The organism is Streptomyces sp. NBC_00425 (assembly GCF_036030735.1).
Taxonomy (GTDB): domain Bacteria; phylum Actinomycetota; class Actinomycetes; order Streptomycetales; family Streptomycetaceae; genus Streptomyces.
Genome location: NZ_CP107928.1, coordinates 1,086,513 through 1,201,855, shown reverse-complemented (window position 1 = coordinate 1,201,855; position 115,343 = coordinate 1,086,513). Strand labels below are relative to the sequence as shown.

The 115,343-nt window shown below is 72.4% G+C and carries 86 protein-coding genes, 1 pseudogene and 1 riboswitch (2 of these 88 cut by a window edge); of the genes and pseudogenes, 46 read left to right on the top strand and 41 right to left on the bottom strand.

Annotated features, from left to right (window positions below):
* The 3 genes in view from OHS82_RS05210 to OHS82_RS05200 are tightly spaced (at most 30 nt apart) and all read left to right on the top strand, a layout consistent with a single transcriptional unit that may run on beyond the window.
* Positions 1–1,218: the 3' portion of a VWA domain-containing protein gene (locus tag OHS82_RS05210; protein ID WP_328433379.1), read on the top strand. Its footprint begins 261 nt before the window's first position; the window shows 1,218 of its 1,479 coding nt (coding positions 262–1,479); its start codon lies off the left edge, out of view; the stop codon is at positions 1,216–1,218.
* 30 nt (positions 1,219–1,248) lie between these two features.
* On the top strand, positions 1,249–2,373 hold the full coding sequence (locus tag OHS82_RS05205; protein WP_057582699.1) for an ATP-binding protein: 1,125 nt from the start codon (positions 1,249–1,251) through the stop codon (positions 2,371–2,373).
* Positions 2,370–5,168, top strand: a complete 2,799-nt coding sequence (locus tag OHS82_RS05200) for a hypothetical protein (RefSeq protein WP_328433378.1) — start codon at positions 2,370–2,372, stop codon at positions 5,166–5,168. The genes OHS82_RS05205 and OHS82_RS05200 overlap by 4 nt, the downstream gene beginning before the upstream one ends.
* On the opposite strand, the gene OHS82_RS05195 is transcribed toward OHS82_RS05200, so the two are convergent.
* Positions 5,161–6,729 (bottom strand): hypothetical protein, encoded by a 1,569-nt coding sequence (locus OHS82_RS05195; protein ID WP_057582697.1) that lies wholly within the window; start codon positions 6,727–6,729, stop codon positions 5,161–5,163. The two genes, OHS82_RS05200 and OHS82_RS05195, sit on opposite strands and share 8 nt — an antisense overlap.
* Positions 6,730–6,821: 92 nt before the next feature.
* Entirely contained in the window at positions 6,822–11,999 is a 5,178-nt protein-coding gene (locus OHS82_RS05190; protein WP_328433377.1) for a family 43 glycosylhydrolase, read from the bottom strand.
* A 351-nt stretch (positions 12,000–12,350) separates the two neighbouring features.
* Between OHS82_RS05190 and OHS82_RS05185 the strand changes: the two genes are divergently transcribed.
* Positions 12,351–15,725, top strand: coding sequence for a pyruvate carboxylase (locus OHS82_RS05185; RefSeq protein ID WP_328433376.1), 3,375 nt, complete (start codon positions 12,351–12,353; stop codon positions 15,723–15,725).
* A 73-nt stretch (positions 15,726–15,798) separates the two neighbouring features.
* On the opposite strand, the pseudogene OHS82_RS05180 reads toward OHS82_RS05185, so the two are convergent.
* Positions 15,799–15,966: pseudogene (locus tag OHS82_RS05180) on the bottom strand (GNAT family N-acetyltransferase); the annotation flags it as partial.
* Positions 15,967–16,290: 324 nt separating this feature from the next.
* Here OHS82_RS05180 and OHS82_RS05175 point away from each other — a divergent pair.
* The 6 genes from OHS82_RS05175 to OHS82_RS05150 all read left to right on the top strand — a co-directional run bounded on the left by OHS82_RS05175 (position 16,291) and on the right by OHS82_RS05150 (position 22,394).
* Entirely contained in the window at positions 16,291–17,019 is a 729-nt protein-coding gene (locus tag OHS82_RS05175) for an FAD binding domain-containing protein (RefSeq protein ID WP_057582695.1), read from the top strand.
* Positions 17,020–17,164: 145 nt separating this feature from the next.
* The gene (locus OHS82_RS05170) at positions 17,165–18,121 is read left to right on the top strand and encodes an STM4015 family protein (protein WP_328433375.1); all 957 of its coding nucleotides are present in this window, start codon (positions 17,165–17,167) and stop codon (positions 18,119–18,121) included.
* A gap of 12 nt (positions 18,122–18,133) precedes the next feature.
* Positions 18,134–19,276: an STM4014 family protein gene (locus OHS82_RS05165; protein ID WP_057582693.1), complete on the top strand. Its 1,143-nt coding sequence runs from the start codon at positions 18,134–18,136 to the stop codon at positions 19,274–19,276.
* 7 nt (positions 19,277–19,283) lie between these two features.
* Positions 19,284–20,126: an STM4013/SEN3800 family hydrolase gene (locus OHS82_RS05160; protein ID WP_328436024.1), complete on the top strand. Its 843-nt coding sequence runs from the start codon at positions 19,284–19,286 to the stop codon at positions 20,124–20,126.
* Positions 20,123–21,481 carry an STM4012 family radical SAM protein gene (locus tag OHS82_RS05155; RefSeq protein ID WP_057582691.1) on the top strand — a complete coding sequence of 453 codons (1,359 nt, stop codon included), beginning with the start codon at positions 20,123–20,125 and terminating at the stop codon, positions 21,479–21,481. Before OHS82_RS05160 ends, OHS82_RS05155 begins: the two co-directional genes overlap by 4 nt.
* 10 nt (positions 21,482–21,491) lie before the next feature.
* Positions 21,492–22,394 (top strand): STM4011 family radical SAM protein, encoded by a 903-nt coding sequence (locus tag OHS82_RS05150; protein WP_057582690.1) that lies wholly within the window; start codon positions 21,492–21,494, stop codon positions 22,392–22,394.
* 24 nt (positions 22,395–22,418) lie between these two features.
* Here OHS82_RS05150 and OHS82_RS05145 read toward each other — a convergent pair whose 3' ends face one another.
* The 5 genes from OHS82_RS05145 to OHS82_RS05125 form a co-directional block, all read right to left on the bottom strand.
* Positions 22,419–24,446, bottom strand: coding sequence for an RICIN domain-containing protein (locus OHS82_RS05145; protein ID WP_328433374.1), 2,028 nt, complete (start codon positions 24,444–24,446; stop codon positions 22,419–22,421).
* 146 nt (positions 24,447–24,592) lie between these two features.
* Positions 24,593–26,638: a beta-galactosidase gene (locus OHS82_RS05140; RefSeq protein WP_328433373.1), complete on the bottom strand. Its 2,046-nt coding sequence runs from the start codon at positions 26,636–26,638 to the stop codon at positions 24,593–24,595.
* 113 nt (positions 26,639–26,751) lie between these two features.
* Entirely contained in the window at positions 26,752–28,089 is a 1,338-nt protein-coding gene (locus tag OHS82_RS05135; RefSeq protein ID WP_057576730.1) for an ABC transporter substrate-binding protein, read from the bottom strand.
* A gap of 94 nt (positions 28,090–28,183) precedes the next feature.
* Positions 28,184–29,107 (bottom strand): carbohydrate ABC transporter permease, encoded by a 924-nt coding sequence (locus OHS82_RS05130; RefSeq protein ID WP_057576731.1) that lies wholly within the window; start codon positions 29,105–29,107, stop codon positions 28,184–28,186.
* Between the two features lie 4 nt (positions 29,108–29,111).
* A complete protein-coding gene (locus tag OHS82_RS05125) occupies positions 29,112–30,038 on the bottom strand; it encodes a carbohydrate ABC transporter permease (RefSeq protein ID WP_057576733.1) in 927 nt (308 codons plus the stop codon).
* A 292-nt stretch (positions 30,039–30,330) separates the two neighbouring features.
* Between OHS82_RS05125 and OHS82_RS05120 the strand changes: the two genes are divergently transcribed.
* Positions 30,331–31,323: a LacI family DNA-binding transcriptional regulator gene (locus OHS82_RS05120; RefSeq protein WP_107105147.1), complete on the top strand. Its 993-nt coding sequence runs from the start codon at positions 30,331–30,333 to the stop codon at positions 31,321–31,323.
* Between the two features lie 153 nt (positions 31,324–31,476).
* Here OHS82_RS05120 and OHS82_RS05115 read toward each other — a convergent pair whose 3' ends face one another.
* Positions 31,477–32,130 carry a lysophospholipid acyltransferase family protein gene (locus tag OHS82_RS05115; protein ID WP_057576735.1) on the bottom strand — a complete coding sequence of 218 codons (654 nt, stop codon included), beginning with the start codon at positions 32,128–32,130 and terminating at the stop codon, positions 31,477–31,479.
* Positions 32,131–32,319: 189 nt separating this feature from the next.
* Between OHS82_RS05115 and OHS82_RS05110 the strand changes: the two genes are divergently transcribed.
* From OHS82_RS05110 to OHS82_RS05090, 5 genes are all read left to right on the top strand, one after another.
* A complete protein-coding gene (locus OHS82_RS05110; protein WP_199863715.1) occupies positions 32,320–32,496 on the top strand; it encodes a hypothetical protein in 177 nt (58 codons plus the stop codon).
* Between the two features lie 109 nt (positions 32,497–32,605).
* A complete protein-coding gene (gene pgm, locus OHS82_RS05105; RefSeq protein WP_328433372.1) occupies positions 32,606–34,246 on the top strand; it encodes a phosphoglucomutase (alpha-D-glucose-1,6-bisphosphate-dependent) in 1,641 nt (546 codons plus the stop codon).
* A gap of 267 nt (positions 34,247–34,513) precedes the next feature.
* A complete protein-coding gene (locus OHS82_RS05100; protein ID WP_057576993.1) occupies positions 34,514–35,362 on the top strand; it encodes a PP2C family protein-serine/threonine phosphatase in 849 nt (282 codons plus the stop codon).
* A gap of 94 nt (positions 35,363–35,456) precedes the next feature.
* Positions 35,457–36,437 (top strand): MASE1 domain-containing protein, encoded by a 981-nt coding sequence (locus tag OHS82_RS05095; RefSeq protein ID WP_057576737.1) that lies wholly within the window; start codon positions 35,457–35,459, stop codon positions 36,435–36,437.
* A gap of 127 nt (positions 36,438–36,564) precedes the next feature.
* Positions 36,565–38,019 (top strand): WGR domain-containing protein, encoded by a 1,455-nt coding sequence (locus OHS82_RS05090; protein WP_057576739.1) that lies wholly within the window; start codon positions 36,565–36,567, stop codon positions 38,017–38,019.
* 153 nt (positions 38,020–38,172) lie between these two features.
* On the opposite strand, the gene OHS82_RS05085 is transcribed toward OHS82_RS05090, so the two are convergent.
* Positions 38,173–38,988 carry an SAM-dependent methyltransferase gene (locus OHS82_RS05085; protein WP_057576741.1) on the bottom strand — a complete coding sequence of 272 codons (816 nt, stop codon included), beginning with the start codon at positions 38,986–38,988 and terminating at the stop codon, positions 38,173–38,175.
* Between the two features lie 227 nt (positions 38,989–39,215).
* Here OHS82_RS05085 and OHS82_RS05080 point away from each other — a divergent pair, with 227 nt between their 5' ends.
* Positions 39,216–39,761: a kinase gene (locus tag OHS82_RS05080; protein WP_057576743.1), complete on the top strand. Its 546-nt coding sequence runs from the start codon at positions 39,216–39,218 to the stop codon at positions 39,759–39,761.
* Between the two features lie 34 nt (positions 39,762–39,795).
* On the opposite strand, the gene OHS82_RS05075 is transcribed toward OHS82_RS05080, so the two are convergent.
* The 4 genes from OHS82_RS05075 to OHS82_RS05060 all read right to left on the bottom strand — a co-directional run bounded on the left by OHS82_RS05075 (position 39,796) and on the right by OHS82_RS05060 (position 42,920).
* Positions 39,796–40,830, bottom strand: coding sequence for a phosphotransferase enzyme family protein (locus OHS82_RS05075; protein WP_057576745.1), 1,035 nt, complete (start codon positions 40,828–40,830; stop codon positions 39,796–39,798).
* Between the two features lie 54 nt (positions 40,831–40,884).
* Positions 40,885–41,691: an SAM-dependent methyltransferase gene (locus OHS82_RS05070; RefSeq protein WP_057576747.1), complete on the bottom strand. Its 807-nt coding sequence runs from the start codon at positions 41,689–41,691 to the stop codon at positions 40,885–40,887.
* A gap of 84 nt (positions 41,692–41,775) precedes the next feature.
* Complete coding sequence (locus tag OHS82_RS05065; RefSeq protein ID WP_057576749.1) at positions 41,776–42,048, bottom strand: DUF397 domain-containing protein; 273 nt, start codon at positions 42,046–42,048, stop codon at positions 41,776–41,778.
* The gene (locus tag OHS82_RS05060) at positions 42,045–42,920 is read right to left on the bottom strand and encodes a helix-turn-helix domain-containing protein (protein ID WP_057576750.1); all 876 of its coding nucleotides are present in this window, start codon (positions 42,918–42,920) and stop codon (positions 42,045–42,047) included. The genes OHS82_RS05065 and OHS82_RS05060 overlap by 4 nt, the downstream gene beginning before the upstream one ends.
* Before the next feature lie 310 nt (positions 42,921–43,230).
* Here OHS82_RS05060 and OHS82_RS05055 point away from each other — a divergent pair, with 310 nt between their 5' ends.
* On the top strand, positions 43,231–43,668 hold the full coding sequence (locus OHS82_RS05055) for an ATP-binding protein (protein WP_057576752.1): 438 nt from the start codon (positions 43,231–43,233) through the stop codon (positions 43,666–43,668).
* A 44-nt stretch (positions 43,669–43,712) separates the two neighbouring features.
* Here the strand turns inward: OHS82_RS05055 and OHS82_RS05050 are convergent, their stop codons facing one another.
* Entirely contained in the window at positions 43,713–44,969 is a 1,257-nt protein-coding gene (locus OHS82_RS05050; protein WP_328436023.1) for a PP2C family protein-serine/threonine phosphatase, read from the bottom strand.
* A 339-nt stretch (positions 44,970–45,308) separates the two neighbouring features.
* Between OHS82_RS05050 and ligA the strand changes: the two genes are divergently transcribed.
* The 3 genes from ligA (at position 45,309) to OHS82_RS05035 (ending at position 48,807) form a co-directional block, all read left to right on the top strand.
* The gene (gene ligA / locus OHS82_RS05045; RefSeq protein ID WP_328433371.1) at positions 45,309–47,465 is read left to right on the top strand and encodes an NAD-dependent DNA ligase LigA; all 2,157 of its coding nucleotides are present in this window, start codon (positions 45,309–45,311) and stop codon (positions 47,463–47,465) included.
* Positions 47,466–47,806: 341 nt separating this feature from the next.
* Entirely contained in the window at positions 47,807–48,028 is a 222-nt protein-coding gene (locus OHS82_RS05040) for a CbtB domain-containing protein (protein ID WP_057576756.1), read from the top strand.
* A 20-nt stretch (positions 48,029–48,048) separates the two neighbouring features.
* Positions 48,049–48,807 (top strand): CbtA family protein, encoded by a 759-nt coding sequence (locus tag OHS82_RS05035; protein ID WP_057576758.1) that lies wholly within the window; start codon positions 48,049–48,051, stop codon positions 48,805–48,807.
* Between the two features lie 48 nt (positions 48,808–48,855).
* Here OHS82_RS05035 and OHS82_RS05030 read toward each other — a convergent pair whose 3' ends face one another.
* The 4 genes from OHS82_RS05030 to OHS82_RS05015 all read right to left on the bottom strand — a co-directional run bounded on the left by OHS82_RS05030 (position 48,856) and on the right by OHS82_RS05015 (position 52,607).
* Complete coding sequence (locus tag OHS82_RS05030) at positions 48,856–49,437, bottom strand: histidine phosphatase family protein (protein WP_057576760.1); 582 nt, start codon at positions 49,435–49,437, stop codon at positions 48,856–48,858.
* 136 nt (positions 49,438–49,573) lie between these two features.
* Positions 49,574–50,494, bottom strand: a complete 921-nt coding sequence (locus OHS82_RS05025; protein WP_443041980.1) for an ABC transporter ATP-binding protein — start codon at positions 50,492–50,494, stop codon at positions 49,574–49,576.
* On the bottom strand, positions 50,491–51,549 hold the full coding sequence (locus OHS82_RS05020; RefSeq protein ID WP_328433370.1) for a FecCD family ABC transporter permease: 1,059 nt from the start codon (positions 51,547–51,549) through the stop codon (positions 50,491–50,493). The genes OHS82_RS05025 and OHS82_RS05020 overlap by 4 nt, the downstream gene beginning before the upstream one ends.
* A complete protein-coding gene (locus tag OHS82_RS05015; RefSeq protein ID WP_057576764.1) occupies positions 51,546–52,607 on the bottom strand; it encodes an ABC transporter substrate-binding protein in 1,062 nt (353 codons plus the stop codon). Before OHS82_RS05015 ends, OHS82_RS05020 begins: the two co-directional genes overlap by 4 nt.
* Before the next feature lie 90 nt (positions 52,608–52,697).
* A riboswitch (cobalamin riboswitch) is annotated at positions 52,698–52,824 on the bottom strand.
* Between the two features lie 382 nt (positions 52,825–53,206).
* Here OHS82_RS05015 and OHS82_RS05010 point away from each other — a divergent pair.
* The gene (locus OHS82_RS05010; protein WP_057576997.1) at positions 53,207–55,912 is read left to right on the top strand and encodes a protein kinase domain-containing protein; all 2,706 of its coding nucleotides are present in this window, start codon (positions 53,207–53,209) and stop codon (positions 55,910–55,912) included.
* A 109-nt stretch (positions 55,913–56,021) separates the two neighbouring features.
* Entirely contained in the window at positions 56,022–56,816 is a 795-nt protein-coding gene (locus OHS82_RS05005; protein WP_328436022.1) for a VOC family protein, read from the top strand.
* A gap of 57 nt (positions 56,817–56,873) precedes the next feature.
* Here the strand turns inward: OHS82_RS05005 and OHS82_RS05000 are convergent, their stop codons facing one another.
* On the bottom strand, positions 56,874–57,608 hold the full coding sequence (locus OHS82_RS05000; protein WP_328433369.1) for a FadR/GntR family transcriptional regulator: 735 nt from the start codon (positions 57,606–57,608) through the stop codon (positions 56,874–56,876).
* Positions 57,609–57,989: 381 nt separating this feature from the next.
* On the opposite strand from OHS82_RS05000, the gene OHS82_RS04995 reads away from it, so the two are divergent.
* Positions 57,990–58,922: a PmoA family protein gene (locus tag OHS82_RS04995; protein WP_057576768.1), complete on the top strand. Its 933-nt coding sequence runs from the start codon at positions 57,990–57,992 to the stop codon at positions 58,920–58,922.
* A 193-nt stretch (positions 58,923–59,115) separates the two neighbouring features.
* Here the strand turns inward: OHS82_RS04995 and OHS82_RS04990 are convergent, their stop codons facing one another.
* Entirely contained in the window at positions 59,116–59,439 is a 324-nt protein-coding gene (locus OHS82_RS04990; protein ID WP_057576769.1) for an antibiotic biosynthesis monooxygenase family protein, read from the bottom strand.
* Positions 59,440–59,662: 223 nt separating this feature from the next.
* Here OHS82_RS04990 and OHS82_RS04985 point away from each other — a divergent pair, with 223 nt between their 5' ends.
* The 4 genes from OHS82_RS04985 (at position 59,663) to OHS82_RS04970 (ending at position 64,820) form a co-directional block, all read left to right on the top strand.
* Entirely contained in the window at positions 59,663–61,807 is a 2,145-nt protein-coding gene (locus OHS82_RS04985; RefSeq protein WP_328433368.1) for an ATP-binding SpoIIE family protein phosphatase, read from the top strand.
* A 98-nt stretch (positions 61,808–61,905) separates the two neighbouring features.
* The gene (locus OHS82_RS04980) at positions 61,906–62,664 is read left to right on the top strand and encodes an IclR family transcriptional regulator (protein ID WP_057576773.1); all 759 of its coding nucleotides are present in this window, start codon (positions 61,906–61,908) and stop codon (positions 62,662–62,664) included.
* Positions 62,665–62,777: 113 nt separating this feature from the next.
* Complete coding sequence (locus tag OHS82_RS04975) at positions 62,778–63,932, top strand: PP2C family protein-serine/threonine phosphatase (RefSeq protein ID WP_328433367.1); 1,155 nt, start codon at positions 62,778–62,780, stop codon at positions 63,930–63,932.
* 57 nt (positions 63,933–63,989) lie between these two features.
* Positions 63,990–64,820 carry a hypothetical protein gene (locus tag OHS82_RS04970; RefSeq protein ID WP_328433366.1) on the top strand — a complete coding sequence of 277 codons (831 nt, stop codon included), beginning with the start codon at positions 63,990–63,992 and terminating at the stop codon, positions 64,818–64,820.
* A 121-nt stretch (positions 64,821–64,941) separates the two neighbouring features.
* On the opposite strand, the gene OHS82_RS04965 is transcribed toward OHS82_RS04970, so the two are convergent.
* The 4 genes from OHS82_RS04965 to OHS82_RS04950 all read right to left on the bottom strand — a co-directional run bounded on the left by OHS82_RS04965 (position 64,942) and on the right by OHS82_RS04950 (position 72,052).
* Positions 64,942–66,102: an RICIN domain-containing protein gene (locus OHS82_RS04965; RefSeq protein WP_057576777.1), complete on the bottom strand. Its 1,161-nt coding sequence runs from the start codon at positions 66,100–66,102 to the stop codon at positions 64,942–64,944.
* Positions 66,103–66,106: 4 nt separating this feature from the next.
* The gene (locus tag OHS82_RS04960) at positions 66,107–67,603 is read right to left on the bottom strand and encodes a family 43 glycosylhydrolase (RefSeq protein WP_328433365.1); all 1,497 of its coding nucleotides are present in this window, start codon (positions 67,601–67,603) and stop codon (positions 66,107–66,109) included.
* Positions 67,600–70,860, bottom strand: coding sequence for a discoidin domain-containing protein (locus OHS82_RS04955; protein WP_199863716.1), 3,261 nt, complete (start codon positions 70,858–70,860; stop codon positions 67,600–67,602). The genes OHS82_RS04960 and OHS82_RS04955 overlap by 4 nt, the downstream gene beginning before the upstream one ends.
* 163 nt (positions 70,861–71,023) lie before the next feature.
* Positions 71,024–72,052, bottom strand: coding sequence for a LacI family DNA-binding transcriptional regulator (locus OHS82_RS04950; protein ID WP_057576783.1), 1,029 nt, complete (start codon positions 72,050–72,052; stop codon positions 71,024–71,026).
* Positions 72,053–72,256: 204 nt separating this feature from the next.
* On the opposite strand from OHS82_RS04950, the gene OHS82_RS04945 reads away from it, so the two are divergent.
* The 7 genes from OHS82_RS04945 (at position 72,257) to OHS82_RS04915 (ending at position 82,256) form a co-directional block, all read left to right on the top strand.
* Positions 72,257–73,570 carry an ABC transporter substrate-binding protein gene (locus OHS82_RS04945; RefSeq protein ID WP_057576785.1) on the top strand — a complete coding sequence of 438 codons (1,314 nt, stop codon included), beginning with the start codon at positions 72,257–72,259 and terminating at the stop codon, positions 73,568–73,570.
* Between the two features lie 265 nt (positions 73,571–73,835).
* On the top strand, positions 73,836–74,798 hold the full coding sequence (locus tag OHS82_RS04940; protein WP_328433364.1) for a carbohydrate ABC transporter permease: 963 nt from the start codon (positions 73,836–73,838) through the stop codon (positions 74,796–74,798).
* A 29-nt stretch (positions 74,799–74,827) separates the two neighbouring features.
* Positions 74,828–75,649 (top strand): carbohydrate ABC transporter permease, encoded by an 822-nt coding sequence (locus OHS82_RS04935; protein WP_328433363.1) that lies wholly within the window; start codon positions 74,828–74,830, stop codon positions 75,647–75,649.
* 121 nt (positions 75,650–75,770) lie between these two features.
* Positions 75,771–77,930, top strand: a complete 2,160-nt coding sequence (locus OHS82_RS04930) for a glycoside hydrolase family 127 protein (protein WP_328433362.1) — start codon at positions 75,771–75,773, stop codon at positions 77,928–77,930.
* Between the two features lie 224 nt (positions 77,931–78,154).
* Positions 78,155–80,341: a glycoside hydrolase family 127 protein gene (locus OHS82_RS04925; RefSeq protein WP_328433361.1), complete on the top strand. Its 2,187-nt coding sequence runs from the start codon at positions 78,155–78,157 to the stop codon at positions 80,339–80,341.
* 120 nt (positions 80,342–80,461) lie between these two features.
* Entirely contained in the window at positions 80,462–80,935 is a 474-nt protein-coding gene (locus tag OHS82_RS04920) for a carboxymuconolactone decarboxylase family protein (RefSeq protein WP_057576796.1), read from the top strand.
* Positions 80,936–81,149: 214 nt separating this feature from the next.
* A complete protein-coding gene (locus OHS82_RS04915) occupies positions 81,150–82,256 on the top strand; it encodes an NAD(P)/FAD-dependent oxidoreductase (RefSeq protein ID WP_057576798.1) in 1,107 nt (368 codons plus the stop codon).
* A 114-nt stretch (positions 82,257–82,370) separates the two neighbouring features.
* Here OHS82_RS04915 and OHS82_RS04910 read toward each other — a convergent pair whose 3' ends face one another.
* Complete coding sequence (locus tag OHS82_RS04910; protein ID WP_328433360.1) at positions 82,371–84,266, bottom strand: acyl-CoA dehydrogenase family protein; 1,896 nt, start codon at positions 84,264–84,266, stop codon at positions 82,371–82,373.
* A gap of 340 nt (positions 84,267–84,606) precedes the next feature.
* Between OHS82_RS04910 and OHS82_RS04905 the strand changes: the two genes are divergently transcribed.
* The 6 genes from OHS82_RS04905 (at position 84,607) to OHS82_RS04880 (ending at position 91,130) form a co-directional block, all read left to right on the top strand.
* Entirely contained in the window at positions 84,607–85,290 is a 684-nt protein-coding gene (locus tag OHS82_RS04905) for a ScbR family autoregulator-binding transcription factor (protein WP_328433359.1), read from the top strand.
* Between the two features lie 303 nt (positions 85,291–85,593).
* Positions 85,594–86,829, top strand: a complete 1,236-nt coding sequence (locus tag OHS82_RS04900) for a cytochrome P450 family protein (protein ID WP_328433358.1) — start codon at positions 85,594–85,596, stop codon at positions 86,827–86,829.
* Positions 86,830–86,996: 167 nt separating this feature from the next.
* Complete coding sequence (locus OHS82_RS04895) at positions 86,997–87,626, top strand: ScbR family autoregulator-binding transcription factor (RefSeq protein ID WP_057576804.1); 630 nt, start codon at positions 86,997–86,999, stop codon at positions 87,624–87,626.
* Positions 87,627–87,797: 171 nt separating this feature from the next.
* Positions 87,798–88,085 (top strand): DUF3040 domain-containing protein, encoded by a 288-nt coding sequence (locus OHS82_RS04890; protein ID WP_057576806.1) that lies wholly within the window; start codon positions 87,798–87,800, stop codon positions 88,083–88,085.
* Between the two features lie 587 nt (positions 88,086–88,672).
* Complete coding sequence (locus OHS82_RS04885; RefSeq protein WP_328433357.1) at positions 88,673–89,947, top strand: cation:proton antiporter; 1,275 nt, start codon at positions 88,673–88,675, stop codon at positions 89,945–89,947.
* 103 nt (positions 89,948–90,050) lie between these two features.
* Complete coding sequence (locus tag OHS82_RS04880; RefSeq protein ID WP_206779592.1) at positions 90,051–91,130, top strand: PucR family transcriptional regulator; 1,080 nt, start codon at positions 90,051–90,053, stop codon at positions 91,128–91,130.
* 27 nt (positions 91,131–91,157) lie between these two features.
* Here the strand turns inward: OHS82_RS04880 and OHS82_RS04875 are convergent, their stop codons facing one another.
* Complete coding sequence (locus tag OHS82_RS04875) at positions 91,158–91,643, bottom strand: cation:proton antiporter regulatory subunit (protein WP_242433032.1); 486 nt, start codon at positions 91,641–91,643, stop codon at positions 91,158–91,160.
* Positions 91,644–91,836: 193 nt separating this feature from the next.
* Between OHS82_RS04875 and OHS82_RS04870 the strand changes: the two genes are divergently transcribed.
* Together OHS82_RS04870 and OHS82_RS04865 are read left to right on the top strand one after the other, a co-directional pair.
* A complete protein-coding gene (locus tag OHS82_RS04870) occupies positions 91,837–92,277 on the top strand; it encodes a hypothetical protein (RefSeq protein WP_057576808.1) in 441 nt (146 codons plus the stop codon).
* 134 nt (positions 92,278–92,411) lie between these two features.
* Entirely contained in the window at positions 92,412–93,092 is a 681-nt protein-coding gene (locus OHS82_RS04865; protein WP_328433356.1) for a HemK2/MTQ2 family protein methyltransferase, read from the top strand.
* Positions 93,093–93,170: 78 nt separating this feature from the next.
* Here OHS82_RS04865 and OHS82_RS04860 read toward each other — a convergent pair whose 3' ends face one another.
* Positions 93,171–94,514: a hypothetical protein gene (locus OHS82_RS04860; RefSeq protein WP_057576812.1), complete on the bottom strand. Its 1,344-nt coding sequence runs from the start codon at positions 94,512–94,514 to the stop codon at positions 93,171–93,173.
* A 113-nt stretch (positions 94,515–94,627) separates the two neighbouring features.
* On the opposite strand from OHS82_RS04860, the gene OHS82_RS04855 reads away from it, so the two are divergent.
* Complete coding sequence (locus OHS82_RS04855) at positions 94,628–95,947, top strand: molybdopterin-dependent oxidoreductase (RefSeq protein WP_057576814.1); 1,320 nt, start codon at positions 94,628–94,630, stop codon at positions 95,945–95,947.
* A 453-nt stretch (positions 95,948–96,400) separates the two neighbouring features.
* On the opposite strand, the gene OHS82_RS04850 is transcribed toward OHS82_RS04855, so the two are convergent.
* From OHS82_RS04850 to OHS82_RS04840, 3 genes are all read right to left on the bottom strand, one after another.
* Positions 96,401–97,240, bottom strand: coding sequence for a class I SAM-dependent methyltransferase (locus OHS82_RS04850; RefSeq protein WP_443041986.1), 840 nt, complete (start codon positions 97,238–97,240; stop codon positions 96,401–96,403).
* 62 nt (positions 97,241–97,302) lie between these two features.
* Positions 97,303–97,920, bottom strand: coding sequence for a TIGR04282 family arsenosugar biosynthesis glycosyltransferase (locus OHS82_RS04845; protein ID WP_328433354.1), 618 nt, complete (start codon positions 97,918–97,920; stop codon positions 97,303–97,305).
* Positions 97,917–98,666, bottom strand: a complete 750-nt coding sequence (locus tag OHS82_RS04840) for a glycosyltransferase family 2 protein (protein ID WP_328436021.1) — start codon at positions 98,664–98,666, stop codon at positions 97,917–97,919. The genes OHS82_RS04845 and OHS82_RS04840 overlap by 4 nt, the downstream gene beginning before the upstream one ends.
* Positions 98,667–98,792: 126 nt before the next feature.
* Here OHS82_RS04840 and OHS82_RS04835 point away from each other — a divergent pair, with 126 nt between their 5' ends.
* Positions 98,793–99,554, top strand: a complete 762-nt coding sequence (locus OHS82_RS04835; RefSeq protein ID WP_057576822.1) for a response regulator transcription factor — start codon at positions 98,793–98,795, stop codon at positions 99,552–99,554.
* Between the two features lie 2 nt (positions 99,555–99,556).
* A complete protein-coding gene (locus tag OHS82_RS04830) occupies positions 99,557–100,669 on the top strand; it encodes a sensor histidine kinase (RefSeq protein WP_057576823.1) in 1,113 nt (370 codons plus the stop codon).
* A gap of 30 nt (positions 100,670–100,699) precedes the next feature.
* Here the strand turns inward: OHS82_RS04830 and OHS82_RS04825 are convergent, their stop codons facing one another.
* The 10 genes from OHS82_RS04825 to OHS82_RS04780 all read right to left on the bottom strand — a co-directional run.
* Positions 100,700–101,701 (bottom strand): NAD-dependent epimerase/dehydratase family protein, encoded by a 1,002-nt coding sequence (locus tag OHS82_RS04825; RefSeq protein WP_328433353.1) that lies wholly within the window; start codon positions 101,699–101,701, stop codon positions 100,700–100,702.
* A gap of 69 nt (positions 101,702–101,770) precedes the next feature.
* A complete protein-coding gene (locus tag OHS82_RS04820; protein ID WP_328433352.1) occupies positions 101,771–102,952 on the bottom strand; it encodes a PP2C family protein-serine/threonine phosphatase in 1,182 nt (393 codons plus the stop codon).
* A 238-nt stretch (positions 102,953–103,190) separates the two neighbouring features.
* On the bottom strand, positions 103,191–103,946 hold the full coding sequence (locus OHS82_RS04815) for a hypothetical protein (protein ID WP_328433351.1): 756 nt from the start codon (positions 103,944–103,946) through the stop codon (positions 103,191–103,193).
* A 165-nt stretch (positions 103,947–104,111) separates the two neighbouring features.
* Positions 104,112–106,784, bottom strand: coding sequence for a SpoIIE family protein phosphatase (locus tag OHS82_RS04810; RefSeq protein WP_328433350.1), 2,673 nt, complete (start codon positions 106,782–106,784; stop codon positions 104,112–104,114).
* Between the two features lie 134 nt (positions 106,785–106,918).
* Positions 106,919–107,992 carry a LacI family DNA-binding transcriptional regulator gene (locus OHS82_RS04805; RefSeq protein WP_057576831.1) on the bottom strand — a complete coding sequence of 358 codons (1,074 nt, stop codon included), beginning with the start codon at positions 107,990–107,992 and terminating at the stop codon, positions 106,919–106,921.
* 294 nt (positions 107,993–108,286) lie between these two features.
* Positions 108,287–109,009: an L-ribulose-5-phosphate 4-epimerase AraD gene (gene araD / locus OHS82_RS04800; protein ID WP_057576832.1), complete on the bottom strand. Its 723-nt coding sequence runs from the start codon at positions 109,007–109,009 to the stop codon at positions 108,287–108,289.
* A gap of 43 nt (positions 109,010–109,052) precedes the next feature.
* On the bottom strand, positions 109,053–110,570 hold the full coding sequence (araA, locus tag OHS82_RS04795; protein ID WP_057576834.1) for an L-arabinose isomerase: 1,518 nt from the start codon (positions 110,568–110,570) through the stop codon (positions 109,053–109,055).
* Between the two features lie 76 nt (positions 110,571–110,646).
* Positions 110,647–112,341, bottom strand: coding sequence for a ribulokinase (gene araB / locus OHS82_RS04790; protein ID WP_328433349.1), 1,695 nt, complete (start codon positions 112,339–112,341; stop codon positions 110,647–110,649).
* Between the two features lie 120 nt (positions 112,342–112,461).
* Positions 112,462–115,020, bottom strand: coding sequence for a CBM35 domain-containing protein (locus OHS82_RS04785; RefSeq protein ID WP_328433348.1), 2,559 nt, complete (start codon positions 115,018–115,020; stop codon positions 112,462–112,464).
* Between the two features lie 102 nt (positions 115,021–115,122).
* On the bottom strand, positions 115,123–115,343 hold the final stretch of the coding sequence (locus OHS82_RS04780) for a carbohydrate ABC transporter permease (protein ID WP_057576845.1). 634 nt of this gene lie beyond the right edge of the window; only the last 221 of its 855 coding nucleotides appear in the window; its start codon lies beyond the right edge, outside the window; the stop codon is at positions 115,123–115,125.

Here is a 115,343-nt window from a genome sequence, read left to right as displayed (position 1 = left end):
CCCGAAGCCGAAGCCGAAGCCGAAGCCGAAGCCGAAGCCGAAGCCGAAGCCGAAGCCGAAGCCGAAGCCGAAGCCGAAGCCGAAGCCGAAGCCGAAGCCGAAGCCCCCAGTGGCGACGGCGGCCATCGGGCCGACGAGGTGCGGCGGGCCGCACTCGTGTCCAAGGTGCTGCTGAACGTCTTCGCGACGGGCGCCGGAGCCGTCAGCGCCGAGCAGCTGTCCCGCTGGCAGAGTGACGCCGGCTGGCTGGAGCGCGCCCTCGGATGCCGCCCGGGCGAGCTGCGCGGCGGCCGGGGTCCGGCCGAAGGCGCGGGCGGCCTCGTACCCGGCATCGGTGCGGAACTTGCCGACGTGGAAGCCGACCTGGTGCAGCGCATGCATCTGCGCGAAGTGCTCGCCGACCCCGCACTGGCCGCGCGGCTCACCCCGAGCATGTCGCTCATCGAGCAACTGCTCCGCGACAAGAACAACCTCTCCGGCGTCGCTCTGGCCAACGCCAAGGCGCTCATCCGCCGATTCGTCGACGAGGTCGCGGACGTGCTGCGCACCCAGGTGGAGAAGTCCACGGTCGGCGCGATAGACCGCTCGGTGCCGCCCAAGCGCGTGTACCGCAACCTCGACCTCGACCGGACCGTCTGGAAGAACCTCACCAACTACAGCCCCGAAGAGGAACGCCTCTACGTCGACCGCCTCTACTACAGGCACACCGCCCGCAGAACGACGCCGCAACGGCTCGTCGTCGTCGTGGACCAGTCGGGCTCGATGCTCGACTCCATGGTCAACTGCACCATCCTGGCGTCGATCTTCGCCGGACTGCCCAAGGTCGACGTGCACCTGATCGCTTACGACACCCGCGCGATCGACCTCACTCCCTGGGTCCGCGAGCCGTTCGAGGTGCTGCTGCGCACCAAGCTCGGCGGCGGCAACGACGGTCCGGTCGCCATGGCCATGGCCCGTCCGAAGATCGCCGAGCCCAAGAACACCGTCATGGTGTGGATCTCGGACTTCTACGAGTTCGACCGCTCCCAGCCCCTGTTCGAGGGCATCGAGGAAGTCCACCGCTCCGGCGTCAAGTTCATCCCCGTCGGCTCGGTCACGAGCTTCGGCCGGCAAGAGGTCAACCCCTGGTTCCGGGAGCGGTTCAAGGCGCTCGGCACCCCCGTGATCTCCGGCCGCATCGACAAGCTCGTCCACGAACTCAAGACGTTCCTCACCTGACCAGCCCCCTTCGTTCCGAAAGGCCCTTCGATGACCGACCTGCTGCGCGCCCCCGCCGAACTCAAGTACGCCGAGGAACTCGACTGGCTGGAGTCGATCGACGACAACCCCAAGCCGTTCTCCTGGCGGCTCTCGCCGAAGATGGTCCGGCTGTTCGTCCTCGGCTCCGAGCGCGCCGACGGCCTCGACCGGGAGATCGCCCAGAAGTGGTTCGGCGACCGCAGTTTCGTCGAGCGCTCCATCGTCACCCTCGCCTCCGACCGCGGCCTGCTGCTGATCGGCGACCCGGGCACCGGCAAGAGCTGGCTGGCCGAACTGCTGTCGGCCGCGATCTCCCGCAACTCCACGCTGGTCGTACAGGGCACTGCGGGCACCACCGAGGACCACATCAAGTACTCGTGGAACGTCTCCATGGTCATCGCCAAGGGCCAGTCGAGGGAGTCGATGATCCCCTCGCCGATCATGACGGCCATGGAGACCGGCGCGATCGGCCGCTTCGAAGAGCTCACCCGCTCCACCAGCGACGTCCAGGACGCACTGATCTCGATCCTCTCGGAGAAGTACATCTCCGTCCCGGAGCTGGGCAGCGACCAGGACAGCGACAACATCGTGTTCGCCAAGCCCGGCTTCTCCGTCATCGCCACCGCCAACAGCCGCGACCGCGGCGTCAACGACCTCTCCTCGGCGCTCAAGCGCCGCTTCAACTTCGTCCGCATCCCCGTCGTCACCAACAAGAAGAGCGAGGCGGAGATCGTCCGCTTCCGCACCGAGGAACTGCTGCGCCGCCACCGCATCGAGCTGGACGTCCCGCCGACCCTGCTCGACGTGCTGCTGCAGAGCTTCGCCGACCTGCGGGCCTCCTCGGCGGCCGCCGGCAGCGACGACGAGAAGCTGGAGTCCGCCCTGTCCACCGCCGAACAGATCGGCGTCCTCGAGGACGCCGTCCTGCACAGCAACTTCTTCGGCGAGCGCGCCCTCACCGCCCGCACCCTCGCTTCCTCGCTCGTCGGTTCGCTGGCCCGGCGCGCACCCGAGGACCTCGCCATCCTCAACAAGTACCTGCACGGTGTCGTCGAACCGCGCAGCAAGGAACAGGGCGGCTCCTGGCCGGAGTTCCTCGAGGGCGGCCGCGACGCCATCGCGACCCTGTCATGAGCGGCGCCTTCGACGCGTTGCGCGGTCAACTGCACGAGGCCGCAACGGCGTTCGCCGACGGACCCGGCGCCCTGGAGGGCATCCTGCGGGGCATCGTCGACGACGTCGAGCGCGCCGTGCGCGAGCCGCTGGAGATCTTCCCGGTCTGCCACCACTCGCCGGCCTCGGCGATCGCCATGGCGCGCCGGCTGCGCGAGAAGCAGCCGAAGGTCGTCTACCTCGAGCTGTGCGAGGACATGGCGCCGCTCCTCACCGAGCTGCGCAACTGCCGGCTGCCGGTGGCGGTGCAGTCGTTCGCCACCGAGATCGAGGGGTTCCCCGCCGACTGGTCGCCGCTGTCGGTGGTCGCGCCGGTCACCGAGGCCTCGGCCGAGTACCAGGCCATCGCCTACGCGCTCGACACGCCGGGCGTCGAACTGGTCCTCGTCGACCGTTCCTCGGACCACGTCTTCCAGTGGGAGACCGACTCCGGCGCCGCCCCCCTGGCCGAGGCCGGCGCAGACGTGCCCGAGACACCGGAGCAGGCCGCCCTGCACGGCGACGCCGTCGGCGTGGAGATCGGCGACCTGCGCCCGCGCTTCGCCGAACTGGAGGAGCATCTGCTGCGTCACGGCCGGGTGCGGCACTGGTCGGAGTGGTGGCACCAGTACGTGGAGCTGCCCCTCGGCGACAGCGACCACGACACCTACCGCCAGGTGATGCTGCTCATCGGCAGCCTCTTCCGGCGTCTGGCCCCCGGCGACCCAGGGAAGGTGCGGGTCGACGAGGACCGCGAACGGTACATGTGGACGAGGATGCGCGAGCACCTGGCCGCCACCGGCGCCGACCCCGCCGACTGCCTCTACGTCTGCGGCGCCTTCCACGCCGCCAGCCGCGTCGCGGAGTTCGGCGTCGACGGCAGTGACGGCTTCGTCATCAGCCCGCCGAGCGGCACCCGGTGGCGCCACGGCCTCATCCCCTCCAGTCACGCGGCGATCGAGGCGCAGTTCGGCCTCGCGGCGGGCTCGGTGTCCATCGCGGCGACGGAATGGGCCAAGAACGTCCGGCGCACCGGCGTCCGCCCCTACCGCCTGGACGGCCAGGCGGGCACGAAGAAGACCACGAAGCCGAAGAAGGCCCTGCCCGCCGCCGTTCCGGCGCCCGCCCTTCCGCCCGCCGACCGGCTCACCGGCTTCCTCCGGCGGCCGCCCGCCCTCGACGCCCTCGACGAGGCCGAACTGCTCGGCTGGTGCGTGGAGATCGTGCGCGCCGCCCGCCGTAACGGCTACCTCGCCTCCACCGCCGACGCCATCGCCGTCTTCGAGACGTCCATCCTGCTCGCCGGGATGCGCGACCGCGCCAAGCCCACTCCGTACGACTTCCAGGACGCGGCGGTCACCTGCATCGAGAAGGACGCCGTGCCCGGCCGCCGGGACGTGGGCCGGCTCGTCGAGATCATGATGGGCGGCGACCGCCTCGGCCAGGTGGGCTACGACGCGCTGCCGCCGCTCGCCCGCGACGTGCACGACCGGCTCGCCCCGCTTGACCTCAGGCTCGAGCAGCGCGGAGTGCAGCGCGCCCTGCTGGACATCGGCTCCCGGCCGGACCTGGCGCACTGCTCCGACCTGCTGTGGATGCTGCGCCGGCTGCTGCCGCAGGGCGCCGCCCGGCCGATCATGGGCGAACGGCGGCTCGGCGAGCGCTCCCTGCAGGAGTCCTGGGACCTGGCGCTGGGCACCCATCAGCGCGCCCTCATCGAACTCGGCTACGAGGGCGTCAGCATCGAGCAGGTCCTCGAACAGCGCCTGCGCCGCGCCGCCTACGCCCCGCAGGCCACCGCGGCCCAGGTCCTCGAAGCCGTCGAGGACGCCACGCTCCATCTGCGCAGCCGCCGCCTGGCCGACGAGCTGGGCACCCGCGCCCTCGAGGTGCTGGCCCACGAGCGCTCCGTCGACGGGGCGCCGGAGGTGCTGCGCCGCGTCCGCCGGCTGCTCGCGTACTACCGCACGGCCGAACCGGTCCTGCCGCCCTGGATGGAGTCCTTCGTCAAGACGGGCTACGCGCATTACTGCACCCTGCTCCCGACGGCGTTCACCGACGAGGACGCGACCGTCCGCCAGGTCGCCGCCATGCTGGGCTTCCTGTTCGGCATGGAGAGCCTGGCGCTGTCGCTCGGCTGCGACCGGGCCCAGCTGGAGCTGGCCCTCGCCCAGTCCCACCCGACGGAGCCCGCGCGCACCGCACTGCTGTGGGCGGCGCAGACCCACCTCGGCACACTGCCGAGGCCGCAACTGCGGGCGCGCTGCGACGAGTTGCTCGGCAACCCGCTGGTGGTCCCCGCCTACCCCCGCTACCTCAGCGGGTTCGTGCATGCCCTCGAACCGGTGCCGGGACTGGCCGACTTCGTCGTGGAGGCCGTGTCGAACGCGTTCGCCCGCCTCCCCGACCGGGTGCTGCTGCCCTGGCTGCCGACGCTGATCACCACGCTGCGCGCCGGCGGAGCCGAGCTGGCGCCGCTGCTGATCCGCGAGGCCGGCCGGGTCTTCCCCGCCCGGCTGCCGGAGCTGGACGCGTGGGTCCCGCCGTGGCGGCTGCCGCACGAACCGCCGGGCGTGCGTGCGCGGGCCGGCGTGGGAGCCGGAGGCGGCGGCGTGCCGCTCCTGGCCGCCCACCCGGCGACCTGCGACGCCCTGGCCGACCTGCTGGGCTGCGACGGGGAGTGGGGGGCCGCAGGGCCCGCCCCGTCCGGAGCGGTCCTCCTCGGCCGTCACCCGGCCACCGCCGCCGCGCTGGAGGCACTGCTGGCCGTCAGCTGAGAGGCAGGGACGACGTCACCAGGCGGCGGATCGCGGCGGCGGCCAACGCCGGGTTGGCGGCGGCGTGGTGGACCAGCTCCTCGTCCTCGAGGAGTTGCGTCAGCCGGGGCCCGGGGAGGTTCGGGTGGCGGGCGAAGGCGGCCCGCACGGCGGGGTCGGGGTCCCGGGTGAGCCGCTCCACGGTGTGCGCGGGCGTCCCGGGATCGCGGGCGGCCAGGCGGCGGACGGCCGGGTCCGCGTCGTCGGCGTGGACGGCGAGGCCCTCGCTCGGGAAACCCGGCCGCGTCAGGAGGCACTCGCGTTCGCTGCCGGTGTACTCGAGGAAGCAGCGCAGCAGCAGGCCGGCCGGGGGGTTCGGGTGGTTCTGGGCCAGCAGCACCCGGACGCCGAGGTCGTCGTCGGCGGCCAGCAGGGCCACCAGGTCCGCAGGCAGCGCCCGCTCCGTCGCGGCGGCCCGCCGCAGCAGCGGGTGGCCGGAGAGCGCGTCACGGCGGACGGCCCCGGCGTCCCGCGGCGTCCGCGAGCAGTGGTGGAAGCCGAAGTCGCCCTGCTGGGACACCTGGTAGTCGATGGCGGACCGTTCCGGCTCGCTCCAGGCCGGGTGGACGGAGACGGACAGGCGCACGCGGGGATCGGGGTCCGCGGCGAGGGCGGCGCGCTCGTCGGGGCCGAGGTCGGGGTGCCGGGCGATCGTCCGGCGTACCGCGGGGTCGGGGTCCTCGACGAGGGCGCGGCGTTCGGCGGGCCCGAGGTCCCGTCGGCGCGCGATCTCCCGCCGGACCTCCGGATCCGCGTCGCCGGACAGCAGGGCCACGACGTCGGGCGGAAGACCGGGGTTGCTCGCGATCATCGACCGGTCGTCGGGGCCGGCCGGGGCGGTGAGGACGCCGTCCACCACGGCTCTGCTGAGCGCGCGGTGGAGCAGGGCGTCGGTGCGTGCGTGGCAGGAGTACGGAGGCAGGACGCTCTCCACCCACGCCGGATCCTCCTCCCGCGCGTTGCGCTCGGCTCTCTCCCGTACCGCGTCGTCGGGGTCGGCCAGCAGGGCGGCCCGCGTCTGGGCGGGGAGGGAGCTCCACCCTCCGGTTCCCCAGAGACGGACCTTCGCCACCGGGTGCGTGGGCATCGCCCCTTGCAACCCGGCGGATATCTGCCGGTAGAAGAAGCCGCCGAGGAGTTCGTCCTCGTAGCTGGTGATCATGTGGACGACGGCGTCGTCGGGCAGCGGCTGCACGACGGGACCGGTCGGCCGCGGCCCGTCGGCGAGGTGGGCGCGGACGATCCAGTCCGGGTCCGTCAGGAGCCGTGTGCGGGTGCGCGGGTCGACATGGGGGTTGCGGGCGAAGAAGCTGCGCGTGTACGCGTCGGGATGCTCGACGACGGCGTCCACGACGGCGTCGGGCAGGAACCGGTCCCGGCACAGCACCATCCGTACCGCGAGCGGCCCGTCCGTCAGCAGCCGCAGCAGCAGGTCGACCGGCGTGGCCGGGTTGAGCGCGAGCCCGGCCAGCCGCCGGGTCGGCAGATCGGCCGCGGCCCAGATCGCGTCGGGCGTGCGCATGTGAGGATCCCCCTGCAAAGGCATGGGCCCCCTGCGGTGGCAGGGGGCCCATGACCCTAACGGTCCGGCACGACGACGTGCCAGGCGTTTCTCTAGCGGTGCCGCAGTCCGACCGTGACGACGCCGGCGATCCTCGTCATGATGCCGGTGTCGTAGGCGACCTTCCCGTCGGACGTCTTCCAGATCCTGATGTGGAAGGTGTCCGGGCCGTCCGTGGCGGTGACGCGGAAGCGGTAGCCGCTCTTGCCGTTGACCGTGCCGGAGCCCTCCAGGACGGCCCGGTTGCCGGTCACGACGAGCCAGTCGAGGTGAGCGGACCGGAACTTCGTGAGAGGCGACCGCAGGTCGAGCGTGACCACGCCGGCCGGGGCCGAGGCTCCTGGCAGGTAGCCGGCCGACAGGGAGAACTTCGGCTTGCCGCGGGACGCGGACAGGCCCGCGCCCACCACCGGACCGGCGGCCCGGTTGTACACGACCAGCTCGGGCAGGGTCGTGGTGGCCTTGCCGCCGTCGTCGTCGGTGACGGTGATCACCGGGCGGCGAAGACCGGCCGAGGTGTAGGTGTGCTCGGCCCGGCAGCCGGACGCCGTGACGGCGCCCTTCGCCGGCCTGCTGCCGTCCTTCCAGTCGATCACGCAGGTGTGCGTGTCACGGGCGCCCGCATCGGCGAAGCTGACGGTGACGACCGCCGGCCGGCCGACCGACACCGGGGACTTGGGTCCGGTGGCGGAGGTGATCGAGGGAGCCGCGTTCGTCACGGTGACCACGGCCGTGTCGGTGCTGCGTCCGGCGGTCAGTGTGAGGGTGAACGTGCCGTCGTCGGTGCAGGTGACCGTCGTCCGGGTGGCGGCCGGGTCGGCGACCGTGCAGGGCGCGCCCTGTTCGACCGTCCACTTCGGGCTGCCCGCTCCGGAGAGCGTGCCGTTCAGGGCGATCCGGTCGCCCTCCACGCCCTTGGCGTCCGGACCGGCGTGCACGACGCCCACCGGGTCGATGCTCGTGAGCGTGGGCACGACCTTCTTGATCAGTTTGTCGGCGTCGAACTCCAGCCTGTCGACGGTGGTCTCGCGGTGCATGCCGTCGCCGCCGGGGATCGCGAACCGGTGGTAGGCGATGTACCAGTCGTCGGTGCCGGGCACGTTCACGACCGAGTGGTGGCCGGTTCCGAGGATGCCCTGGGAGGCGTCCTTCTCCAGGATCACGCCCTGCTTGGTCCACGGGCCGGTGGGCGAGTCTCCGGTGGCGTAGGCGACCCGGTAGTTCTCGTCCCGGGTGTCGTTCTCCGACCACATGAAGTAGTAGACGCCCTTGCGCTTGATGACGAAGGCGCCCTCGTTGTAGCCGCTCGGGGTGATGTCCTGGACCTTCGCGGTGTCGATCGAGGTCATGTCGGCGTTCAGCGGGACGACGTACCCATGGCCGTTGCCGAAGTAGAGGTACGACTGGCCGTCGTCGTCGGTGAAGGCCGCCGGGTCGATCATCTGGCCGGGGAACTGGCCCGCCTTCAGCAGAGGCTTGCCGAGGGCGTCCTTGAAGGGGCCGGTGGGGGAGTCGGAGACGGCGACGCCGATGTTGGCGTCGGCGCAGAAGTAGAAGTAGTACTTACCGTTCTTCTCGGCGATGGTGGGAGCCCAGGCCCTGCTGTCCGCCCAGCTCACGTCGGGACCGAGGTCCAGGATGACGCCGTGGTCCGTCCAGTGCACCAGGTCGGTGGAGGACCAGGCCTTGAACTGCGTGCCGCTCCAGCCCTCGAAGCCGTCGGTGGTCGGGTACATGTAGAACGTGTCGCCGAAGCGGACGATGTTCGGGTCGGCGTTCAGCCCCGGCAGGACCGGGCTCCTCATGATGAGCGCGGACACCGTCCAGGTGCGCTTCCTGCCGTCGGAGCCGGTCACCTCGTAGGTCTGCGGCTTGCTGAAGTCGCGCAGGGTGCCGGAGGCCGGGCTGATGCCCGCGCCGTGGGCCAGGGTGAACTGCGGCGCCAGGGCGGTGACGTCGCTGCCCTCGGTCAGCGGCAGGACGATCGTGCTGTTCTTGTCGTTGATCAGCGCGTCCACCTTGAGCGCCGGGTGGGTCGCCGCGGCGATGCCGGTGGTGTTGCCGGCGAGCTCCAGGACCTCGGCGGGCGTCAGGGCCCGGTTGTAGATCCGGAAGTCGTCGACCTCGCCCGCGAAGTACGGGTCCGGCGAGTACAGGGACTTGCCGATGTAGCCCGAGGCGTCCTTCGCCGCGTCGTACAGCTCGGAGGGCTTGACGGTGACGCCGTTCACGCGGGCGACTTCGGCGCCGTCCACGTAGAGGACCGCCGTCTGGGTCGCTCCGTCCAGGGTGACGGTGAGGTGCTTCCACTCGCCCGGGGTGAGCTGCGAGCCGCCGATCATCTGCTTCTCGCCGGACCAGGTGGCCTTGGTGATCGCGGAGAACAGCTTGCCGCTGCCGTTGGAGGGGGTGGCGAAGAGGTACTTGTTGCTGTCGGGGCCGAGCCCGAACAGCCACTGGAAGTTGTCGCCGCCCTTCCACTTGACGTACGTGGAGACGGTGACGCTGTCGACGTTCTTGAGCACCCCGTTCGGGATCTTCACGTACGGCGAGTCTGAGGTGCTGGAGCCGCCGGACATCTTGAACGAGCCGCCGTCGACGCCGGTCCCGAAGGCGGGCGTACGGACGTAGGTGCCGTGGAAGCCGTGGCCGCTGGAGTCGCGGACTATGTTGCCGCCGCTCTCGTCGAAGCCGTAGTGCAGGAGCAGGTCGGCCGGGACGTCCGGGCCCTCCGCGGAGACGGTGACGTTCGCGTGGACGTCGATCGCCGTGTCGCCCGGCAGGTCGCCCTTCACCTGGAAGGAGCCCGCCTGCGCGTACTGCGAGGCGTCGATGTCCGCCCAGGTGACGGTGACGGGCCGCTTCGCGCCGTCGGCGTACGTGGCGATCACGGTGGCCGGCAGCACCGGCGCCTCACCGATCCGCGTCTTCACCGACACGTCCTCGACGCCGGTGACGATCTGGTCCGGCTGGTAGGCGCGCAGCAGCCGGTCGTACTCGGCCTGGGTGACCGGCAGGACGGTTCCGTGGCGCGGCTTCGACGGCAGGTCGTAGCCGGTGGACGGGGTCCAGTCGCCCCCGGCGAGGTCCGTCGTCTCGAACGGGATGTAGCCGCGGCCGCCGAACTCGTCGAGGAAGGCGTACCACTTCTCCTCGGTGTTGGACTTGAACACCAGCGGCCCCTCGGCCGCGTTCATCGCGCCCTTGCCGATGCCCTCGGCGACCGCGGTCCAGGAGAGGTTCAGCAGCGAGTTGCTCTTCTCCTCGAAGACGAACTTGCTGTTGGGCGTGGAGGAGGTGTTGTTGCGCTCGTCCTTCGACAGGCGGAAGTACGTGCCGTCGTGCTGGATGACCGTGGAGTCGATGACCGAGTAGCCGCGGTCGATCCAGACCTTGGGCTCGCTGAAGGTGTAGAAGTCGCGGGTGGTGGTGTACATCATCCGGTTGTAGGTGTCACCGGAGTGCGACGCGTTGTCGTACAGCTTGGACGCCCAGAACACCACGTACTGGCCGAGCTGGGAGTCGTAGTACGCCTCCGGCGCCCAGGTGTTGCCGGCGCTGTCCGGGGAGACCTTCACCAGGCGCTGGTCCGTCCAGTGGACGAGGTCGGTGGACTCCCACACCATGATGGACTTGCTGCCGCTGCGCTGCGAGCGGTCCCAGTCGCCGTTGCCGTAGATCCTGAGGTCGGTGGCGATCTGGTAGAACTTGTCGCCCTCGGGGGAGCGGATGATGAACGGGTCGCGCAGGCCCTTCTCACCGAGCGTGGAGGTCAGGACGGGCTTGCCGTCGTTGAGCTCCCGCCACTTCAGCGGGTCGTTGCCCTTGCTGAGAGCCGCGTAGAGCTGCTCGCCGTCCGCGGTGCCCTCGCCGGTGAAGTAGCTGAACATGTAGCCCTTGAGGGCTTCCTTCACGGGGAGTTCGGGGACCTTCGCGGTGAACGTGCGCGTCGTCTTCGCGTCCCCCTTGGCGACGGTCGCGGTCAGGTCGACCGTGGTGGCGCCGGCGCCGTGCGCGGGACGGTGGACGACACCGTCGGACGAGACGACGTCCTCGCTCGCGGAGGACCAGGTCACGGAGGTGCCGTAGGCGCCCGTCGCGGGGAGGGTGAGGTTGCCGCGGGCGTCGTCCAGGTTGTGGACGGCGAGGGCCTTTGCGGCCTGCTCGGTCGCGGCCTTGTCGTCGAGGTCCGGCACGACGGTGACGTCGAAGGTCCGGGTGGCGGAGACGGAGCCCTTCTTCAGGGTCGCGGTGAGCGTGGCGTGGCCGTCGGGTTCGCCCGCGGCCGGCCGGGTCACCTTGCCCGCGTCGGACACCACGTCGGTGTGGTCGCTGGACCAGGTGATCGTGGAGCCGCCGGCCGGGCCGGTCTTCGGCAGGGTCAGATCGGCGGTGACGGCGCTCGTGTCACCGAGGGTCAGGGCGGCCTTGTCGTCCGCGACCCCCTGGGTGGCGACGGGCAGGGAGAGCTGTTCGACCTCGCCGGCGTCCAGTGCGCGGTTGTACACGCGGAAGTCGCGCATGCTCCCCTTGAACAGTCGGTCGCCCGAGTAGACGGACTTGCCGATGGCGTTGGCGGTGGTCGTGCCCGAACCGATCGCGCCGGGGGTGATGGTCACCGACGTGTTGCGGGCGACCTCGACGCCGTCCTCGTACAGCACGCCCGTGGTGCCGGACTGGGTGTAGGTGAGGTGCTTCCACACGGCGCGGGTCAGGTTGTGGGAGTCGGCCGGCTTGGTGTTCTGCTCGGTCGACCAGTTGCCGGTGGCGATCGAGGTGCGCAGGGAGTTGCCCGTGGTGAACAGGTAACCGTTGCCGTTGCCCCCACTGGTGTTGCCGAAGCCGTAGAGGAAGTAGGGCGTGGCCTGGGCCGCGTCCATCTTCACGTCCATCGCGACGCTGATCGACGTCATGCCCTTCATCACGTCGTTCGGCACCTTGACGTAGGTGTCCGAGCCGTTGAAGGAGAGGCCCTGGCCGGACGAGGAGAAGTCGGCGGTCCCGTTGACCGTGCCGTTCAGTCCGTGGCCGGAGGCGTCGGCGACCGTGGTGCCGGAGGCGCCGTCGAACTTGTACCAGAGGGCCAGGCCCTCGGTGACGTCGGCGGCCTCCGTCGCCTGGACCGGAGTCGTGGCCACGGCCAGGCCCGCGATCAGGGACACGGCGGTCAGTGCGGCCAGTCGTCCCGCCCCGCGCCCTGCCCGTCCTCGGAGTCTATGTCTGTGCGCCATGGGCGGACCGCCGTTTCAAACGTGTGACGTGATGTTGCTGGAGTGTCAAACGGTGTACATGGCCGCGTCAAGACTTTCCGAACGATGTACGACAGGTCGAACGAGCGGGATGGCGTCCAGAGGCCCGCGAGCGCTGCCCAGTTGGGGATTCAGGCCACCTGGTGAGCACCCGCCGCCGGTGCGGCGAGGCCGGCAGGCCCTCGTCCCCGGTAGAGGAGGGCGAGGTGATCCTGTCTCAGGGCAAAACGGTCCAATCGAGCGACACATGCGGTGAGTGGCCCGACTCACATGGCCAACAAGGTCACCCACCGCCACGATGGGTCCGTCACCGTCAGGCTGAAGGGGTCCAGGATGTTCCGCAAGGTGCTGGTCGCCAACCGCGGCGAGATCGCGATCCGTGCATTCCGTGCCGGCTACGAGCTGGGCGCGCGCACGGTCGCCGTCTTCCCGCACGAGGACCGCAACTCGCTGCACCGGCTGAAAGCCGACGAGGCGTACGAGATCGGCGAGCCGGGACACCCGGTGCGCGCCTACCTCTCCGTGGAGGAGGTCGTCGGCGCCGCGCTCCGGGCGGGCGCCGACGCCGTATACCCTGGCTACGGGTTCCTCTCGGAGAACCCCGAACTCGCCCGCGCCTGCGAGGAGGCGGGCATCACCTTCGTGGGCCCCGACGCCCGCACCCTCGAGCTGACCGGAAACAAGGCGAGCGCGGTGGCCGCCGCGCGCGCCGCGGGCGTCCCCGTGCTCGGCTCGTCCGCGCCCTCCAACGACGTCGACGAACTCGTCCGGGCCGCCGAGGAGATCGGCTTCCCGGTGTTCGTGAAGGCGGTCGCCGGCGGCGGCGGACGCGGCATGCGCCGGGTGGAGAACCCGGCCGCCCTGCGCGAGTCCATCGAGGCGGCCTCCCGCGAGGCGGCCTCCGCGTTCGGCGACCCGACCGTCTTCCTGGAGAAGGCCGTCATCGACCCCCGCCACATCGAGGTGCAGATCCTCGCCGACGGCGAGGGCGGCGTCATCCACCTCTTCGAGCGGGACTGCTCCCTCCAGCGCCGCCACCAGAAGGTCATCGAGATGGCGCCCGCGCCCAATCTCGCCCCCGAACTGCGCGACCGGATCTGCGCCGACGCGGTCCGCTTCGCCCGGCAGATCGGCTACCGCAACGCCGGCACCGTCGAGTTCCTCCTCGACCCCGCCGGCAACCACGTCTTCATCGAGATGAACCCCCGCATCCAGGTCGAGCACACGGTGACCGAGGAGGTCACCGACGTCGACCTCGTCCAGGCACAGCTGCGCATCGCCGCCGGCGAGACCCTCGCCGACCTCGGCCTGTCGCAGGAGACCGTCACCCTGCACGGCGCGGCCCTGCAGTGCCGCATCACCACCGAGGACCCCGCCAACGGCTTCCGCCCCGACACCGGCCGCATCAGCGCCTACCGCTCCCCTGGCGGCTCCGGCATCCGCCTCGACGGCGGCACCACCCACGCGGGCACCGAGATCAGCGCGCACTTCGACTCCATGCTGGTCAAACTCACCTGCCGCGGACGGGACTTCCCGACCGCGATCGGACGCGCCAGGCGCGCCGTCGCCGAGTTCCGCATCCGCGGCGTCGCCACCAACATCCCGTTCCTGCAGGCCGTTCTGGACGACGCCGACTTCCAGGCCGGACGGGTCACCACGTCCTTCATCGAACAGCGCCCGCACCTGCTCACGGCGCGCCACTCGGCCGACCGCGGCACCAAACTGCTCACCTACCTCGCCGACGTCACCGTGAACAAGCCGCACGGCGAGCGGCCCGACCTGATCGACCCGGTCGCCAAGCTGCCCGCGACGCCCGCCGGCGAGCCGCCCGCGGGCTCCCGCCAGCGGCTGGTCCACCTCGGCCCCGAGGGCTTCGCCCGCTGGCTGCGCGAGTCGCCGACCATCGGCGTCACCGACACCACCTTCCGCGACGCCCACCAGTCCCTGCTCGCCACCCGGGTGCGCACCAAGGACCTCCTCGCCTCCGCCCCGCTGGTCGCCCACACCCTGCCGAACCTGCTCTCCCTGGAGTGCTGGGGCGGCGCCACCTACGACGTCGCGCTGCGCTTCCTCGCCGAGGACCCCTGGGAGCGGCTGGCGGCGCTGCGCGAGGCCGTCCCGAACATCTGCCTGCAGATGCTGCTGCGCGGCCGCAACACCGTCGGCTACACGCCGTACCCGACCGAGGTCACCGACGCCTTCGTACAGGAGGCCGCGGCCACCGGCATCGACGTCTTCCGCATCTTCGACGCCCTCAACGACGTCGGCCAGATGCGGCCCGCCATCGACGCGGTACGGGAGACGGGGACGGCCGTCGCCGAGGTCGCCCTGTGCTACACCTCCGACCTGTCCGACCCGAACGAGCGCCTCTACACCCTCGACTACTACCTGCGCCTGGCCGAGCAGATCGTCGAGGCCGGCGCCCATGTGCTGGCCGTCAAGGACATGGCCGGCCTGCTGCGCGCCCCGGCCGCCGCCACGCTCGTCTCCGCCCTGCGCCGCGAGTTCGACCTGCCGGTGCACCTGCACACCCACGACACCGCGGGCGGCCAGCTCGCCACCTACCTGGCCGCGATCCAGGCCGGCGCAGACGCCGTCGACGGCGCCGTCGCCTCCATGGCGGGCACCACCTCGCAGCCCTCGCTGTCGGCGATCGTCGCCGCGACCGACCACTCCGAGCGGCCCACCGGCCTCGACCTCCAGGCCGTCGGCGACCTCGAGCCGTACTGGGAGGGCGTCCGCAGGATCTACGCCCCCTTCGAGGCGGGCCTCGCCTCCCCGACGGGGCGCGTGTACCACCACGAGATCCCCGGCGGTCAGCTCTCCAACCTGCGCACCCAGGCCGTCGCGCTCGGCCTCGGCGACCGCTTCGAGGACATCGAGGCGATGTACGCCGCCGCCGACCGCATCCTCGGCCACCTGGTCAAGGTCACCCCCTCGTCCAAGGTCGTCGGCGACCTCGCGCTGCACCTCGTCGGCGCCGGCGTCAGCCCGCAGGACTTCGAGGCCACGCCCGACCGGTACGACATCCCCGACTCCGTCATCGGCTTCCTGCGGGGAGAGCTCGGCACACCGCCCGGCGGCTGGCCCGAGCCGTTCCGCAGCAAGGCCCTGCAGGGCCGCGGCGCGGCCAAGCCGGTCCAGGAGCTGAGCGCCGAGGACCGCGAGGGCCTGGAAAAGACCCGCCGAGCCACCCTCAACCGGCTGCTCTTCCCCGGCCCGACGCGGGACTTCGAGACCCACCGGCAGGCCTACGGCGACACGAGCGTCCTCGACAGCAAGGACTTCTTCTACGGTCTGCGCCAGGCCAAGGAGTACGCGGTCGACCTCGAGCCGGGCGTGCGTCTGCTGATCGAGTTGCAGGCCGTCGGTGAGGCCGACGAACGCGGTATGCGCACCGTCATGTCGACCCTGAACGGCCAGCTGCGGCCCATCCAGGTCCGCGACAAGGCGGCCGCCTCCGACGTCCCCGTGACGGAGAAGGCCGACCGCACCGACCCCGGGCACGTCGCCGCCCCGTTCGCGGGCGTCGTCACCCTGACGGTCGCCGAGGGCGACGAGGTGGAGGCGGGCGCGACCGTCGCGACCATCGAGGCGATGAAGATGGAGGCCACGATCACCGCGCCGAAGGCCGGCCGGGTGAGCAGGCTCGCCATCAACCGCATCCAGCAGGTGGAGGGCGGCGACCTGCTCGTCGTCGTCGGCTGACGGGACGGTCGCCGGCGCTCACCCGCCGGCGACCGTGTACCGGTGACTGCGGCCCGGTGCGGCGCCCCCGCGGTCACCGCAGGACGACCTCCCAGGTGTCCACGGCGTAGTGCAGGGTCATGCCGTGACGGGCGTACAGCGCGAGCGCGCCGGTCGCGTCGGAGGCGTCCACGCCCAGCCCGACGGTGTCCCGCCCCCGGGCGGCGAACGCCGCGAAGGCGTGCCGCAGCAGCAGCCTCCCGGGCCTTCTCCAGCGCCCGCGCCTCCATCGCGGCAAGGACGAGCAGACCGTCGTCCTGCGGGTCGGGCAGGACGTAGTGGTCGATGTCGACCCGCTCGCCGCCCGAAGCGTCGGTGAGGGCGGCGGGGCGCCGGAGGGAGAACACGCCTTCCAGGGTCCGAGCGACCGGAGCAGGGCCGCAACGCGATTTCCCGTGGCGCGCGGTGCGGCCATGAGCCCTGTATGCGCCCCCGTGAGTCTGGGCAGAATCCGTTCTGCCATTGATCACGCCGGGGACGACGCGCGGTCGCCCCACGAACTCCACGGGAAGGCGGGTCGGTTGTCGTGCAGTTGCGTCTTCCCTCCTCCATATCCGAAGCACAGCGGTGTCTCGCCGAGGGCGCGGTACCGGTCGGCGGGGCCACCCTGGTGTGGGCGGGCTGGCAGCGGGACGGCTTTCCCGAGCAGGCCGTGTCGCTTCGCCGGCTGCCGGAGGCCAACGCGTTCGGACCCGAGGAACTCGGCGGAGCCGTTCTGCTGCACCGCGTCGACGCGACCGTGCCGGAGGTGCTGCACCGGGCGGCCGGCGGAGTGGGCACCGGCGCGGTACGCCGTGCGGCCACGGTGGGCGGCAACATCGTCGGCAGCACCCTGCGCTGTCTGCTCCCCGCCGCCCTGGTCCTCGACGCCCGGGCCACGGTCCTGACCGCCGACGGCGTCTACGACACCGACCTGACCGAGCTGCTCGCCAAGCGTCCGGTGCTGCTCGCCCTGCGCTGGCGCACGCCGCTGGCCAGCAACTACCGCAAGCTGGCGGGCGAGGCGGGCGGCGCGCCGCCCCTCGTCGTCGCCGTCGCGCTGCACGCCGGGGACGACGGCCCCGCCCGCCTGCGCGTGGCCGTCCGCGACGGTTACGACGTGCTCAGCGGGAGCGCCCCGTACGAGCCCGGTGCCGGCGCCGAGGAGGTGCTCAGCGCCCTGGAGGGCACGGAGCTCGGCGAGTTGCCCGCCGGCGCCCGGGACGCCGTACGCGGCCAGGTCGGCGAGGTGCTGGCCCGCGCCGCCGCCGGCTGACGGGGCGGGCCGCGCCGTCCAGGCACGGGGCCCCGCCCCTGAACGCGGCCCCGAACCCGGCCCCGCGAGAGGCGATGTCAGTGGCTGTTGGTAGAACTGCGGACACATCGCAGATCGCACACCATTTCCCCTCGGGAGCAGCCGTATGACCATCGGTGAACACCTCAAGGCGCTCCACGGGCTGCCCGCCCACACGTTTCCCGGCGCCCGGCACAAGCCGCGGCCGGTCGATCCGGACTCCGTGGCCTGGCGCGTCACCAGCGACGTCTACGACGCCGACGAGAAATGGACGGACGTGTTCGCGCGCTTCTGCGCCGCGGTCGACACCACCCGCGTGAGGGCGCTGATCGTCGGAGCGTGGGAGGAGGCCTACGAGGAGGACCCCACGCCCGTCGTCGAGGCGCTGACCGCCGCCCGGGACCGGTTCCCGGCCCTGCGCGCGCTGTTCTTCGGCGACATGGTGATGGAGGAGTGCGAGATCTCCTGGATCAACCAGACCGACGTCACCCCGCTCCTGAAGGCGTTCCCCGCGCTGGAGGAGCTCGGGGTCCGCGGAGGGTCGGGGCTGCGCTTCCCCGCCCTGAGCCACGGTTCGCTGCGCCGGCTGGTGATCGAGGCGGGCGGGCTGCCCGCCGAGGTCGTGCGCGGGGTGGCCGGCAGCGACCTGCCCGCGCTGGAGCACCTGGACCTGTGGCTCGGCACGCCCGAATACGGCGGCGACAGCGAGGCGGCCGACCTCGAGCCGATCCTGTCCGGCGCCCGCCTGCCCCGCCTGCGGCACCTGGCCCTGCGCAACAGCGAGATCCAGGACGCGGTGGCCGGCGCGATCGCGGCGGCCCCGGTGGTGCCCCGGCTGGAGGTGCTGGACCTCTCCATGGGCGTGCTCACGGACGAGGGCGCCACCGCCCTGCTCGACGGACAGCCCCTCAACCACCTCAGGAAGCTGGACCTGCACCACCACTACCTCAGCGAGCCGCTCCAGGAGCGCGTCCGGCAGACCCTCGAGACCGCGGGCGTCGAGGTGGACCTCGACCGCGGCGACGCAGACGAGGACGCGGACGACGACGGCACGGTGTGGCGTTACGTCGCCGTGGGGGAGTGAGCGACGAAGCCCATGGACCGCACGCCTGCGCCGGTGAGTGATCCCGTGCCGCGACTCGCGGTGGTCGCCAACCCCGAGAACCGCCGGGTCGCCCTCTTCGAGGAGGCCGTGCGGACGGCCGGACTGCCCGCCCCGCGGATCGTCCCCTGGGCGGACGTCCTGCGCGCCCGGGGAGCCGACTTCGCCGTCGACGAGATCGTCCGGATCGACTCGCCCGGGGAGAACGCCGGGGTCGACCGGTTGCTGCGGGGCGCCCAGGACCCCACCCGGGTCGAGGGTTCGGCACACTGGTACGCCGCGTTCGTCGCCGCCGTGCGCAGCCTGCGCGGCGGCGTCCGCCTCACCGACCCCGACGACCTGGCCGTGCTGTTCGACAAACGGCTCTGTCACGGCGTCCTGCACACGGCGGGCGTCCCGGTGCCCGCCTCGCCCACCTCGGGCCCGGACGGCATACCGGTGCGCGGCTGGGACGACGTGCGCGCCGCGATGCGCGAGCACCGGATGCCCCGGCTCTTCGTGAAGCCGGCGCACGGGTCGTCCGCCTCGGGGGTCCTCGCCGTCGAATCGGGCGGCGGAGGCCGGATCAGGGCCACCACCTCCGTCGAACTGACCGCGGACGGCAGCCTGTACAACTCCCTGCGAGTGCGCCGCTACGAACGTGAGCGGGACGTCGCGGCCGTCGTCGACGCGCTCGCCCCCGACGGACTCCACCTGGAGCGCTGGCTGCCGAAGGCCTCCCAGAGCGGCCGGGCCGCCGACCTCCGGGTCGTCGTGGTGGCCGGCCGCGCCACCCACGCCGTCGTCCGCACCAGCCGCTCGCCCCTGACCAACCTGCACCTCGGGGGCCGCCGCGGCGATCTGGACACCGCCCGCGAGGCCGTCGAGGCCGCGGGCGCCCGCTGGGCCGACGTGCTCGGCGTGTGCGAGCAGGCCGCGGCCTGCTTCCCGCGCACCCTGTGCGTCGGCGTCGACCTGCTGCCGGCCGTCGGCTGGCGCGGGGCCGCGATCGGCGAGGTCAACGCCTTCGGCGACCTGCTGCCCCGGCTCACCGGTCTGCCCGGCGGCGGGGCAGAGGGCCAGGACACGTACGCGGCGCAGCTGGCGGCCGTGATGCGCGGTTTCGTCCCGCACAGAACAGGAACACCGCATGCCTGAGCCCGACATGAACGACGTCGTCGGCAGCCACGACATCCTCCTGGTCACCCTGGACACCCTGCGGTACGACGTGGCCGCCGAGCTGGCGGGGGCGGGCCGCATCCCGCACCTCGCGCGCCACCTCCCGGACGGCCGCTGGGAACGCCGGCATGCCCCGGGCAGCTTCACCTACGCCTCCCACCAGGCCATCTTCGCCGGCTTCCTGCCCACCCCGGCCGCCCCCGGCCCCCATCCGCGCTTGTTCGCGGCGAGCTTCGCCGGCAGCGAGACCACCGCCGGCGGCACGTTCGTCTACGACACGCCCGATCTGGTCTCCGGCCTCGGGAAGGCCGGGTACCACACCGTCTGCGTCGGGGGAGTGGGCTTCTTCAACAAGCAGGGGCCGCTGGGCTCGGTGCTGCCCGGACTGTTCCACGAGTCCCACTGGGCACCGGAGTTCGGCGTCACCTCGCCGGAGTCCTTCGAGAACCAGATCGCCCGCGCCGAGCGGACCGTCCGCGAACTTCCGCCCGAGCAGCGGCTGTTCCTCTTCGTGAACGTCTCCGCGCTGCATCAGCCGAACTGGTTCCACCTGCCCGGCGCGACCCGCGAGGCAGGCGACAGCCGCGAGACGCACGCTGCCGCGCTGGAGTACGTGGACCGGCACATCGGGCGGCTGTTCACCGCCGCGAGCAGCAGACGCCGCTGCTTCGCGATCGTCTGCTCCGACCACGGCACCGCCTACGGCGACGACGGCTACACCGGCCACCGCCTGGGCCACGAGTCCGTGTGGACGGTGCCGTACGCCCACTTCTTCCTCGACCCCGCGCCCCGTGATTCCGCACCCCGTCCGACGGAGACCGCCCGATGACCACCGCCGAGCCGGTCACCCGCACCAGCCCCTACCAGCACTACGTCTACGCCTACCCGCACAAGACGGCCTACCGGCCGCTGTCCGACCGACCCCTCCTCGCGGAGCTCTGGGCGGGTGAGCCCAAGGACTCCCTCTCCCTCTATGCGCACATCCCGTTCTGCGAGGTCCGCTGCGGGTTCTGCAACCTCTTCACCCGCATCGGCGCCCCCGACGGTCTGACGGGCGCCTACCTGGACGCGCTGGAACGGCAGGCCACCGCCGTGCGCGACGCACTCGGGGAGGGGCCCCGGTTCGCCACGGCGGCCTTCGGCGGCGGCACCCCCACCTTCCTCACCGCCGCTGAACTGGAGCGCCTCTGCGACATCGCCGAGCACCGTATGGGCGCCGACCTCCGCGCGGTCCCGCTCTCCGTGGAGGCGTCGCCCGCCACGGCCACGGCCGACCGGCTCGCCGTCCTCGCCGACCGCGGGGCCACCCGGCTCAGTCTGGGCGTGCAGAGCTTCGTCGACGCCGAGGCCCGGGCAGCCGTCCGCCCACAGCGCCGCGCCGACGTGGAAGCGGCGCTCGGGCGTGTGCGCGAGGCCGGCATCCCGGTCCTCAACATCGACCTGATCTACGGCATCGACGGCCAGACCGAGCAGACCTGGCTGCACTCCCTGAACGCGGCTCTCGCGTGGCGGCCCGAGGAGCTCTACCTCTACCCCCTCTACGTCCGCCCGCTGACCGGCCTCGGCCGACGCCACCCCGCCCCCGACCCGCTGACCGGCGACGATCCGGCCTGGGACGAGCAGCGTCTGACCCTGTACCGGGCCGGCCGCGACCACCTCCTCGCGCACGGCTACACCCAGCACTCCATGCGCATGTTCCGCCGAGCCGACGCCCCGCAGCAGGGCGCCGACGACTACGCCTGCCAGATCGACGGCATGATCGGCCTCGGCTGCGGCGCCCGCTCCTACACGTCCGGGCTGCACTACTCCTTCGACTACGCCGTGGACATGCACCAGATCCGCGGCATCATCGACGACTACGTCGCCGGCGACGCGGCAGCCTTCGCCCGCGCCCAGGTCGGGCACCGCATGACCCCGGCCGAGGCGCGCCGCCGGCACCTCCTCCAGTCGCTCCTCCAGGCCGACGGGCTGCGCCTGGACGAGTACCGGGACCGCTTCGGCGGCGGCCCCGCCGACGACTTCGGCCCCGAGCTCGAACGGTTCGCCGACCGCGGCTGGCTGACCGACGCCGACCCGGCCGTCCTGCGGCTGACCCCCGAGGGCCTCGCCCACTCCGACGCCGTCGGCCCGGAGCTGTTCTCCCCGGCCGTGCGGACCGCGATGGCCGCCTACGAGCGGAAGTGACCGGGCCGCCATGGATCTGACCGTGCTCTACCGCGGCCCGCTCGCCTCCTGCGACTACGACTGCCCCTACTGCCCGTTCGCCAAGCGCCGGGACTCGACCGCCGAACTGCGGGCCGACCGCGCCGCCCTGGAACGGTTCGTCGCCTGGGCGGCGGACCGGACCGGCGACCGGCTCTCCCTCCTGTTCACCCCCTGGGGCGAGGGCCTGGTCCGCTCCTGGTACCGGCGCGCCCTCGCCGACCTCTCCCGCCTCCCGCACATCCGCCGGGTCGCGATCCAGACGAACCTCAGCTGCCGCACCGACTGGCTGGGCGCGGCCGACGCCGACACCCTGGCCCTGTGGTGCACCTACCACCCGGGCCAGACGCCGTACGACCGGTTCCTCGCCAAGTGCCGCGACCTGGCCGACCGGGGCGTGCGCTTCAGCGTCGGCGTGGTCGGACTGCCGGGACACCGGGAAGCGGCCCGCCGGCTGCGCGCCGACCTGCCCGCGCACGTCTACCTGTGGATCAACGCGGCCGAGGGGCACACGTACACGGACGCCGATGCCGACGACTGGACCGCGATCGACCCCCTCTTCCCCTACAGCCGCCACCCGCACACCAGCGCCGGCCTGCCCTGCCGCACGGGCGAGTCCGTGATCTCGGTCGACGGCGAGGGCACCGTGCGGCGCTGCCACTTCGTCCGCGCCGAACTGGGGAACCTCTACGACGGCTCCTATCGTGCCGCGCTGCGCCCGAGGGCATGCCCGCTCGCCGTCTGCGACTGCCACATCGGTTACGTCCACCTGGAGACACTGCCGCTGTACGACGTCTTCGCCGGGGGCGTCCTGGAACGCATCCCGGCGGCCGCCCCCGCACAGCACCCCGCCCGCGTCACGGGGATCGTGACGCGGGCGGGGACCACGGACTGACGGGGCGTGCAGACGTAAGACGCGCTACGGCGTCACGTCCGTGACCCTCCAGCGCTGGTTGGAGCCGGAGTTGGCCTGCCAGGTGGTGACGGCCGCGCCCTCGTTGGTGGCCTGGCCGCCGACCTCGAGGAGACGTCCGGTCGCCACGTTGACCAGGGTCCACGTGCTGTCACCGGTGGTCGACATGATCCACTCGGTGGCGGGGTCACGCTTGCCGGTGTCGGGCTCGACCACCGGCACGTTGTCGCGGACGGCGAGACGCTTGCCCTCGGCCGGGTTGGCGAAGACGTACCGCTGGCGCGCGCCCTTCTCGCCGTGCCGGGCGTCGAGCTGCCACGCCTGCGCGGTGCTGCCGTTGGCCGAGCCGATGACGAGGCTCGTGCCGTTGGCAGCGACGGTCACCGCCTTGCCGCTCTGCACGCCGGTCAGCGTGTACGAGTGGCCCTTGCTGAACAGACCCGCGTTCTTCGCGACGCCCGAGACGCCCTTCACGGCGAAGGAGGTCACGGACTGCGCCGGGACGGTGTAGGTGGCTTTGCCGTCGACGACCTTGACCGGGGCCTGCTGCTTCAGCTTGCCGTCGGCGCTGGTCACGGTCGGCGTGACGGTCGCGCTCCGCTTGACGGTGCGGAACTTCGACAGGTCGAGGGTGACCGTGCGGGCCGCGGTGGTGGAGTTGACGTGGACGAGGGAGAGGCCCTTGCCGTCCTTCGTCACGGCGGCGGCGCTGGAGGTGTCGTCCACCTTGATGAGCTTGTCGCCCGGCTTGATGAAGTGCGTGAAGTTGCGGGCCGTGTCGAACTTGGTGTTCGTGTAGATCGGGCACGACTTCAGGGTGTCCGACTTGGTGCAGCTGAACGGGAGCTGGATCTCGCCCCAGTTGCCGCCCTTGGCGGACTCGCCGCCCGGCTTCATGTTGTCGTAGTCCTCGACCGGCTGCCAGAACACCCAGGCGCTGGGCTCCAGTTCACGCAGGTCGTTCACCATCTGCTGGGCGAGCCCGAGGCCCGGACGCATGTCGGTGAAGCTCTGCCCGTCGCCCCAGTCGCCCTCGACCTCGCTCATCCACAACGGCTTGTCGGCGGCCTTGGCGAGGTCGCGGACGGTGGTGCGCTGACCGGTGCCGTAGGTGTGGACGTTCATCTGGTCCACGAGGTCCTTGGAGGCCTGCGAGTAGGAGTTCCAGTTGGTCGCGAAGATGGACGGGTTGGTCTCGTCCATCGCCGATATCTTCGCCTTGGTCTTCGCCTTCTTCAGCGCGGGCGCCAGTGCGGCGAGGACCTTCTGCTGGAGCGCGGGACCGATGTGGGCGCCCTCCTGGCGGCCGCCGACCGGCACGCCGTTCGCGTCGAGGCGGGTGCCCCAGTAGCCGGTGTTGGGCTCGTTGAACGGGTCGACCGTGTCGACCTTGATGCCCTCGGCCTTCTCCAGCCGTTTCGTCGCGCCCGCGACGTAGGCGGCGAAGTCGTCGACCGAGTCGGCCTTCAACTGGTCGGTGTTGGCGTTGAAGCCGCCCGAGACGTAACCGCTCTCCGTCATGAACCAGGGCGGGGAGTTGCTGAACGTCTCCCAGTGGGTGATGTCCTTCTTGATGCGGTCGACCCACCAGCGCTGGGTGGCGTCGGCGTTCTTGTTCCAGTCCGCCGGGTCGTCCGCGCTCCACCAGTCGGTGTCCTCGCGGGTGGTGCCCGCGGGCGCCTTCCACCAGCCCTCGACGGCGCCGCCCGCGCGCAGGTAGTCCTTCACGTCCGGCGCGTTGCCGCCCCCGATGTTGTAGCGGGCGATGTTCAGCGCCAGGCCGTCGTCGCCGAACAGCAGCTTGGCGAGCTTCTCGCGGACCGCCGGCGGGTAGTCGCCGGTGGCGTTCGCGAACCAGACCAGGCTGGTGCCCCAGCCCTCGAACTTCTCCTGCTGGTACGACGGGTCCGGCGTCACGGTGACGGCGGCCTCGGCGTGCGCCTGCACGGGGACGCCGAGGAGCGCGGCCCCGGTGGCCAGGGCGGTGAGTGCGGCGGCCCCGAGGGTCCGTTTGCTGCGGGTACGGCGTGCCATCTGTGCTCCCAACTGCGGTGCGGTCGCTGTGGTGGGCCCCTGCCGCCGCGCGGGCGGCAGGGGATGGCCCCCGGCCGCGGGCGCAGGCCGTGCCGGGGAGTCGTGGGGGGTGCGGTGACGACGAGGTGCCGTGCGGTCTGCCCCGGCTAGTGAGCGGGCTGTCGCAGGACGGCGACCTCCCGCGGGCCGAGCACGGGGGCGCCGTCCGCGCCGCCGGAGCCGATCAGGATCTCTCCCTCGAGCCCGGTCACCGGTACCGTCGCGTCGGTCCGGTTGACGAGGAACAGGAACCGTTCCCCGGCGCCGCGGCGGACGGTCAGCTCGACCTTGCCCCGCACGTCGGCGGGGAGTTCGCTGCCGACGCCGGCCGGGTCCAGCAGCCGCGGCAGCAGCGCGCGGAGCCCGTCGACGCCGAGCCGCGTGGAGACGTAGGAGGCGGAGCCGCCGCCGGCGGGCCGCCGGGTGACGGCGGGGCGGCCGGCGTGCACTCCGGTGCGGTAGCGCGCCAGCACCTCGGTGTCGTCGTCGGTCACGGCGATCCGGTCCGTCCACAGGGTGCCCCAGGTGGAGTCGTCGAGCTCCACGCTCTCCCCGGCGAGCAGCGGGCCGAACTCCTCGATGCGCAGGCCGAGCAGGTCGCGCAGGGCGCCCGGGTAACCGCCGAGCCAGACGTGGTCGTTCTCGTCGACGATCCCGGAGAAGTACGTGGTGACGAGGTGGCCGCCCTGCTCGGCGTACCGGGTGAGCTCCTTGGCGAGCTCGGCGGGGACGACGTGCAGCACGGGCGCGACGAGCACCTGGTGACGGGAGAGGTCGGCGCGGGTGGTCACGAGGTCGGCGCGGACGCCGAGGGCGAGCAGCGCCGAGTACCAGTCGAGCGCCTCCTGCCGGTAGTCCAGCAGGGCGGTGGGGTGGGAGTCCTGCTCGCTCGCCCACCACGACTCCCAGTCGTAGAGGATGCCGACGGAGGCCGCCTCGCGCTCCGAACCCGCCACCGGGGCCAGGGTCTTGAGCTGGGCGCCGAGGTCGGCGACCGCGCGGAAGAGGTCGCTGTCGGGGCCGGCGTGCGGAACCATCGCCGAGTGGTACTTCTCGGCGCCCGCCGCGGACTGCCGCCACTGGAAGAAGCACACCGCGTCAGCGCCGTGCGCCACGTGTAGCAGCGAGTCGCGGGCCAGGTCGCCGGGCCGCTTCGCCACGTTGACGGGCTGCCAGTTGACCGCGCTGGTGGAGTGCTCCATGAGGAACCACGGCCGGCCTCCCGCGATGCCGCTGACCAGGTTCGCGCTGAACGAGAGCTCGTCGCGGTCCTGGGGGCCGGGGTGCACGTAGTGGTCGTTGGAGACGAAGTCGATCTCGCTCGCCCAGTCCGCGTAGTTCATGCCCTTGGTGCCGCCCATCACCATGAAGTTGGTGGTGACCGGGATCTGGGGGGTGATCTCCCGCAGGATCTCCCGCTCGGCGACGAGGTGGTCCTTGAGGGCGTCCGAGGAGAACCGCTTGAAGTCCAGCTGCTGGGTCGGGTTGGGGTGCGAGGCGGCCAGCCGGGGCGGCAGGATCTGCTCCCAGTCGCTGTAGCGCTGCGACCAGAACGCCGTTCCCCAGGCGTGGTTGAGCGCGTCGAGGCTGCCGTAGCGGGCGCGCAGCCAGACCCGGAAGGCGCGGGCGGCGTCGTCCGAGTGGTCGTATACGTTGTGGCAGCCCAGCTCGTTGGAGACGTGCCAGGCGACGAGGGCCGGGTGGTCCTTGTAGCGGCCGGCGATCTCCCGGACCAGCCGCAGGGCGTGCTCGCGGAAGACCGGCGAGGTGGGCCGCCAGTGCTGGCGCGCCCCCGGCCACAGGGTCTCGCCGTTCGCCGTGACCGGCAGGATCTCGGGGTGGGCGGTGGTCAGCCACGGCGGCGGGGAGGCGGTGGCGGTGGCCAGGTCGACGCCGATCCCGCCGGCGTGCAGCAGGTCCATGACCTCGTCGAGCCAGCCGAAGTCCCAGGTGTCCGGGCCCGGCTGGATGCGGGCCCAGGAGAAGATCCCCACGGAGACGACGGTGACGCCGGCGTCCTGCATCAGCCGGACGTCCTCCGCCCACACGTCCCTGGGCCACTGCTCGGGGTTGTAGTCGGCGCCGTAGGCCAGACGCGGAGCGGGGTCACCGTCCGCCCCGCTCAGCATGCGGGACTGGAGGGTGGAGATCATGGCGGTCCTTCCGAAGGTGGTGCACGGGGGCGGCGCGGCCCGAGTGCCGCGCCGCCCGGCGTTTACTGCTGTGCTGGTGCCGGCCGACCGCTTCGCGGTCGACGGCTTCTCGATTACTTCTGGATGGTGAAGCCCTGCTCCTCGCCGTACTTGACCGAGGCGTCCTGCCAGGCCTTCAGGCCGTCAGCCAGCTTGGTGCCGGAGACGTACGCCTTGCCCACCGTGTCGTTGAAGATCGAGTTGGCGTACGGCTGGAACGGAAGGTACGACCAGTCGCTCGCCACGTTCGCGGCGGAGTCGGCGAAGATCTTGTTCGCCTCCTGGCCGTCGAAGTAGTCGAACTTCTTGCTCTGGAACGCGGGCGACTCGAGCTCCGCCTTGGTGGCGGGGAAGGCGCCCTCGCTGATGCGGGTGGCGACACCGGCGCCGGAGTTGGCGTACTCGGTGAAGGCGTAGGCGAGTTCCTTGTTCTTGGCCAGCGCCGGGACGGCCAGCGAGCTGCCGCCGTTCTCCGCGCTCGCCTTGTCGCCCTTGGTCCAGGCCGGCATCGGCGCCGCGCGCCACTGGCCCTTGGCGTTCGGGACGCCGGTGGCGAAGTTGGCCGGCATCCAGGCTCCGGTGGCCAGGGTGGCGATGGTGCCGTCGCCCAGGCCCTTGTACCAGTCGTCGGTCCAGCCGTTGACCGGGGCGAGCAGCTTCTCGCTGATCAGCTGCTGCCAGACCGTCTCGTACTTCTTGGCGCCGGCGTCGTCGAAGTTGATGCCGAGCTTGGTGCCGTCGACCTTGTAGGGGCGCGAACCGGCCTGCCACAGCAGGGAGGTGGTGAGGCCCGCGTCGCCGAGGTCGCTGGTGATGTAGGCCTTCGGGTCGGCCTTGTGGAGCTTGCGGGCCGCGTCCAGGTACTCGTCCCAGGTGGTGGGGACGGCGATCTTGTACTTGTCGAAGACCGTCTTGTTGTAGAACAGCGCCATCGGGCCCGAGTCCATCGGCAGGCCGTAGACCTTGTCGCCGTCGCTGACCGCGTTCCACGGGCCCGGCGTGTACTTCGACGCGAGCTTGTCGGCGCCGTAGGGGGCCAGGTCGGTCAGGCCCTTGGTCAGGGAGTACTGGCCGAGTGCGAAGTACTCGACCTGGGCGACGTCCGGGACGCCCTTGCCGGCCGAGATCGCGTTGGACAGCGCGGTGTAGTGCTTGTCGCCGGAGCGCTCGCTGACCAGGTTGACCTTGACCTTCGGGTACTTCTTCTGGAAGTCGGCGGCCACGGTCTTCAGGGTGGGCTCCCAGGCCCAGACCGTGATGTCGCCGCCCTTGTCCAGGGCTGCCTGGATGTCGCCGGCGGAGACGGCCTTGGTGTCGGAGTCGTCGTCCGAGCCGCCGCAGGCGGTGACGCCCAGGGCCAGGGTGGAGACGAGGGCGATGCCGCGCAGGATGCGGCTCGTTGTTCTGCGCATGGGGCTTCCACTTCTTCGTGGGTGGGACAGGTGAGGGTGGGGGTGGTGCTGGTGCTGGTAAGGCTTAAATGTGGGGCTTGGGGGGCCGTCCACGTCACTCCTTGACGCTTCCGGCGGAGAGGCCGGACTGCCAGTACTTCTGGAGGAACAGGAAGGCGGCGATCAGCGGAAGGATCGTCAGCAGGGACCCCGTGATCACCAGGTTGAAGATCACGTCACCGCCGATGGTCTGTGCCTGGGAGCTCCAGGCGCTCAGACCCAGCGTCAGCGGGTACCAGTTCGGGTCCTTCAGCATGATCAGCGGGAGGAAGTAGTTGTTCCAGGTGGCGACCGTGGTGAACAGCAGCACGGTCACGATCCCCGGGGCCAGCAGCGGCAGCGCGACCTGGAAGAAGGTCCGCACCTCGCTCGCCCCGTCCATCCGGGCCGCCTCCAGCAGCTCGGTCGGGATCGCCTCGGCGGCGAACACCCACATCAGATAGAGGCCGAACGGCGACACCAGCGACGGGATGATGACCGCCCAGGGGGTGTCGGTCAGTCCCATCTTGCTGAACATCAGGAAGGTGGGCACCGCCAGCGCCGTACCGGGCACGGCCACCGCGCCGATCACCACGGCGAACACGGCGCGCCTGCCGGGGAACTGGAACTTCGCCAGCGCGTACCCGCCGAGCACGGCCAGCAGGGTCGCGCCGCCCGCGCCGAGCCCGACGTACAGCAGGGTGTTCAGCAGCCAGCGGCCGAAGATGCCGTCGTGGTAGGTGAAGGTGTCCCGGACGTTGTCCCACAGGGCGAAGTCGTGGGCGAACCACAGACCGTTGGAGTCGGCCAGGCCGGACTGGGTCTTCGTCGAGTTGATGATCAGCCAGATCAGCGGCACCACGGTGTAGAGGACCATCAGGGCCATCAGCACGGTCAGCAGCACATTGCGCTTCGGCTTGCCGGGGGTGTGCTTCTTGCGCGGGGTCCGCAGTCTGGGCGCGGTGCTCTTCGCGGGGGAGGCGGTGACAGAGGTGCTCATCGGGTCACGCTTCCTTGCGCATGCCGCGCAGCTGGACGGCGTAGGCGACGACCATCGTGATGACGCCCATGATGATGGCCACCGTCGCGGAGTAGTTGTGCTGCTGGCCGTTGAACGACAGCGAGTACGTGTAGAAGTTCGGCGTGAAGTCCGTGGTGATGGAGTTCAGCGCCAGCGGGCGCAGGATGCTCGGCTCGTTGAAGAGCTGGAAGCTGCCGATGATCGAGAAGATCGTGGCGATGACGATCGCTCCCCGGATCGCGGGCAGCTTGATCGAGCGGATGATCCGCCACTGGCCGGCGCCGTCGATCTCCGCCGCCTCGTACAGCGAGGTCGGCACGACGCGCAGCGCCGAGTAGAAGATCAGCATGTTGTACCCGACGAACTCCCAGGTCACGATGTTGCCGATGGAGGCGAGCACCCAGCCGGGGGAGAGCAGGTCGGGCAGGGTGACACCGAACGCGGAGTTGATGTCGCCCACCAGGCCGTACTTGGTGCCGTACATGAAGCCCCACATCAGGGTGGCCACCACGGCGGGCACGGCGTACGGCAGGAAGATCGTGATGCGGAAGAAGCTCTTGCCGTAGAGTCGGCCGCTGTCCAGTGCCAGCGCGACCAGCAGGGCGATGCCGAGCATGAGCGGCACCTGGACGGCCAGGAAGAGCGCCACCCGGCCGACGGCGCCCCAGAAGGCGTCGTCCTGCAGGGCCCGGGTGTAGTTGTCCAGGCCGACGAACTGGTTTCCGCCGATGAGCTGGTTCCGGAAGAGGCTGAGGTAGATCGAATACACGATCGGGGCCAGGAAGACCAGGGCGAACACGGCCACGAACGGACCGAGGAAACCCCACCCGGTCCAGGAGCGGCGGTCCCGTTTCGCCGGAGGCGGTGCCGGCCGCGGCTCGGCGGCCACCGGCGGTTGCAGCGTCGTCATGTAGTTCCTCGCTCGTCCAGTCCTGGAACCGGTGGTGGTGCGCGGAGATTTCCGGTCGCCCCACCGCCACCATGATGTTTGCGTAAACATCAGCCACGCAAGGGGGATGTACAAGCTGTTATGTTTACGTAAACATCTGATGGCGGCATGTCTACACTGCCCCGATAACGATGGTCAAGGGGCCTCCGGGGAGACTGTGACGGCCGAGCCGACAGAGAGGCGGACACACGGGGTGAACATGGCCGAAAGAACACCGGCGAGGGGCTCGCGGCGTGCGCGGGCCACGGCCTCCATGGCGGACGTCGCGCGCCTCGCGGGGGTGTCCTCGCAGACGGTGTCCCGGGTCTCCAACGGGTACGCCGGGGTGAACGAGGAGACCCGGCAGCAGGTGCTCGAGGCCATGAAGGAGCTCGGCTACCGGCCCAACAGCGCCGCCCGGGCCCTCAAGCGCGGCGAGTTCCGCACGATAGGCGTCATCACGTTCACGCTGTCCACGACCGGCAACGTACGCACCCTGGAGGCGATCGCCACCTCGGCGGCGGAGGAGGGCTACGCGGTGACGCTGCTCCCGGTGGCCGTGCCCACCTCCGACGAGGTGCGCGGCGCGTTCTCCCGGCTGGAGGAGCTGGCCGTCGACGCGGTGATCGTCATCATGGAGGTGCACCTGCTCGACGCGGCGACCGTCAAACTCCCGCCGCACGTCCAGGTCGTCGTGGTGGACTCCGACGCCGGCGACCACTACACCGTCGTCGACACCGACCAGGCCGGCGGCACCCGCACCGCCGTCCAGCACCTCCTCGACCTCGGCCACCGCACCGTCTGGCACCTGGGCGGACCCGAGGGCTCGTTCGCCGCCCAGCGTCGCGCGGACGCCTGGCGCGCCGCCCTCACCGAGGCGGGCCGCCCGGCCCCGCCCCTGGTCCGCGGCGACTGGTCGGCGGAGTCCGGCTACCTGGCCGGTCGCGAGCTCGCGGCCCGCGAGGAGTGCACGGCCGTCTTCGCGGCCAACGACCAGATGGCCCTGGGGCTGCTCCGCGCCCTGCACGAGGGCGGCCGCCGGGTGCCCGAGGACGTCAGCGTCATCGGCTTCGACGACATCCCCGAGGCCAGTTCCTTCCTGCCCCCGCTCACCACCCTGCACCAGGACTTCGCCGAGGTGGGCCGGCTGTGCGTCCAGGCCGTGCTGCGCAAGATGCGCCCGGACGGCGCCGAGCACGGGACCACGCTGGTGCCGACGCGGCTCGTGCACCGGCAGAGCACGGCGCCGCCGCCCGGGGCGGACTGACCGGACCCGCCCGCGCCGTCCCGGGAGGAGACGACGGCGAGGTCCGTCCGCCGTCGCCGGGCCCTGTCCGCAGCCGGTCGCGCCGGGCACGGCTGCCCGGCGACATCGCGGACCGCAGGGCGACTCGGGGCGTCCCCGTGTCCGGGGGCCCGGTCACCTCGGGTGCTCGCCGACGGCCCGGGCCGCGGTACGCCACGCCGTGGTGACGGCGAGCCGCGCCGCCGTCGTCCCGCGCTCGGTCTCCGCGGGAAGCCGCAGCGGCGCGCCCAGGTGGACGTGGCAGTGCGGGCGCCGGACGGGCGCCGTCAACGTGCCCGCCAGCTGCTTCGCGGCCGAGCCCGAGGCGATGCGCCGGGCGCCCGCGTGGCCCACCGGCACGACCAGGGCGCCGGTCGTCCGAGCCAGGCGGGCCAGCCCGGTGCGGAACGGTTCGGGCGCGGTCGCCGCGGCGTCCCTGCGGCGCGGCAGTCCGCCCTCGCCGTACAGGAGCACGTGCCGCCCGCCGGCCAGCGCCTCGGCGGCGGCGTCGAGGGCCAGCGCCGCGTGCGCGGTGCGGCGGTGGACCGGGATGTGTCCCTCCCGGGTCAGCGCCCGGCCGAGCAGCGGTATGCGCCACAGTCCCGCGGTCGCCATGACCACCGGGTCCAGCTCGAAGCGCCGCAGGGCGGTCATGACGACGGCGGGGTCGGCCATGGAGTCGTGGTTGGCCACGAAGATGGTGCCCGCGGGCAGACGCAGCTTGATCTCACTGGTGACGGTGAGCCGCCCGAAGAGCGGCGTCAGGGCGATGACAGCTCGGCTGAACACGAGGGTGCCTCTCCGTAAGGGCGGTCGGAGCCTCAGTGTCGTGGGTCACGACCGGCCACGCCTGAGTACCGCTACTCAGATCGCCACGGCGAACACCTCCCGGAACCACCGGTGTTCGGAGCCCCGTCGGGGGCATGCGCAGAACAGCGGCTCCCCCGAAGGAGCCCCCACCCCGAAAGGACGGACCCCGTGGTCGCCATCGTCTCGGCAGTGCTGTTCTTCATCGCCTTCCTGATCAACGCGGCGGACATCTCCACCAACGACACCTTCACCTCCACCAACCTGATGCTCCTCGGCCTGACCGCGCTCGCCCTCCACGTCGCGGGCATCGGCAGCGGCTGGTCGGTGCGCGGCCGCCGGCGCTGAGCGGACCGCCGACGGCCGCGAAAAGCCGGCCCGTACTCGCGGACAGCCGCTCCCACGAGGGAAGATGGGACCGCACGGCAATGGTCGACCGACGTGGAGGAGCGGGCACATGCAGCACGAGCGAGCGGGCCGGACGGCGGACCCCGAGGATCTCGTCGACGTCGCCCGGCTGGTCACCGCGTACTACGCGCTGCACCCCGACCCGGCAGACCCGGGGCAGCGCGTGGCGTTCGGCACCTCGGGGCACCGCGGATCGTCGCTGAACACCGCCTTCAACGAGGACCACATCGCGGCCACCAGCCAGGCCATCTGCGAGTACCGGGGCGCGCAGGGCACCGACGGCCCCCTCTTCCTCGGCGCCGACAGCCACGCCCTGTCCGAGCCGGCCCGGGTCACCGCCCTCGAGGTGTTCGCGGCCAACGGCGTCACGGTGCTCATCGACGGCGCCGACGGCTACACGCCCACGCCCGCCGTGTCGCACGCGATCCTGACCCACAACCGCGGTCGCACCGCCGCCCTCGCCGACGGCGTCGTGGTCACCCCCTCGCACAATCCGCCCGCCGACGGCGGCTTCAAGTACAACCCGCCGAGCGGCGGGCCCGCGGGCTCCGACGCCACGTCCTGGATCCAGGACCGGGCCAACGAGATCATCGCGTCCGGTCTGAAGGACGTCCGGCGCGTCCCCTACGCACGGGCCCTCGCCGCCCCCACGACGCAGCGGTACGACTTCCTCGGCGTGTACGTCGCCGACCTGCCCGGCGTCCTCGACCTGGACGCGATCCGCGCCGCCGGCGTGCGCATCGGCGCCGACCCGCTGGGCGGGGCCTCGGTCGCCTACTGGGGCAGGATCGCCGAGCAGCACCGCCTCGACCTGACGGTGGTCAACCCGCTGACCGACCCCACCTGGCGATTCATGACGCTGGACTGGGACGGCAAGATCCGCATGGACTGCTCGTCGCCGTACGCGATGGCCTCCCTCATCGGCCGGCGCGACCGGTTCGACATCGCCACGGGCAACGACGCCGACGCCGACCGGCACGGCATCGTCACCCCCGACGCGGGCCTGATGAACCCCAACCACTACCTGGCCGCGGCCATCGCCTACCTCTACGCGCACCGCGAGCAGTGGCCCGCGGGCGCGGGCGTGGGCAAGACGCTGGTGTCGTCGTCCATGATCGACCGCGTCGCCGGTGACCTCGGACGCCGGCTGGTCGAGGTGCCCGTCGGCTTCAAGTGGTTCGTGGACGGCCTCGTCGACGGTTCGCTCGGCTTCGGCGGCGAGGAGTCCGCGGGCGCGTCCTTCCTGCGCCGCGACGGCTCCGTCTGGACGACCGACAAGGACGGCATCATCCTGGCGCTGCTGGCCTCCGAGATCACGGCGGTCACCGGGAAGACCCCCTCCGAGCACTACGCCGCACTCACCGACCGCTTCGGCGCTCCCGCCTACGCGCGCATCGACGCACCGGCCGACCGGGAGGAGAAGGCGCTCCTGGGCAGGCTCTCGCCCGCTCAGGTCACCGCCGACACCCTGGCCGGCGAGGCGGTCACCGCCGTGCTCACCGAGGCGCCCGGCAACGGCGCGTCCATCGGCGGCATCAAGGTGACCACCGAGAACGCCTGGTTCGCGGCCCGCCCGTCGGGCACCGAGGACGTCTACAAGATCTACGCCGAGTCCTTCCTCGGCCCCGACCATCTGCGCCGGGTCCAGGACGAGGCCAAGGACGTGGTCGACGCGGCGCTCGCCGGCTGAGCTCCTTCGGGGACGCGGGGACGCGGGGACGCGGGGACGCGGGGGCGTCGGGGCGGCGTCCGGTGCGCCCGCCGGGCGCCCGCGCCCCCGGTCGCGCCCCCGGTTGTCCGCGGGGGGTGGCGGCTGTGCCGGGCTCTGCGGGCGCGCTCGGGTCCGGTTCGCCTGACGGGCCTCGCCTCGCGACCGCTATCATCCTCTAAAGGTAAAATGTGAGGTTTGCCCGAAAGGGGCGTCCTCCCGACGAGCTGCCGTCCCGCCGGAGTGATCATGTCCCGCAAGCGCACCACGGACGACGGCGACGAGCTGCTGGCCAGACTCGGTTCGCTGACCGCCCAGGCGCGGGAACGCGCGGAGCAGCAACGCTCCCGCGTCGAACTGGCCCTCGCCCTGCAGCGCGGCATGCTGCCCCGCGACCTGCCCACCGGTCCCGGTTTCCGGCTGGCCGTGCAGTACGCGCCCGCCTGTCACGGCCTCAACGTGGGCGGAGACTGGTACGACGCCTTCGCCATGCCGGACGGGCGGGTCGGCCTGTCCATCGGTGACGTCCAGGGCCACAACATAGAGGCGACCGCCTTCATGGGTCAGGTCCGGGCCGGGCTGCGCGCCCTCGCCTCCGTGACCGGCGAGCCGGGCGAGCTCCTCGCCCGGACCAACGACCTGCTCGTCTCGCTCGGCAGCGATCTCTTCGCCACCTGCACGTTCATGCGGCTCGATCCCGCCACCGGAGTGCTCGAGAGCGCCCGGGCGGGCCACATCCCGTGCGTGTGGGCCACCGCGGACGGCAAGTCCGGCGTCGCCGAGGACGAGGGCGGACCGCCGCTGGGGGTCCAGGAGGGCTCGGACTATCCCGTCACCCGCTATCGGCTCACCAAGGGCGGGGTGTTCGTCCTGCTCACGGACGGTGTCGTGGAAGGGCCGCACCTGAGCGTCGAGGAGGGCCTCGACCAGGTCGTGCGGCTCGCGGGCATAGCCGCCGTCGCGGGCATGGAGGCGGGCTCGCTGGCCGCCGCGGTCATCAAGGGCGCCGAGCGGGTCGGGCACGAGGACGACGCGGCGGTGCTCGTGGTGGGGCACGACGGGCTGGTGGCGCCGGAAGTGCCCCGCGTACGGCTGTAGGGAGCGGTCGCGGGCAGCGCCGAGCTTCAGCCGTAGGCCGGACACGGGGGTCTCCCGCCTCGCCGAGGACGCGCAGCCGGTGTCTGATGGCAGCGTGGTGGGTACCGAGGATCTGCGCCGGGCGGCCGGCTTCGTCGTGCTGACGCTGGCCGTCGCCCTCTGCTACTACGCGGCGGGGCGCCTGGGCCTCATGCGGGAGCTCGTCGTCGAGGGCGCGGTCTTCACCCCCATCTGGCCGCCCACCGGCGTCGCGGTGGCCTGCCTGCTGCTCTTCGGGCTGCGCTGCGCGCCGGGCATCGCCCTCGGGGCCCTGCTCGTCATCATGTCCCTGACCTCGCTGCGTCCCGTGGTGATCGGCAATCTGCTGGGCAACACCGCCGCCCCGGTGTGCGCGTACCTCATGCTGCGCAGGGTGGGCTTCCGCAACGACCTGGCCCGACTGCGCGACGGCCTCGCACTGGTGTTCCTGGGGGCGCTCACGGCGATGCTGGTGAGCGCGACCGTGGGCGTCGGTCTGCTGCTGCTCACCGACCGCCTCGGCGCGCACAGCTTCTGGCCGGTCTGGCTCGCCTGGTGGGTCGGCGACGCGATGGGCGTGCTGCTCGTCACCCCCGTGCTGCTGATGCTGTTCGCGATGCGCCTGCCCCTGGACCTGTCGCGCTGGAAGGAGGCCACGGGACTGGCCCTGAGCGCCTGCGTCCTGGTCCCGCTGGCCACGCGGAGTCCCGTCAGCCTCCTGTTCCTGGTCTACCCGCTGCTGATCTGGGCGGCACTGCGCTTCCAGCTCGCCGGCAGCATGCTGTGCGCCCTGTTCACCTCGGTCCTCGCCACGGTCGCCGCGACGGACGCCGTCGGGCCCTTCGAGGGTCTGTCCCGGATCGAGGTGATGATCAAACTCCAGGCCTTCAACGGGACGATGGCCCTGACCGCCCTGCTCCTGTCCGCGGTGATCACGGAGCAGCGCAACACCCGCCGCTCCGTGGAACGTGCCTGTCAGGAACTGGTCGAGGTCCTGGAACACCTCACCGCGGGCGAGGCCCCGCCCGGCCGTCCGGGGAAGGACGCCGAGGACTGACGGCGCCGCCCGGCGCCCGGGCCGCCACCGGAGCCTGCGCGGCACCCCGATGTCAGTGCCTGCGCCTACGGTTCGATCAGTGGGACTCGCCGGAACGGCCGCGGGCCCGCCTGGGGAGGGGTGTGTCATGTCTGCCGGGTCCAGCACGCTGTCCACGACGTATCTGGAGTTGTCGCAGGACGACGGGAGCGCGCACAAGTTCTACGAAGTCACCGTCGACGGCACGGTGGTGACGGTGCGCTACGGGCGGATCGGCGCCACGGGCCAGGTGCAGACGACCGCGTTCCCCACCGCCGAGAAGGCGCGCGCCGCCGCCGCGAAGAAGGTCGGGGAGAAGGTCCGCAAGGGCTATGCCCCGGCCGTCGCCGGGCAGCGCGCCCCCCGTGCGGTCACGCGCCGTCAGGTCGCGTCGGCGCCGTCCACGGCGCGCGCGGTGGCCCCGGTGCTGTGGCGGTTCCGCACCGGCTCCTCCGCCTTCGGCATCCATGTCGACGACGACCACTGCTGGGTCGGCAACCAGGCGGGCGACGTCTACACCCTGGACCACGAAGGCGGCGTCCTCGCCCGCTTCAACCTGCCGGACGGCGTGAAGTGCCTGGTCGCCGACGACTTCTGGATCTACGCCGGCTGCGACGACGGCAAGGTGTACGACCTGTCGTCCAAGCTGCCGTTCGCGGCCTACGACATCACGGCCGACGTCGACATCTTCTGGCTGGACATCCACGAGGGCGTGCTGAACGTCTCGGACCGGGGCGGTCGGCTCACCGTCATCGACCACGAGGACGAGCACCAGTGGGCCCGCCGCAGCCAGGGCGAGCACGCCTGGATGGTCCGCGCCGACGACCGCGGCGTCTACCACGGCCACCACCGGGGCGTCACCGCCTACGCGCCCGACGGCGGCGGCGAGCTCTGGCACACGCCCACCCGCGGCGGCGTCCTCTTCGGCTGGCAGGAGGACGACGCCGTGTACGCGGGCACCGCCCACCGCGTGGTCCAGCGGCTGTCGAAGGCGACCGGCGCGATCGAGGCCACGTACGGCTGTGACAGCGCGGTGTACTCGTGCGCCACCTCGCCGGGCGGCCGGTTCGTGTTCGCGGGTGACGCGTCGTCGTCCGTCTACTGCTTCGACCGGGACGGCACGCGCCTGTGGAAGCTCGGCACCGGCGGCGGCTCGGCCCTGTCGATGCAGTACCACGACGAACGGCTGTACCTGGTGACCACGGACGGCTCGCTGGTCTGCGTGGACGCGAGCGAGACGGCCGTCTCCGCGGCGCAGCAGGGCACCGTGCCGGTGGCCCGGGACGTGAAGCTCGCGGCGGTCCTGCCGACCTATGCGCCGGCCACCGCCGTGAGCGCGGTGGCGACGGTCGCCCAGGCGCCCGCCGGCGCCGTCGTCGTCGAGTGCGTCCGGGAGGGCGGCCGCGTCCGGGTGCACGTGGTCTCCGAGGGCTACGACACGTCGTGGAACGTGCAGTTCCCGCGTGAGATACGCGAGCCCGGGGCGCGGTACGTGGTGGACGCCCTGCACTCGGCGGCCGGCGGCTTCTACCGGGTCCGCGGCGACATCCGACGACTGTTGTGAGCGGCCTCGGGGAGCACGTCCGCGACGCGCTCCGGCGGGGGTGACGGCGCGACGCCCCCGCCGCGATGCCCCTGACGGGCTGTCGCGGCGGAGGCGAGGTCCGTTCGCCCGGACCGCCGGGCGGTCCGGCCCGCCCGGCGGTCCGGCCGTCCGCTAGGGCTTGCGGGCGAGGCCGCCGTGCTCGCCGATCACGGCCGGGGCCGGGGAGGCGGACTCCGGACGCCACAGCGGAACCGAGACGACTCCGGGCTCCAGCAGCTCGAGGCCCTCGAAGTACGCCGTGATCTCGTCGACCGTGCGCAGGTTGTACGGGACCGCGCCGCTCTCGTTGTAAGCGTCCTGGGCCTGCTCGAAGACCGGGTCCACGCCCCGCGAACCGTCGTTGACGGACAGGTAGCTCCCGGAGGGCAGGGCGGCCATCAGCCGGGTGACGACGGAGCGGGCCTCGTCGTAGTCGGCGACATGGCCCAGGATGTTGCTGAGGATGAGCGCCGTGGGGCGGGTGAAGTCCAGCGTCTCGGCGGCCGCCGCCAGGATGCGCTCGGGGTCCAGCACGTTGGCGTCGACGTACGCGGTCGCGCCCTGCGGGGTGGAGGTGAGCAGGGCGCGGGCGTGCGCGAGGACCAGCGGGTCGTTGTCGACGTAGACGATCCGCGTCTCGGGAGCCAGGCCCTGGGCGACCTCGTGGGTGTTCTCGGCGGTCGGCAGGCCGGTCCCCACGTCGAGGAACTGGCGAATGCCGGCCTCGGCGACGAGGAAGGTGATGTTGCGGCGCAGGAAGGCCCGGCTGCTGCGGGCGATGGTGACGATGCCGGGGAAGACGGCGGTGTACGCGTCGCCGGCCTGCTCGTCGACGGGGTAGTTGTCCTTCCCGCCCAGCCAGTAGTTCCAGATGCGGGCCGAGTGCGGCACCGTCGTGTCGATCTTCTGAGGGGCCGCAGGTCCTGGCGTGGTGACATGGTCGGTCATGAGGGGCGTCCGTCTTTCAGCCGTGGCGTGAGCAGGTCGAGCCACAACTTACGTCCCAACGGCCATGTTACGGACACCAGTTAACATTTTCGTTCGGCTTCAGCGACCTATCGGCGCAAATGCCCGGTGTGGCGTATCGGTGCTCCCGGACGTTGTCGACGCGCGGCCCCACGACCGGGCCCACGGCCGCGCCGGCGCCCCGACCGCCGGGGCTCGGGACCGGTACCGTGGCCGCCGTGAAGGCAGGCACCCGTGACACCCGGCTGGTCGTGCTGCGCGGCAACAGCGCCTCGGGCAAGTCCTCGATCGCGGCGGCCCTGCGCGACCGGTTCGGCCGCGGTCTCGCCCTGGTGGGCCAGGACAACCTCCGCCGGGTCGTGCTGCGCGAGCGCGACCGGCCCGGGGCCGCGAACATCGGACTGATCGACGCCGTCGCCCGCTACGCCCTGGACGCCGGCTACCACGTCGTCCTCGAGGGCCTCATGTACGCCGACCACTACGGCGTCATGCTCGCCCGGCTGCGCGCCGACCACCGCGGCCCCACCCACGCCTACTACCTCGACGTGCCGTTCGCCGAGACCCTCCGGCGCCACGCCACCAAGCCGATCGCGCACGAGGTGGGCGAGGCGGACCTGCGCGACTGGTACCGCCCCCTGGATCTGCTGCCGGGCGGGGCCGAGACCGTCATCGGCGCGGACAGCGCCCTCGACGACACCGTCGAGCGCATTCTGCGCGACACGGGCCTGGACCGTCTGCCGCCGACGGACCGCTGACCGGCGTCCCCCGCCTCCTGCCGGGCGACTGCCGTCACCACGCGGACTCCAGACACTCCGCCAGCCGTGCGACGGCGGCCGGATCCGGCAGATCCCGCAGCGAGGCGACGACCTGACCGCTCGCGAACTCCCGTTGCGCCGGCGTCACCGTCGGGTCGATCGCGCACTCGGCCTGCACGCGGACGTAGTTCAGGGCCGTGGCGAACAGCATCGAGAACGAGCCGAGGCCCCTGAGCACGGGGCGGCCCCCGGCTTCCCGGTACGCGCGCACCAGCCGCCGGGCGGACCCGGCGTGGAAGTCGTTCCCGCCGGACCAGACGAACGCGGCCTGCGCGAGTTCGCGCCCCGCCGACGTCGGCCCGGCGTTGTCCCAGTCGAGGAGAACCGGCCCGCGGGGCCCCACCAGCACGTTCTGGGGCTTCACATCGAGGTGCGACACCACCACCTCCTCACCGTCGGCCGGGACGCCCTCGGTGACGGACGCCGAGACGTGGCGGGCGAGCTCCCCGGCCGCCGAGGCGACGAACCGGCCCAGGGCGTCCGACCACGGCACGCCGGCCCGCCGCACCCGTGAGTGGAGCTGCGCCCACTCGGCGGGCGAAGGGCACCGCTCGTACCAGGGGTCGGGCGTCCCGGCCGGCTCCGCCCCGGCCCGGTGCAGGGCGGCGAGCGTCCGCCCGCACCAGCTGAGGATCTCCGGATCGGACGCGTCCGCCGGGACTCCGTCGACCCACTCGTACAGCTTCACCCAGGGCCCGTCGGGTGAGCCGCCGAGCCGTGTGAGGCAGGCGCCCGCACGGTCGGCGAAGAGCCGCGGAGAGGCGATGCCCAGCCGCTCCGCGGCGCCGCGCAGCGCGGACTCCCGCAGAACCTGCTCCTCGTCACCGTCGAAGAGCAACTCCTTCACCGCCCACGCCGGCCCGCCCGCCGGGCCGTTCGGCGCGTCCTTCCGCGTCAGCTTCCAGATCTGACCGAGCGCGCCACGGGCGACGGGTTCCATGGCCCAGTCGCCGTCGCCCAGCGTGTAGGCGTCCGCGACGACGTCACCCAGGCCGCCCGTGTCGTGCATCTGTAACTCCTGTCGAGCTGTCGGTGTGCCGGTGGTGGTGGGGGTGGGGGCCGGTCAGGGCTTGATGCCGACGCCCGTCCAGAGACTGACGGTGGCGTCCGTGGCCTCGACGGCGCCGTCCGGACGCCAGCGGTGGCCGACCGTGACCCCGGGGTCGAGGAGGTCGAGCCCGTCGAAGAAGCGGGTGACGTCCTGCTGTGAGCGGAACCGCACCGGCGTGCCCGCCCCCGTGTAGATGTCGGTGACCTTCTGCCAGGTGACCGGATCGAAGTCGGGCGTGCAGTGGCTGAGGGCCAGCGCGCTGCCCGACGGCAGGGCGTCCAGCAGCCGGCCCACGATGCCGTACGGGTCCTGCGCGTCGGTGACGAAGTGCATGAGCGCGTTGAGGGACAGGGCCACCGGCCGGTCCAGGTCGAGCACATCGGCCAGGGCGGGCGCGGCGAGCAGCGCGCCGGGGTCGTTCACGTCACCGTGGACATAGGCCGTACGGCCCTGGGGCGTGCTGCGCATCAGCCGCTCCGCGTACTTCAGGACGAGCGGGTCGTTGTCGGCGTAGACGACGCGTGCGTCGGGGACCACCGACTGGGCGACCTGGTGCAGGTTGGGTTCGGTGGGAATGCCGGTGCCGATGTCCAGCCACTGGCGGATGCCGTGCTCGCGCGCGAGGACCCTGGTCGCCCGGTGCATGAACGCGCGGTTCTCCCGGGCGCACACGAAGATGCCCGGGTAGACCGACGCCACGGTCTCCGCGGCCTGCTTGTCCACGTCGAAGTGGTCCTTGCCGCCGAGGTAGTAGTCGTACATCCGGGCGGAGTGCGGCCTGCTGGTGTCGATGTCCCGCGGGGCGTTCGAGGTGGTCATCCTGTGCCTTTCGGTGCTGTGTGTGGGGGGTGTCCGGCGGATCAGGCCGGTGGGCGGACGCCTCGCGCCGTCCGTGCCCGGGTCTCAGCCGGCCGTGAGATGGTCGGCGAGGCCCCGTTTGACGCCCGCGACGAACGCGGCGATCTCCTCGGGGGTGTAGATCAGCGCGGGGCCGCCGGGATCGGTCGACTGCCTCATCGCCACCCGTCCGTCGGCCAGTTGCTTCGTCTGCACGCACTGGCCGCCGTTGGGGCCGCTCCACGGGGACTCCCAGCCGTGCTCGCCGAGGTCGGCGGCGGGCATCCCGTTGTAGACGTGGTGGTGGGCACGGCCCTCGATGCCCTGGGCGCCGGTCATGAGTACTCCTTGCGCATCCGGTTCAGGAGTGCCCTGCTGTCGTGGTCCGAGGTCAGCAGGGACATGCGGTTGTGCGCCTCCAGATGGGCGGCGACATCGGAGCGCTGGTCCAGATAGACGGCGCCGGAGAGGATCTCGGTGTAGACGATGTCGGGCAGTTCCGGCTCCTCGAACCGGAAGTAGGTGAACGGGGCGCACGCGCCGACGTGGGCGCCGGCCGCGAACGGCACGACGTCGACGCTGACGTGCTCCTGTTCCGACATCTCGAGCAGCCGGTCGATCTGCTCGCGCATCACCTCGGCGTCGCCCACCACCCGGTGCAGCACGGCCTCCTCCAGCACCACCCACAGTGTGGGCGCGTCGGATCTCTCCAGCAGGCTCTGGCGGCGCAGCCGCAGGTCGACGCGGCGCCGCAGGTCGTCGTCCCGGTCGTTCGGGAAGCCGCCGCTCAGGACCGCGCGCGCGTAACGCGCGGTCTGCAGCAGCCCGGTGACGTAGTGGGGCTCGTAGGCGCGCAGGGTACGGGCCGCGGTCTCCAGGCTGACGTAGGCGCTGAACCAGCTCGGCAGCACATCGCGGTAGGGGTGCCACCAGCCCGGCTCGTTGGCCCGCTCGGCGAGACCGACGAACTCCTCGATCTCCTGCCGGCCGGCCCCGTACGTCTCCAGCAGGATCTCCACGTAGAGGGGCCGCAGTCCGACCTCCGCCTTCTCCAGGCGTCGTACGGTCAGCGGCTTGACCCGCAGGGCCCGGGCCGCGTCCTCCAGGGAGACGCCCGCGTGCTGGCGCCGCTCCTGCAGTCGCCGGCCGAGGATCATGCGCAGCACGGTGGGCGCACTGGGGCTGCCCGCGCCCGAACGGCCTTCGCTCACGCCTACCTCCTGGGGAGAGACACCGCCGCGAGTCTGGCAGCGGCATACTGAAGCGGCCAGACGGATATCGGCTTGCTGAAATTATCAGGCAGTCGGTTGCAGCTTGAACTTCGTTGCGAGCATAGTTACTTGTGTGAAGCGCGCCGCCGAACTCGAGCGTTCCCCCGTCAAGCTCCGCCATCCCCGCGTGAGTTGGCTCGCTCGACAGTTCACCGGCGCAGGGCCCGTCCACAACGTCCCCTTCTTCCGGGCCCTTTGCTCACCTTCCCCGGCCTCTGGCTGCTCCCGTCCCCCACGGAAGGCGACCACCGTGTCCCCCCACGCGACCTCCCCCCAGTTCTTAGACACCTGGAGCCCGGACCGGACGCACTGGCTCGAACTTCCCGCGCACCGCTCCAGCGTGTCCATCGCCCGCCGCTCCATGACCATGTGGCTGACCGCGTGGCGGTTGCCGGGCGAGGTGTGCGCGGACGCCGCCCTGCTCGTCTCGGAACTGGCCACCAACGCCGTACGGCACACCCTCGGCACCCGGTTCCTGTGCGGGGTCGGCCTCGTCACCGAGGGATGCCTGCGTCTGGAGGTGCACGACCACGACCGCACGGGCCGCGGCCTGCCGCGCTGCGAACCCGGCCCCGACGACGAGGGCGGCCGCGGCCTGCTCCTCGTGGAGCAGCTGTCCCAGTCCTGGGGTGTGGACCGGTCCACACTCACCGGCGGCAACGCGGTGTGGGCGACCCTGGCGGACTGAGCGCACACCTCGGGCGCGGCTGCTTCCTGGCGTTCGGCCGGGCGTCAGCGACCCGAGGGCGTCAGTTCGGCGAGCAGCAGGGTGCGGTCGTCGGCTCCGGCCGTGCCCGACGCTGCGTGCAGGAGCCGTCGGCACAGGGACGGCAGCGCGTCCTGCGCGGCGCCGTCCACGGGTTCGGCGACGGCCGCGTCCACGGTGCGCGCCAGGCGGGTGATCTCGTGGTCGATGTCGGCGTCGCGGGACTCGACCAGACCGTCGCTGTAGAGGACCAGCAGGGAGGGGTCGGGCACGCTCAGCACGGTCTCCTCGTAGCTGCCCGCGCCAAGTCCGAGGGGCAGACCCGCCCCGGCCAGCGCGACGGGCGCGGTCCGGCCCCGCGGGCCGCGCAGCAGTGGGGGAGGATGGCCGGCCCCCACCAGGGTGCAGGTGCGCCGCCGGGCGTCCCACTCGGCGTAGATGCAGGTGGCGAAGGAGACCCCGGGGGAGTCCCCGGCGAGCGCGTCGAGTCGTCCCACGAGGTCGGCCGCGGGGATGTCCAGTGCCGCCAGGGTCCGCACGGCGGTGCGGAGTTGGATCATCGCGACGGCGGACTCGGGACCGTGTCCCATCGCGTCCCCGACGATCAGACTGACCCGGTCGCCGGGCCGCCGCAACACGTCGGACCAGTCGCCGCCGACGAGATTGCCGTGCCCGGCCGGCAGACAGCCGTGGGCGGCGCGGCAGCCTCCGAACTCCTCGGCGGCGCCGGACGGCAGGCTGTTGCGGATGGCGAGCGCGGTGCGCCGCTCACGCTCGTACCGGCGCGCGTTGTCCAGGGCGACGGCGGTCCGTGCGGCCAGCGCCTCCACGGCGGCCACGTCGGCCGTGCCGAACGCCGGCCGGCCCGGTCCCCGCGTGCAGTTGACGAAGCCGATGGGCTTGTCCCGCAGTCGCAGCGGGACCACCAGGAACGACGTCACGCGCAGCAGGTCGCCGGCGCGCGCGTCGCCGCCGCGCGGACCGGCGAGCCGCCCGGACGTGTGCGGGTCCACCGCGTCGAGCACCCGCGCCTGTCCGTCGGCGAGGACGCGGGCGTAGGGCGTCCGGCGGGAGTGGGCGACCATCTCGCCCACCGGCAACGCGGCCTCCCAGTCCGCCAGCGCGCCGGGCCCGACGCGCAGCGCCGTCCGGCGCACCTCGACCCGGGGCGCGTCCGCGCGGACGCGCGCGTTCTCCTCCAGACGCCAGCGCTCCAGCAGGTACACCGAGGCCGCGTCGCAGAACCCGGGGGTCAGCGCGTGCACCAGATGGTCGGAGGTCATCCGCAGGTCGAGTTCCGTGCCGATGACGTCGGCGGCGGGCGAGAACGCCGACCGGCGGGGGGAGGGCAGGGCGGCGGACGGGTCGGGGGTGGCGCTGTGCGGTTCGTTCCGCAGGGTCGTGCCTTTCCAGTGGGGGCTCCGGCCGCGCGACGGGGAAGGGGAGCCGCCACGCACCCTGACTCACTCTATGATGATGCGTCAAATGCGCTGGTCCCAAGTCCAGTTGCGAAGATCGCTGACGCACGGCCGGCCATCGCAGGCACCGGTCCGCGCCTCCCGGGGGCGGCCGCGGCAGCGGCGCTCCAGGGCGTTGTCAGTGGTGGCGGGCAGGATGCCTGCATGACAACACGTGGTGCAGTGATCGGGGACGCCGCCGCCTACGCGCAGGCGGTCGAGGACGCGGTGAAGGCGTCGGCGGCGTACTACGCGGCCGGCACGTCGGGGCTCGACGACGACGACTACGACCGGCTGGTGCGGTCCATCGCGGCCTGGGAGGCCGAGCACCCGGAGCAGACGCTGGCCGACTCGCCGACGGGGAAGGTCGCCGGCGGGGCCGTGGTGGGCGACGTCCCGCACACGGTGGCGATGCTGAGCCTGGACAACGTGTTCTCGCCCGAGGAGTTCACGGCGTGGACCGTCTCGCTGACCAGACGCATCGGCCGCGAGGTCACCCGGTTCAGCGTGGAGCCCAAGCTCGACGGGCTGGCGATCGCGGCCCGCTACCGGCAGGGCCGGCTGACACAGCTCGTCACCCGCGGCGACGGGACGGCCGGGGAGGACGTCTCGCACGCGATCGGCACCGTGGAGGGTCTGCCGGCCGAACTGGCGCAGCCGCTCACGGTGGAGGTGCGCGGCGAAGTCCTCATGACGAACGCCCAGTTCGAGCACGCCAACGAGGTGCGCACCGCGCACGGCGGAGCACCGTTCGCCAACCCCCGCAACGCCGCCGCGGGCACCCTGCGCGCCAGGGAACGCGCCTACACCGTCCCGATGACGTTCTTCGGCTACGGCCTGCTGCCTCTCGCCGACAGCGACCCGGCACTCGCCGAGCGTCTGCGGGAGAGCGCGCACAGCGACCTCATGACCGAGGCCGCGGCGCTGGGCGTGAACACCACGGCCGCCACCGCCGTGCCCGGCATCACCGCGGCCACCGTCGACGAGGTCCTGACCCGGGTCGAGGAGACGGCCGCGCTGCGCGCCGCGCTGCCGTTCGGGATCGACGGGATCGTCGTCAAGGCCGACCTGGCCGCCGACCAGGCGGCGGCCGGATCCGGTTCACGGGCCCCGCGCTGGGCGATCGCCTTCAAGCTGCGGGCCGTGGAGAAGATCACCCGACTGTTGGCGGTGGAGTGGAACGTGGGCCGCACCGGCGTCATCGCGCCGCGCGCCGTCCTGGAGCCGGTGGAGATCGAGGGCTCCACCATCACCTACGCCACCCTGCACAACCCGGCCGACATCACCCGCCGGGACCTGCGCCTCGGCGACCGGGTCATGGTCCACCGGGCCGGTGACGTCATCCCGCGCATCGAGGCGCCCGTCGCCCATCTGCGCACCGGGGAGGAGCAGCCCATCCTGTTCCCCGAGACGTGTCCGCGGTGCGGGTCGGGCATCGACACCAGCGAGCAGCGCTGGCGCTGCGAGAACGGCCGCAACTGCCATCTCGTCGCCTCCCTGTCCTACGCGGCCGGGCGCGACCAGCTCGACATCGAGGGCCTCGGCCACACCCGGGTCGTCCAGCTCGTCGACGCCGGACTGGTCGCGGACCTCGCCGACCTCTTCACCCTGACCCGGGACCAGCTGCTGGGCCTCGAGCGGATGGGGGAGACCAGCACCGACAACCTGCTGGCCGCGCTCGCCGCCGCCAGGGCGCAGCCGCTGTCGCGGGTGCTGTGCGCGCTGGGCGTGCGCGGCACCGGCCGTTCGATGTCGCGGCGCATCGCCCGGCACTTCGCCACCATGGACCATCTCCGCGCCGCCGACGCCGAGGGGATCCGGCAGGTCGAGGGCATCGGCGTCGAGAAGGCCCCGTCGATCGTCGCCGAACTCGCCGAACTGGCCCCGCTCATCGACAAACTCGTCGCGGCCGGGGTGAACATGACCGAACCGGGCGCCACCCCGCCCGTGCCCCGCACAGCCGCGGCAGCCGACGAGGGCGAAGACGACGGCACGAAAGACACGGAAGGCATGCAAGGCGCGGAAGGCGCCGACGCGGCGGGCGGTCCGCTGGCCGGGATGACCGTGGTCGTCACCGGCGCGATGACCGGAGCGCTGGAGAAGCTGAGCCGCAATCAGATGAACGAACTCATCGAACGGGCCGGCGGCCGCTCCTCCTCCAGCGTCTCCGGGAAGACCTCTCTCGTGGTGGCCGGGGAGGGCGCCGGGTCCAAGCGCGCCAAGGCCGAGGCCCTCGGCGTCCGCCTCGCCGCCCCCGACGAGTTCGCCGCCCTGGTCGCCGGCCTCCTCGACCCGTCCGCCGGCATCAGTCCGTCGCCGTGACGGTCACCGCGGCAGCCGTCCGACGCTCGCGGTCCGGCGATCGCCACACGATCAGCACCCGCTCTGCCCTCCGGTCAGCACCCGATCCTGCCGGTGATCCGCACCACTTGGCCGCTGCGAGCGACATCACGGCAGGCGGTGCGGTATTGGCCGAGCGGGCGACACGCGGTACCGTCGCTCTGATATCGACGACGTCAGCACGGAAGCCGGTGGAAATCCGGCACGGTCGCGCCACTGTGAACGGTGCGCTCCTCCTCGAGGGGCACATCAAGAGTCAGACCCGGAGCCGTCGTCCTGTGCACCACCGAGATGGGACGCGAACTCCCAGAGGAGGCCCTGCCATGGCGCAGCATGTCGCCCAGCCGACCCCCACCACCCCTGTGGTACCCGCCAAGTTGCCGCTGAAGGACATCGCCCCCTGGGCCGTCTTCTTCGGCGTCCTGATGCTGGTCCTGCTCTACTTCGTCGGCGCCGAACAGGGCGCCACCTCCGTCGTCTCCGGCGAGGGAGTCCACGAGTGGGTGCACGACGCACGCCACCTTCTCGGCTTCCCCTGCCACTGACGAGGGACGCCGCGCACTCGATGAACTCCGCAACGGTAAGAAACCTGCTCGTCCGCGGCATGCTCGCCGGCCTCGCGGCCGGCGTGCTCGCCCTGGTCGTCGCCTACTTCCTCGGTGAGCCGAACGTCGACGGCGCGATCGGCTTCGAGGAGTCCCACGCGCCCGCGCACGAGCACGAGGTCGAACTCGTCTCCCGCAGCCTCCAGTCCACCGCGGGCCTCGCCACCGGCGTCCTGGTGTACGGGGTCGCCTTCGGCGGCATCGCCGCCCTGGCGTACTGCTTCGCGCTCGGCCGCGTCGGCCGCTTCAGCCCCCGGGCCACGGCGCTCCTGCTCTCGGGAGCGGCGCTGCTCACCGTGTACGTCGTCCCGTTCCTCAAGTACCCGGCCAATCCGCCCGCGGTCGGTGACCACGACACCATCGCCAAGCGGACCACCCTGTACTTCCTGATGATGGTGCTCGGCGTGCTCCTCGCGGTCGCCGCCGTGATCGCGGGCAAACGGCTCGCACCGGGACTGGGAGCCTGGTACGCCACGGTCGTCGCCGTTCTCGGCTTCACCGTCGTGATCGGGCTGGCCTACGCGTTCCTGCCCTCCGTCAACGAGGTGCCGACGGACTTCCCGGCGGCCCTGCTGTGGCGGTTCCGGCTCTCCTCGCTCGCCTTGCAGATCACGATGTGGGCAGGCTTCGGCCTCGTCTTCGGGGAACTGGCCGAACGGCTGCTGAACCCGAAGCCCGCCGCGATCCCCGCGGGGACGGCGGTGACCGCCTCGCGGTGAGCCGCGGACTCCGTCCCGGAGACCGACGACGATCGGGCGGACACGGCCTCAGGCCGCGTCCGCCCGATCCAGTGGAAGTCCCAGCCGCAGGTTCCAGCGTCCGCCGCGCCCGCTGAGGGAGGTCGCCGTCAACGGCGGCACGTCCAGCCGCCAGAAGGCCGTGGCGGACGCCCCCAGCACATGCACCACCGCGGCCCGTACGATCTCCGGCTCGACGACGGCCACGATGCGTCCCTCGTCGTCCGCAGCCCTCTCCAGCCAGCCGGCCACCCGGTCGCACAGATCCCGCACGGACTCGCCGCCGTGCGGCGCCGACCCGGGATCGGCGAGCCAGCGGGCCACCGCCTCCGGCTCGGCGGCGCCGACCTCGGCGAGCGTCAGGCCCCGCCACCGGCCCACCCCCAGACCCGCCAGCTCCGCCGTCTCCAGCGCGTCGAGACCGAGGGCTGCCGCCGTCTCACCGCACCGCACACCGGGCGAGACGAGGACCCGCGCGGCTGCGGGCAGGGTCCCGGCCGCGGCGCGGGCGAGCGCCGCCCCGGCGGCGTCGATCGAGGCCCCGTCGTCGAAACGGGCCTGCCGCAGCGACGAACTCGTCGCGGGCGAGACGAGTACGACCCGGATGGTCACGTGGCGGCTCCTTCTGGTGAGGTCATCAACGTAGGGTCTCCCGGTGCGGAGCGCGAGGACGTGGTCGCGCCGAGGAGGTGTCGCGCAGGACGTGGTCGTGCGCAGGGACGGCGACGCCGCGCCCCGCGACAGACGGTCAGAGCGCCGGCCGCCGGTCGTTGCACGCCGCCCGGCCGTCCCTCGTGCCACTGCCCCCGCTCCGCCCCTGGCAGTCCTGCGGCTCCCCGTCCTGCGGCTCCCCGCCCTGGTGCTCCCCGTTCCGTCCGGCGGGCAGGGCGCCCAGGAAGCGTATGTGCGGGCGGCCGTCGGGGCCGTCGCGTGTGAGGCTGGCCCGCACCCCGTAGACGTCGGCGATCAGCGCCTCGGTGAGCACCTCCTGGGGTGTGCCGCCGGCCACCGCCCTGCCCTGCTTGAGGACGACGACCCGGTCGCAGTACATCGCGGCCAGGTTCAGATCGTGCAGTGCGACGACACTGGTCACGCCGAGCTCGGTGATCAGGTCCAGCAGCGCGAGCTGGTGCTGGATGTCGAGGTGGTTGGTGGGCTCGTCCAGCAGCAGCTCCCGCGGCTGCTGGGCGAGCGCGCGGGCGACCTGCACACGCTGGCGTTCGCCTCCGGAGAGGGTGTGCCACAGACGGCCGGCCTTGTCGCCGAGGCCGGTCCGCTCCAGTGCGGAACGGACCGCGGCCTCGTCCTCGACCGAGGCGGCGCCCCAGGCCCGACGATGCGGGACACGGCCCAGGCGCACGACGTCCAGAACGCTCAACGCGACCTGGGCGTCTGCCTGTTGCTCGACGACGGCGATGCGCCGGGCGACCGCCCGCCGGCCGACCTGCGCCAGCGGGCGGCCGTCGAGGGTGACGACGCCCGAGGCGGGGGCGAGGACACCGGCGAGCAGACGCAGCAGCGTGGACTTGCCGGAACCGTTCGGGCCGAGCAGGCCGGTGACGGTCCCCGGGCGCAGTGTGAGGTCGACCCCGTCCAGGATCAGCGAGCCGCCCGCCGCGTAGGCGAGGCGGTCGCCGCGCAGACCGGAGTCCTCGGCGGTCCCGGTCATCGCGCGCTCCTGGTCCGGTACAGCACGAGGACGAACGCGGGGACGCCGATCAGCGAGGTCACCACGCCCACCGGCACCTCCTGCGGGTCCAGGACGGTGCGGGCGAGGGTGTCCACCCACACCAGGAACACCGCCCCCGCCAGCGCGGTGGCCGGCAACAGCCTGGTGTGCCCGGGACCGGTCAGGGCCCGGGCCGCGTGCGGGAGCACGAGGCCCACGAAGCCGATCGCCCCCGCCGAGCTGACCAGAGTGGCCGTCAGCAGGGCGGTGACGCACAGCAGGACCAGCCGGGTGCGGGCCACGTGCACGCCCAGCGACGCGGCGGCGTCCTGCCCGAACGCGAAGGCGTCCAGGGTCGTCGCGTACCCCGTGCACACCACCAGCACCGCGGCCAGCACCGCGAGCCCCAGGCCCACGTCCGCCCAGTCGGCCCCGCTGAGCGAGCCGAGCAGCCAGAACAGGACCCCGCGGGTGGTCTCCGCGTCGGCGGTCGTCATGACGACGAACGAGGTGAGCGCCGAGAACATCTGCATGGCCGCCACCCCGGCGAGCACCACCCGGTCCGTGGCGCCGCCCAGTGTGTGACTGAGCAGCAGCACCAGCGCGAAGGAGACCGCCGCACCGAGGAACGCGCCGCCGGACACCGACAGGGCCCCGCCGCCCGCCCCCAGCACGACCACCACGACCGCGCCCGTCGAGGCGCCGGAGGAGATCCCGAGGACGAACGGGTCGGCGAGCGGGTTGCGCAGCAGGGACTGCATCACCGCGCCGCACACGGCGAGGCCGGCGCCGCACACCGCGGCCAGCAGGGTGCGCGGCAGCCGCAGATTCCACACGATGCCGTCTCTCAGCGGCGTCAACCCGGCCTCGCCGATGCCGAGATGGGCGGCCACCGTGGACCACACGTCTGCGACCGCGATGTCCGCTGGGCCGATGGTGATCGCCACGGCGACGGACGCGCACAGCAGGGCGAGACCGGCCGCCCACAGCAGCACGTGCCGCAGCCCCCGCGCCGCCGTCGCGGGCGCGGCGGCCGCCGGGCCCGCGGCGCTCATCCCGCGAGGCCGTACGCGCGCAGTGCCGCCGCCACCTTCTCCACTCCCTCGACCGTGCGCACGGTCGGGTTCATCGCCTGCCCGGACAGGAGCACATACCGCTTCTTCCGCACCGCGGTCATGTTCCTCGTGACCGGGTCGTTCTCCAGGAACGCGATCTTCTTGGCCGCGGTCTCGGCCGTCTGCTGCCTACGGGTCAGATCGCCGATGACGAGGACGTCCGGGTCGCGGTCGGCGACCGTCTCCCAGTTGACCTGCGGCCACTCCTCCTCGGTGTCGTCGAAGACGTTCTTCGCGCCGAGTTCGCGGGTGATGACGCCGGGGGCGCCGCAGCAGCCGGCCAGGTAGGGGGACTGGGAGTTGGCGAACCAGTACAGGAGGGTGACGTTCTCGGCGTCGAGGCCCGAAGCGGCCCGGGCGATCCGGGACTCGAGGTCGGCCACCAGTTCCTCCCCCCGCTTCTCGACCCCGAAGACCCGTGCCAGGTCGCGTACTTCGCCGTAGACCGTGTCCATGGTCAGCGGCTCGGTGCGGACGCCGTCGCCGCCGCCGCTGTTGTCCTTGCCGGCGCAGTCGGAGGGAGAGAGATAGGTCGGGACCCCGAGCTTCTCGAACTGGGCGCGGGTGGCCACCCCGCCGGTGCCGAGCGTGGAGGCGAACGAGGCGGCCACGAAGTCGGGTTCGGCGTCCAGGACCTTCTCGAAGGAGGGCGCGTTGTCGGCCAGCCGCTTCACCCGGGCGTCGGCCTTCTCGAGGCTCTTGGGCAGCGGGTCGGTCCAGGTGGCGGTGCCCGCCATCCGGTCGGCGAGCCCGAGGGAGAGCATGATCTCCGTGGTGCCCTGGTTCAGGGAGACCGCCCGACGAGGGGGCGTCTCGATCCGGACCCGCTGTCCGCAGTTGTCCAGAGTGACCGTACGGCCGGCCGCGTCGCTGCCGGCGGAACCGTCCGCGGAGGAGCCGGAAGAGCCGGCGGGAGCGGCGGAGCCGCCGCAGCCGGTCGACAGGAGGGCGCCCGCCAGGAACAGCACGGCAGAGCGGACGGGACGTGCGAACGGCACGGAGTTTCCTTCGGCGTCGAGGGCTCAAGCGCGAAGCCCGGTCGTACGGTGCGCTCCTCCGGCCGGTCTGCGACACCGGAGGCCGCCAGCAGGTCTTCGGACTCGGGGTCACCCGGGCGAGGCGCCTTCCCGGAGCGCATGCGCGTTCCAGTGGCCGAAAGCCCCGCCCGTCGCCCTTACCGCTGCGCGTCAGCTCCGGAGTCCCACCGGATTCCCTGACCCCTGCGCGCCCGGGGGCGCACACGAGTACGACTGGCCTCGGCAAGCTACCACAGGCGTCGAGGGCGCCGGCGGGGGTGACCTTCGGCACATCGGAGGTCTCGGGCCCGCAAGGTGCATTCATCGTGCACTTGTTGCTCATCGTGCACTGTTCCCGCAGGGAAAGCACGTGTCACCCGATCTCTGACATGACGTCACATGGACGTGGGGGAACCGGAGGACGACCGGGCACTTACTTCCAGGTGCGTGGACCCGCGTACGAGGACGCACTCCTGTCCGCCGTTCCAGCGCCTAGTCTGTGGTCCGGACCCCACCGGGCCTTCCCCCGCAGCGTGGGCGGGATCTCCGCCCGTCACCACCGAGAACAGGCGGCCGAGGGCATGCAGCCACTGCGTCCAGAAGACCCCGAGCAGCTCGGGCCCTACCGGCTCGTGGCCCGGCTCGGTGCAGGCGGCATGGGCCGGGTCTATCTGGCGCGGTCCTCGGCCGGCCGCGTCGTCGCGGTCAAGGTGATCCGTCCCGAGATGGCGGACGACGACAACTTCCGGATCCGGTTCCGGCGCGAGGTGGCGGCAGCGGCGGCGGTCGGCGGCCCCTACACGGCACACGTCGTGGACGCCGCGCCCGACGACGAGACGCCCTGGCTCGCCACCGACCACGTACCCGGCCCCACCCTGGCCGAGGCGGTCGCCGCGCACGGGCCGCTGCCGGTGGAGACGGTCCTCGCACTGGGCGCGGGCATCGCCGAGGCGCTGACCGCGGTGCACGCCGAAGGGCTCGTGCACCGTGACCTGAAACCGTCCAACGTGCTGCTCGCGGCGGACGGCCCGCGGGTCATCGACTTCGGCATCGTGCGCGCCCGTGACGGTTATGAACTCACCGGTTCGGGGACCCTGTTCGGTTCTCTCGACTACATGTGCCCGGAGCAGGCCACCGGGGATCCGATGGGCCCGGAGGGCGACGTCTTCTGCCTCGGCTCGGTGCTCGCGTTCGCCGCGTCCGGACGCTCGCCGTTCGGCGGGGCGGTGGGCGCGGCGCAGCTCTACCAGGTGGCCCACGGGTCGCCGGACCTGAGCCTGGTGCCCGAACCACTGGACAAGATCATCAGTCTCTGTCACGCCAAGGACCCGGTCCTGAGGATCCACCCCGACCGGCTCTCCGCGGCCTGTGCTCCCGGCGGCGCCGAACAGGTGCTGACGGAGGGCTGGTTGCCGGCGCCCGTGTCCGCCATGGTCGACGCCCACCGGGCGGCCGTGCGGGACCTGGACCGCCTCGCACCGCCGGACAGGGTCCCGGGCCCCGGAGCCTTCGCGCCGCCTCTGCGAGAGCCGGCCGCGGAGCCCGTCGTCGGGCCGCCCGAGCCTGCCGGGCGGAGGCCCGCCCACCCGACCGTCGACCGGCCGAAGTGCGGCGCTCCCGAAAGCGAAAGCGAAAGCGAAAGCGATACCGAAACCGGAGCCGGAGTCGGAGGCGACGGCGAAGGCCGCAGCGGAAGCGGAAGCGGAAGCGGATACGGAAACAGGGGCCGCGGCGAGGGCACCGGAGCCGTCGGCGGCGCGAGACCCTCCGCGGTGCTGCCGGGAGCCGAGTCGTTCGCCTCACCGGACGAGCCGGACCGGGCACGGCCCCGGGCGCGGACGCTCACCCGGGCCGGGTCACGGGCCGGGGCCCGAGCCCAGTCGCAGGCCCGAGCCCAGGCAGAGGCGCCGGCCCGGGCGGAAACCCAGGCCGAGGTCCTGTCGGCGGACCAGGCCGAAGACCGGTCCGAGGCACGGGCGCAGGCGCCGGAACCGGCCAAGGGGCGGACACCCGCGCCGGGTTCGACGCTTGCCAAGAAGCTCACGGGTCTCCAGGCGGTGCGCGACACGTTGCCGCAAACGGCGTCGAAACGTTCCGCCGCGCCCGCGCACCACCGTGCCCCCGCACGCTCCGGAGTCGCCCGGCGCACGGTCCTGGCCGCGACCGCCGGGGTGGCCCTGGTCGGGGGAGCGGCACTCGCCGTCCGCGGAACGCCGGGCGCGCAGACGGCGCGTCCGCTCGGCCGGGCGCCCGAGCCGACCTGGGTGTACCGGGGCGGACCGCTGCTGCAGGCCCCGGCGGTCTTCCACGACGGCACAGCCCTGCTGAAGACCCGTCCGGGTGACATGATCGGCCTGGACGTGAGGAACGGCTCGCGGCCCCGCTGGGTGTACCAGGGCATCAGCCTCTCGCCCGGACCCGTCCTGTTGATCCACGGCGCGGCGGTCGCGCTGGGCGCGGGCGCGACGGTGATCGGAGTGGACCCTGTCGGCGGCGCGGAGCAGTTCACCCTCGACTTCGGCGAGGACTACCGGTTCGACCAGTTGCTCGGCGGCTACGACGACCACAGTGTCTCGGTGCTCGGAGCCAAGCTGCAGCGCCGGCCGGGGGAGCAGGGGGTGGCGACCTCCACCGACTCCGTGTTCAGCGTCGACATCGAGGCGCGGCAGGCCCTCGTCATACCGATCGATCCGCAGGACGTCGGCATCGCGCTGCAGCCCGTCATCACCGACGAGTACTTCGTCTACGCCGACGGACTGCGCAACGTCGCCGTCCGCGGCACCCGTGACGGCGGCAGCCTGCGCTGGAGGCACCAGGTGGGATACGACCTCAGGCCGGGCCTGGCCGTCCTCGGGCAGACCGTGTTCGCCATCGGCTCCGAGCTCATCGCCCTGGAGCTGGCCACCGGCAGGCTCCGGTGGAACGCGAAGGCGGAACGGGGCACGTACGCCTCCCTGGGAGCGGTCGGCAACACCGTCTACGTCACCAGCACGGACCCCTGCGGCGTGCACGCCTTCGACGCGGCGAGCGGCTCCCGGCGCTGGTTCTGCGAGACCCCCCGCCTCGACATGGACAGCCCGGTCGCGGTGGGCGCGCACGCCGTGTACGTGACGGCCTTCGAGAACAAGCACGGCTTCTACGCGATCGACACCGCCTCGGGCCGTCTGCTGTGGAACTTCACCGACGGCCGGGAGACCGGCGTCAACCGGTGGCAGCTCTCCTGCGACGGCGCCGGACACCTGGTGGCCCAGCACTTCGACCGGGTCTACGGACTGCCCGTCACCTGAGGGCGAGGCGAACCACCCGTTCGGTCCCCGGCCCGCTGCGGCCGACGCGCGGTCGCCGGAGCGCGGTGCCACGCTGAGGACGTTGACGGATCTGCGAAAGGGCGACGCCGTGATGACCACCGACCCCACCCCCGGCGCCCCCTGCTGGCTCGACCTCGGCGCCCCGGACGTCCCGGCCGCCGCGGCCTTCTACGGCGCTGTGCTCGGCTGGCGGTACGAGCCCATGGAGGGGCAGGACGCCGAAGGCGGCATGTTCCAGAAGGACGGCAAGACCGTCGCCGGGCTCGGCAAGCTGACCGAGGAGGGGGCCCGCTCCGCCTGGATGATCTACTACACGGTCACCGACGCGGAGGCCACGACCCGGGCCGTCGAGCGTGTGGGCGGTACCGTGCGGCTGGCGACCAGGGACCTCGGAGACTGGGGCCGGATGGCGCAGTACAGCGACCCGCTGGGCGGTCAGTTCGCGGTCTGGCAGCCGGGGAGGAACGCAGGTTTCGAGCTCGTCGACGAGCCGGGCTCGCTGTGCTGGACCGAGCTGTACACGACCGACGCCCCGGCGGCGAAGGAGTTCTACGGCAGTGTGTTCGGCTGGCGTTTCAGCCCGATGGATCTGCCCGGGGGAGGCGGTGAGTACTCCCTCGTCACGCCGGAGGGGCTGCCCGAGGAGCGCATGCAGGGTGGCGTCATGCAGGTCCGCGCGCAGGACCTCGCCCTGGCGGACGGACGGCCCTACTGGCACCCGGTCTTCGCCGTCGCCGACTGCGACGCCGCGGTCGCCGCCGTCACCGGGAACGGCGGCAGTGTGCAGATGGGCCCGGCGGACATGCCGGGCGTCGGTCGGCTGGCCGTCTGTCTCGACCCGTCGAAAGCGGACTTCGTGGTGCTCGCCCCGTCCGGCGGCTGAGCCGGCGCCTCGGACGGCCGGCGCCTCGGACGGCCGGGGCCTCGGACGGCCGGGGCCTCAGACGGCCGGGGCCTCAGACGGCCGGACCGCCGGGCCGGGCGCTCCGTCCGTGCGCAGGTGCTCTCTCAGCCACCCTTCGGTGGTGCTCACGTGCAACAGGGCGGCGGCCTGGCTGAGGGTTGCGTCGCGTGCGGCCAGCGCGTGGAAGATCGCCTCGTGCTCTGCGAGGGTGCGGCCCGCGGCCTGGTCGTCGACCAGGCCGCGCCAGATGCGGGCGCGCAGCGTACGGCCGGAGACGCCCTCGAGCAGGGCGAGCAGTGACTCGTTGCCGGTCGCGGCCACGACGGCGCGGTGGAAGGACGCGTCATGCGCGTTGAGCAGCTCCACGTCGTCGCGAGCCGCTCTCATGGCATCCAAGTGCCGCTCGACCTCGGCCAGTTGGTCGTCGGAGATCCGGGTGGCGGCCAGTGCGGTGGCGACCGGTTCGAGCAGCCGCCGCACCTCCATGAGGTCCTGCAGCGCGGCCGAGTCGCCCTGCAGCAGCTCCACCGCCCCGCCGAGCCCCTCCAGTAGCAGACTCGGCTGCAGGCTGGTCACGTAGGTGCCGTCGCCGCGCCGGACCTCCAGGATCCGGGCCACGGCCAGCGCCTTGACCGCCTCGCGGGCGAGGTTGCGGGAGAGTCCGAGCTGGGCGGCCAGGTCCGGTTCCGGGGGGAGCTTCGACCCCGGGGGCAGAGCGCCGGTGCGGATGAGCTCACGGATCTGCTCGATGGCCCTGTCCGTCAGAGACAACGGGGGCTCCTCCCTTCCCGAGGGTGACGTCGATGGTACTCGGCCGACGGAGGGAGTCGAGCCGACGGGCGGCCGGCACCGTGAACCGGCCGGCCGCCCCGCTCCCCGCCCGGGGCCGGTGACCCCGCGGGCCGCCCTTCGCCCGGGGCCGGTGACCCCGCGGGCCGTCCTTCGCCCGGGGCCGGTGACCCCGCGGGCCGTCCTTCGCCCCGGGACGAGGGACGTGCCAGAGCGCGATGATTCCGTGAAGGCGCTCGCCGCATTCGGACACAGGGGTTGTCCTGACATTCGCCGCGCCCGTAGGGTCGCCTCACGGGGGCAAGCGCTTTCTCCGCTCCGTCACCCACATGGCGACCATGCAACGGGCCCTGAGGAGCGCGCATGAGCATCCGAGTCAGTCACGCGTGCGGCGAGCACATCGCGGTCGCTGCGGCGGACGGGACGGAGATCTTCCGGTACGTGTACCGTCCCGACCCCGACGCGTTCGAGTCGCCCAAACCGTACGCGCACCCGGTGCGCACCCTCGCCGGCCGCACTGTGACCGGCTACCGGCCCAGTGACCACCGCTGGCACAAAGGCCTGCAGATGACGGCGAGCCACCTGTCCGGCCAGAACTTCTGGGGTGGCAACTCCTACGTCCACGGCCGCGGCTACCTGGCCCTGCCCGAACGCGTCGGTTCGATGCGGCACGACGGCTTCCCCGCGTTCACGGTGACGGACGACAGGCTCGCCGTCACCGAGCAGCTCACCTGGGTCACGCACGGCGGCGAGGAATGGGCGCGCGAGCAGCGGGGCCTCACCGTCCACTCCGTCGACGAAGCGGTGGGAGCGTGGGCGCTGGACTGGTCGATCCGGCTCACCAACATCCGCGACGCACCGCTCGTCTTCGGCTCCCCGACCACCGCCGGCCGCGAACCCGCCGGCTACACCGGCCTGCAGTGGCGCGGCCCGCGCGACTTCACCGGCGGCGCGGTGTTCGCCCCGGACGTCGAGGCGGACGCCGGCGCCGCGAAGCTGATGGGCGCCCAGGGCCCGTGGCTCGCCTTCACCGCCGAGCACGACGACGTCGACGCTCACTCCACGCTCGTCTTCGCCCACGCGCCCGAGAACCTCGACGAGCGGAGGGCCATCCACGAGTCGCACTGGTTCGTGCGCTCCGAACCGACCCCGACGGTCGCGTTCTCCTGGGCGTTCTTCGAGGAGTTCGCGCTGCCGCCGGGCGAGTCCTTCGCCTACCGCTACCGCGTGATCGTCGCCGACGGAGTCTGGGACCGCGAACGCGTGGACACGTATCTGCGCAACCTCCCGTGGTGACAGCGTCCGCGCCGCGCGGCAACCGCACCCCGCGGGCCGGCCCGCGGGGGGACCACACCCATAGGCCCGCGCGGGACCGCGATCGCGGCCGGGCGCGCCGACGCCCGCCGGAGCAGCAGTGCACCGCGGCCGGCGGGCGCGGAGCCGCCGGCCCGTGCGGGCCGCCGCGCCCGTCCGGTCCTGCGGTGAGGAGCTACGCCCCCTTGGGCGTCACCTGCTGGGCGACCTCGAACGACCAGAGGGTGGAGGCCGAGGCGGCGGGCTTGGGACGCTCCCCCTCCGAGCCGCCCTGGTGCGCCGCCCTCATCGGGCCCTCGGCCCACGCGCGGAACGACTCCTCGTCACGCCAGCGCGTGTAGACGAGGTAGGTGTCGGTGCCCTCCACCGGCCGGAGCAGCTCGAACCACTCGAAGCCGTCGGAGTTCTCGACGGCGTGACCGCGGGCGGCGAAGCGCTTCTCGAGGGTCTCCCGCTGTTCTGCCGGGACGGTCAGTACGTTGATCTTGACTACGCTCATGCCCCCATCCTGCCCCCGGGGGCGCCCGGGCCGGCAGTCACCCCACCGGTCCGACGGCCCCGGACCCACCGCCGCGCGCTGTGAGGCGGGCCCGCAGCCCGCCGTCTGCGCCCCGCCGCCCGCCGCCCGCCGTCTGCCGTCTGCGCCCCGGCGTCTGCCGCCCGCCGTCTGCCGCCCGTCGCCCGGCGGGGCCCGCGCCCGCATACGGCGTACCGTCGGAAGGGTGGACGACCAGGCCGACCGTCTCGTGTCCCGCGTCGCGCGCGAGCTCGGCGCGCGGGCGGACGAGGTGATCGCCGACGTGGAGAAGGCTCTGCGACGGGAGCTTCCCGCGCTCTGGGAGACTCCGGAGATCGCCCGCACGGTGTCGCAGAACGTCGCCGAGTACATCGTGGCCGGGCTGTCCGCCCTCGCGCACTCGGTCGAGCCGGAGCTGATCGAAGTGCCTTCGGCCGCCCTGGAGCGCTCCCGCCGCCTGGCCCGGTACGGTCTGTCCCTGGACACGATGCTGCGGGCCTTCCGGCTGGCGCAGGGCGTCGTCCTCGACCGGCTCATCGGGGAGCTGCCCCGGTTCACCGCCGACGCCCCCCTGGTCACCAGGGCGACCCGGTACGTGATCGCGACGACGACCGGGTACGTCGACCGCACCTCGGAACAGGACGTCGTCGCGTTCCAGGAGGAGCGCGACCGCCGGCGCCAGTGGCGAATGGCGATGGTGAACGAGGCGGGCGTGCGCATCGGGACCACGCTGGACGTCGCCCGCACCACCCAGGAGCTCGCCGACCTCGCCGCGGAGCGGTTCGCGGACCTCGTCACCGTCGACCTGCTGGACTCCGCGCTGCACGGCGACGACACCCCGGGTCAGGACCGGCTCGCCGTGCGCCGGGTCGCGCGGGCGCCCGCGGCCGCACGCGACGCGCAGCCCCCCGCCGTCGCCGCGTGGCAGCTGACCACCTGCGTCGACGGATCGCCGACGGCGCGCGCCCTGGCCACCGGACGGCCCTCCCGGCACCACGGCGGCCAAAGCCTGGACGGGCGCGGCATCCACTCCACCCTGGTGGTGCCGCTGCGCGCCCGCGGCAGCACGCTGGGCGTCGCCGAGTTCTGCCGGCACCGCACCCCCGACCTCTACGACGACGAGGACCTGCTGCTCGCCCAGGAGATCGCCGCCCGGGCGGCCATCGCCGTCGACAACGCCCGCCGCTACACGCATGCCCGCGCCACCGCGCTCACCCTGCAGCGCAGTCTGCTCCCGCGGCACGCCCCCCAGCAGTCGGCCGTGGAGGTCGCCCACCGATATCGTCCGGCCGGCGGCCAGGCCGGGGTGGGCGGCGACTGGTACGACGTCATCCCGCTGTCCGGGGCCCGGGTCGCCCTCGTGGTGGGCGACGTGGTCGGCCACGGCATCCACGCCGCCGCCACCATGGGCCGGCTGCGGACCGCCGTGCGCACCCTCGCCGACATCGACTTGCCGCCCGACGAACTCCTCACCCACCTGGACGACGTGGTTCTGCGCCCCTCCGGCGAGGCCTCCGACGACCCGGACGGGGACCCGGACGAATACCTCGGCGAGACGGGGGCCACCTGCCTGTACGCCGTCTACGACCCCGTCTCCCGCCGGTGCACCCTGGCCCGCGCCGGCCACGTCCCGCCGGCCCTGACGAACCGGGACGGGACGGTCGAGCTGCTGGAGCTGCCGCCCGGGCCGCCGCTCGGGCTGGGCGGCCTGCCCTTCGAGGCGACGGAGGTGGAACTGCCGGAGGGCAGCCTGATCGCCCTGTTCACCGACGGACTGATCGAGGCCCGCGACCATGACGTCGACGCGGGGCTCACGCGGCTGCGCCACGCCCTCGCCCGGCCGGAGGCCTCCCTGGAGGCGATCTGCGACAGCGTCCTCGAAACCATGCTGCCCGACCGTCCGGACGACGACGTCGCCCTCCTCCTCGCGCGCACCCACGCCCTCGGCGCACGCCAGGTCGCCACCTGGGATCTGGACGCCGACCCGGCCGCCGTCGCCCGGGCCCGTTCGGACGTCTCCCGGCAGCTGGGCGAGTGGGGTCTGGAGGAGCTCGCCTTCACCGCCGAGCTGGTGGTCAGCGAACTGGCCACCAACGCGATCCGCTACGGCCGGCCCCCGATCAGGCTGCGCCTCATCCACGACCGCGGACTGCTGTGCGAGGTCTCCGACGGCAGCAACACCACTCCGCACCTGCGCCGGGCCCGGGTCTCCGACGAGGGCGGACGCGGCCTGCTGCTGGTCGCCCAGCTGGCGGAGCACTGGGGCACCCGCCACGCCCGTCGCGGCAAGACGGTCTGGGCCGAGCTGAGCGAGTCGGCGGAGTTCCCGGCGTCCGCGTTCGCCGGGTGACGGCGACGGCCGGTGCGCGCGCCGGAACCGGCGGCGTCACGACGGGGCGGGCGGCCTCGTGTCTTGCCTGCCCGGTCCGCCAGGCGCACGCTGGTCGTATGAGTGCGCGGGACGGCCCCACGCTCATCACCTCCGTGCAGCGGGCGTTCCGTCTGCTGGAGGCGGTGAGCGAGCACGAGAACGGTGCGCCGGCGAAACAGCTGGCGCGGGAGTCCGGGCTGCCCCTGGCCACCGCCTACCACCTGCTGCGGACCCTGGTCCACGACGGCTACCTGCAAAAACTCCAGGACGGCGGGTTCATCCTCGGCGACAGACTGCAGACGTTGCACACCGCGGGCCGCGGCCAGGCGCTGCTCAGCCGGGTCCGTCCGACGCTCGCCGCGCTGCGGGACGAGCTGACGACCGCCGCCTACCTCACGTTCTACGAGGAGGGCGAGATCCGGGTCGCCGAGATCGTGGACGGCCCCCGGACGCCCCGCGTGGACCTGTGGGTCGGTTTCGAGGACGCGGGGCACGCCACCGCCCTCGGCAAGTCCGTCCTGCGGGAGATGGACGACGACGCCCGCCGGGACTACCTCTCCCGCCACCAGCTCGCCGACCTCACCCCGAGGACCATCACCAGCGCTCCGGAACTGATCCGGCGGCTGGACGCCTCGCCCGTGGCCCCGGCCGTCACCGATCTGGAGGAGTACGCCCTCGGCACGGTCTGCGTCGCCGTCCCCGTCTACAGCGGTGACGTCATCGGCTCGCTCGGCGTCTCCCTGCCCGCCGACCGGCTGTCCCGGATCGAGCAGGTCCGGGACCGGCTGATCCCCACCGCGAACCGCGTGACCAGGACTCTTTCGCTGCGCGCCTGATCGTTCATTATCTGAAAAGCTGCGCCTTGTGAGCGATGGCAGGCCTCCCGTTTCCTAGAGGAAACGGACATATGTGATGTGCCCCGGGGCACGGTGAGGACTGCATACCCAGCATGAGTCAGGCCCGGAACCATGGCGGCGAGCCCATCCCGACGCGGCTGTTCGGACACCGACCGGCAGGTCCCCTCCTGCCCGTCCTGATCGTCTTCGTCGTCGTGCTCGTCGATCTCGTCGGCGGAGCGGGGATGACCTGGCTGCCCCTGCTGGCGGCCGGACCGGCGCTGGCCGCCACCACGAACGGGCCGCGTGGCGTTCTCTGCGTCGGACTCCTGGCCGCCGTGCTCGGTACGACGCTCGGCGCCCGGGACGGCGCGCCCGGCCCGGAGCTGGCCGCCGTGCTGGCCGCCCTGCTGGCCGTCACCCTGGCGAGCGCCCTCGCCGGCGCGCTGCGCTCACGCCGGGAGCGGGTGCTCGCCGACGTGCGTTCCGTCGCGGAGGCCGCCCAACACGCCCTGCTGAAGCCGGTCCCCGCCACGGTCGGGCCCTTCGAGGTGGCCGTCCGCTACAGCGCCGCCGCCGCGGAGGCGAGGATCGGCGGGGACCTCTACGCGCTGGTGCCCACCCCCTACGGCGTCCGCCTGATCGTCGGCGATGTGCGGGGCAAGGGGTTGCCCGCCGTGGGGACGGCCGCCCTCGTGGTCGGCGTCTTCCGCGAGGCCGCCTACGACGAGCCCGATCTCCTCGCCGTCGTCGACCGGATCGAGCGGAGCCTGGCACGCAACCTCGGCGCCGACGACTTCGTCACCGCCGTCGTCGCCGGGCACCCGCGCCCCGGGGAGCTGGAAGTGGTGAACTGCGGACACGCGCCGCCGCTGCTGGTGCGTTCGTCCGGGGACGTCGTGGCCGTCGAGAGCCCCCACCCGGCCCCGCCCCTCGGCCTGCGCGCCCTCTCCGACCAGCGGCCCGACCGCCAGGTGCTGCCGTTCGCCGACGGGGACCAACTGCTGCTCTACACGGACGGCGTCATCGAGGCCCGCGATCGCCACCGGGAGTTCTACCCGCTCGCCGAAGGACTGTCCCGCCACCTCTGCGACGAGCCGGCGCGCACGCTCGACTCGATCCACGAGGAACTGCTGACGCATGTCGGCGGACGGCTGCACGACGACGCGGCGCTGCTGCTGATCCGTAAGCCGACGGCGGGCCCGGCCGAAGCAGACGTCCCCCAACCGGCCCTGGAAGGGGCGGCGTTGGGAGAGCGGGCCGTGTGACCACGGTGACCCGGGCGACCTCTGTGATCGCCGTGACGGGTGTTGCAGACTGTGCCCATGACACGCATGAGGAAGATCGCGGCCGCCCTGCTGGCCGCATCGGGCGCACTGCTCGCGTTACCCCCCACCGCCTCTGCCGGCCCCGCCGAACCCACCGCCTCCGCCGACCGCCCCACCCGCGCCGCCGGTGACACCGTCTCCCGCAAGACCTTCGTCCGCGAGGACTTCGACCGGCTCCCGCTCGGTCCGGTCACCGCGGGCCACGGCTGGACCACCGACGCCAAGGACGGCTCCCTGACCGTCGAACCCAGCAGCACCGGCCACGGCCGCGAACTGCGGCTGCACACGGAGGGCAACGGCCGCGCCTTCCTCGTCCTGTCCGATCTCGCACCCGCCGGGAACAGTTTCTGGGCCCGGCTGCGGCTGCGCGTCGACGGGTTCCCGACCGCTCCCGACTGGGCGCACTGGACCGTCGCCGAGGTGTCCGGCGCCGACGACCCCACGCTGGTACGCCCGTTGGGTGGCCAGTACGTGCCCACCTCGCAGGCGAACTTCTGGGGCGTCGGCTCCGATCTCGGCCCCACCGGGGACTGGACCGCGTGGCGCACCTCCGCTCCCGCCACGGCCGCGACCTGGGCTTGCGTGGAGTTCCATCTCGACGCCACCGACAACCGCGTCACCGTGTACCAGGACGGCGTGGAGCGCTCCGATCTGACCGTCTCCACCAAGGAGCACGGGGGCAGTGCGGACGACTTCGTCTTCCCCCGCTTCGACAAGCTCAAGCTGGGCTGGCAGCTGTACCAGGCCGGCCCGACGCCCTCGTCGTACGACGTCCGCATGGACGACGTGGCGCTCAGCACCCGGCGGGTCGGCGGGTGCGCCCCGTGACAGGGAGCGTGTCGCACGCAGTGCCGCGGTACAGGGACGCGTGACGACACACCTCGGCGGGGCGTCGGTGCGACGCCCCGCCGAGGTCCACGGGGCCCCCGCGGGCCCGCCGCGCGCCGGGTCAGGACAGGAAGCTCCCGTAGGGGCCGCCCAGGATCTGGTTCTTCTGGCTCTGGCTGAAGTGCGTGTCGGGGTAGTCGTAGAAAGACGCGGACATCGGTGTGCCGTCGGTCGAGGACGAGTCGGGCAGACCGAACGCGTGCCCGAGTTCGTGGACCATCCCGCCGTACCAGCGGTTCATCGACTGTCCGCTGGTGCCCGCGGCGCCGTCGGCGTCGTGCCCGCTCAGGACGACCCAGCCGGGGCTCGCGCCCCCGCCGGCGCCTTCTCCCTCGGCGCTGATCTCGCCCACGTTCAGCCAGCGGCTGTCGGGGTTGTTCAGGCCGAACTTCCTGGCGAGTTCGTTCTGCATGTTGGTGACGGCCCACCAGTAGCGGTCGCCGCCGTTGGGCGTGTTCTCGTACCAGCTCCGGGGCTGGTCGCCGTTCACGACCTCCACCACGGTGGTGTTCAGCTTGAAGGTCTTGCCGAGCTCCTGCCGGTAGTAGCGCTGTGCCTCGCGCATCACCTTGGCGATGCCGTCGGGGTACCTCTGGTCGAACGGGACGTCGGAGGGCTTCAGCCAGTACACCCGGACGGTCTTCGTGGGCGGAGTGGTCGGGCCGCCGCCGCTGCCGGTGAAGCCGGGCAGCCGCCAGGTCCGGGCCGCGGCGCCGGTGCAGGGCAGCTGGACGAGGCCGGTGCCGGAGGCCGAGGAGTCGCCGGCGGGGGTGACGCACTTGCCGGAGGACACCGACTGCAGACTGAAGACGTCGGTGGTGCCGCTGACCGTCACGGGCACGAGACGGAACTTCTGACCGGCGCCCGTGCCGCAGGCCCGCTGGACGATCGTGGCGTTGTCGGCGCCGGACGCTCCGTTGACGTCCACGCACCGTCCGCCGGCCGACGTGCCGATGCCGTACTGGTCGGTGGTCCCGCCGACCGGGGTGAAGGTGAAGTTCTGGTTGGCCTCGCCGTGGCAGGTCCACTGGATGAGCTGGAGTCCGTCGGCGGTGGAACTGCCCGGCACGTCCAGGCAGTTGCCGCCGCCGCGGTTGACCGCGGTGGAGGCGAACGCCGTCGCGGCGTGGACGGGCGGCGCGATCGCGACGGCGCCCATGACCGCACCGAACATCAGCGTGAGCACCATCGCCCAGAGGGGGAGGAACCGGGATCGGGTCATCCGACTACTCCCCCGAGGGTGCGGGCAGGGTCACGCCGAGTGCCACCGGGGCGCCGAAGTTAGGCGTGCCGTCGGCGTTCCAGGTGAACTTCTGCGCTCTGGTGGTCCGGTTCATGTCGCAGCCGCCGCTCGTGGAGTTGTTGGCGTGGTAGACGATCCAGTCCTCGGTGCCGTCCGGTGACTTGAAGAAGCCGTTGTGCCCAGGTCCGTAGACGCCGTTGGCGTTGGATCGCTGGAAGACCGGGTTGGGCGACTTGACCCACGAGGAGGAACTGAGCGGGTCGCCGCCGTTGTAGGTGAGCATGCCCAGCTTGTAGTCGGGTGTGGAGCAGTGACTGGCCGAGTAGACGATGAACGTCTTCCCGCCCCGCTGGAGGACCTCGGCGCCCTCGTTGACCGCGCCGCCCACCGTCTCCCAGCTGTAGGTCGGTGTGGAGAGCACGCGGCGGGTGCCGCTCGCCGTCCAGGGGTTGGACAGCGGCCGGATGAACATCGGCTGCGAGCCGTTGTAGAACGTGCCCAGCAGGTAGAGCTGTCCGTTGAGCTGGAGGATGCCCGGGTCGAGCTCCCAGGTGTCGTCCTGGGTCGGGTCGAGCAGGTCGGCCTTGAAGCTGTAGGGACCCATCGGGTCCAGCCCGGTGCTCTCCAGCACGTGGATCCGCTGGGTGCCCAGGTCGTAGGGCTCCCGCCCGGCGGTGTAGTAGAAGTACCACCGCTTGCCGTTCGGACCGTCGAGCAGATGGAACTCCGGCGCCCACATGGTGCCGGCGCCGTTGGGCCGGGTGAGGTTGAAGATCACCTGGTCGGAGGCGGAGGCGAGGCCGGCGAGGGTGCTCGCCTTGCGCATGGTGACCGTCGAGTTCCAGGTCGTGGTGGCGAGGTAGTAGTAACCGTTGTAGTACGTCAGCCAGGGGTCGGGTCCGTGCTGGGAGAGCGGGTTGGTGAAGGTCTTCGTCCCCGTGCCGCCGCCGGCGAAGGCGGGCAGCCGCCACACCCTGCCGCCCGCCGTGGCGCAGGGCAGCTGCACCAGGTCGGTGTTCGAGGCCGACGAACCGCCGCTCGGCGTCACGCACTTGCCCGAGCTCACGGAGACCAGGTTGAAGGTCTTGTCGGTTCCGCTCACCGCCACCGGCACGAGTCGCCACTGCTGGTTGGTCCCACCGTGGCAGGGCCACTGGATGATCGCCGCGTTGTCCGCCGTGGACGCCCCGTGGACGTCGACGCACTGGCCGGACTGCCCGGTGATCGAGTAGGTGTCGGTGGTGCCGGAGACCAGGGTGTACCCGAAGTTCTGGTTGGCGCCCGCGGCGCAGGCGAAGGCCCGCAACTGGGCCCCCACGGTCGTCGAACCCCCGGGCAGGTCGAGGCAGTTGCCGCCGCTCTGGTTGACCCCCGTCGAGGTGAACGCGACGGCGGCGGAGGCGGTGGGCGGCGCCACCAGGAAGGCGACCGCCGTGAGGAGTGCCGCGACGAGCGCGGACAGGCATCTGGAACGGGTCACGGTCCGTACACCTTTGCTTCGAGGAGGCCGACGGAGTCGGTGCCGTTGCCGGTGAGCAGCACCCGTAGCCGTGTGGTGTTCACAGCGGTGAAGGAGACGGAGTTGTACTGGTTCCTGGCCAGCGGATAGCCGCTCGCGCCGGGCACGTCGGCGTAGGCGCTGCCGTTCCAGTACTGGAGCTTCCAGGAGGCCGGCATGTCGATGCCGTCGTCGTCGTCGAAGAAGTACACGTCGGCCCTGTCGACGTTCTTCGCCGACGGCCAGGTCAGCTCGGCCCACTGCTGACCGGTCTGCGGCCAGGTGCCCCAGCGCGGGTTCACCGTGTCGTCGGACGACGGCGGGTCCACGCCGTCGTTGATGGCGGCGACGCTTTCCCAGGGGGAGGTGTACGACGCGGTGGGCGTCGCGGACGTCGCCAGGTTGGCCGGTGGCTGGGGTGGCTGGGCGCCGCCCCGGTTGTACGCCTTGACCTCGGTGAGACCGGTCTTGGCACCGGAGGCGTTGGTGGCCAGGATCCGCACGCGCTGGGCGGTGACCGCCGGGAACTGCACCAGGTTGTAGTTGGCCCGTGGCGCTGCCGGACTCTTGCTCTGCCCCGGCACGTTCACCCAGGAACTGCCGTTGTGGTACTGGACGGCGTAGGCGGACGGCGCCCGGTAGGTGGCCGAGGCCGGGCGGCTGTCCTTGAAGTACAGGCGCATCTCGTTCAGTGTGCGGGCCGTGCCGAAGTTGAGTTCGTACCAGTCCTGACTGTTGGGGGACCCGCCGGCGCCCCAGAAGGGTTCGTTGGTGGGATAGCCGTCCACCGCGCCGGAGACGTTGCTGCCGGAGCCGGTGTAGGAGGCGGTGGTCGTCGCCCCGGCGGCCAGGTTGGTCAGGTCCGCGGTGAGGTCGACGCCGGCCTTGGCGAGCATGTCGACCATGCGGGGGCTGTTCTGCACGACCTGCTGGGGGGCCTGCAGTCCGGACACGGCCGTGTGGTGGGTGACCGTGCCGCTCGTGGTGACGTCACCGGTGGCGGGGTCCCAGGTGAAGGGCACGAGTGAGTTGACGGTGGCGGCCCGGGTGCCGTTGACGTAGATCGAGTAACCCTCGGGGACGCCGGGATAGCGCACCACCCCGTCGGCCGGGTCGTCCCAGACGATCGACAGGTCGGCGTTGCGGTAGCGGAGGTTGTTGACGGTGAAGTGGCTCCAGCCGATGTTGATCGGCGAGACCTCCACCTTGGCGTCGTTGCGCGGCCGCAGCCCCGCGACGTCCTCGATCACCGTCCAGTTGCTGCTGCCCAGGATGTTGTGGTGGATCCACGAGCGGTAGTCGATGCCGCTGCCGTTCCAGTCGGCCCAGAACTCGTTGGCGTCGGGCCACTGGGTGTTGCCGCCGACGTACTGCGCCCAGGTGTTCCAGTACAGCAGCTTCTTGTAGTCCGTGGCGTTCATCCACGAGTTGGGGTAGTTGCGCAGGACGGAGGAGTACAGCCGGAACTGCACGGTGGAGTTGATGGTGGAGAAGTTGTTGGAGCCGGGGTTGCCGGCGTCGGCCGCCGCCTTCTTGTCGACCTGGTTGGCGGTGTAGAAGGGGAACACCGGGTACTGCGCGGGGTCGTCGTAGAGGCGCAGGGCCTGCTTGTACGTCGCCGTGTTGGGGACGGCGCCGACCGAGAACGGGTAGTAGTTGTTGATCTCCTTCCAGGGGACCCACTCGTTGGTCGACTTCAGCCGGTGCTCGAACAGCTGCCGGCCCGGGTTCCACAGGACGTTGACGATGGCGTCCTTGATCTGCGTCGCGAGGGTGCGCATCTCGGCGGCCTTGGCGGTGTTGCCGGTCGCCTCGTAGGCCTGGGCGGCGGCGAGCGCGCCGCTGTACTGGTAGGCGGACTCGGCGCGGTCCATGGAGCCGGGCTTCCAGTGGAAGGAGACCGCGTCGGCGTCGTTGCCGGTGAGCGCGCCCCAGTCGTACTCGATCAGCTTGTTGTTGTCGTGGTCGTAGTAGGCGAGCTGGCCCTTGACGTCGCCCTCGGCGTAGCGGGCGAGGTTGCCGGCGATGGCCGGCTGCCCTCCGTGGATCTGGTAGCTCTTCCAGGCGGCTTCGGCGATGAACTGGGTGTAGCTGTTGGACCAGTTCTCCGGGTCGCCGGGGTTGTCGAGGAAGCGGCCGCCCTTGGAGGTCTGGCCGACGCTGAGCCAGTCCCCGTAGGCGTAGGACGGGTCGCGCAGGTACTTGAGGTCGTCGATGTGCATGGGCTGGGTGAGCGCGATCGCGTTGTTGTACCCGAGGACGCCCTCGGTCGACGTCGGGAACTGGAAGGTCTGCCCGGGGATGTCGGCGTCGAGGTTGTTGAAGCGCATCAGCCACCAGCGGTAGTAGATGTTCTTCTTGATCGCGGGCTCGGGCACGTCGATGTAGGGCACGTTCTTCGCCCACCACAGGTTGTAGGCCTTGACGTGGGTGGCGAACGCGGTGGCGTCGCTGTAGCCCGCGTAGGCGTTGTACTCGGTGAGCGACTCGGGGATCTCGTCGGTGACGAAGCCCATCACGAGCTTGGCGGTCACCGTGGCTCCGGCGCCGATGGTGACGGACCGGTTGAGGCCGCCGCCCGAGACGCTGAATCCGTCGCCGGTGAGCCGCGGCCGGATGGTGGTGAGGTTGTTGTAGGCGTTGACCTGGCCGGTCAGCTCGCTGCCGCTGCCCGTGGTGGCGTACGGCGACGTCGCCCGCAACTGCAAGGTGGTGGAGCTGCCGCCGTTGTTCTTGATCGACAGGTTGGTGACGGCGACGTTGTTCCCGGTGATGAACTTGGTCTGGGTGACCGCGATCGAGCCGCTGGTGTGGACGCTCCTCCAGTGGCTCGGGACCTGCCGGCGCTGGGAGACCTGCTCGGTGAAGGCGCCCGGGGTGATCGCGACGGTGTAGGCGTTGTTGTCGTTGACGCTCTCCCAGTAGGCGACATGGCCGCCGAACCCGAGGACCGCGGGGTTGTGGGTCTTCATGAAGAGTGCCCGCCCCCGGCTCATCAGCCAGGGTCCCGCCGGGTCGTCGCCGGAGCGGGCGAGCAGGCGGTCCATCCAGAAGTCGGTGCCGGAACTCTCGGCGTCGTAGATGCTGCGCATCATGTCGCCGGGCGTGTAGGCGACGGGCGGTGCCGGGATCGCGGGCCCGTTGAAGACGGGGAACCCGATGGTCTGCGCGGCGGAGGCCGGGCTGACGGAACAGACGGAACACAGGATGAGCACGAGGGCGACGAGGAGGCGCTTCATGGGCTCCCTCTCCGGTTGGCGGTATCGAGGTGTCATGCGCCTGACATACGTGCGAGGAAACTCACCTAAAAGGTTTTCGCAACGTAGGAGCGACCTGATGCCCTGTCAAGGGAAAGCGCTTCAGCGCGAGTTCACCGGCGCTCAGGGCCCCGGGGAGCGAGGCTCAGGACAGCGGCGCCGTCGACTCCCGGATGACCACCCGGCCGCGCACCGTCTCCATCCCCGAGCGCTGCGCCCCGCCGATCGCGAGGAACAAGGCGTGTGCGGCCGCCCGCCCCACCTGTTCCAGGTTCATGTCGACGCTGGTCAGCGGCGGGCGCGAAGAGGCGGTCAGGACCTGCCAGTTGTCGAAGCCCATCACCGCCACGTCCTCCGGCACCCGGTGGCCGCGCTCCCGCAGGACGTCCATGACGCCGCGGGCTATCTGGTCGCTGCCGCACAGCACGGCGTCGAGATCCGGATGCCGGTCCAGCAGCAGCGCGGTGGCCGCCCGGCCCCAGCCCTCCGACCAGGCGCCGAACCGCGGTTCGCCGACCGGGGCGAGGCCGGCGGCGGCCAGCGCGGCCCCGGCGCCCTCGGCCCGCTCCCGGGCCGCGAGGTACCCGGGGTCGCCGGTGATGTGCGCGATCCGGCTCCGCCCGCAGGCCAGCAGGTGTTCCACTGCGATCCGGCCGGCGTCGACGCTGTCCGGGACGATGGACAGATCCGCCGGATCGTCCGACGGCGCGTAGGCGTAGACGACGGGCACGGGCAGCTCGCGTCCCAGCGACGGGCGCGGGTCGGTCCGGCTGCCCACCACGATGAGGCCGTCGACGCGGCGCCCCAGCAGAGCCCGGACATGGTGCTGTTCACGGATCGCGTCGCCACGGGCGTCGCACAGGAACACGGCGACCTCGCCCGCCCCGAACGCGTCCTCCGCGCCCATCAGGATCGGGATGCTGAAACGGCCCTCGAGGTCGCTGGTGAGCAGACCCACGGTGCCCGACCGTCCCACGAGCAGTCCGCGGGCCAGCTGGTTGGGCCGGAAGGCCAGCCGTTCGGCGGCCTCGATCACCCGCTGCCGGGTCTCGGCGCGCACCTGGCTGCGGCCGTTGAGCGCCTTGGACGCGGTGGCGATGGACACGCCGGCCAGCCGGGCGACGTCGCTGAGCGTGGCGGGGTGCGAACGAGAGGTGCCGGGGGCCGGTGTCATGGGGATCTCCTGTCGCGCGGCGCGTGAGTAAACCGTACGCGAGTTGTTTCGGCCGTGGCCCGGCCCAGGCGATTTCACAGGTTTCGGCGGAGCTCTCAATACCGCTTGCTGCAGGGGGATTGACGGGCTGTCAGCCGGGTCCTAGCTTTCAGAAAGCCTTTTCGGTTCCTTTCCGTTCGAAGAGCCCACACTAGGGGGATCGTCATGGGGAGCACGACCGGACCACGTGGACCCGTTCGCAGACTCGCCGTCGGCGCCGTCGCGTTCCTCGCCGCTGCGAGCCTCATCACGGCCTGCGGATCGGGGGACGGCGATTCTGCCGGCGGATCCGGCCGGACGGCCGACGCCAAGGGCGTCGACGACGGCGCCACGCTGACGATGTGGACGCGGGCGGCCACCCGGCCGCAGAGCGAGGCCCTGGTCAAGGCCTACAACGCCAGTCACAAGAACAAGATCGAGCTGACCGTCGTCCCCACCGACGACTACCAGGCCAAGGTGGGCGCGGCGGCAGGTTCCCACGACCTCCCCGACCTCTTCGCCTCCGATGTGGTGTTCGTGCCGAACTACACCACCAGCCGGCTCTTCGCCGACCTCACCCAACGCATCGACGCCCTGCCCTTCGCCGCGAGCCTGGCCCAGTCGCACATCAAGGCCGGCACGTACAAGGGCAGGAAGTACGTCGTCCCGCACACGCTGGACCTGTCGGTGCTCTTCTACAACAAGGACCTCTACCGCAAGGCCAAGCTCGACCCCGAGAAGCCGCCCGCCACCCTCGCCGACTGGGACCGGCAGGCCCGGGCCGTCGACGCGCTGGGCAACGGAGTCGACGGCACCTTCTTCGGCGGCAACTGCGGCGGCTGCGGCGTCTTCACCTGGTGGCCGTCCATCTGGGCCGGGGGAGCGGAGGTGCTGAACAAGGAGGGCACCGGGGCGAACCTCGACTCCGCCACCGCGAAGAAGGTCTACGACACCTACCGCGGATGGGTGAAGGACGACATCGTGGCCCCCGGCGCGCGCGACGAGACCGGCGCCACCTGGACCGGCGTCTTCCCCAAGGGCAAGGTCGGGGTCATGCCCATGCCGTCGACCACGCTGGGCCTGATGCCCAAGAACCTCGACCTCGGCGTCGCTCCCATCCCCGGACCCGACGGCGGCAGGTCCACCTTCGTCGGCGGCGACGCCGTCGGCGTCTCGGCCACCAGCAAGAAGGTCGACCAGGCCTGGAACTTCCTCGCATGGTCACTGGGCGACGACGCCCAGGTGAACGTGGTCGCCGCACACAAGGACGTCGTGGCCCGCACCGACCTCGCCGCCAACAAGTACTCCGCCGCCGACCCCCGTCTGGTAGCCGTCAACCAACTGGTCGCGGACGGCCGCACCCCGTACGCCCTGAAGTTCGGACAGACCTTCAACGACCCCAACGGGCCCTGGCTGTCCCTGATGCGCGACGCGGTCTTCGGCGACGGGGCGTCGCTCGAGAAGGACAACAAGGCCGTCACCGCCTCCCTGGCCGACTGACCCGCACGACCTCGCACGGCACGGCACGCGAGGGCGCACGGCACCGACGCACGACGAGGGCGCACGGCACCGACGCACGACGAGGGCGCACGGCACCGACGCACGACGAGGGCGCACGGCACCGACGCACGACGAGGGCGCACGGCACCGACGCACGACGAGGGCGCACGGCACCGACGTACGACGCGGGCGCACGGCATGGAAACGCGGCCGGACGCCGTGCTCCCGCACGACCCCTCCCCACCGCACACGGCAGAGGAGAGCCATGCAGGTCAAGGCGCCCGACCGGGCGACCGCCGAGCAGCCGCCCCCGACGCAGCGTCCCGCCCGCCGCCCCCGCACCACCGCCCCGCGCCGGCATTCCCGGAGGATCCAGGGCCTCGCGTACGCCGCCCCCACGGCCGTCTTCGTCATCGTCTTCTTCCTGCTGCCCCTGCTGCTGGTCGGACAGATGTCCCTCGACGACTGGCCGCTGCTCGCGGGGGACCAGGGGGCCAACGCCCCCGAGAACTACACCGACGTCATGGACAGCCCGCTGTTCTGGCCCGCCGTCCGCTTCACCCTCCTCTACACGGCGGTCGTCACCGTCGTCCTCCTGGGCCTGGCCCTGCTGCTCGCCCTGCTCGTCCAGGAGTCCCGCCCCGGCGCCGGCTTCTTCCGCACGGTCTACTTCCTGCCGGGAGCCGTCGGCCTGGCCTCGGCCTCGCTGCTCTTCTGGGGCCTGTACAGCCCCACCACCGGACCGCTCAGCAGCATCCTCGAACACCTCGGCCTCGTCGACGGCCCGGTGTCCTTCCTCGGCACCCCGACCTCCGCCCTGCTGTCGACGGTCTTCCTCGTCGTCTGGAAGTTCGCCGGCTTCTACATGCTGATCCTCCTCGTCGGCCTGCAGCGCATCCCGCACGAGGTGTACGAGGCCGCCCGGATGGACGGCGCGAGCCGCGGCCAGATCTTCCGCTCCATCACCCTGCCGCTGCTGCGTCCGTCGCTCGCCCTGTCCCTGCTGCTCTGCGTCACCGGCTCACTGCTGGCCTTCGACCAGTTCTTCGTCCTCACCAAGGGCGGACCCGACAACAGCACCGTCACCGTCGTGCAGCTCATCTACCGCGAGGCGTTCCAGCGGCTGAACCTCGGCACCGCGGCCGCCCTGTCGATCCTCGTGCTGGGCGCGCTGCTGCTGCTGAACGCCGTGCAGTTCCGCGGTCTGCGCCGCTCCGACGAGTCATGACCCCCGCCTCCTGGAGAAGGGACACCCCGGTGCTCACCCGAGCCCTCGGCCGGACGCCCCACTACGTCGCCGCCGCAGGACTGGCCGTCATCTTCCTCTTCCCGCTGCTGTGGAACGCCTGGGCCTCGGTCAGCGCCCAGCCCGGCACCGCGCAGGAGTCCGGCCACGGCCTCGGCAACTACCGCACACTGCTCGACTACGACGCCGGGCTGTGGCGCTACCTCGGCAACAGCACCCTCGTCTCCGTGCTCACCGTCGCCCTGACCCTCGGGGTCTCGCTGCTCGGCGGCTACGCCTTCGCACGCTTCGAGTTCCCCGGCAAGAACCTGCTGTTCCTGCTGACCCTGGCGATCCTCATGGTCCCCTACGCCACCCTGCTCATCCCGCTGTACGTGCTGCTCGGCAGGCTCCATCTGCAGAACTCGCTGCTCGGGCTGAGTCTGGTGCTGGCGATGTTCCAACTGCCGTTCGCCACCTTCATGATGCGGATCTCCTTCGAGGCGGTGCCGCGCGAACTGGAGGAGTCGGCCCTCGTCGACGGCTGCGGCACCGCGGGCGCCCTGCGCCGGGTCCTGCTTCCGGCGGTGCGGCCGGGACTGATCACCGTGGGTCTCTTCGCCTTCCTCGCGGCCTGGAACGACTTCATCGCTCCGCTGATCCTCATCTCCGACAGCCGCAAGGCCCCCCTGCCGCTCGCCGTCGCGAACCTGCGGCAGCAGAGCATGGGCGCCGTCGACTACGGCGCGACCGAGGCCGGGGTGGTGGTTCTCGCCGTGCCCTGCCTCCTCCTCTTCCTGCTGCTGCAACGGCACTACGTACGGGGCTTCATGTCGGGCGCGCTCAAGGGCTGAGGCGCCGCGCGACCGGCCGGACCGCCGCCGAGGCCGGACCCACCGGGACCGACGACCACCTGAACACCCTTGACGGGCAACCGAGAGGACGAACCGAAGGCATGAACTGGTGAGGGAGAACATGACGGGGTCAGCCGTCCTGCCGGTGGCGCCGAGCCGGGGGCTGCTGCGGCCGCTGGGTCTCGACGAGGTCACCATCACCGGGGGCTTCTGGGCCCTGCGCCGACAGGTCAACGCGACCGCGACACTCGACCACTGCCGCGACTGGATGGAACGCGTCGGCTGGACGGGCAACTTCCGCGCCGCGGTGGAGGGCCGGATCCACCGGGACCGGCGTGGCCGCGAGTTCGCCGACTCCGACGTCTACAAACTGATCGAGGCCATGGCCTGGGAGGCCCGCCACGGCTCCGGCGCCGCGCTCGACGCGCAGATCGCCGCACTCACCGACACCATCGCTCCCGCCCAGGAACCGGACGGCTACCTCAACACCGCCTTCGGCCGCCCCGGGCAACAGCCCCGGTACAGCGACCTCGAATGGGGCCACGAGCTGTACTGCTACGGGCATCTGATCCAGGCGGGCGTGGCCCAGATGCGGGCCCGCGGCGAGGGCGAACTGGCGAAGATCGCCCGGCGCGCCGCCGACCACGTGTGCGCGGCCTTCGGCCCTGGTGGCATCGAACGCGTCTGCGGGCACCCGGAGATCGAGACGGCCCTGGTGGAACTGGCCCGGACGACCGGCGAGCAGCGCTACCTCGACCAGGCCGCGCTCTTCGTCGACCGCCGCGGCCGGCACACCCTCGCCGAGTCCGAGTTCGGCCGCGCCTACTACCAGGACGACGTGCCCGTCCGGGAGGCCACCACGCTGCGCGGCCACGCCGTACGCGCCCTCTACCTCGCGGCCGGCGCCGTGGACGTGGCGGTGGAGACCGGGGACGACGCGCTGCTCGCCGCGGTCGTCCGGCAGTGGGAGACCGCCGTCGCCCGGCGCACCTACCTGACCGGCGGCATGGGATCCCACCACCGGGACGAGTCCTTCGGCGACGACTTCGTCCTGCCCCCCGACCGCGCCTACTCCGAGACCTGCGCGGCCGTGGCCTCCGTGATGCTCAGCTGGCGGCTGCTGCTGGCCACCGGTGAACCGCGCTACGCCGACCTCGCCGAGCGGACCCTGTTCAACGTGGTCGCGACCTCCCCGTCCGAGGACGGCCGGACCTTCTTCTACGCCAACACCCTGCACCGGCGCCGCCGTGGGACGACGTCCGCCGCCGACGAGCAGAGCCCGCGCGCAGATTCGGGCCTGCGCGCCCCCTGGTTCGCGGTGTCCTGCTGCCCGACCAACGTGGCGCGGACCCTTGCCCTGCTGCCCGCCTACCTGGCGACGGCCGACGACGACGGCGTGCAACTGCACCAGTACGCCGACGCCGAGCTCGCCACCTCCCTCGCCGGCGGCCGGAACGTCGCCCTGCGGGTGCGCACCGACTACCCGACCGGCGCCAGCGTGAGCGTACGGATCGACCGGTCGCCGGAGCACCCCTGGACCCTGTCGCTCCGGGTGCCCGCCTGGGCCACGGGCGCCGACGCCCGACTGGTCGACCCGGACGGGGTGGGCCGCGCTGTCTCGCCGGGCACGGTCGCCGTCACCCGGCGCTTCCGGCCCGGCGACGAGATACGGCTGGAGCTGCCCGTGGCCCCGCGCTGGATCGCCCCCGACCCCCGCATCGACGCCGTACGCGGCACCGTCGCCGTCCAGCGCGGGCCGCTCGTCTACTGCGCCGAGTCCGTCGACCTCCCGCCGGGCCACGAGGTCGACGCCGTCCGGGTGAACCCGTCCGTCCAGCCGCAGGACGGGCCGGACGGCAGCGTCGTGGCGTCGGGCGCACTGGTCGCGGCGCCGGACGCGCGAACGGCGGAGTCCGGGACCCCCGGTGAGTCCACCGATCCCGCCGCAGAAACAGACGGAGAAACAGACGGAGAAACAGACGGAGAAACAGACGGAGAAACAGGCGGCGAAACAGGCGGCGAAACAGACACGGGAACAGACGCGGATACGGATGCCTATACGAATACAGATACGAAGACGGATACGAACGCGGATGGACGGGCCGGGCCGGACGCCGACACCCGGTGGCCGTACGCGCCGCTCGACGAGGCCGCCGCGCCGGTCGGAGAACGTGCCGACATCGTTCTCGTGCCCTACCACTCCTGGGCGAACCGAGGCCCCTCGACGATGCGCGTGTGGCTGCCCACGACGCCACCGCCGGCCGAACCCCCCGGGAGGTAGACGTGCGTCGACCGGGCGCCCTCGTGCGCCGCGGAAAGCGCCGGGCCCGCGCGGGGCCCCGGGGCGGCGGACCCGGGTGAGGAGCACCGGCTCCGACGCCGGCCTGACGAGCCCCGGCCCTCGGCGACATCCGCTCCGGCCATGACGTCCCCACCGTCCGACCCGGCCATGACGTCCACACCGTCCGACCCGACCACCCACGCCCCCACGATGGGAGTCCGACCATGTCCCAACCCCCCTCTCGCCGCCATCTGTTGAGGATGGCCACCGGGACCGCGGCCGCGGCGCCGCTGCTGAACGCGACTCCCGCGGCGGCCCGTGCCGCCGCCGGGCCGGCCACGGCGACGACGGCCTCCCGAGCGTCCGCCGCTTCCGCGGCTCCCGCCGCGGCCGTCGCGCCCGTCCCGCCGACCTGGGCCGTCCAGCCCTTCGCACTGGACCAGGTGACCCTCGGCGACGGTGCGTTCCGCCGCAAGCGCGACCTGATGCTCGGCTACGCCAGGTCCTACCCGGCCGACCGGATCCTCGCCGTCTTCCGGGCCAACGCGGGGCTCGACACCCGCGGCGCCCTGCCGCCGGGCGGCTGGGAGACGTCCGACGGCAACCTCCGCGGCCACTACGGCGGCCACTTCCTCACGCTCATCTCCCAGGCGTACGCCGACACCCGGGAGACCGCCCTCAAGACCAAGCTCGACCACCTGGTGACCGCGCTGGGAGAGTGTCAGCGGGCACTGGCCGAACACGGCTCGCCGAAGCCGAGTCACCCCGGTTACCTGGCGGCCTACCCGGAGACCCAGTTCATCCTGCTGGAGAGCTACACGACCTACCCCACCATCTGGGCCCCCTACTACACCTGCCACAAGATCATGCGCGGGCTGCTCGACGCGCACACCCTGGCCGGGAACGCACAGGCGCTGACGATCGCCTCGAAGATGGGCGACTGGGTGCACAGCCGCCTCGGACGCCTGCCGAAGGCGCAGTTGGAGCGCATGTGGTCGATCTACATCGCCGGGGAGTACGGCGGGATGAACGAGGTGATGGCGGACCTGTACGCGCTCACCGGCCGGGCGGAGCACCTCGCCGCCGCCCGCTGCTTCGACAACACCGCACTCCTGGACGCCTGCGCCGGCGACCGGGACGTCCTGGACGGCCGGCACGCCAACCAGCACATCCCCCAGTTCACCGGCTACGTGCGGCTCTTCGACCACACGGGTGAGCCGCAGTACGCGGCCGCGGCCCGCAACTTCTGGGGCATGGTCGTGGGTCCGCGCACCTACAGTCAGGGAGGCGCCGGCAAGGGGGAGATCTTCCGGGCGCGGGGCGCGATCGCGGCCACCCTGGGCGAGGACAACGCCGAGACCTGCGCGACGTACAACATGCTCAAACTGAGCCGTCAGCTGTTCTTCCACGCACCGGACGCCGCCTACATGGACTACTACGAGCGCGGCCTCACCAACCACATCCTGGCCTCCCGCCGGGACGTGAGCAGTACGACGAGCCCGGAGGTCACCTACTTCGTCGGCATGGGCCCGGGGACGGTGCGCCAGTACGACAACACCGGCACCTGCTGCGGCGGCACCGGCATGGAGAACCACACCAAGTACCAGGACTCGGTGTACTTCCGCTCGGCCGCCGGCGACGCGCTGTACGTCAACCTCTACCTCGCCTCGACGCTGCGGTGGCCGGAGCGCGGGCTGGTCGTGGAGCAGACGAGCACGTATCCGGCGGAGGGCGTCCGCACGCTGACGTTCCGCGAGGGCGGTGGCGGCCTCGATGTGAAGCTCAGGGTCCCCTCCTGGGCCACGGCCGGCTTCACCGTCGCCGTCAACGGGGTCCAGCAGCAGGTGTCGGCGGTCCCCGGCAGCTTTCTCACCCTGCGCAGGGACTGGCGGCGCGGCGACCAGGTCACCGTCTCCGCGCCCTACCGGCTACGCGTGGAGCGGGCGTCGGACGATCCGTCCGTGCAGTCCCTCTTCCACGGGCCGGTCCTGCTGGTCGCGCGGAGCCAGGCCGCGGACTTCCGGCAGTTCTCGTTCTACAAGGACTTCACCCTGCGCGGTGACCTGGCCGACGTGATCCGTCCGCAGGGCCGTCCGCAGTACTTCACCACACACGGTCTGACCCTGGCCCCGTTCCATGTCGCGGACGACGCCCGGTACCACGCCTACTTCCGGCGCGTGGAGCCGGTCGTCGTCTTCGGCGCGTCCGACTCGGGCGTGCCGAACCGCTCCCGCGGCGACGGCCTGACCTTCCTCGACGTCCTGTGGCAGCAGGCGCCGTTCTCGACGTCCGCCGCCTTTCTGGCCGCGGTGCGCGCCCTGGCCGACGCCTGGCAGGCCGACGGACGGTTCACGCAGGCCGAACGGGACCGCGTCGTCGCCGCCGCCACCGCCGCGAACCTGCGGCGCTGACGGCACGGCGCCTGAGCCAGGGGAGACGCACGTCACATGGGGCCGTTGCCGCCGTCCGTCACACGCCGGCGGCGCGAGCCGTCATCACCGTGCAAGCCCCGACACGGCAAGGAGATCATCATGGAAGCGCGACTCGACCTGCTCGGCACCCCGTTCGCCGGCACTCTGATGAAGCACTTCAACACGGCGGGCAAGGCCGTCACCCGGTCGACCCTGCCGGGCACGGTCCAGCAGCTGGTGATGCTGCGGGCCAGCCAGATCAACGGCTGCGGTTTCTGCACCGACATGCACACCAAGGACGCCGTGCACGCGGGCGAGTCCGATCAGCGCCTGCATCTGGTCGCGGTGTGGCGGGAGGCCAAGGTGTTCACCGACGCCGAGCGGGCCGCGCTGGAGCTGACCGAGCAGGGCACGCGCATCGCCGACGCGGCGGGCGGCGTGCCCGACGAGGTCTGGGCGAACGCCGTGAAGCACTACGACGAGGAGCAGCTCACGGCTCTGGTGGCGCTCATCGCACTCATCAACGCCTACAACCGTCTGAACGTGATCGTCCGGCAGCCCGCGGGTGACTACCGGCCCGGCATGTTCGGCTGACGGGCCGATCGAACGACTGTGGCTCGAGGGGTGACCGCCCCTCGAGCCACAGTCGTTCTCATCCTCTGCCGTCTCTGCCCAATGCCCTCGGCTTCACGGAACGTGCACAACTGCCCCCGTGAACTTTAGGTTTCAAGCGCTACGCTCGTCGGCAGTCCGAGCGGCCGGACCCCTCGCCGAGCCGCTCGTATCCCCCCATGCTCAGGAGAATCGCGTGCGCGACGGCGACGTAGTGGTGATCGGCGGCGGTTATGCGGGCGTCCGCCTGGCGAAACGGCTGGACGCGACGGCCCGGGTCACTCTGGTCGACCGCAAGGACGTGTTCTTCCACCGCATCGCCTCCCTCCGCGCCGGTGTGCGCCCCGAGTGGTCGGTCACCCCGTTCATCCCGTACGACCGGCTGATGCGCGACGGCCGGATGGTCGTCGGCAAGGCGATCCGCATCGACACCGCCGAACGGCAGGTCGTCCTGGCCGGCGGCGAGCGGCTGCCCTACGACGTGGTGGTGATCGCCACCGGCGCCGACTACCCCGAACCGGCCCGCTTCACCGGTACCACCGCAGAGGAGACCCTCAAGGCGTTCGCCGGTCACCAGCGTGCCGTCGCCGCCGCCGACCACGTCCTCGTGGTGGGCGGCGGCCCCTCCGGCGTCGAGCTCAGCGCCGAGATACGCCTGGCCCGGCCGGACGCCCGGGTCACTCTCGCGCACTCGGGGCCCGCGCTGCTGCACGCCACGGGCAGCGAACGGGCCGGCCGCAAGGCGCAGGCCTGGCTGGAGTCGCACGACGTCGAGGTCCGGCTGAACTCGTTCATGTCCCGCGGCAACGACTTCGCCACCTATCGCGACGCGCACGGCGGCGTTCTCGAGGCCGACCTCTCGTTCTGGGCGACCGGCACCACCCCCAACACCCTGTGGCTGCGCCTGGCCGGACTCGGCGACTGGCTGAACCCGGCCGGGCACGTCCGGGTCGACCGCCTGCTGCGGGTCGAGGGATGGCCGGACGTGTTCGCCGTCGGTGACGTCAACGACGCGACCGAACTCAAGATCACCCCCGCCGCGCTCGCCCAGGCCGACCTGGCCGCCCACAACATCCGCGGATACCTGCAGAGTCCCGGCAGACACCGCAGGGAGCCCCGCCTCTATCGGCCGCTCCAGCGCACGCCGCTGATCGTGCCCTTCGGCCAGACCGACGGACTCACGCTGCTGCCCGTGCCGGGCGGCGAGAGCGCGGTGCTGGGCGGCCGCACCTCCGTCCTCGCCAAGGCGAAGACCCTCATGACCCCGTACATGCGCCGACAGCTCGGATACACCGCCACCTGACGGCCGTCCGCCGTCACCGCCACCTGACGGCCGTCCGCCGTCACCGCCACCTGACGGCCGTCCGCCGTCACCGCCACCTGACGGTCGTCCGCCGTCCCCCCCCGTCCCGGCCCCCTACGCCTCGCCGTCCACGTCCCCCCGCGACGGCCCGGGCCTCTGCAGGAGCGGCAGGGCGTCCAGGTACTCCGGCGGGTGGTCGAAGGCCCGGGTCAGGGTGGCGAGATGGGGCTGGAGGCTGTGGGTGACGGCGTCGACGGCGTCCGGCAGCCCGTGCACGTGACCCGGGTCGATGTGGCCGTCGGCGAGGAGTATGCCGGTGTGCGGGGCGAGGTGGGTGAGCAGGTAGAGGGTGGTGACCTCGCCGAGGAGGCGGCGGGCCGGCTCGTGGGTCGTGCGGGCCAGGGCGGCCAGGAGGGCGTCCGCGGCCTGCAGCCTGATGTGGCTCTGCGCCTTCTGCAGCGCGGGCGCGGAGGCCGTGTTCCAGCGGGCCTGCGGGTCGCGTGAGGGCCCGTGGCGCAGAGCCCGGTGTGCCTGGTCGTGGAAGGTCTGCTCGGTGCGGGCGAGCAGGTTGCGCAGGTGGTGGGGGTTGGTCAGGACGGGCGGCCCGGCGTCCGGGGTGGGCCGGGCCGGCGGGTGGTGGAGCAGTTCCGCGGCCGCCTTGGTGGTGATGAGGAGGTTGTCGCCCTCCGCCGTGATGGTCCCCTCGATGTACTCGGAGAAGCCGGCGAGGTGGTTGGCGGGAAGGAGCCCCTGCGCGCCGCAGCGCTCCCGCGCCTCGAGCGCGATGGTGCGCGCCTCCCAGGTGATCCAGGCCTTGGCGAGCGCGACGAGGCGTTCGAGCGGGGGCCGGTCCGCGGCGTCGTGGCTGCTCCACCGCGCGGTGAGCGAGCGGTGCAGGAGCGTCATCGCGTAGCTGGTCGCGACACCCTGGAGCAGCCTGCTGTGGTGGGTGCGATGGGTGTTGATGGGCAGCCGCTGATCGGGACGGGCTCCGCTGACGTGCCGGTGGTCGCCGTAACGGACGGCGATGGCGAGTGCCGCGCGCGAGGCTCCGACGGCCGCGGCGCTCATGCACAGCTTGCCGACGGTGACCCGGGAGATCGAGGTGAGGAAGCGTTTACGGCGGTTGCCGAGGCTGCTGGTGAGGGAGCCGTCGGGACCCAGTCGCCCGTGCTCGCCCTGAAGGAGGGCCCGGCGTGGCAGCGGGAGGTGGTCGAAGGAGGTGAGGCAGTGGTCGACGGGGGCGTTGGGTCGCAGCGGGAGGGGTGTCACCGTGATGTGGGGGAGCGGCCCGTCGTGGTCGGTGAGCGGGGTCAGGAAGAGGAACACTCCGTGGTCGCGGTCGCCGACGAGCAGGCGCGCGGCCACGACGGCGCTCTTGGGGCCGCCCAGCGTGCTGGTGTTGGGCATGAACTTGGCGGCGCCGGGGTGAGGGGTGTGCAGGAGGAACCCGCCCGTCGCGGGGTCGAGACGGGCGGTGGTCTCCAACGCGAAGGCGTCGTTGCCGTGGTCGACCTCGGTGCACAGGAAGGTTCCGGTGCGGCGCAGCGCGGTGAACTCGGTCAGGTCCCTCGAGGGTTCTGCGTCGTGGTCGAGGAGGCTGCCGAGAAAGAGGTTGTAGTGGATGCTGGCGACGGTGGTGAGGCCGCCGCCGCCGTCCACGATGGCGGCCCACTCGTGCAGCGCCGTGAGGAGGGCCGGGTCGGTCGCGAGCGACGCGGGGTCGGTCAGCAGGTCGTTGACCAGACGCAGCCAGGCGTAGGACTGCGCGGCCCGCTCCTCGGGGGTGAGACCGGGCCGGTGACGGAAGTCGTCCCTCGCGATGAGGCGGCGCCACGGGGCGTGGACGCGCTCCCGTTCGCCGTCCTGGTCGAACAGCAGCCGGGTCAGCTCGCGCACGGTCGCGGTGTCGCCTCCCGCAGGGCCGTCGGCCGCGTCGGCGAAGGAGCGAGGACCGCTGCGGTGCGGCCCGGCGGGGCGCTCCGCGCCGTGGAATGCCAGAAGGGCCATGACCACTCCCCGTTGTCGCGGATCCGCACGCCGGTACCTCTGGTTGCGCCGTCCGCCAAAAGATACGGACCTACCGGTTTTCTCATCAAGTCGGAAACCGGCAATCCGACCGGCCGCCGATGGCGTGTTTTGGGGGGTGCCCGGGAGGCGGGCGCGCGCCCGGCACGGGTGCGGCGAACTCACTTCCGAGGTCCGGCGATTGCGGCGTGGAAGCCCGCGGCGACCGGCAGCCGGACAGGTCGCCGGTGCGATGGCGGACATGCGGCGTCGAGGTGGCAGGAGTCAGACCTGTCGGTATATTTTCGAGCCGGATTCGCCGGAGCTACCTCGGAGGTGGGGCGTGGCGCTGCAGGAACGGGCCGTCCGGACGAGGCGGGCCGTCCTCGTCGCGGCCGCGGCGGTGTTCGCCGAGGTGGGGTACGAGGCTGCGACGATCGCGGAGATCCTCGCCCGGGCCGGTGTGACCAAGGGGGCGCTCTACTTCCACTTCTCCTCCAAGGAGGAGCTGGCGCAGGCCGTGCTGGCCGGCCAGCTGGAGACCGTCCCGGCCGTGCCCGCACGGGAGTTGCTGCTGCAGCAGGGGCTGGACGAGGCGTTCGTCCTGGCCCATCTGCTGTCGGTGGGCGATCCGCTGGTCCAGGGGAGCATCAGGCTGACCGTGGACCAGGGGGCGCCGACGGACGGGCTGGACCGGCGCGCGCCGATGAGCGGGTGGATCGCGCACAACGCGGACCTGCTGGGACGGGCGAAGGAGCGCGGAGAACTGCTTCCGCACGTCGATGTGGCGGCCGCCGCGCGGATGTTCGTGGGGGCCTTCACCGGGGTCCAGGTGCTGTCCAAGATCATGACGGGGCATGCGGACCTGCCGGAGCGGGTGGCGGACCTTCAGCGGCACCTGCTGGCCGGGGTCGCGGTGCCGGCCGTGCTGTTGCAGCTGGACACGGCGGCCGACCGGGGCGCGCGGGTGTACGAGGAGGCCGTGAGGGCCAGCTGGCCGACGGGAGCGCCCCGGGCCGCCGGATGAGCGGCGGGGCCTCGTCCGGCGAGGGCCGTCCCGCGGCGCGGGCGGGGGTCGCCGGGCGGCTCGCGGCCCCGGCCCGCGCGGGGGTGTGTGAGGCGGCGACCGGGCACGGGCCGGCCCCGGCGTACGCGTGGGGCGGCAGGCGCGTGCGGGGCGGTGGTTGAGGGCGGGGCGGCAGGGGGAGGGGTCCGGGGCGAACGGTTGTCCGGGGGCGTGGTTGCGCGTCCTCGGCCGGGAGGCGGGGAACGCCCCCTCCTCCCGACCGGTGCGCAGGCCGACTGCAGGACCGACCCTGGGAGTTCGACGATGGATACGACAACCTGCCCCTACGCCCTGGACGTGACCGGGCGCGATCTCGCGGGCGAGGCGGCGATGCTCCGGGCCCAAGGGCCCGCCGTGCGGGTGGAGTTGCCGGGAGGCGTGATCGCGTGGGCGGTGCTGCGGCAGCGCGAGGTGGAGCGGCTGCTGACCGATCCCCGGGTGTCGAAGGACGCACGCCGGCACTGGCCGGAGCTGATCGAGGGGCGCATCACCGAGGAGTGGCCGCTCTACCCCTGGGTGATCAACGAGAACATGCTCTTCGCCTACGGCGAGTCGCACACCCGGCTGCGCAGGCTGGTGGCGGGGGCGTTCACCGCGCGGCGTTCGGAGGCGATGCGGCCACGGGTGGCGCAGATCGCGGCCGAACTCGTCGACGGGCTCGCGGTGAGCAGGCCGGAAGAACCCGTGGACCTGCGGGCCTCGTTCGCGGAGCTGCTGCCGATGCGGGTGATCTGCGAACTGTTCGGGGTGGCCCAGGGCGAGGCCACCGACGCCCTGTGCGCGGCCCTGCACACGGTGTTCGGGACGACGATCAGCGGCCGGGAGATCGAGGCGGCCCGTCTGGAGGCCTTCGTCCGGCTGTCGGACCTGGTGAAGGCCAAGCGGGCCGAGCCGGGGGACGACCTCACGTCGCTGCTGATCCAGGCACGTGACCAGGAGGACCGGCTCACCGAGGAGGAACTGCTGGGCACCCTGTTCCTCATGATCGCCGGAGGGCAGGACACCACGGCCGCCCTGATCACCAACGCGGTCGGCGCGCTGCTGCGACGGCCCGAGCAGCTCGAGCACGTCCGGGCCGGGCGCGCGACCTGGCAGGACGTGGCCGCCGAGACGATGCGGGTCCACACCCCCGGGGCCTACTCGCCCATGAGGTTCGCCGTCGAGGACATCGATCTGGACGGCGTGCTGATCCGCAAGGGCGAGGCCATCCTCGTCAACTTCGCGGCGGGGGGCCGGGATCCGCAACGCTACGGGCCGCACGCCGAGCGGTTCGACGTGCTGCGCAAGGACCGCGACGGCCTCGGCTTCGGCCACGGGCCGCACCGCTGCCTCGGAGCGCCGCTGGCCGCAGTGGAGGCGGAGAGCGCGTTCGCCGCGCTCTTCGAGCGCTTCCCCCGCATGGAACTCGCCTGTGCACCGGAAGAACTCCTGCCGTTGCCCAGCTTCCTGATGAACAGTTACCGGACGCTTCCCGTCCGGCTCGCTGCGGTCCAGACCTGAACCGGACAACGTTCCTCCGCCCACGGCGGCCGAAGGGCAACGGGCGCGAGCCGAAGATACCGAGCGCGCGGTTTACTTCGGCGCCGCCGCGGTGGGATGCTCTCCCCGTTCCGCCGGACGCAGGACGCGGCTCTTGGCCGTCCGCGCAGGCTGGGGAGGAAGACCTGATGGTCAAGCAGGCACGGGCGGTCCGCACCCGCCAGGCCCTTGTCCGGGCGGCGGCCGAGGTGTTCGCCGCCGAGGGATACGCCGGGGCGTCCCTTCCGGTCATCAGCGAACGGGCGGGGGTGAGCAACGGCGCCCTGCACTTCCACTTCGCCAGCAAGCACGATCTGGCGGCGGAGGTGGAGAGGGCGGCGGCGGACGGTGCACAGCGCCTCGCCGAACGATGCCGCAGCCGGGCGGACACACTGCTGCAGTCGCTCGTGCACACGGCCTGCGGACTGCTGCTGGCGGTGGTCGCCGACCCCGTGATCCGGGCGGGGTTCCGGCTGAGCGGTGACCCCTCGCGCAAGGATGGGACGCGGCTGCTGCGCTGGTGGCAGGCGTGGGTGCACGAGCTCGTCGTACAGGCACAGCGCGACGGGGAGCTCGCGCGGGACGTCCCGGCCGACGTCGCCACGACCGTGATCGTGGCCGCGACGGCGGGCTTCGAGGTGATGGGAGCGGCGGACCGTGAGGTGCTCTCCGTGGAGCGCGTGACACAGCTGTGGACCTTCGTCCTGCCCCGGCTGGCGGCCTCGCCGGACCACGCCTCGACGTCGCCGCAGACACCGGGGGAACAGCCGGGCGACTAGGGCGTGTCCGGCATGAGCCGTCGGACAGCGCCTCGGGCGGGCGTCGCCGGGGGAGCGGTGGCGGCCGGCGCGCGGGCCGGCTCGGGCGTCGACTGCGGCGTTTGTGCACGTATCCCGCCCGGACATAAGGCAGTTGGGCCCTTCGCGCCCACCGCCAGGAGAGGAGCGCCCGTGCCGCACTCCGAAGAAGAGCCTCTCGTCGCTCTCGCGGCCCGCCTCGAGCGGGAGGACCCCCGTTTCGCCCGGGCGCTGCGGACCGGACGCCCTGCCCGGCCCCGCGAGTACCGCCGCACCGGGGCCCGCTGGACGCTGGCCACGGGCGTGGCGGCGCTGAGCGGCGGCGTCCTCCTGTCGCACGGGCTCCTCATCGCCGCCGGACTGGTCGTCACCGGCATCGGCGTGCAACTCCTCGACGCGCACCGGGCGCGCACGGGCTGCCGTCACCTTCCTCTCCGGTGAGGCGGGGAGCCCGGCCTGCGCTAATATTCTTTACCGAGTGCTTACGTTTCGCCGGGCGTCGACGCGCTCTGCCGTGGAGCAACGGCCGGCGGTCGGTCACCGACGTGAGGGAGGGCGTGTCATGGGTCGAGTCATCCCCGTGCGCGTCGACAACGCCGCTCGCGACCGCGTTCCCGATATCGGCGGTACCGGCCCGAGCGGCCACCCGCAGCGCTGACGCGCAGCTCCGCCCGCACGGCGGGAGCCGCGCCGCCGACGGCCGGTACTGACCCGCACACGACCCCCCTTCCGTACTGCGCGCCCCGGGCGCCCCGGACGGACCGAAGCCCGCTCCCGCCCACGGCTCGCCCCGGTCCGGCGTCCGGGGCGTGAACAGCTGCGCCGCCCGCGGCGCCGGCCGCTCCGTACAGGGCCCACGCGGCGACCACCCCGCCCGCGAAGTCCGCGTTCCCCGCGGGCGCACGGTCGATCCGCCCTGCGCCCGCACACCCGGGGGCGACCCGCCGGCTCCGCGACAGCACCGACGCACACCGCCGACCTCGACCGACGCGCCACCACCGATCCCGACCGACGGAGGACAGACGCCCGTGCACGACACCACCGCCCTGCTCATCGAACTCGGGGCGATCATCCTCGTCCTGGGCCTGCTGGGTCGCCTGGCGGGCCGGGTGGGCTTCTCGCCCATACCCCTGTACCTGCTCGCCGGGCTCGCCTTCGGCCAGGGCGGCATGCTGCCCCTGGAAGCGAGCGAGGAGTTCATCGCGACCGGCGCCGAGATAGGGGTCATCCTCCTGCTGCTCCTGCTCGGCCTGGAGTACAGCGCCTCCGAACTCGTCACCAGTCTGAAGACCCAGTACCCCTCCGGCGCGGTCGACTTCGTGCTCAACGCCGTTCCCGGCGCGGCCGCGGCCCTGCTCCTCGGCTGGGGGCCGGTCGCCGCCGTCGCGCTGGCCGGCGTCACCTGGATCTCCTCCTCGGGCGTGATCGCCAAGGTCCTCGGCGACCTGCGCCGGCTGGGCAACCGCGAAACCCCGGTCGTCCTCGGCATCCTGGTGATGGAGGACCTCTCCATGGCCGTCTACCTGCCGATCCTCACCGCTCTGCTGGCCGGCGTGAGCCTCGCGGGCGGCGCGCTCACCCTCCTGATCGCCCTCGGCACCGTCGGGGCGGTCCTGTACGTGGCACTGCGGCACGGACGCCTGATCAGCCGCGCGGTCTCCTCCGACAGCGCCGAGATGCTGCTGCTCGTCGTCCTCGGCCTCACCCTTCTGGTCGCCGGCATCGCCCAGCGCCTCCAGGTCTCCGCGGCCGTCGGCGCCTTCCTCGTCGGCATCGCCCTGTCCGGCGAGGTGGCCGAGGGCGCCAGCAGCCTCCTCACCCCGCTGCGGGACCTGTTCGCCGCCGTCTTCTTCGTCTTCTTCGGACTGCACACCGACCCCGCGGCCATCCCGCCCGTCCTGTTCCCCGCACTGGCCCTGGCCACCGTCACCACCCTGACCAAGATCGCCACCGGGTACTGGGCGGCGCGCCGCGCCCAGATCTCGGTCAGGGGCCGATGGCGGGCGGGCGGAACCCTGGTCGCACGGGGCGAGTTCTCCATCGTCATCGCCGGACTCGCGGTCGGCGTGGAACCGCGCATCGGACCGCTGGCGACCGCGTACGTGCTGATCCTGGTCATCCTCGGGCCGCTCGCCGCCCGCTGGACCGAGCCCCTCGCCGGCCGTCTCACCGCGTCGCGCGCGACGCCGGCGGGCGCGGCCGGGGCCATCGGCGCCGCCGACGCCGTGGAACCCGCCGGAGCCGCCGGAGCCGCCGGAGCCGCCGGGACCGCGGGTGGCGGCGCCGTGCCCGCGAGCCGTTGAGGAACGGCGTGCCGCGAGGCGGGTACGACCCCCTGATGACGGCGCCCCTTCGCGACAGGGAGATAATCCGCCGGCGAGGACGTCCGAGCCGAACGGGGAGGCCATGACCGACCGCACCACGCCCGAGCCGTTCCTCGACGGCTTCCAGCGGATGCTCGCGGACGCCGCCGGCACCGGCCGCCGTCTGACCCGGGAGGAGATCCAGTCCCGGCGGGCGCACGGCGCGCGGGCCGCCGAAGCCGGGCACGACTGGCGCAGCCTCGTCCGGGCCCACCTCGCCGCCGGCCGGGAGGGCTGGCCGCGCGGGGCCGACCCGGCCGGCGTCCTCACTGTCGTCGAACAGGCCCTGGACGCCTTCGCCGACGGCTATGAGAGCGCGCAGCGCCTCGTGATCCGCAAGGAGGAGGCCGCGCGCCGGGAGTTCATCGACGACCTGCTGCACGGGCGCGGGGCCCCGGGACAACTCGCCGAGCGCTCCGAGCGGTTCGGCCTGCGTCTGTCCCGCGCCCATGCGGTCGCGGTGGCCGAGGGACCCGTCGAGTACGACGAGTCGCACCCCGTGCCCCGCCGGGTGGCGGACGAGCTGTTCGGCCGCTTCGAGAACCGCCGCATCCTGTTCACCACCAAGCACGGCCGGATGGTGTGCATCGCCCCCGGCGACCAGGACGAGGTCCTCACCCACTTCGCCAAGCAGGCCTACGCCGCGGCCATGGGGCAGGTCCAGGTCGCCGTCGGCAGACCCAGGCCGGGCCTGGTCGGCATCGGCCACAGTTACGAAGAGGCGCTCAACGCCCTGGACGTGGCCCAGCGCATGGCCCTCGACGAGCCGCTGCTGCGCGCAGCCGACCTGCTCGTCTTCCCCGTCCTCGCCCGCGACCGGCAGGCGCTGGTCGATCTGGTCCACAGCGTCCTCGGGCCGCTCGAACGGGCCCGCGGCGGCGCCCAGCCGCTGCTCGCGACCCTGACGGCGTACTTCGACTCCGGGTGCGTGGCGGCGGCCGCAGCCCGGCAGCTCTCGCTGAGCGTGCGCGCCCTCACCTACCGGCTGGAACGCGTCCACCACTTGACCGGCGCCGACCCCGCCGACCCCGGCCACCGCTACACGCTGCAGACCGCGGTCATCGGCGCCCGTCTGCTCAACTGGCCGGTCAAACCCCTGCATCCGACCGGTGTGTCGGCCTGAGGCCCCGCGCCGGGAGGGCCGGCCGGCTCACTCGCGTTCGAGGATCGCGGCGGCCGCGTCCACGCCCTCCCGGGTGCCGATCACGATCAGGGTGTCCCCGCCGGTCAGCCGGAACTGCGGCGTCGGCGACGGGATGGCCTCGGCGCGGCGCAGCACGGCCACGATCGAGACACCGGTCTCGGTCCGCATCCGGGTCTCCCCGAGCAGCCGCCCGTTCCAGTGCGACGTGGCCGTCAGCTCGACGCGTTCCGCCACCAGACCCAGCTCGGTGGTCGACAGCAGGCTGGGGCTGTGGTGCGTCGGCGTCATCGCGTCGATGAGCGCCGCCGCCTCCCCGGAGGTCAGGCGCACCGACAGGGCGCAGGCGTCGGGATCGTCCTCCTGGTAGGCGTTGAGTGTCCGGGCTCCGTCGCGATGCGCGACCACCGAGACACGGCGCTGCTCCCGTGTGGTCAGGTCATAGCGGACGCCGATGCCCGGCAACGGCGTACTGCTCAGGCGCGGAGCCCCCACGACTGCCCCCAGTCTGGATCGAGCGTGCTGTGAACGTTGCTCCAGCCTAGGCCGTGCCGGGCCGGGTGACCGAAGCCGGGCTCGGCGCCCCGGCCGCCGGGTGGGAGAATCCGTTCAGGTCCACGCTGCCGTGGGGCCGGCGCTGCGCCGGCCGGCGGCCCTTCGGCGCGGGGGCCGGAAGGAGGCGTGGAAGATGATCGAGTGGGTGTCCCTCAGGCAGGGCACCAGGCCCGTGCCCCAGCCCCTCGCGACTCCCCTGGTGTGGGCGACCGCCTGCGTCGGCGCGCTGACGCTGGTGACGGTGCACAACATGCTCGTGGGCTCCGACCGTCCCGGGCTCGCCCTGGCCGCGCTGTCCCTGCTGGCCGGCCTGCTGGGTCTGGGCGCTCGCTTCACGGCGGCCCCCGGCACCGCCCTGTTGTGCTGGCTGACCCTCAACGGCTTCGCCATACCGCCCGCCGGCACCCTCACCTGGACCGGCCACCGGGACACCTTCTGGCTCACCTGCCTGTGCGCCGCCACCCTCGTCGGCACGGCGGTCGCGCGCATCGGTCATGCCCGGGCGGCGTACCGCCGTGTCGCGTCCGCCGTCACGACGGCCACGGACCCGGAGGACGAGCCGGACATCGTCTGATCAGCTGCTCACGCACACCGTCGGACCGGCCGCGAGGGGCGCGAGGGGCGTGTGTGGAGCAGCGGCGAGTGGGCACTCAGTGGGGCGGAGCGACGCGCCCCGTACCGGGAGCGCCCTGCCGAACGGAGAACGCGATGACGGCGGAAGCATGGGCGCCGCTGGCGCCGGCCCGGGCCTTCACCCCGCCGGGGGTGTACACCCCCCAGTGGGACACCCGGCTGCTGACGCGCGCCCTGTCCCGTGAGGACATCGGCTCCGCCACGGAGGTGCTGGACCTGGGCACCGGCTCCGGGGCCCTCGCCGTCGAGGCCGCACGCCTGGGCGCCCGGGTGACGGCGGTCGACATCTCACGGCTGGCCGTGCTGACCGCGCGGTTCAACGCGCTGCTGGCCGGCCAGCGGGTCCGCTGTCGCCGGGGCGACCTCACCGCGGCCGTGCCGGGGCGCCGTTACGACCTGGTCGTGAGCAACCCGCCCTATGTGCCGTCGCCCGCCACGGCGCTGCCGCACCGGGGTCTGGCGAGGGCCTGGGACGCGGGTCGGGACGGGCGCGTGTTCATCGACCGGATCTGCGCCGAGGCGCCCGCCGTCCTGAACCCCGGGGGCGCCCTGCTGCTCGTGCACTCGAGCCTGTGCGACACCCGGGCCACTTTGAGGCGTCTCGCGGACGTCGGACTGTGCGCCGCGGTCACCGACCGGGCCACCGTGCCGCACGGCCCGGTGCTGCGCTCCCGCCACCGGTGGCTCGTCCAGCAGGGCCTGCTGGAGGAAGGCGAGAGCCGCGAGGAACTGGTGGTGGTCCGCGCCTCTTTGTGACGTGGGTCACGAAGAACATCGACGGTCTCCCGGACGGCCGAAGCCCGCGGAAGCGGTCCCAGTGATCGCGGTACGGCGTCACCAGCCCGTCAGCAGCAGATGGTTGACGAGCAGCGCGAGCACGGCCTGCGCGGCGAGCCACGGTCGGGGCCGGGGCAGCAGAGCGCACGCGGCGAGCAGCCACTGGGCGAACGGCAGCCAGATGCGCTCGGTCTCCGCCTTGCTCATCCCGGACAGATCGGCGACCAGCAGCGCGGCGAGCGCCGCGGCGACCAGCAGGGCGAGACGGAAGTCGGGGGAGGCGCCCCGCACGTCCACGAGCTGCGCCCGGGAACGGGGGAACGCGCCGCCGGCGCGCCGCAGAGCGGCCACCGTGGCCGGACCCACGATCAGGACCGTGCAGGCGAGGTTGGCCCACACCCAGTAGCCGTAGGGCCGGACGCCGCCGGCGCCCTGGTAGTAGCGGTCGACCAGCAGCCGGTACGCCTCCCACCAGTCGAAACCCGCCAGAGTGAACGCGAGCGGGACGACGGCGGCCCCGGCGACGACGTACGGCAGCGACCGCAGCCGTTGCGGCCCGCCGAGCAGCACGACGGCGGCCCCGATCACGGCGAACAGCGTGAGGCCGTACGAGAGATAGCAGGTGAGCCCGAAGAGGAGTCCCGCGGCGACGCCGGCCCGGCGCGGCCGGCGCCCGGTGACCGCGAGGGCCAGGAAGGCGATCGTCCAGGCGGCGACCGCCGCGAAGTAGCCGTCGGCGGAGGTGCCCGTCCACACCGCGGCCGGCGCCAGCACCAGGAACGGCGCCGCCCTGCGGGCGTGGCCCTCGCCCACGAGAGCCCGCACGGCGACGAGGACCGCCGCGCACGCCGACGCGCCGACGGTGATGCACCAGACCCCGGCCCAGCCTCCGCCGCCGAGTCCCACCCGGTCGAGCAGGACGAAGGTGATCGGCGCCGCGGGCGGGTGGCCCGCGACGTGCGCCGGCCAGTTGTCGGGGGACTGCAGCAGGATGTGGTGGGTGAAGTCCCGCAGGGTGGCCGGGATGTCCTGGAAACGGCCGATGACCCGCAGGTACTCGTGCCGGGTCGTGAGCCGGCCGGCGATCCCGCGCTGCCAGCCGTCGACGAGCGCCAGAGACCCGATCCAGGCGGTCGAGGCGCCCCACGCAGACCAGAGCAGCGTCCGCCACCGCAGCCGGGCCGCGACGGCCGGTCCGCAGGCCACGACGGCGACCGCGACGACGATCGCCGCCGGGGTGCCCGGCCCGACGTGCGGCTGCCAGGTGGCCAGCAGCGGGGGCCAGTTCACCCGAAGGGTCCCGTGGTCCCGCTCGATCGCGGTACCGACCAGCACGGCGGCCGCGACGAGCAGCGCAGCTGCCACCGTCGCACCCAGGTCACGGAGATGATCACGATTCACAGGGGAACGCTAGGCCGCCGCGGGCCCGTCGGCGCCGCCGAGCCCGTGGACGTCAGCGTTTCGTCATGTGTCGAAGGCCCCGTTGCCCGGTCGCGTCGGCCTACGGTCGGCGCATGTCACGGTTGCCCACCCTGCCGTCCCTGTCCGCCTCCCCCCGCCTGCCGACCTCCCCCCGGTTCTGGCGCAGTCCGCTGCGCGGTCCGTGGTTCACCTCCGTGCTCGGCATCGTGCTGCTCGGCGGGATCACCGTGCTGTTCGTGACGGGGCTGCTGTCGTACGCCGCGTACAACCCGGATCTCTCGCCCGTGAACGACAAGACCCCGGACAAGGGGCTGCTCGGCTTCTATCTCTTCGCGTGGCCGACGGATCCGCCCTGGCTCTACCGACTCACCCAGGGCGTCCACGTCACGCTCGGGATCACCCTGATCCCCGTCCTGCTCGCGAAGCTGTGGTCGGTGATCCCCCGGCTGTTCACGCTGCCGCCCGCGCGGTCGCTCACCCATGCGCTGGAACGCCTGTCGCTGCTCCTGCTGGTCGGCGGCGCGCTCTTCGAGTTCGTCACCGGCGTGCTCAACGTCCAGCTGGACTACGTCTTCCCGGGCTCCTTCTACCCGTTGCACTTCTACGGGGCGTGGGTGTTCTTCGCCGCGTTCGCGGTGCACGCGGTGCTGCGCACGCCGGCCGCGGTACGCAACCTGCGCCGGCTGCGGGACGAGCCGGAGCCCTCTAGGGACGGGCCGGAGCCTGCGTCGGAGGAGGCCGCCCGAGGCGCGGAGGTCTCGCTGGCCGCGCCGCGTCCCGCGGAACCCACGGTGACGCGGCGGGGCGCGCTGTGGCTGGTCGGAGGCGGGTCCCTGCTGCTGTTCCTCACGACGGCGGGGCGCAGCTTCGACGGGCTCGCCCGGCGGACGGCCCTCCTCGCGCCGCACGGGGGCGCGGAGCCGGGCAGCGGACCCGGCGGCTTCCAGATCAACAAGACGGCCGCGTCCCGGGGGATCGTCGCGGCCGAGACGAGCGCGGACGCGTGGCGGCTGACCGTCACCGGGCCCGCCGCAACCGTCCGGCTGAGCCGGGCCGAGCTGCTCGACCTCCCCCTGCACAGTGCGGCGCTGCCCATCGCGTGCGTGGAGGGCTGGTCCACCTCCGACCAGTGGTGGCGGGGCGTGCGGCTGCGCGATCTCGCCGCCCTGGTCGGTCACGACGCGGACGCGGCGCCCGACGTCCTGGTCGAGTCGCTGCAGCGGAGCGGGGCCTTCCGCCGGGCGGCGCTGCGCGCCGACCAGGTGCGCGATCCGCGCTCCCTGCTCGCCCTGGACGTCAACGGCGAGCCGCTGACCCCCGACCACGGATTCCCGGCCCGGATCATCGTGCCCGCCGCGCCCGGCGTGCTGAACACCAAGTGGGTCGCCCGGCTGACGTTCGGCGAGCTGTGACGGCGCCGGTGGAACGAGCTGTGCGGCGAGCTGTGAACACCCCGGTGAGGAGAGACCTGTGAGGCGACCTGTGAGGCGACCTGCGAGGCGGCACGGCGCGACGGCGGGCAGCCGTCCGCCCGGTGCCAAGGCGAGCGGCGTCCGGCCCGGGGCCAACACCGCCGGCCCGTTCCCGCTGCTGCTGCTGGCCTGCTCGTTCGCGCTGGCCGGCTATGCGGGGGTGCGGCTGCTGGCGGACGACTGGTCGGCGGTGGCCCTGTGGTTCGTGGGCGCGGCGCTCCTCCACGACCTGGTGCTGCTGCCGCTGTACACGATGGCCGACCGTGTGGCCGTGAGGTCGCTCGAGGCGGCCGGCCACCGCGCGTGGGTCCTGTACGTGCGGGTGCCGGCCGCTCTGTCCGGGCTGCTCCTGCTGGTGTGGTTCCCGCTGATCGGCGGGCGTGTGGAGGAGCGTTACCGGTCGGCGACCGGGATGTCCGCGGACGGCTTCCTCGCCCGCTGGCTGCTGATCACGGCCGCGCTCTTCGGCGGCTCGGCGCTGCTGCTCGCGCTGCGCCGGCGGTCGGGGCTGCGCAGGGCGACGAAGCAACGGCCGCCCGCCGACCACTGATCGGCCGCCCGCCAGCCCGACGGGCCGGTGTGCCGGAGCAGTGCCCGGGTGCCGAGCCGGGCCCAGGGGAACGGGGCGCCGGCCCCGCCCCGGACGTCGACGAGACGGACGCTGATGCGCTCGTCGACGTCCACGGGAGCCGTCTCGGCGATCAGCAGGCCGCCGGGGAGCAGTGCCCCGGCCAGCCTTTCGAGCAGGGCGCCCGCGTCGCCGCCGATGCCGACGTTGCCGTCGACGAGCAGGGCGGTGCCCCAGCGGCCCTCCCCGGGGAGCGGCTCGAAGACCGAGCGCCGCAGCGCGGGGCCGCCGAGCCGGACGGTGTGCCGGACGGCGGCCTCGCTGACGTCGATGCCCAGCGCGGTCCGGCCCCGGGACGCGAGCTCGGCGACCAGCCGTCCGGGGCCGCAGCCGACGTCGAGGACGGCGCCCTCGCAGCGGTCCAGGACCTGCCGGTCCACGGCGTCGGCGCGCCCGCACCAGCGCTCCACGTCCAGGGGCAGCAGCCAGCCGTCCCCCCGGCGAAGGAAGAGCGGCCCGCGGCCGGCCCGCAGGGCCTCGGCGTACGGGTCGGCGCGGGACCAGCCGTGCACCGCTCCGTCACGCGGCGACGCCTCGCGTGTCGCCGCCTCGCGCGTGACCACCGTGTTCGTGACCGCCTCGTTCGTCGTCACATGGTTCGTCATCACCTCGTTCGTCAACACCTCGTGCGTCAACATCTCGTGCGTCACCGCCTCGCGCGTCGTGCTCATCGGCTGCCGACCGCGCGGAGCCGGGCCAGGGCGGCGGCGAAGCGGCCGTGCGGGGCGCCTGCGGCGACCGCCTGCGCGTCGGCGGACGTGTCCACGTCCCGCAGGCGCGGCAGATCGCGCACGCGCAGTCCGGCGGCGACGAGACGAGCCCGCTGCACCGCGCCGGTGGCGGCCGTCGACATCGGCACCCCGCGCAGCAGATCCGGGTCGGGGTGGGCCAGCCCGAGCGCCCAGAAACCGCCGTCCTCGGCGGGGCCGAAGCAGGCGTCGTACCCGTCGAAGTCCACGGTGAGCAGCCCCGGTGTCACCTGGGGGGTGTCCATCCCGATCAGCAGGGCCGGACCTTCGCATCCGGCGAAGGCCGTGGCGAGCCGCTCGTCGAGACCGCCCGGGCACTGCGGCACGACGTCGAAGCCGGGCGGCAGCCACGGTCCGCTCTCCCCGTCCAGCACGAGCACGCGACGCTCGGCGGGTGTCGCGGCGACCGTGCGCAGGGTGTCATCGAGGGCCGCCTCGGCGAGCGCGGCGGCCTCGGCGGGCGTGAACGGCGGGGTGAGGCGGGTCTTCACCCGGCCCGGCCGCGGTTCCTTGGCGACGACGAGCAGGGTGGTCATCGGCGGACGCCTTCCTGCGCGGGCACGGGAGCCGAAGCGGGATCCGTGCTCGCCGCGGGCGCCGATGCCGGCGTCGGGGGTTCGGCCAGCACGCGGCTCATGTCGCGCACCGCCTGCCAGGTGCCGCGCCAGGTGCCCGTCACCTTGGACGCGCCGGACCGCGGCAGATACGGGACGTCGTGCTCGGCCACCCGCCAGCCGGCGTCGGCGGCCCGCACGACCATCTGCAGCGGGTAACCGCTGCGCCGGTCGGTCAGACCGAGCCCGAGAAGCGCCTCCCGGCGGGCGGCGCGCAGCGGACCGAGGTCGTGCAGCCGCAGCCCGGTGCGGCGGCGCAGCATCCGGGCGAGCGCGATGTTGCCGGCCCGGGCGTGCGCGGGCCACGCGCCGCGGCCCTGCGGGCGTCTGCGCCCGAGGACCAGGTCGGCCTCACGGCGTCGGACCTCGCGCACGAACGGCACGAGCAGGGCCGGGTCGAGTGAGGCGTCGCAGTCGCAGAAGCACACGACTTCGGCGGTCGCGGCGCTCAGTCCGGCATGGCAGGCCGCGCCGAAGCCACGGCGCGGCTCCTCGACGACGACGGCGCCGAGGCGCCGGGCGATGTCCGCCGAGCCGTCGGTGGAACCGTTGTCGACGACGAGCGCACGCCAGCCGGAGGGAATGCGGGCGAGCACCCAGGGGAGCGCCTCGGCCTCGTTCAGACAGGGGAGGACGACATCGACGTCCTCGAGCGGGGGAGGGGTCATCACGTCTCTCACCCTACGAACGGGAATTGGACATTTCGGACTCCGGCTCCTTACGAAACACGGACGTCGACGCGGGAGGGGGGCCGCGGGACGACGCGGGGCGGCCGACGGTGCGAGGCTGGCCGTATGGAACAGCAGCCGTACGAGCAGGCCGCGGACGCCTCCGCGAGCCGAGGGGCCCCGGCCACCCGGGCCCGGGTCCTCGTCGTCGACGACGACCCGACCGTGGCCGAGGTCGTCGCGGGCTACCTCGACCGCGCCGGATACCTGGTGGACCGGGCGGGTGACGGGCCCTCCGCCCTCGCCGGCGCCACCGCCCACTGGCCCGACCTGGTGGTCCTCGACCTGATGCTGCCCGGCATGGACGGCCTCGAGGTGTGCCGGAGGCTGCGCGGCCGTGGCCCCGTCCCGGTCATCATGCTCACCGCCCGAGGCGACGAGGACGACCGCATCCTCGGCCTGGAGGTCGGCGCGGACGACTACGTCACCAAGCCGTTCAGCCCCCGGGAGCTGGTGCTCAGGGTGGAGTCCGTGCTGCGCCGCAGCCGGCCCGAGGCGGGCGTGCGGTCCCTCGGCGCGGCCGGACTCACCCTCGACCCGGCGGCCCGCCGCGCCACCCGAGGCGGCACCGAACTGGCGCTCACCCTGCGCGAGTTCGACCTCCTGGCGTTCTTCCTGCGCCATCCCGGCCGGGCGTTCAGCCGCGAGGACCTGATGCGGGAGGTGTGGGGCTGGGACTTCGGCGACCTGTCGACCGTCACGGTGCACGTCCGGCGGCTGCGCAACAAGGTCGAGGACGATCCTGCCCGGCCCCGTCTGATCCAGACGGTGTGGGGCGTCGGCTACCGCTTCGACCCGGCGGCCTCCGCCGACACCGGTGAGGAGTGACCGTGCGCGACACCCTTCTCATCGCCCTGTACGCCCTGCTCGGCGCCGGCGCGGCCGGGCTGCTCGGCGCGAGCGCCCTGTGGCTGCTGCGCCGCCGGTCGCTGACCAGCTCGCTGACCGTGGTGGCGGCCGTCGCCGTGACCGCCATGCTCGCGGGTACCCTGGCGGTGGCGCAGGCGATGTTCCTGTCCCCGCACGACCTGAGCGTGGTCACCACGGTGGTCGCGATGGCGGCCGTCGTCTCCTTTGCCACGGCGTCGGCGCTCGGCCGCTGGGTGGTCGCCCGCAGCCGCGAACTCGCCCTCGCGGCCCGCTCCTTCGGTGACGGCGGCGACTTCACCGCACCCGACGGACCGGCTACCGCCGAACTCGCCGCGCTGAGCCGGGAGCTGGAGGCCACCAGCGCGAAACTCGCCGAGTCCCGTGAGCGTGAGCGGGCTCTGGAGTCGTCCCGGCGGGAACTCGTCGCCTGGATCTCGCACGATCTGCGCACCCCGCTCGCGGGCCTGCGCGCGATGTCCGAGGCGCTGGAGGACGGCGTCGCAGCCGACCCCGGCCGCTATCTGCGCCAGATCCGCACCGAGGTCGAACGTCTCAACGGCATGGTCGGCGACCTCTTCGAGCTCTCCCGCATCCACGCCGGCGCCCTCGCCCTGTCCCCGGCCCGGATGTCCGTCTACGACCTGGTCGGCGACGCACTCGCCGGGGCGTACCCGCTGGCCCACGAGCACGGCGTACGACTGGTGGGTGACCGGGTGGAACCCCTGCCGGTCGAGGTGGACGGCAAGGAGATGAGCCGGGTCCTCGGCAACCTGCTGGTCAACGCCATCCGCCGGACGCCCGCCGACGGCACCGTCATGGTGGCCGCCGAACGCTCCCCCGACGGCGTGGTGCTGTCCGTCTCCGACAGCTGCGGCGGCATTCCCGAGGAGGACCTCGCCCGCGTCTTCGACACCGGCTGGCGCGGCACCCACGCCCGGACACCGCCGGCGGGCGCCGGACTCGGCCTGGCGATCGTCCGCGGCATCGTGGAGGCGCACCGGGGCCGGGCCACCGTGCACAACATCCCCGGCGGGTGCCGTTTCGAGGTGGTGCTGCCCGCGGCAGCTTCATGACACAGGCAGCACCACCGGCCTTGTGCGGTGCTACGCGTCGCGCATACCCGCCGACGCGAACTCCCGCATGCCTTCCGTGAAGCCGACCTGCGGCTTCCAGCCCAGCTCCGCCCGCAGCCGGGACGAGTCGGCCGTGACGTGCCGGACGTCCCCCAGCCGGTACTCGCCGGTCACGACCGGCTCGGGGCCGCCGTGGGCGGCGGCCAGCGCCGCCGCCATCTCGCCGACGGTGTGCGGCTCACCGCTGCCGGTGTTGTACGCGGTGAGCGCGCCGGCGGCCGGATCGGCCTCCAGCGCGGCCGCGTTGGCCGCCGCCACGTCCCGTACGTGCACGAAGTCCCGCCGCTGCAGCCCGTCCTCGAACACGCGCGGCGCCTCGCCCCGGGCGAGCGCCGAACGGAAGAAGGAGGCGACCCCGGCGTACGGGGTGTCCCGGGGCATCCTCGGCCCGTAGACGTTGTGATAGCGCAGCGACACCACCGACCCGCCCGTCGACCGCGCCCACGCGGCGGCCAGATGCTCCTGAGCGAGTTTGGTGGCGGCGTACACGTTGCGCGGGTCCGCCGCCGCGTCCTCGCCGACCAGCCCGGGGGACAGTTCCCGGCCGCACTCCGGACAGCGCGGCTCGAAACGCCCGGCCGCAAGGTCGGCGACGACCCGGGGCCCCGGCCGCACCACGCCGTGCCGCGCGCACGCGTACCGCCCTTCCCCGTAGACGACCATCGAGCCGGCCAGCACCAGCCGCCGCACGCCCTGCGCGGCCATGGCCGTCAGCAGGACGGCGGTGCCCAGGTCGTTGCGGGAGACGTACTCCACGGCATCGGCGAACCCGGCGCCCAGCCCGACCATGGCGGCCTGGTGGCACACAGCGTCGACCCCGGCCAGGGCGCGGGCCACGGCCTGTTCGTCGCGCACGTCCGCGGCGGGGTCGGCCCGCACGTCGAACACGACGGGTTCGTGCCCGTGCGCGCGGAGCGCCTCGACGACATGGGACCCGATGAACCCGGCACCGCCGGTGACCAGTACACGCATGGCTCCACGTTAGGGCGGCGGACCGCCCGGACCGTGCTCCGCGCCCGCCACGTCACGACTCCGTAAGAGTCAGTCGAGTACCGCCCCGTCCCGAGGCGCACACTCCTCCTCGGCGAGCAGACACGCGGTGAGGGCCGCGATGTCGTCCTGCAGCCGGTCGTGGCTGTGGGCCAGCAGGTCGGTGTGCAGCCGGCGGAGCAGTTCGTCGGGCGGCAGGACCCCCCAGGAGCGCAGTCGCCGGTGCAGTGGGTAGAACGCGCCGCCGGGATCGCGCGTCTCGGTGACGCCGTCCGTGTACAGCAGGAGTTGGTCACCGGGCCGGAAGGCGTAGTCCTCGACGTGATACGGGTCGCCGACGAGCATGCCGAGGTTGAGCGGCGGGGCCGACGGCCCCCGGTTGAGCTCGCGGACCCCGTCCGGCCCGATGAGCAGCGGGGGCGGGTGACCGCAGTTGACGACCCGGACGACGTGGTCGTCGGCGCGGACCTCGGCGAAGACTGCGGTGACGAACCGTTCGCCGGGGTCGGGCCCGCCGGTCAGCGTCGCCCTGCGGCTCATGCTGGTCTCCATGCGGTCCGCCAGGGCCGGGAGACCGGGCTCGTCGTACGCCGCCTCACGGAACGCGCCCAGCAGGGCGGCCGCGGTCTCCACCGCGAGCAGGCCCTTGCCGCGCACGTCACCGATGAGCAGCCGCACCCCGAACGGCGTCGGGACGGCCTCGTAGAGGTCGCCGCCGATGCGCGCCTCCGCCGCGGCGGAGAGGTAGAGGCTCTCCAGGCGGAGGCTGCCGATGCGGTGGGGGACCGGTCTGAGCAGGACGCGCTGCGCGATGTCGGCCACGAAACGCACGTCGGCGAGCGTGCGTTCACGACGGATCCGGTGGGCCGCCAGGATCGTGCCCAGGGCGCCCACCAGGGCCGTGCAGACATACGAGGCCACGTAGTGGCGGTCCCACAGATAGCCGACGGACCGGCCCGCGCAGCACGGGGTGCCGGCCAGCACCCCTTCGAAGACGACGGCGAACACCGTCGCACCGGCGACGACGGACGGACCGTGGGCGAACGCCGTCAGCAACGGCAGGGCGACCAGCGCGAAACTCACCGGCCACTGCGTGGGCGTCAGCGGCTCGATCAGCAGAAGGACGACGACGTACAGCAGCGGCAGCCTGCGCACCCACGCCGCAGGCGCGGGCGGTCGGTCCCGCGACACCACGGCGGCCACCGGCCGCCTGCCGGGGTACGCGGTTCTCACCCCTCGCTCCTGCGCGCCACCCGGTGGGCGTGGCGTGCAGGCGGGCGGCAAGTCGCACGGTCGGGGTTACGCGGCCTTCGCACAGCGGACTCCTGTCACACGGCCCGGGCAGGAGGTCCAGCCTGCTGTGCGCAGCCGCGGCACACCGTCGATTGCTCCACCTGGCGGCATGTTCACCGCGCGGGCCCACTCCGCTGCCGCCCCCGTCGGCAGGCTGAGCGGAGGTGAGCCGGACGAGTCAGACGGTCGCCGGCTCCTTCTCGGCCGCGGCGTCGGCGGGGACGGACTCCGTCGAGTAGAAGACGGACTTGCCCTGCTTGCTGCGACGGACCTGCCCCTTGGCCACCAGGGCCTCCAGCGTGCTGCGCACCACCGTGATCTTGACGCCGCGTTCCGGGTGGGCGCCGGTCAGCGCGTCGGTGACTTCGAGGGCCGAGCGCGGCTCACCCTCACGGGTCAGGTGACCGACGACGAGATCACGCAGCGTCGGACCGTCGCCCGCCTTGGACGCCGGCTTGGCGGCGGGCGCCTTCTTGACCGCCGAAGCCGAAGCCGACGCCGACTTCGATGCTGCAGAGGCCTTGGACGACGGCGCGGCCTTCGCGGACGATGCCGGCTTCGCCGGCGAGGTGGCCTTCGCCGGTGTCGCGGCCTTCGGCGATGACGTGGCCTTGGCGGACGGCGACGCCTTCCTGGCGCGCACCTTCTTCTTCGGCTCACCGCCCTGCGCGGCGGTGGGCGCGGCCTGACGGGGCACGGAAGCCGTGGGCGCGCTCGTGGAAGCCGCCTCGCCCGCCTTCTCGGCGTCGCCGAGCGCCTGCTGCATGTTGACCAGCAGAGCGTGGTCGTGCCGCAGTGACTCCAACTTCTCCTGCAGCGCGGTCACTTCGCTGCTGAGACGCTCCTGCTCCTCGGTGTTGTGCTTCAGGTCCTCAGCCAAACGGGCGGCATACAGCGGCCTGAGGCTGGTCGTCTCGTCATGGTTGTCGGCCACGAGGGCCCTCCTTGGAGTGATGTGCCGTGGTTTTGCCGAATAGTACTCACCGCACTCAAGACCGCGTCGCACATGCGCACAATCTCCTGCGACCCGACGACCCACGACCCCGTGACCCACATCCCGCGACCGCACTGCCCGCGGCCTCGGAAGCCGAGTGAACCCTCACCGCTGCACGGGCAGTTGCTGCTCGGTCCAGATGACCTTGCCCTCGGGTGTGTAGCGCGTGCCCCAGCGGTCGGCGAACTGGGCCACGAGGAAGAGTCCGCGGCCGCCCTCGTCCATGCCGGCGGCGCGGCGCAGATGCGGTGAGACGCTGCTCCCGTCGGACACTTCGCAGATCAGGCTGCGGTCACGGATCACGCGCACGGTGATGGGCCCGGTCGCGTACCGGATCGCGTTGGTGACCAGTTCGCTGAGAATCAGCTCCAGGGTGAACGCCTCCTCGTCCAGTCCCCAGTCGCGCAGCAGCCCGCTGACGCAGGCCCGCACCCCGGAGACGGCCGCGGGATCGGACTCCACCTGCCAGACCGCGGTCCGGTCACCGTCGAGCAGCCGGGTGCGGGCGACGAGCAGCGCGACGTCGTCGCGCGGGGCGGTGGGCAGCAGGGCGTCCATCACTGCCTGGCACATCTGTTCAGGTGTGCGTCCGGCGTGTGCGACGACGCCGCGCAGCCGTTCGATCCCCTCGTCGATGTCCCGCTGCCGTTCCTCGAGCAGACCGTCGGTGTACAGCACGATGCTGCTGCTCGGCGGCAGTTGGATCTCCGCCTTCTCGTAGGGCAGCCCGCCCAGTCCCAGGGGCGGTCCGGCCGGCACCCCGGCCAGACGTGCCCGGCCGTCCGGGTGGACGACGAGGGGCTCCAGGTGACCGGCCCGGGCCATGGTGCACTGACCGGACACCGGGTCGTAGACCGCGTACAGGCAGGTGGCGCCGGTCAGTGTCGGGGTGTCGCCGTTCTCGTCGTCCCGGTCCTGGTCGATGCGGGTGACGAGTTCGTCCAGGTGCCAGAGCAGTTCGTCGGGGGGCAGGTCGAGCGTCGAGAAGTTGTGCACGGCGGTGCGCAGTTGCCCCATGGTGGCGGCGGCGTGCAGACCGTGCCCCACGACGTCGCCCACCACGATCGCGACCCGCGCCCCCGGCAGGGGGATGACGTCGAACCAGTCACCGCCGACGCCGCCGCCGATGCCCGCCTCGCCCGGCAGATAGCGGTGCGCCACCTCGACGGCGCTCTGCTCGGGGAGCGCGTGCGGGAGCAGGGCCCGCTGCAGAGCGACGGCCGTGGCGTGTTCGCGGGTGAAACGACGGGCGTTGTCGATGCTCACCGCCGCACGGGCCACGAGCTCCTCCGCGACCGAGAGGTCCTCCTGGTCGAACGGCGTGGGCTCCCGCGACCGCCAGAAGGTCGCCACCCCGAGGATCACTCCGCGCGCCCGCAGCGGAGCCGCGATCATCGAGTGGATGCCGGAGGCCACCAGCGCGCGAGCGCGGTCGGGGGCCTGCGCCTGCCAGCCGGAGAACGCCGCCATGTCGGCCTCCAGCACCATCCTCCCCGAACCGAACCCGGTGGCCTGCGGCGTCGAGGGGTCGAAGTGGATGAGCTCACCGGTCGGATACAGCGGTGTGTCCGTGCGCACGCCGTGCAGCGCGACCCGACGCAATTCCGCGATGTTCGCCAGGTTCGGTTCCTCTCCGCGCAGCACGGCGTCGGCCAGGTCGACGGTGACGTAGTCGGCGAACCTGGGCACGGCCAGTTCGGCCAGTTCCTCCGCCGTGCGCGTCACGTTCAGGGTGGTGCCGATGCGCAGGCCGGCCTCGTACAGCAGGCTCAGCCGCTCCTGGACGACCTCCACGCGTCCGACGAGAGCGCTGAGTTCCGTCGTGTCCCGCAAGGTGGTGACCGAGCCGCCGGGGCCCGGCAGCTGCTCCATGGGGCGCTGGCTGACCGCCAGCAGCCGGGTGCCGACCTTGACCACCCGGTCGGTGGCCGTCGTGCCCGACAGCAGGAGCCGTTCGGCCCTCGGCTCGAGTCCGAGGCTGCTGACGGGCCGCCCCTCCACGTCGGCGTCGAGTCCCAGCAGGCGCCGTGCCTCGTCGTTGGCCAGGAGCAGCCGGCCCTGCCGGTCGATGATGAGGACCCCCTCGCGCACCGCGTGCAGGACGGCGTCGTGGTGCTCGTACATCCGGGTCATCTGCGCCGGACCGAGGCCGTGGGTCTGCCGACGGAGTCGCCGGCTGATCAGCGCGCTCCCCGCGGTGGCCGCCGCGAGTACCAGCGCCGTCGCCCCGAGGACGAGCGGCGCCTGCCGGTCGGCCGCCACACTCACCCGTTTGACGGTGATTCCCGCGGAGACCAGCCCGACGATCTTCCCGCTCGGATCCTTGACGGCGACGACGGTCCGCACCGACCGGCCCAGCGTCCCGGTGGTCGTCTCGGTGACGACTCCGCCGTGCTGGGCCTTGGTGATGCTGCCGATGTAGTGCTGGCCGATCCGCGAGGGGTTGGGATGGGTGTAGCGGATGCCGTCGACGCTCATCACGACGACGAAGTCCACGCCGGAACGTTCGCGCGTCTGCTCGGCCTGCACCTGCAGCACGGCGGTGGGGTCGGGTCGGCTCAGGGCCTGGACGACCGAGGGGGAGGAGGCGACGGCGGAGGCCACCGCGAGGGTGCGGTTACGGGCCTCGCGCTCGGCGTCGGTCCGGGACTGCAGGAACAGGGCGGCGACCGCGGTCGCCACCAGCACGAGGATGATGAAGACCTGCAAGACGAACACCTGGCCGGCGACGGTCCGTAGCCCCTGCCAGGACCGCAGACGACCGGGCCGTCGATCCATAGCCTCCATCTAACCCCGGCCGGTACCCGCCATCACCCCAGAACGCCGGGCTTCGGCGAACTCGTCACACGCGGTGCTCCGGTGTGCACTCACGGCGCCCACCCGTTCCGTGGGGCGCGGCCGTGCCCCAGGGCTCAGCCTCCGACGGGCCCCGAGCTCTCCCGGACGATCAGGTCGGTGCCGGCGAAGGTCGGCTCGGGGGACCGGTGGCCGCTCTCCAACTGGCCGAGCAGCAGGGCGAAGGCGTCGCGGCCCAGCCCCTGGAAGTCCATCCGCACGGTGGTGAGGGCGGGCGTGAGGAACGCCGAGTGGGGGGCGTCGTCGAAGCCGATGACGCTGACGTCGTCCGGCACCCTCCGTCCGGCGTGGTGCAGGGCGCGCAGCACGCCGAGCGCCAGGTCGTCGTTGCCGCACAGGATCGCGGTGATCTCCGGGTCGTCCGCGAGCCTGCGCCCCTCGTCGTAGCCGACCTGTGCGTCCCAGCCGGCGCCGCCGTGCGGGTCGGGCGGGGTGATGCCGGCCGACTCCAGGGCGGCGCGCCAGCCCTGGGCGCGGGGGCCTTCGGGGCGCCGGGCGCCCACGGACGACGGGATGGCGAGGTAGTGGACGGTCCGGTGTCCGAGCTCCAGCAGGTACGCGGTGGCGGCCCGGGCGGCCTCGCGGTCGTCGGCCCACACCGCGGGACGGGGAGGGGTCAGGCCGGGCGGCGGGGCCTCGACGACGGCGGCGCACGGCACGTCGGCCGGGGCCCGTTCCAGTGCCGCGGCGCCGAGCGGGTCGAAGCCGATGACCATCAGCCCGCCGCCCTCGGCCGCCGCCGACGACATCGTGCGGTCGAGGTCGTCCTCGGGCGTCAGCACCTTCACCCCCAGCGCGTATCCCGCGGCGCGGGCCGCTTCCTCGAGGCCCTGCAGGGTGGCCGCGTAGCCGTGGAGGGTCGTGTTGGACGTGAGGACGGTGACGGACCGGGTCACGCCGCTGGCCAGGGCGAACGCGGTCGGGTTGCGTCGGAATCCCAGGCTCTCGACGGCAGCCTCGACACGGCGGCGCGTCTCCTCGCGGACGTTCGGGTGAGCGTTGATCACCCGGGAGACGGTCTGGTACGAGACGCCCGCGGCCCGTGCGACATCGCGAATGCTGGCGGCTTTCCTAGGCTCCCGTCCGGAACCTGAGCGGTGGTCGGGGTTCGTGTGACCGGTCACATCCATCCATTGAGTGTGAGCGGTCACAATGCCGCGCGTCAAGTGACGGGAAGACCGGAGCCGACGTCCGTGCGACAGGTATATCAGGGAACGGGGCGGTGGGCCGATCGGTCGGCCGGGATCGGCCGGGCTCGGCCGGGCTCGGCCGGGCTCGGGCGGGGTCGGGCGGCCCGGTCGGGCCGCCGGTGAACCGGACGGCCGGCCGACCGATCGGTCAGCCGGCCGGTCGACCGACGAGTCGTTCAGTCGTTCAGTCGTTCAGTCGTTCCGTTATTCGGTTGTTCTGGGTCGGTGGGTCGGTCAGGAGGGTGTGGGCGCCGGGTTGCCGTAGTAGGCGTCGGGGCCGTGCTTGCGGGTGTAGTGGCGGTTGAGGAGGTGCTGGGGCGGCGGGGCCGTCGGGGACAGCGCGAAGGTGTGCAGGGCGATGTCGGCGACGGCTTCGCAGATGATGGCGTGCTCGAGTGACTTGCGCGCGGTCGGTCCCCAGGTGAACGGGCCGTGGTTGGCCACCAGGGCCGCGGGCACCTCGACGGCCCGCTGGTCGTCCTCCTCGAGCAGGTCCACGATGACCCGCCCGGTGTTGTACTCGTAGTCCTTCGCGCACTGCTCGGCCGTGAGGTCGGGGGTGACCGGAATCGGGCCGTTGAAGGTGTCGGCGTGGGTGGTGCCGAGCACGGGGATGTCGCGGCGGGCCTGGGCGAAGGCGACGGCGCGGGTGGAGTGGGTGTGGGTGACGCCGCCGACGGAGGGGAAGGCGAGGTAGAGGCAGCGGTGGGTCTCGGTGTCGGTGGAGGGCCGCAGATGCCCGTCGACGACCGCGCCGTCCGACAGGCGGACGGTCACCAGGTCGTCGAGACCGAGGTCCTCGTAGGGGACCCCGGAGGGCTTGATGACGAAGACGCCCGCCTCACGGTCGACGCCGCTGACGTTGCCCCAGGTCAGCGTCGCCAGGCCGACCTGGGGGATGGTCAGGTTGGCGTCCAGCACCTCTTGCCGCAGGCCGTCGCGTACTCGTACGGTCATCGGCTTCCTCCTTGCATACGGGTCAGAGCCACGACGTTCGCCGTCACAGGGCCTGGGCGAGGCGGTGGTAGGCCGCGTTCCAGCGGACTTCCTTGGCGAACTGCCCGGTGGTGGTGTTCTCGTCGATGGTGAGGAGTTCGACGCCGGTCATGGCCGCGTAGTCGGTGAGCGTCTCCAGGCCCACGGCCGAGCTGAGCACGGTGTGGTGCGGGGCGCCGGCGAGCAGCCAGCTCTCCGCCGACTCGGCCAGCGAGGGGCGGGGCTCCCACACGGCGCGGGCCACCGGCAGGCGGCGCAGCGGCTCGCTCGGGGAGATGACGTCTACGACGTTCGCGGTCAGCCGGAACCGGTCGCCGAGGTCGGAGAGACCGACGACGACGGCGGGGCCCTCGGCGGCGTCGAAGACGAGACGGACCGGGTCCTCGCGGCCGCCGATGGAGAGGGGGTGGATCTCGGCGCTGGGGCGGCCGGAGGCGATGGAGGGGCAGACCTCGAGCATGTGGGCGCCGAGGACGCACGGCTTGCCGGGGCCGAGGTGGTAGGTGTAGTCCTCCATGAAGCTGGTGCCGCCGGGGCTGCCGACGCCCATCACCTTCACCGTGCGCAGCAGGGCGGAGGTCTTCCAGTCGCCCTCGCCGCCGAAGCCGTAGCCGTCGGCCATCAGACGCTGCACGGCGATGCCGGGGAGCTGGCGCAGGCCGCCGAGGTCCTCGAAGTTGGTGGTGAAGGCGGTGAAGCCGCCCTCGGTGAGGAAGGCGCGCAGACCGGCTTCGATACGGGCCGCGTACAGCAGGGAGTCGTGCTGGTCGCCGCCGGGGCGCAGGGCCTCGACGACGTCGTAGGAGTCGGTGTACTCGGCGGCGAGTTCGGCGACGTCCTTGTCCGGCACGGCGTCGACGACGGCGACGAGGTCGTTGACGCCGTAGGTGTTGACGGAGAACCCGAACCGCAGCTGGGCCTCGACCTTGTCGCCCTCGGTGACGGCGACGTCGCGCATGTTGTCGCCGAAGCGCGCCAGGCGCAGCGTGCGCGCGGTGTGGCGGCCGACGGCGGCGCGGGCCCAGGCGGCGACGCGGCCCACGACGCGCGGGTCGGTGGCGTGACCGGCGACGATCTTGCGGTCGACGCCGACGCGGGACTCGATGTGCCCGAACTCGCGGTCGCCGTGGGCGGCCTGGTTGAGGTTCATGAAGTCCATGTCGATGCTCGGCCAGGGCAGCGACAGGTTGTACTGGGTGTGCAGGTGCAGCAGCGGCCGGTCGAGGGCGCTGAGTCCGGCGATCCACATCTTGGCGGGCGAGAAGGTGTGCATCCACACGATCACGCCCACACAGGTGTCGGAGGCCGAGGCCTCCTGGCACATCCGCCGGATCGCGTCGGCGTCGGTCAGGACCGGCTTCCACACGATCCGGACCGGGATCTCGCCCGGGTGACCCAGCGTCTCGGAGATGCTCCGGGACTGCTCGGCCACCTGCTGCAGCACGTCGTCGCCGTACAGGCCCTGGCTGCCGGTGAGAAACCAGACCTCGTGGTCGGGGTAGGGCGTGGCGTTGGCTTCCATGTCGGACGTTTCCTTTCGGGAATGATGACCACAGAGCAGATGGCGGTGACGTTCACCGCGCAGGGGGACGACGGGTTCAGACGGATGCCTCGGCGCGGATGCGGCGCAGACGGTGCATGACCTCGTTGGCGCCGCGTCCGAAGTAGTCGTGCAGCTCCCGGTACTCGGCGAACAGGCGGTCGTAGGCCGCGGCGCGCTCGGGGTCGGGCTGGTAGACGGCCGGGCGGGCCTTGCCCATGGCGTGGGCGGCGGCCCTGATGTCCGGGTACGAACCGGCCGCGACCGCGGCGTGCATGGCCGCGCCGAGGGCCGGTCCCTGCGTCGAGTCGATGACGCCGAGGGGCAGCCGGGTGACGTCGGAGTAGATCTGCATCAGCAGCGCGTTCTTCGTCAGGCCGCCCGCGATGATCAGCTCGCGCACCGGCACGCCGGAGTTCTCGAAGGCCTCGATGATGGTGCGGGTGCCGAAGGCGGTGGCCTCCAGCAGCGCCCGGTAGACGTCCTCGGGGCGGGTGGACAGGGTCAGGCCCACGATGACGCCGCTGAGGTCGTGGTCGACCAGGACGGAGCGGTTGCCGCTCTGCCAGTCCAGCGCGATCAAACCGTGCTCGCCGATCTTCTGCTCGGCCGCGAGCGCGGTGAGGTGCTGGTGCGCGTCCCGTCCCAGGGCGGCGGCCTCCTCGGCGTACGAGGCGGGGAAGCCGGTGCGCACGAACCAGCCGAAGATGTCGCCGACGCCGCTCTGCCCGGCCTCGTAGCCCCACAGGCCCGGCAGGATGCCGCCGTCGACGACGCCGCACATGCCCGGCACTTCGGCCCACTGGTCGGAGCTCATGACGTGGCAGGTGGAGGTGCCCATGATGGCCACCATCCGGCCCGGCTCCACCGCCGTCGCCGCCGGCGCCGTCACATGGGCGTCGACGTTGCCGACGCACACGGCGATGCCCTCCGGCAGCCCGGTCCAGGCCGCCGCCTCGGCGGTCAGCCCTCCCGCCAGGTCGCCGAGCTGCCCGATCGGGTGCTCCAGCTTGGTCGTCACGAAGTCGGCGAAGCCGGGGTTCAGCGCCGCGAGGTACTCCGGCGACGGGTAGACGCCGTCCTGCAGCTGGCCCTTGTAGCCGGCGGTGCAGGCGTTGCGGACGTAGTTGCCGGACAGCCGCCAGACGATCCAGTCCGCGGCCTCCACCCAGCGCTCGGTGCGGGCGTAGATCTCCGGGTCCTCCTCGAGGAGCTGCAGCGCCTTGGCGAACTCCCACTCCGAGGAGATCTTGCCGCCGTAGCGCTTGATCCACGGCTCCTTGCGCTCGGCGGCCAGCGCCGTGATGCGGTCCGCCTGGGCCTGGGCCGCGTGGTGACGCCAGAGCTTGACGTAGGCGTGCGGACGGCCGGTGAGCTCCGGCAGCTCGCACAGCGGGGTGCCGTCGGTGAGCACCGGCAGGACCGTGCACGCGGTGAAGTCCGTGCCGATGCCGACGACCTGCTCGGGACGGACCCCCGAACGCGCCAGCGCCTCGGGCACCGCGATGCGCAGCACGTCGATGTAGTCGGACGGCACCTGCAGCGCCCAGTCCGGCGGCAGGGAGGTCCCGTCGGGCAGCTCCCGGTCGAGCACGGCGTGCGAGTACGCGTGCTCGGCCGCCGCGAGCTCGGCGCCGTCGGAGACCCGGACCACCACGGCCCGCCCGGACAGCGTGCCGTAGTCGACTCCGATGACATAGGTGTCGGGACGGGACTCTTCCCCGCGCTCGTCCTGGATCTCGGCGTTCACCACCGGACCGCCCTTCTGTTCGGTATGACAATCAACGTTCGGTATTGCGGATAGGGGAAAGGTAACTTGTGGTGTGGAGGATGGGGAAGGCCGGGGCCCGTGAAGACCCCGGCCGAGGTGACGTCAGCCGTTCAGCGGCGCGACGGTCACCTTGTCGATGTCGGGCGCGTACTTGGCGGAGTTTGCGAAGGTGACGGTGTTGACGCCGGCCTTGAGGGTGACCGGGACCGGCAGGTCCCAGAAGTTGGACCAGCTGTAGGAGTTGCGGAACATGACCGTCTTCGTGGTGCCGTTCACCGAGATGTCCGCCGCCCTGGAGACGACGTTGGTGTTGTAGTTCCCGGAGCCCGCGACCTCGTTGTTGGCGTAGCGCACGTTCATCACGTAACGCCCGGCCGCGGGGGCCTTCACCTGGAAGGTGAGGGTGTTGGCGGCGCCCAGGCCGATGTGGCCGACGTACTTGCCGCCCGAGGTCCAGGTGTTGCCCGAGACGTCCGCGGTCCCGGCGAGGGTGGCGTCCTCGGCCTCGTAGGAGGTGACGCCCCTGGTGTCGGCGGCGCCGGTGACGCGCAGGTCCCGCAGGGTGAGGCGGCCGCCGCCCGCGGGTGCGGCGGTGATGCGGTTGTTGCCCGCCGACAGGTACAGCCGCAGCGCCTTGTCGGCGGCGCGGCCCCGGGTGGCGGCTAGGGTGACGGCGGTGGCGCCGTCCATGCTCAGGGTGCTGTCGCCGGTGGAGGCGTAGTCGGCGTGCACGGTGTAGTAGCCGTCGGCAGGCGCGTAGACGTCGAAGGCGGCCTTGTCGCCGCGGTCCAGTACCAGGGCGCCGGCGCCGCTGACGCCCGAGGTGGAATAGTCGTAGGAGGGGGAGCCGCTGATGTCGGCGTAGGTCGCCGGGTACACGGAGCCGGGCGTGGTGGACGCCGTGAGGTCGATCTTGTCGAGGGTGACCTCGTTCGTGCCCTTGGCCAGGGTCAGGGTGTGCTTGCCGGCGGTGAGGGTCACCGGTGTGCTCGCCTTGGCGCGATAGGTCCAGTTCAGGGTGGACCCGTAGGTGAGGGTCCCGGCGGAGTCGCCGTCCACCGTGAGGCTCTGGGTGGCGGGGCCGCCCGACTGGTTTCCGTAGAAGACGTCCAGGTCGTACGTGCCCGTGCGCGGGACGTCCACGGTGAAGGCGACCTTGCTGGTCGCCTGGTTCAGGCTGCCGACGTCCTTGGTGCCGGAGGTGGCGAAACCGTAGGGGTTGGAGCGCGAGCCCTGCGAGTAGACCGTGCCGCCGGTGATGGCCGCGTTCTCCGCCTCGTACGTCGCCGACCAGGGCAGGCTCGCCGCGGCGGGCGTGCCGCCGCCGGCCGGGTTCACCGTGATGCGGTAGGCGGACATGGCGTCCAGGCCGGTGAGCGGCACGGTGACGCTGCCGTCCCTCGCGACGGCGGCCGTGGTGCGGGACACCACGGCGGGAGCGGCGGCGGCGCCCTCGTAACCGCTCCACGCGGTGCGCTCGACCGTGACGTCGACCTTCTTGCCGAAGCAGGCCGGCACGTGCCGTATCACGGTGTCGACGGATCCGGAGGCGCCGCCGAGCAGGACCTGGGCCTGCTTGCGGCCGGTGTCCAGTGACGCGATGCCCTGCACGGTGTCGACGACGTTGGACTGCGGCGGGGTGAGCTGGACGGTCTTGCCGGTCAGGCCCGCGTACCAGCGCAGCAGCCACCAGGTGCCGTTCGGGATGTTCGTCTGCACGGCGTTGTCGTTGAGGTTTCCGGCGATGTTCCAGTACGCCTGGTCGGCGTAGACCTTGTTCCGCTCGAACATGGACATCCACTGGATCATCTGACCCGGCACGGACTGGTCGCGCCGGTTGCCGTACTCGTTGACGCTGACCGGCAGTTCGGGGATGCCCGCGGAGGCTTCCAGGGCCCGGTAGGCGGCCAGGGTCGACTCGAAGCTCGACAGCGAGCCGGGGTCGAGCTCATGCCAGGTGGTGATGTCCGGAAGGACGCCGGCGGCCTTCGCCCACGGATAGAAGTCGCTCATGAGCCGGGCGTCGTAGTGCGTCTCGTTGGGTCCGGCGATCCTGGCGTCCGGGATGATCGACCGTATCCTGCGGTAGACGCTGGTCCAGTCGCTCTTGAAGCCGCTGAGCGCGGCCGCATACGTGGCGCTGTCAGAACTCCCCAGCCCCGGGTACCAGTTGCCGTCGGGCTCGTTGAACGGCACCCACACGAAATCGTCCGCGTCGGGACGGGCGGCGACCTCGCGGACCATGCTGTCGACCTTGGACAGGTAGTCGGCCAGTCCCAGGTTCTCGTACGGCCACTGGACGTAGTCGTCCTGCATGTAGACGTAGACGTCGCCGCCGCCGGCGCGGTCGAAGCCCGGCTTGACCGTCAGCGCGTCGCCGTTGGGGTGCTGCGCCCCGCCCTGCGGCTTCTGGACGACGGTGGTCATGTGCAGCGGGGTGACCAGTTCGTCGCCGGGGACGCCGACGTCGCTCAGGCCGTAGAGCGTTCCGTTCGCTCCGTGCATCACGGCGCCGGTGGTGCGGCCCAGGTCGACGGTGACCTGCGGATCGGCCGCGTGGGCGACCGGACCGGTCAGGGCCGCGCCGGCCAGGACGGCGCTGAAGGCGACCGAGCCCATGAGGCGCCGGGCCTTCGGTGATCTGCGTGCGGTTCGCGGCATGGATGTCCTCCGCCTCCCGCGTCGCTGCGGGAGGATCGTGGATGGAACCTGGGGGGAACCGGGGCGCGCGGGGAGCGCGCCCCGGGGGACAGGGAGCAGGCGCTACTTGACGGCGCCGCTGGTGATGCCGGCGACGACGCGGCGCTGGGCGACGACGAAGACCGCCACCATGGGCAGGCTCATCATCACGACGTAGGCGAAGATCAGGTGCCAGTTGTTCAGGTACAGCTGTGCGTTGGCGACCTGGTAGAGGTTGAGCGGGAGGGTGGCCTTGTCGCCGCCGCCGAGGACGAAGAACGCATAGAAGACGTCGCTCCAGGCGA

Coding starts and splice junctions, on each gene's coding strand:
- OHS82_RS05205 (WP_057582699.1), top strand. CDS start 1,249: ATGACCGACCTGCTGCGCGCCCCCGCCGAACTCAAGTACGCCGAGGAA.
- OHS82_RS05200 (WP_328433378.1), top strand. CDS start 2,370: ATGAGCGGCGCCTTCGACGCGTTGCGCGGTCAACTGCACGAGGCCGCA.
- OHS82_RS05195 (WP_057582697.1), bottom strand. CDS start 6,729: ATGCGCACGCCCGACGCGATCTGGGCCGCGGCCGATCTGCCGACCCGG.
- OHS82_RS05190 (WP_328433377.1), bottom strand. CDS start 11,999: ATGGCGCACAGACATAGACTCCGAGGACGGGCAGGGCGCGGGGCGGGA.
- OHS82_RS05185 (WP_328433376.1), top strand. CDS start 12,351: ATGTTCCGCAAGGTGCTGGTCGCCAACCGCGGCGAGATCGCGATCCGT.
- OHS82_RS05170 (WP_328433375.1), top strand. CDS start 17,165: ATGACCATCGGTGAACACCTCAAGGCGCTCCACGGGCTGCCCGCCCAC.
- OHS82_RS05165 (WP_057582693.1), top strand. CDS start 18,134: ATGGACCGCACGCCTGCGCCGGTGAGTGATCCCGTGCCGCGACTCGCG.
- OHS82_RS05160 (WP_328436024.1), top strand. CDS start 19,284: ATGAACGACGTCGTCGGCAGCCACGACATCCTCCTGGTCACCCTGGAC.
- OHS82_RS05155 (WP_057582691.1), top strand. CDS start 20,123: ATGACCACCGCCGAGCCGGTCACCCGCACCAGCCCCTACCAGCACTAC.
- OHS82_RS05150 (WP_057582690.1), top strand. CDS start 21,492: ATGGATCTGACCGTGCTCTACCGCGGCCCGCTCGCCTCCTGCGACTAC.
- OHS82_RS05145 (WP_328433374.1), bottom strand. CDS start 24,446: ATGGCACGCCGTACCCGCAGCAAACGGACCCTCGGGGCCGCCGCACTC.
- OHS82_RS05140 (WP_328433373.1), bottom strand. CDS start 26,638: ATGATCTCCACCCTCCAGTCCCGCATGCTGAGCGGGGCGGACGGTGAC.
- OHS82_RS05135 (WP_057576730.1), bottom strand. CDS start 28,089: ATGCGCAGAACAACGAGCCGCATCCTGCGCGGCATCGCCCTCGTCTCC.
- OHS82_RS05130 (WP_057576731.1), bottom strand. CDS start 29,107: ATGAGCACCTCTGTCACCGCCTCCCCCGCGAAGAGCACCGCGCCCAGA.
- OHS82_RS05125 (WP_057576733.1), bottom strand. CDS start 30,038: ATGACGACGCTGCAACCGCCGGTGGCCGCCGAGCCGCGGCCGGCACCG.
- OHS82_RS05120 (WP_107105147.1), top strand. CDS start 30,331: ATGGCGGACGTCGCGCGCCTCGCGGGGGTGTCCTCGCAGACGGTGTCC.
- pgm (WP_328433372.1), top strand. CDS start 32,606: ATGCAGCACGAGCGAGCGGGCCGGACGGCGGACCCCGAGGATCTCGTC.
- OHS82_RS05100 (WP_057576993.1), top strand. CDS start 34,514: ATGTCCCGCAAGCGCACCACGGACGACGGCGACGAGCTGCTGGCCAGA.
- OHS82_RS05090 (WP_057576739.1), top strand. CDS start 36,565: ATGTCTGCCGGGTCCAGCACGCTGTCCACGACGTATCTGGAGTTGTCG.
- OHS82_RS05085 (WP_057576741.1), bottom strand. CDS start 38,988: ATGACCGACCATGTCACCACGCCAGGACCTGCGGCCCCTCAGAAGATC.
- OHS82_RS05075 (WP_057576745.1), bottom strand. CDS start 40,830: ATGCACGACACGGGCGGCCTGGGTGACGTCGTCGCGGACGCCTACACG.
- OHS82_RS05070 (WP_057576747.1), bottom strand. CDS start 41,691: ATGACCACCTCGAACGCCCCGCGGGACATCGACACCAGCAGGCCGCAC.
- OHS82_RS05065 (WP_057576749.1), bottom strand. CDS start 42,048: ATGACCGGCGCCCAGGGCATCGAGGGCCGTGCCCACCACCACGTCTAC.
- OHS82_RS05050 (WP_328436023.1), bottom strand. CDS start 44,969: ATGACCTCCGACCATCTGGTGCACGCGCTGACCCCCGGGTTCTGCGAC.
- ligA (WP_328433371.1), top strand. CDS start 45,309: ATGACAACACGTGGTGCAGTGATCGGGGACGCCGCCGCCTACGCGCAG.
- OHS82_RS05040 (WP_057576756.1), top strand. CDS start 47,807: ATGGCGCAGCATGTCGCCCAGCCGACCCCCACCACCCCTGTGGTACCC.
- OHS82_RS05035 (WP_057576758.1), top strand. CDS start 48,049: ATGAACTCCGCAACGGTAAGAAACCTGCTCGTCCGCGGCATGCTCGCC.
- OHS82_RS05025 (WP_443041980.1), bottom strand. CDS start 50,494: ATGACCGGGACCGCCGAGGACTCCGGTCTGCGCGGCGACCGCCTCGCC.
- OHS82_RS05020 (WP_328433370.1), bottom strand. CDS start 51,549: ATGAGCGCCGCGGGCCCGGCGGCCGCCGCGCCCGCGACGGCGGCGCGG.
- OHS82_RS05010 (WP_057576997.1), top strand. CDS start 53,207: ATGCAGCCACTGCGTCCAGAAGACCCCGAGCAGCTCGGGCCCTACCGG.
- OHS82_RS04995 (WP_057576768.1), top strand. CDS start 57,990: ATGAGCATCCGAGTCAGTCACGCGTGCGGCGAGCACATCGCGGTCGCT.
- OHS82_RS04990 (WP_057576769.1), bottom strand. CDS start 59,439: ATGAGCGTAGTCAAGATCAACGTACTGACCGTCCCGGCAGAACAGCGG.
- OHS82_RS04980 (WP_057576773.1), top strand. CDS start 61,906: ATGAGTGCGCGGGACGGCCCCACGCTCATCACCTCCGTGCAGCGGGCG.
- OHS82_RS04975 (WP_328433367.1), top strand. CDS start 62,778: ATGAGTCAGGCCCGGAACCATGGCGGCGAGCCCATCCCGACGCGGCTG.
- OHS82_RS04970 (WP_328433366.1), top strand. CDS start 63,990: ATGACACGCATGAGGAAGATCGCGGCCGCCCTGCTGGCCGCATCGGGC.
- OHS82_RS04965 (WP_057576777.1), bottom strand. CDS start 66,102: ATGACCCGATCCCGGTTCCTCCCCCTCTGGGCGATGGTGCTCACGCTG.
- OHS82_RS04955 (WP_199863716.1), bottom strand. CDS start 70,860: ATGAAGCGCCTCCTCGTCGCCCTCGTGCTCATCCTGTGTTCCGTCTGT.
- OHS82_RS04950 (WP_057576783.1), bottom strand. CDS start 72,052: ATGACACCGGCCCCCGGCACCTCTCGTTCGCACCCCGCCACGCTCAGC.
- OHS82_RS04945 (WP_057576785.1), top strand. CDS start 72,257: ATGGGGAGCACGACCGGACCACGTGGACCCGTTCGCAGACTCGCCGTC.
- OHS82_RS04940 (WP_328433364.1), top strand. CDS start 73,836: ATGCAGGTCAAGGCGCCCGACCGGGCGACCGCCGAGCAGCCGCCCCCG.
- OHS82_RS04930 (WP_328433362.1), top strand. CDS start 75,771: ATGACGGGGTCAGCCGTCCTGCCGGTGGCGCCGAGCCGGGGGCTGCTG.
- OHS82_RS04925 (WP_328433361.1), top strand. CDS start 78,155: ATGTCCCAACCCCCCTCTCGCCGCCATCTGTTGAGGATGGCCACCGGG.
- OHS82_RS04920 (WP_057576796.1), top strand. CDS start 80,462: ATGGAAGCGCGACTCGACCTGCTCGGCACCCCGTTCGCCGGCACTCTG.
- OHS82_RS04910 (WP_328433360.1), bottom strand. CDS start 84,266: ATGGCCCTTCTGGCATTCCACGGCGCGGAGCGCCCCGCCGGGCCGCAC.
- OHS82_RS04900 (WP_328433358.1), top strand. CDS start 85,594: ATGGATACGACAACCTGCCCCTACGCCCTGGACGTGACCGGGCGCGAT.
- OHS82_RS04895 (WP_057576804.1), top strand. CDS start 86,997: ATGGTCAAGCAGGCACGGGCGGTCCGCACCCGCCAGGCCCTTGTCCGG.
- OHS82_RS04880 (WP_206779592.1), top strand. CDS start 90,051: ATGACCGACCGCACCACGCCCGAGCCGTTCCTCGACGGCTTCCAGCGG.
- OHS82_RS04870 (WP_057576808.1), top strand. CDS start 91,837: ATGATCGAGTGGGTGTCCCTCAGGCAGGGCACCAGGCCCGTGCCCCAG.
- OHS82_RS04865 (WP_328433356.1), top strand. CDS start 92,412: ATGACGGCGGAAGCATGGGCGCCGCTGGCGCCGGCCCGGGCCTTCACC.
- OHS82_RS04855 (WP_057576814.1), top strand. CDS start 94,628: ATGTCACGGTTGCCCACCCTGCCGTCCCTGTCCGCCTCCCCCCGCCTG.
- OHS82_RS04850 (WP_443041986.1), bottom strand. CDS start 97,240: ATGACGAACCATGTGACGACGAACGAGGCGGTCACGAACACGGTGGTC.
- OHS82_RS04845 (WP_328433354.1), bottom strand. CDS start 97,920: ATGACCACCCTGCTCGTCGTCGCCAAGGAACCGCGGCCGGGCCGGGTG.
- OHS82_RS04840 (WP_328436021.1), bottom strand. CDS start 98,666: ATGACCCCTCCCCCGCTCGAGGACGTCGATGTCGTCCTCCCCTGTCTG.
- OHS82_RS04835 (WP_057576822.1), top strand. CDS start 98,793: ATGGAACAGCAGCCGTACGAGCAGGCCGCGGACGCCTCCGCGAGCCGA.
- OHS82_RS04825 (WP_328433353.1), bottom strand. CDS start 101,701: ATGCGTGTACTGGTCACCGGCGGTGCCGGGTTCATCGGGTCCCATGTC.
- OHS82_RS04810 (WP_328433350.1), bottom strand. CDS start 106,784: ATGGATCGACGGCCCGGTCGTCTGCGGTCCTGGCAGGGGCTACGGACC.
- OHS82_RS04805 (WP_057576831.1), bottom strand. CDS start 107,992: ATGGATGTGACCGGTCACACGAACCCCGACCACCGCTCAGGTTCCGGA.
- araD (WP_057576832.1), bottom strand. CDS start 109,009: ATGACCGTACGAGTACGCGACGGCCTGCGGCAAGAGGTGCTGGACGCC.
- araA (WP_057576834.1), bottom strand. CDS start 110,570: ATGGAAGCCAACGCCACGCCCTACCCCGACCACGAGGTCTGGTTTCTC.
- OHS82_RS04785 (WP_328433348.1), bottom strand. CDS start 115,020: ATGCCGCGAACCGCACGCAGATCACCGAAGGCCCGGCGCCTCATGGGC.